The 115,343-nt window shown below is 52.7% G+C and carries 101 protein-coding genes and 1 tRNA gene (1 of these 102 running past the window's edge); 48 read left to right on the top strand and 54 right to left on the bottom strand.

Translation table 11 applies throughout. The features are described from left to right. A protein-coding gene (locus tag BM123_RS07460; protein ID WP_090166870.1) for a sulfotransferase family 2 domain-containing protein crosses the window boundary here: on the top strand, positions 1-478 show its 3' portion. The gene continues 305 nt to the left of window position 1, outside the view; the window shows 478 of its 783 coding nt (coding positions 306-783); the start codon falls outside the window, past its left edge; it ends in the stop codon at positions 476-478. A gap of 7 nt (positions 479-485) precedes the next feature. Here BM123_RS07460 and BM123_RS07455 read toward each other — a convergent pair whose 3' ends face one another. The 13 genes from BM123_RS07455 to BM123_RS07395 all read right to left on the bottom strand — a co-directional run bounded on the left by BM123_RS07455 (position 486) and on the right by BM123_RS07395 (position 17,115). Then, the gene (locus BM123_RS07455) at positions 486-1,844 is read right to left on the bottom strand and encodes an oligosaccharide flippase family protein (RefSeq protein ID WP_090166868.1); all 1,359 of its coding nucleotides are present in this window, start codon (positions 1,842-1,844) and stop codon (positions 486-488) included. Then, positions 1,845-2,924, bottom strand: a complete 1,080-nt coding sequence (locus tag BM123_RS07450) for a hypothetical protein (RefSeq protein ID WP_090166866.1) — start codon at positions 2,922-2,924, stop codon at positions 1,845-1,847. It abuts the gene before it with no gap. Between the two features lie 88 nt (positions 2,925-3,012). Continuing rightward, on the bottom strand, positions 3,013-5,628 hold the full coding sequence (locus BM123_RS07445; RefSeq protein ID WP_090166864.1) for an SLBB domain-containing protein: 2,616 nt from the start codon (positions 5,626-5,628) through the stop codon (positions 3,013-3,015). Positions 5,629-5,761: 133 nt separating this feature from the next. Continuing rightward, on the bottom strand, positions 5,762-7,102 hold the full coding sequence (locus BM123_RS07440) for a nucleotide sugar dehydrogenase (protein ID WP_090166862.1): 1,341 nt from the start codon (positions 7,100-7,102) through the stop codon (positions 5,762-5,764). A gap of 7 nt (positions 7,103-7,109) precedes the next feature. Then, positions 7,110-8,057, bottom strand: coding sequence for a UDP-glucuronic acid decarboxylase family protein (locus tag BM123_RS07435; protein WP_090166860.1), 948 nt, complete (start codon positions 8,055-8,057; stop codon positions 7,110-7,112). A gap of 34 nt (positions 8,058-8,091) precedes the next feature. Then, positions 8,092-8,955, bottom strand: a complete 864-nt coding sequence (gene rfbA / locus BM123_RS07430; RefSeq protein WP_090166858.1) for a glucose-1-phosphate thymidylyltransferase RfbA — start codon at positions 8,953-8,955, stop codon at positions 8,092-8,094. Between the two features lie 75 nt (positions 8,956-9,030). Then, complete coding sequence (rfbB, locus tag BM123_RS07425; RefSeq protein WP_175489279.1) at positions 9,031-10,092, bottom strand: dTDP-glucose 4,6-dehydratase; 1,062 nt, start codon at positions 10,090-10,092, stop codon at positions 9,031-9,033. Beyond that, positions 10,089-11,333, bottom strand: a complete 1,245-nt coding sequence (locus BM123_RS07420; protein WP_262490449.1) for a glycosyltransferase — start codon at positions 11,331-11,333, stop codon at positions 10,089-10,091. Before BM123_RS07420 ends, rfbB begins: the two co-directional genes overlap by 4 nt. A 130-nt stretch (positions 11,334-11,463) precedes the next feature. Continuing rightward, positions 11,464-12,483: an NAD-dependent epimerase/dehydratase family protein gene (locus BM123_RS07415; RefSeq protein WP_090166854.1), complete on the bottom strand. Its 1,020-nt coding sequence runs from the start codon at positions 12,481-12,483 to the stop codon at positions 11,464-11,466. A 115-nt stretch (positions 12,484-12,598) separates the two neighbouring features. Further along, positions 12,599-13,240: a UpxY family transcription antiterminator gene (locus BM123_RS07410; RefSeq protein WP_090166852.1), complete on the bottom strand. Its 642-nt coding sequence runs from the start codon at positions 13,238-13,240 to the stop codon at positions 12,599-12,601. A gap of 221 nt (positions 13,241-13,461) precedes the next feature. Beyond that, a complete protein-coding gene (locus tag BM123_RS07405; RefSeq protein WP_090166851.1) occupies positions 13,462-15,555 on the bottom strand; it encodes a hypothetical protein in 2,094 nt (697 codons plus the stop codon). 135 nt (positions 15,556-15,690) lie between these two features. Continuing rightward, on the bottom strand, positions 15,691-16,374 hold the full coding sequence (locus BM123_RS07400; RefSeq protein ID WP_090166849.1) for a response regulator transcription factor: 684 nt from the start codon (positions 16,372-16,374) through the stop codon (positions 15,691-15,693). A gap of 192 nt (positions 16,375-16,566) precedes the next feature. Further along, positions 16,567-17,115 (bottom strand): class I SAM-dependent methyltransferase, encoded by a 549-nt coding sequence (locus BM123_RS07395; RefSeq protein ID WP_090166847.1) that lies wholly within the window; start codon positions 17,113-17,115, stop codon positions 16,567-16,569. Positions 17,116-17,576: 461 nt separating this feature from the next. Between BM123_RS07395 and BM123_RS07390 the strand changes: the two genes are divergently transcribed. Further along, positions 17,577-19,193: an OmpA family protein gene (locus tag BM123_RS07390; protein ID WP_090166845.1), complete on the top strand. Its 1,617-nt coding sequence runs from the start codon at positions 17,577-17,579 to the stop codon at positions 19,191-19,193. A gap of 192 nt (positions 19,194-19,385) precedes the next feature. Continuing rightward, positions 19,386-20,771 (top strand): OmpA family protein, encoded by a 1,386-nt coding sequence (locus BM123_RS07385; protein WP_175489278.1) that lies wholly within the window; start codon positions 19,386-19,388, stop codon positions 20,769-20,771. 87 nt (positions 20,772-20,858) lie between these two features. Here the strand turns inward: BM123_RS07385 and BM123_RS07380 are convergent, their stop codons facing one another. From BM123_RS07380 to BM123_RS07365, 4 genes are all read right to left on the bottom strand, one after another. Continuing rightward, positions 20,859-21,299 carry an FKBP-type peptidyl-prolyl cis-trans isomerase gene (locus tag BM123_RS07380; RefSeq protein ID WP_090166842.1) on the bottom strand — a complete coding sequence of 147 codons (441 nt, stop codon included), beginning with the start codon at positions 21,297-21,299 and terminating at the stop codon, positions 20,859-20,861. Next, positions 21,296-21,787 (bottom strand): 5-(carboxyamino)imidazole ribonucleotide mutase, encoded by a 492-nt coding sequence (purE, locus tag BM123_RS07375; RefSeq protein ID WP_090166840.1) that lies wholly within the window; start codon positions 21,785-21,787, stop codon positions 21,296-21,298. Before purE ends, BM123_RS07380 begins: the two co-directional genes overlap by 4 nt. A 129-nt stretch (positions 21,788-21,916) precedes the next feature. Next, positions 21,917-22,633: an NUDIX hydrolase gene (locus BM123_RS07370; protein WP_090166838.1), complete on the bottom strand. Its 717-nt coding sequence runs from the start codon at positions 22,631-22,633 to the stop codon at positions 21,917-21,919. Between the two features lie 48 nt (positions 22,634-22,681). Next, complete coding sequence (locus BM123_RS07365) at positions 22,682-24,142, bottom strand: nicotinate phosphoribosyltransferase (RefSeq protein ID WP_090166836.1); 1,461 nt, start codon at positions 24,140-24,142, stop codon at positions 22,682-22,684. A gap of 1,072 nt (positions 24,143-25,214) precedes the next feature. On the opposite strand from BM123_RS07365, the gene BM123_RS07360 reads away from it, so the two are divergent. After that, on the top strand, positions 25,215-26,831 hold the full coding sequence (locus tag BM123_RS07360; protein ID WP_175489277.1) for a tetratricopeptide repeat protein: 1,617 nt from the start codon (positions 25,215-25,217) through the stop codon (positions 26,829-26,831). 274 nt (positions 26,832-27,105) lie between these two features. Then, positions 27,106-29,508, top strand: coding sequence for an outer membrane beta-barrel protein (locus BM123_RS07355; RefSeq protein ID WP_090166832.1), 2,403 nt, complete (start codon positions 27,106-27,108; stop codon positions 29,506-29,508). 138 nt (positions 29,509-29,646) lie between these two features. Here the strand turns inward: BM123_RS07355 and BM123_RS07350 are convergent, their stop codons facing one another. The 5 genes from BM123_RS07350 to murQ all read right to left on the bottom strand — a co-directional run bounded on the left by BM123_RS07350 (position 29,647) and on the right by murQ (position 32,993). Continuing rightward, a complete protein-coding gene (locus tag BM123_RS07350; protein ID WP_090166831.1) occupies positions 29,647-30,300 on the bottom strand; it encodes a hypothetical protein in 654 nt (217 codons plus the stop codon). A gap of 144 nt (positions 30,301-30,444) precedes the next feature. After that, complete coding sequence (locus BM123_RS07345) at positions 30,445-30,831, bottom strand: group III truncated hemoglobin (protein ID WP_090166829.1); 387 nt, start codon at positions 30,829-30,831, stop codon at positions 30,445-30,447. Next, positions 30,828-31,244, bottom strand: a complete 417-nt coding sequence (locus BM123_RS07340; RefSeq protein ID WP_090166828.1) for a VOC family protein — start codon at positions 31,242-31,244, stop codon at positions 30,828-30,830. The genes BM123_RS07345 and BM123_RS07340 overlap by 4 nt, the downstream gene beginning before the upstream one ends. Positions 31,245-31,291: 47 nt before the next feature. Next, on the bottom strand, positions 31,292-32,149 hold the full coding sequence (locus tag BM123_RS07335) for a penicillin-binding transpeptidase domain-containing protein (RefSeq protein ID WP_090166826.1): 858 nt from the start codon (positions 32,147-32,149) through the stop codon (positions 31,292-31,294). A 46-nt stretch (positions 32,150-32,195) separates the two neighbouring features. After that, entirely contained in the window at positions 32,196-32,993 is a 798-nt protein-coding gene (gene murQ, locus BM123_RS07330) for an N-acetylmuramic acid 6-phosphate etherase (protein ID WP_090166824.1), read from the bottom strand. 159 nt (positions 32,994-33,152) lie between these two features. Between murQ and BM123_RS07325 the strand changes: the two genes are divergently transcribed. After that, complete coding sequence (locus BM123_RS07325) at positions 33,153-33,806, top strand: hypothetical protein (protein WP_139211799.1); 654 nt, start codon at positions 33,153-33,155, stop codon at positions 33,804-33,806. Between the two features lie 59 nt (positions 33,807-33,865). Here BM123_RS07325 and BM123_RS07320 read toward each other — a convergent pair whose 3' ends face one another. After that, complete coding sequence (locus tag BM123_RS07320; RefSeq protein WP_090166821.1) at positions 33,866-36,154, bottom strand: T9SS type A sorting domain-containing protein; 2,289 nt, start codon at positions 36,152-36,154, stop codon at positions 33,866-33,868. 348 nt (positions 36,155-36,502) lie between these two features. Here BM123_RS07320 and BM123_RS07315 point away from each other — a divergent pair, with 348 nt between their 5' ends. The 5 genes from BM123_RS07315 to BM123_RS07295 all read left to right on the top strand — a co-directional run bounded on the left by BM123_RS07315 (position 36,503) and on the right by BM123_RS07295 (position 42,973). Further along, entirely contained in the window at positions 36,503-38,266 is a 1,764-nt protein-coding gene (locus BM123_RS07315; protein WP_090166819.1) for a S41 family peptidase, read from the top strand. Between the two features lie 86 nt (positions 38,267-38,352). Further along, positions 38,353-40,320, top strand: coding sequence for a Na+/H+ antiporter NhaC family protein (locus tag BM123_RS07310; RefSeq protein ID WP_090166816.1), 1,968 nt, complete (start codon positions 38,353-38,355; stop codon positions 40,318-40,320). 304 nt (positions 40,321-40,624) lie between these two features. Next, entirely contained in the window at positions 40,625-41,176 is a 552-nt protein-coding gene (locus tag BM123_RS07305; protein WP_090166814.1) for a hypothetical protein, read from the top strand. Between the two features lie 217 nt (positions 41,177-41,393). Next, positions 41,394-42,443 (top strand): hypothetical protein, encoded by a 1,050-nt coding sequence (locus tag BM123_RS07300; protein ID WP_090166812.1) that lies wholly within the window; start codon positions 41,394-41,396, stop codon positions 42,441-42,443. Positions 42,444-42,448: 5 nt separating this feature from the next. Further along, a complete protein-coding gene (locus tag BM123_RS07295) occupies positions 42,449-42,973 on the top strand; it encodes a hypothetical protein (RefSeq protein WP_090166810.1) in 525 nt (174 codons plus the stop codon). Between the two features lie 393 nt (positions 42,974-43,366). On the opposite strand, the gene BM123_RS07290 is transcribed toward BM123_RS07295, so the two are convergent. Both BM123_RS07290 and BM123_RS07285 read right to left on the bottom strand, forming a co-directional pair. Beyond that, positions 43,367-44,359, bottom strand: coding sequence for a M23 family metallopeptidase (locus tag BM123_RS07290; protein ID WP_090166808.1), 993 nt, complete (start codon positions 44,357-44,359; stop codon positions 43,367-43,369). Between the two features lie 317 nt (positions 44,360-44,676). After that, complete coding sequence (locus tag BM123_RS07285) at positions 44,677-45,687, bottom strand: PorP/SprF family type IX secretion system membrane protein (protein WP_090166807.1); 1,011 nt, start codon at positions 45,685-45,687, stop codon at positions 44,677-44,679. Positions 45,688-45,943: 256 nt separating this feature from the next. Between BM123_RS07285 and porU the strand changes: the two genes are divergently transcribed. From porU to BM123_RS07255, 6 genes are all read left to right on the top strand, one after another. Beyond that, positions 45,944-49,828: a type IX secretion system sortase PorU gene (gene porU / locus BM123_RS07280; protein WP_175489276.1), complete on the top strand. Its 3,885-nt coding sequence runs from the start codon at positions 45,944-45,946 to the stop codon at positions 49,826-49,828. Positions 49,829-49,978: 150 nt separating this feature from the next. Next, a complete protein-coding gene (locus tag BM123_RS07275) occupies positions 49,979-50,542 on the top strand; it encodes a hypothetical protein (protein WP_090166803.1) in 564 nt (187 codons plus the stop codon). Between the two features lie 124 nt (positions 50,543-50,666). Continuing rightward, a complete protein-coding gene (locus tag BM123_RS07270) occupies positions 50,667-51,686 on the top strand; it encodes a nucleoid-associated protein (protein WP_090166801.1) in 1,020 nt (339 codons plus the stop codon). Positions 51,687-51,860: 174 nt separating this feature from the next. Beyond that, complete coding sequence (locus tag BM123_RS07265) at positions 51,861-52,436, top strand: DUF697 domain-containing protein (RefSeq protein WP_090166799.1); 576 nt, start codon at positions 51,861-51,863, stop codon at positions 52,434-52,436. A gap of 216 nt (positions 52,437-52,652) precedes the next feature. Then, positions 52,653-53,597: a hypothetical protein gene (locus BM123_RS07260; protein WP_139211798.1), complete on the top strand. Its 945-nt coding sequence runs from the start codon at positions 52,653-52,655 to the stop codon at positions 53,595-53,597. A 6-nt stretch (positions 53,598-53,603) separates the two neighbouring features. Continuing rightward, a complete protein-coding gene (locus BM123_RS07255) occupies positions 53,604-54,707 on the top strand; it encodes a DUF3179 domain-containing protein (RefSeq protein WP_090166794.1) in 1,104 nt (367 codons plus the stop codon). A gap of 1 nt (position 54,708) precedes the next feature. On the opposite strand, the gene tesB is transcribed toward BM123_RS07255, so the two are convergent. Then, complete coding sequence (gene tesB / locus BM123_RS07250; protein ID WP_090166792.1) at positions 54,709-55,572, bottom strand: acyl-CoA thioesterase II; 864 nt, start codon at positions 55,570-55,572, stop codon at positions 54,709-54,711. 114 nt (positions 55,573-55,686) lie between these two features. Here tesB and BM123_RS07245 point away from each other — a divergent pair, with 114 nt between their 5' ends. Together BM123_RS07245 and BM123_RS07240 are read left to right on the top strand one after the other, a co-directional pair. Next, positions 55,687-57,168 carry a TlpA family protein disulfide reductase gene (locus BM123_RS07245; RefSeq protein WP_090166790.1) on the top strand — a complete coding sequence of 494 codons (1,482 nt, stop codon included), beginning with the start codon at positions 55,687-55,689 and terminating at the stop codon, positions 57,166-57,168. A gap of 16 nt (positions 57,169-57,184) precedes the next feature. Then, the gene (locus tag BM123_RS07240) at positions 57,185-57,445 is read left to right on the top strand and encodes a hypothetical protein (RefSeq protein ID WP_090166788.1); all 261 of its coding nucleotides are present in this window, start codon (positions 57,185-57,187) and stop codon (positions 57,443-57,445) included. A 352-nt stretch (positions 57,446-57,797) separates the two neighbouring features. On the opposite strand, the gene BM123_RS07230 is transcribed toward BM123_RS07240, so the two are convergent. Continuing rightward, a complete protein-coding gene (locus BM123_RS07230; RefSeq protein WP_090166784.1) occupies positions 57,798-59,888 on the bottom strand; it encodes a zinc-dependent metalloprotease in 2,091 nt (696 codons plus the stop codon). A gap of 555 nt (positions 59,889-60,443) precedes the next feature. Between BM123_RS07230 and BM123_RS07225 the strand changes: the two genes are divergently transcribed. Further along, positions 60,444-61,628, top strand: a complete 1,185-nt coding sequence (locus BM123_RS07225; RefSeq protein ID WP_090166782.1) for an acetyl-CoA C-acyltransferase — start codon at positions 60,444-60,446, stop codon at positions 61,626-61,628. A gap of 340 nt (positions 61,629-61,968) precedes the next feature. Continuing rightward, positions 61,969-62,343 (top strand): GxxExxY protein, encoded by a 375-nt coding sequence (locus BM123_RS07220; protein WP_090166781.1) that lies wholly within the window; start codon positions 61,969-61,971, stop codon positions 62,341-62,343. 93 nt (positions 62,344-62,436) lie between these two features. Here the strand turns inward: BM123_RS07220 and BM123_RS07215 are convergent, their stop codons facing one another. Continuing rightward, complete coding sequence (locus BM123_RS07215; protein WP_217642128.1) at positions 62,437-63,036, bottom strand: 1-acyl-sn-glycerol-3-phosphate acyltransferase; 600 nt, start codon at positions 63,034-63,036, stop codon at positions 62,437-62,439. A 70-nt stretch (positions 63,037-63,106) separates the two neighbouring features. Beyond that, on the bottom strand, positions 63,107-63,595 hold the full coding sequence (locus BM123_RS07210; RefSeq protein WP_090166780.1) for an asparaginase domain-containing protein: 489 nt from the start codon (positions 63,593-63,595) through the stop codon (positions 63,107-63,109). Between the two features lie 120 nt (positions 63,596-63,715). On the opposite strand from BM123_RS07210, the gene BM123_RS07205 reads away from it, so the two are divergent. Together BM123_RS07205 and BM123_RS07200 are read left to right on the top strand one after the other, a co-directional pair. Further along, positions 63,716-64,351, top strand: a complete 636-nt coding sequence (locus tag BM123_RS07205; protein WP_090166779.1) for a hypothetical protein — start codon at positions 63,716-63,718, stop codon at positions 64,349-64,351. 42 nt (positions 64,352-64,393) lie between these two features. Further along, positions 64,394-65,041 carry a hypothetical protein gene (locus BM123_RS07200; protein WP_090166778.1) on the top strand — a complete coding sequence of 216 codons (648 nt, stop codon included), beginning with the start codon at positions 64,394-64,396 and terminating at the stop codon, positions 65,039-65,041. A gap of 175 nt (positions 65,042-65,216) precedes the next feature. Here BM123_RS07200 and BM123_RS07195 read toward each other — a convergent pair whose 3' ends face one another. Further along, a complete protein-coding gene (locus tag BM123_RS07195; protein WP_090166776.1) occupies positions 65,217-67,193 on the bottom strand; it encodes a tetratricopeptide repeat protein in 1,977 nt (658 codons plus the stop codon). Between the two features lie 146 nt (positions 67,194-67,339). On the opposite strand from BM123_RS07195, the gene surE reads away from it, so the two are divergent. Continuing rightward, entirely contained in the window at positions 67,340-68,173 is an 834-nt protein-coding gene (gene surE / locus BM123_RS07190) for a 5'/3'-nucleotidase SurE (protein ID WP_090166774.1), read from the top strand. Between the two features lie 357 nt (positions 68,174-68,530). On the opposite strand, the gene BM123_RS07185 is transcribed toward surE, so the two are convergent. The 4 genes from BM123_RS07185 to BM123_RS07170 all read right to left on the bottom strand — a co-directional run bounded on the left by BM123_RS07185 (position 68,531) and on the right by BM123_RS07170 (position 70,373). Then, positions 68,531-68,830 (bottom strand): hypothetical protein, encoded by a 300-nt coding sequence (locus tag BM123_RS07185; protein WP_090166772.1) that lies wholly within the window; start codon positions 68,828-68,830, stop codon positions 68,531-68,533. 81 nt (positions 68,831-68,911) lie between these two features. Then, positions 68,912-69,280, bottom strand: a complete 369-nt coding sequence (locus BM123_RS07180) for a hypothetical protein (RefSeq protein ID WP_090166770.1) — start codon at positions 69,278-69,280, stop codon at positions 68,912-68,914. A gap of 118 nt (positions 69,281-69,398) precedes the next feature. Then, positions 69,399-70,088 carry a spermidine synthase gene (locus BM123_RS07175; protein ID WP_175489275.1) on the bottom strand — a complete coding sequence of 230 codons (690 nt, stop codon included), beginning with the start codon at positions 70,086-70,088 and terminating at the stop codon, positions 69,399-69,401. A gap of 200 nt (positions 70,089-70,288) precedes the next feature. Then, positions 70,289-70,373, bottom strand: a tRNA-Tyr gene (locus BM123_RS07170). A 138-nt stretch (positions 70,374-70,511) separates the two neighbouring features. On the opposite strand from BM123_RS07170, the gene BM123_RS07165 reads away from it, so the two are divergent. Continuing rightward, on the top strand, positions 70,512-71,195 hold the full coding sequence (locus BM123_RS07165; RefSeq protein ID WP_090166766.1) for a hypothetical protein: 684 nt from the start codon (positions 70,512-70,514) through the stop codon (positions 71,193-71,195). A gap of 28 nt (positions 71,196-71,223) precedes the next feature. Next, entirely contained in the window at positions 71,224-72,108 is an 885-nt protein-coding gene (locus BM123_RS07160; protein WP_090166764.1) for a glycosyltransferase family 2 protein, read from the top strand. A gap of 65 nt (positions 72,109-72,173) precedes the next feature. Here BM123_RS07160 and BM123_RS07155 read toward each other — a convergent pair whose 3' ends face one another. The 3 genes from BM123_RS07155 to BM123_RS07145 are packed head-to-tail and all read right to left on the bottom strand — an operon-like array spanning position 72,174 to position 74,747. Next, on the bottom strand, positions 72,174-73,124 hold the full coding sequence (locus tag BM123_RS07155; RefSeq protein WP_090166762.1) for an L-histidine N(alpha)-methyltransferase: 951 nt from the start codon (positions 73,122-73,124) through the stop codon (positions 72,174-72,176). Positions 73,125-73,144: 20 nt separating this feature from the next. Then, positions 73,145-74,452 carry an ergothioneine biosynthesis protein EgtB gene (gene egtB / locus BM123_RS07150; RefSeq protein WP_090166760.1) on the bottom strand — a complete coding sequence of 436 codons (1,308 nt, stop codon included), beginning with the start codon at positions 74,450-74,452 and terminating at the stop codon, positions 73,145-73,147. A gap of 7 nt (positions 74,453-74,459) precedes the next feature. Continuing rightward, positions 74,460-74,747, bottom strand: a complete 288-nt coding sequence (locus tag BM123_RS07145; protein WP_090166758.1) for a DUF427 domain-containing protein — start codon at positions 74,745-74,747, stop codon at positions 74,460-74,462. A gap of 269 nt (positions 74,748-75,016) precedes the next feature. On the opposite strand from BM123_RS07145, the gene rplS reads away from it, so the two are divergent. After that, positions 75,017-75,367 carry a 50S ribosomal protein L19 gene (gene rplS / locus BM123_RS07140; RefSeq protein WP_090166756.1) on the top strand — a complete coding sequence of 117 codons (351 nt, stop codon included), beginning with the start codon at positions 75,017-75,019 and terminating at the stop codon, positions 75,365-75,367. A 201-nt stretch (positions 75,368-75,568) separates the two neighbouring features. Further along, positions 75,569-76,942: a lactate utilization protein B gene (locus BM123_RS07135; protein WP_090166754.1), complete on the top strand. Its 1,374-nt coding sequence runs from the start codon at positions 75,569-75,571 to the stop codon at positions 76,940-76,942. Positions 76,943-77,077: 135 nt separating this feature from the next. Here BM123_RS07135 and BM123_RS07130 read toward each other — a convergent pair whose 3' ends face one another. The 3 genes from BM123_RS07130 to BM123_RS07120 form a co-directional block, all read right to left on the bottom strand. Continuing rightward, positions 77,078-77,842, bottom strand: coding sequence for a hypothetical protein (locus BM123_RS07130; RefSeq protein WP_090166753.1), 765 nt, complete (start codon positions 77,840-77,842; stop codon positions 77,078-77,080). A 49-nt stretch (positions 77,843-77,891) separates the two neighbouring features. Next, positions 77,892-78,359 (bottom strand): hypothetical protein, encoded by a 468-nt coding sequence (locus BM123_RS07125; RefSeq protein WP_090166751.1) that lies wholly within the window; start codon positions 78,357-78,359, stop codon positions 77,892-77,894. Positions 78,360-78,504: 145 nt separating this feature from the next. After that, positions 78,505-79,374, bottom strand: a complete 870-nt coding sequence (locus BM123_RS07120; protein WP_090166749.1) for a nucleoside phosphorylase — start codon at positions 79,372-79,374, stop codon at positions 78,505-78,507. A gap of 38 nt (positions 79,375-79,412) precedes the next feature. Here BM123_RS07120 and BM123_RS07115 point away from each other — a divergent pair, with 38 nt between their 5' ends. Continuing rightward, the gene (locus BM123_RS07115; protein ID WP_090166746.1) at positions 79,413-79,994 is read left to right on the top strand and encodes an aspartyl/asparaginyl beta-hydroxylase domain-containing protein; all 582 of its coding nucleotides are present in this window, start codon (positions 79,413-79,415) and stop codon (positions 79,992-79,994) included. On the opposite strand, the gene BM123_RS07110 is transcribed toward BM123_RS07115, so the two are convergent. Continuing rightward, a complete protein-coding gene (locus BM123_RS07110) occupies positions 79,977-80,315 on the bottom strand; it encodes a monothiol bacilliredoxin BrxC family protein (protein ID WP_090166745.1) in 339 nt (112 codons plus the stop codon). The two genes, BM123_RS07115 and BM123_RS07110, sit on opposite strands and share 18 nt — an antisense overlap. A gap of 321 nt (positions 80,316-80,636) precedes the next feature. On the opposite strand from BM123_RS07110, the gene BM123_RS07105 reads away from it, so the two are divergent. From BM123_RS07105 to BM123_RS07095, 3 genes are all read left to right on the top strand, one after another. Further along, positions 80,637-84,743, top strand: a complete 4,107-nt coding sequence (locus tag BM123_RS07105) for an NACHT domain-containing protein (protein ID WP_139211797.1) — start codon at positions 80,637-80,639, stop codon at positions 84,741-84,743. Between the two features lie 133 nt (positions 84,744-84,876). After that, a complete protein-coding gene (locus tag BM123_RS07100; protein WP_090166741.1) occupies positions 84,877-86,661 on the top strand; it encodes an aminopeptidase P family protein in 1,785 nt (594 codons plus the stop codon). A gap of 67 nt (positions 86,662-86,728) precedes the next feature. Then, on the top strand, positions 86,729-87,772 hold the full coding sequence (locus BM123_RS07095; protein WP_090166739.1) for a thioredoxin domain-containing protein: 1,044 nt from the start codon (positions 86,729-86,731) through the stop codon (positions 87,770-87,772). A 517-nt stretch (positions 87,773-88,289) separates the two neighbouring features. Here the strand turns inward: BM123_RS07095 and proS are convergent. Then, on the bottom strand, positions 88,290-89,759 hold the full coding sequence (gene proS, locus BM123_RS07085) for a proline--tRNA ligase (RefSeq protein ID WP_090166736.1): 1,470 nt from the start codon (positions 89,757-89,759) through the stop codon (positions 88,290-88,292). A gap of 300 nt (positions 89,760-90,059) precedes the next feature. Between proS and BM123_RS07080 the strand changes: the two genes are divergently transcribed. Both BM123_RS07080 and BM123_RS07075 read left to right on the top strand, forming a co-directional pair. Then, positions 90,060-91,316 (top strand): hypothetical protein, encoded by a 1,257-nt coding sequence (locus tag BM123_RS07080; RefSeq protein WP_090166734.1) that lies wholly within the window; start codon positions 90,060-90,062, stop codon positions 91,314-91,316. Positions 91,317-91,638: 322 nt separating this feature from the next. Continuing rightward, positions 91,639-93,138, top strand: coding sequence for a hypothetical protein (locus BM123_RS07075; RefSeq protein ID WP_139211796.1), 1,500 nt, complete (start codon positions 91,639-91,641; stop codon positions 93,136-93,138). 64 nt (positions 93,139-93,202) lie between these two features. Here BM123_RS07075 and BM123_RS07070 read toward each other — a convergent pair whose 3' ends face one another. Continuing rightward, positions 93,203-93,973 carry a porin family protein gene (locus BM123_RS07070; RefSeq protein WP_090166730.1) on the bottom strand — a complete coding sequence of 257 codons (771 nt, stop codon included), beginning with the start codon at positions 93,971-93,973 and terminating at the stop codon, positions 93,203-93,205. A 97-nt stretch (positions 93,974-94,070) separates the two neighbouring features. On the opposite strand from BM123_RS07070, the gene BM123_RS07065 reads away from it, so the two are divergent. Then, on the top strand, positions 94,071-95,123 hold the full coding sequence (locus BM123_RS07065; protein ID WP_090166728.1) for a gliding motility protein GldB-related protein: 1,053 nt from the start codon (positions 94,071-94,073) through the stop codon (positions 95,121-95,123). Positions 95,124-95,175: 52 nt separating this feature from the next. On the opposite strand, the gene BM123_RS07060 is transcribed toward BM123_RS07065, so the two are convergent. Next, positions 95,176-95,799 carry a hypothetical protein gene (locus BM123_RS07060; protein WP_090166726.1) on the bottom strand — a complete coding sequence of 208 codons (624 nt, stop codon included), beginning with the start codon at positions 95,797-95,799 and terminating at the stop codon, positions 95,176-95,178. A gap of 108 nt (positions 95,800-95,907) precedes the next feature. Here BM123_RS07060 and BM123_RS07055 point away from each other — a divergent pair, with 108 nt between their 5' ends. Beyond that, on the top strand, positions 95,908-97,158 hold the full coding sequence (locus tag BM123_RS07055; RefSeq protein ID WP_090166724.1) for a hypothetical protein: 1,251 nt from the start codon (positions 95,908-95,910) through the stop codon (positions 97,156-97,158). A 56-nt stretch (positions 97,159-97,214) separates the two neighbouring features. Next, complete coding sequence (locus BM123_RS07050) at positions 97,215-99,086, top strand: S8 family peptidase (RefSeq protein ID WP_175489274.1); 1,872 nt, start codon at positions 97,215-97,217, stop codon at positions 99,084-99,086. Between the two features lie 15 nt (positions 99,087-99,101). Here the strand turns inward: BM123_RS07050 and BM123_RS07045 are convergent, their stop codons facing one another. Both BM123_RS07045 and BM123_RS07040 read right to left on the bottom strand, forming a co-directional pair. Continuing rightward, on the bottom strand, positions 99,102-99,635 hold the full coding sequence (locus tag BM123_RS07045; RefSeq protein ID WP_090166721.1) for a rhodanese-like domain-containing protein: 534 nt from the start codon (positions 99,633-99,635) through the stop codon (positions 99,102-99,104). 132 nt (positions 99,636-99,767) lie between these two features. Continuing rightward, positions 99,768-100,058 (bottom strand): HU family DNA-binding protein, encoded by a 291-nt coding sequence (locus BM123_RS07040; RefSeq protein ID WP_262490448.1) that lies wholly within the window; start codon positions 100,056-100,058, stop codon positions 99,768-99,770. A 142-nt stretch (positions 100,059-100,200) separates the two neighbouring features. Between BM123_RS07040 and BM123_RS07035 the strand changes: the two genes are divergently transcribed. Further along, the gene (locus BM123_RS07035) at positions 100,201-100,392 is read left to right on the top strand and encodes a hypothetical protein (RefSeq protein ID WP_139211795.1); all 192 of its coding nucleotides are present in this window, start codon (positions 100,201-100,203) and stop codon (positions 100,390-100,392) included. Between the two features lie 163 nt (positions 100,393-100,555). On the opposite strand, the gene aat is transcribed toward BM123_RS07035, so the two are convergent. From aat to BM123_RS07020, 3 genes are all read right to left on the bottom strand, one after another. Further along, positions 100,556-101,239: a leucyl/phenylalanyl-tRNA--protein transferase gene (gene aat, locus BM123_RS07030; protein WP_090166715.1), complete on the bottom strand. Its 684-nt coding sequence runs from the start codon at positions 101,237-101,239 to the stop codon at positions 100,556-100,558. Between the two features lie 136 nt (positions 101,240-101,375). Continuing rightward, positions 101,376-101,669 (bottom strand): ATP-dependent Clp protease adaptor ClpS, encoded by a 294-nt coding sequence (locus BM123_RS07025; RefSeq protein WP_090166713.1) that lies wholly within the window; start codon positions 101,667-101,669, stop codon positions 101,376-101,378. 33 nt (positions 101,670-101,702) lie between these two features. Beyond that, the gene (locus tag BM123_RS07020; protein WP_090166711.1) at positions 101,703-102,170 is read right to left on the bottom strand and encodes a redoxin domain-containing protein; all 468 of its coding nucleotides are present in this window, start codon (positions 102,168-102,170) and stop codon (positions 101,703-101,705) included. A gap of 125 nt (positions 102,171-102,295) precedes the next feature. Here BM123_RS07020 and BM123_RS07015 point away from each other — a divergent pair, with 125 nt between their 5' ends. After that, a complete protein-coding gene (locus BM123_RS07015) occupies positions 102,296-103,195 on the top strand; it encodes a DMT family transporter (protein WP_319922093.1) in 900 nt (299 codons plus the stop codon). Between the two features lie 195 nt (positions 103,196-103,390). On the opposite strand, the gene BM123_RS07010 is transcribed toward BM123_RS07015, so the two are convergent. Further along, positions 103,391-104,656, bottom strand: a complete 1,266-nt coding sequence (locus BM123_RS07010; protein WP_090166708.1) for an MFS transporter — start codon at positions 104,654-104,656, stop codon at positions 103,391-103,393. Between the two features lie 89 nt (positions 104,657-104,745). Continuing rightward, positions 104,746-105,510, bottom strand: a complete 765-nt coding sequence (locus BM123_RS07005; RefSeq protein WP_090166706.1) for a 3-keto-disaccharide hydrolase — start codon at positions 105,508-105,510, stop codon at positions 104,746-104,748. A gap of 194 nt (positions 105,511-105,704) precedes the next feature. Between BM123_RS07005 and BM123_RS07000 the strand changes: the two genes are divergently transcribed. Both BM123_RS07000 and BM123_RS06995 read left to right on the top strand, forming a co-directional pair. Then, on the top strand, positions 105,705-106,205 hold the full coding sequence (locus BM123_RS07000) for a GreA/GreB family elongation factor (RefSeq protein ID WP_090166704.1): 501 nt from the start codon (positions 105,705-105,707) through the stop codon (positions 106,203-106,205). 249 nt (positions 106,206-106,454) lie between these two features. Further along, positions 106,455-107,093, top strand: a complete 639-nt coding sequence (locus tag BM123_RS06995; RefSeq protein ID WP_090166701.1) for a thioredoxin family protein — start codon at positions 106,455-106,457, stop codon at positions 107,091-107,093. Here BM123_RS06995 and BM123_RS06990 read toward each other — a convergent pair. Both BM123_RS06990 and BM123_RS06985 read right to left on the bottom strand, forming a co-directional pair. Beyond that, the gene (locus BM123_RS06990; protein WP_090166699.1) at positions 107,074-107,634 is read right to left on the bottom strand and encodes a DinB family protein; all 561 of its coding nucleotides are present in this window, start codon (positions 107,632-107,634) and stop codon (positions 107,074-107,076) included. The two genes, BM123_RS06995 and BM123_RS06990, sit on opposite strands and share 20 nt — an antisense overlap. A gap of 189 nt (positions 107,635-107,823) precedes the next feature. Next, entirely contained in the window at positions 107,824-108,645 is an 822-nt protein-coding gene (locus tag BM123_RS06985) for a pentapeptide repeat-containing protein (protein WP_175489273.1), read from the bottom strand. A 111-nt stretch (positions 108,646-108,756) separates the two neighbouring features. On the opposite strand from BM123_RS06985, the gene BM123_RS06980 reads away from it, so the two are divergent. The 7 genes from BM123_RS06980 to BM123_RS06950 all read left to right on the top strand — a co-directional run bounded on the left by BM123_RS06980 (position 108,757) and on the right by BM123_RS06950 (position 114,770). Continuing rightward, on the top strand, positions 108,757-109,164 hold the full coding sequence (locus BM123_RS06980; RefSeq protein WP_090166694.1) for a Dabb family protein: 408 nt from the start codon (positions 108,757-108,759) through the stop codon (positions 109,162-109,164). 40 nt (positions 109,165-109,204) lie between these two features. Continuing rightward, positions 109,205-110,578, top strand: a complete 1,374-nt coding sequence (locus BM123_RS06975) for an MATE family efflux transporter (protein WP_090166692.1) — start codon at positions 109,205-109,207, stop codon at positions 110,576-110,578. Between the two features lie 266 nt (positions 110,579-110,844). Beyond that, positions 110,845-111,387: an RNA polymerase sigma factor gene (locus BM123_RS06970; RefSeq protein WP_090166690.1), complete on the top strand. Its 543-nt coding sequence runs from the start codon at positions 110,845-110,847 to the stop codon at positions 111,385-111,387. Next, positions 111,384-112,154 carry a HEAT repeat domain-containing protein gene (locus BM123_RS06965; protein WP_090166688.1) on the top strand — a complete coding sequence of 257 codons (771 nt, stop codon included), beginning with the start codon at positions 111,384-111,386 and terminating at the stop codon, positions 112,152-112,154. The genes BM123_RS06970 and BM123_RS06965 overlap by 4 nt, the downstream gene beginning before the upstream one ends. Before the next feature lie 105 nt (positions 112,155-112,259). Further along, the gene (locus tag BM123_RS06960; protein ID WP_090166686.1) at positions 112,260-113,039 is read left to right on the top strand and encodes a DUF4097 family beta strand repeat-containing protein; all 780 of its coding nucleotides are present in this window, start codon (positions 112,260-112,262) and stop codon (positions 113,037-113,039) included. A gap of 71 nt (positions 113,040-113,110) precedes the next feature. Next, complete coding sequence (locus tag BM123_RS06955; RefSeq protein WP_090166684.1) at positions 113,111-113,887, top strand: DUF4097 family beta strand repeat-containing protein; 777 nt, start codon at positions 113,111-113,113, stop codon at positions 113,885-113,887. Positions 113,888-114,002: 115 nt separating this feature from the next. Beyond that, on the top strand, positions 114,003-114,770 hold the full coding sequence (locus tag BM123_RS06950; protein ID WP_090166682.1) for a DUF4097 family beta strand repeat-containing protein: 768 nt from the start codon (positions 114,003-114,005) through the stop codon (positions 114,768-114,770). A 31-nt stretch (positions 114,771-114,801) separates the two neighbouring features. Here the strand turns inward: BM123_RS06950 and BM123_RS06945 are convergent, their stop codons facing one another. Further along, positions 114,802-115,161, bottom strand: coding sequence for a DUF5655 domain-containing protein (locus BM123_RS06945; RefSeq protein WP_090166681.1), 360 nt, complete (start codon positions 115,159-115,161; stop codon positions 114,802-114,804). Between the last annotated feature and the right edge of the window lie 182 nt (positions 115,162-115,343).

The raw sequence follows: 115,343 nt of genomic DNA, 5'->3' as shown, positions 1-115,343 counted from the left end.
GAGAGAACCAGTGGACAGAATTGTTTCTCATTATTACTATGTGAAGAGAAACAGCAAACACCAGTTTCACCAAGAAATAATGGGTAAGGATGTTTCACTCGAGGAGTACTGCTCAACTAATCTAGGCAAAGAATTAAACAATTGGTACGTCTATCACTTTACAGGATTAACAAAAGCAGAGATCAATCAAAACCCCGAATCTTCTGCTCAAGCAGCGTTAAAGTACATTGAAAAAAACTACGGCTTGATTGGCTTTCAAGATCAGCTGCCAGCGTTTTTCAGTGCACTGCAATTAAAAGCCGGAATTTCATCCGCAGGCTTCAATGAACAAAACAGCAAAAACACCACTAGTAACAGGCCTCAATCAAAGGTAATTAGCGACTTAGCCAGAAAAAACATATTGAACTATAACAAAGCAGATGTTTTACTTTTTTCCCTACTGTTTAACCGGAGGAAAAACGGTGTAGTACACCTTTAATTAACCCTTACTTTTTCAAGTCTATTTTTTTGGCAATAAATGTCTTTACCTCTGCGAAATCTTTAGGCTTAGGGATAAAAAAGTATGCAACTCCCTTTTTTGCTGGCAACACTACGGAACCAACTATAAAAACGAAGCTTACGAAATATGCAATAATTGAAGCAACACAAGCTCCTATTACACCATAGTCCGGAATCAACAAAAAATCAAAGACGATTGTCAACAACAGTCCGATGGCGTTTCCCCATAAATTAACCTTTTGCTGATTGATTGCAACGTTATATACTGTGTAAATATTCCGGACAAACACAAAGAACAAACCAATGCATAACAATTGAAACGGAACAATACTATTGATAAATTCTGCACCGTACAGTAGCGGAATTACATAAGGCCCTAATAAAATCAAAACTATAAAGGCGATAAGGATGCTCCAGAAGCCGATTCTTGTACAGAATGACAGTAATTCTAATCCTTTTTCTTCACTGTAAGAGTTAAAGTAAGGTAAAAGCACCTGAAGAGCGGGAGTTAAAACCACCAATAATATATCTGACAGTCTTGCCGACAAGGCATAGTACCCCAGCTCTTGCATTCCCTGGTAATATTCTATGAACCAAATATCAAGTCTTCGATTAGCGAAATTCAAGACTCCTGCAGCCATTCCCACACTCCCGAAAGCAAGAACTGATTTTATCAGAGAGGGATCCTTGTAGAACGCTGATAAAGAAAAGCCAATTTGGGATACGGTTGATTTAAGGAAAAAGAAGATCTTTATTAACAGATCAATGCCATATATAGCGAGCAAAGTCAAAAAAACATTCTGAATAACTTCGTTCTCACTGAACAACCCAAAAAACCAGATAACTCCAAATACAGCAACGGATATAACTCGCTCATTAACAACCGTGTAGTTGTAAACAGAAAACTGCTTTGACCCCTGCCAGACTCCTGTGAGATAATTATTGACCGACTGATAGGCGAAGCTCCCCACAAGAAAGAGTAGCAGGATAGTGGTTTGGTAATCTTTGGGAATCAGGTAGTTCACCACTTTGCTTTCCTGCCAGTAGAGCAAATAGATAACAGAGGAAAAGAGCAGAATACTGAGCAGGGTGATACCAACTCCTACTCCCAGTTTAAGATTTTTTCCTTTTTCTGCACTACCGGAAGCTGCGAAATATGCCATAGTACGAGTCATACTAAAACCCAACAACATCGTCAACAGCATTACATTCGTGCTAACGTAAGCGAAAACGCCCCTGCCTTCCGGTCCCAGCAAGCGGGTGAGGAAAACACTCGTGATGAAAGAAAGTGCAATGGCGATCATTTTGGACCCGAAAGTCTGCGCCAGATTTTTCACTAAAGACATCTAGCTATCTTTCAGAGCGTCAGCAAACAATTTCCGTACAAACAGGAAGGTCACAACAAGGATTCCTCCTAGCAGCGCGCCAACAATGGCAGAGGAAATTCTAGAAGAACCCATTGGAGAAAGTGGGCTGAGGGGGAAATCGACAGGAGTAAACACCGGGGTGGCATTATTGAGCAGGAAACGGGTGGTTTCCAGCCGGCGGACGCTTTCACCGTAGGCGATGGTCAGAATCTGTACTTCCCGGCTGAGGCGCCCCTGTTGCACGCGGCCGGTTTGCTGGAAGAGCCCCGCACTGCGGTCCTGCAGGCTGGCCAGCTGGTACTCCGTGCTGCTCAACAGTTGCTGGAGCGAATCCACTTTTTCCGATAGCCGGCTTACGTTGAGCTGCTGTTGTTCGGTGGCCTGCTTAACGTAGTAATCTTCCAGATTCTTGTAAAGGCTCTCCACCATGGCAATGGAGAGGTCTTCATTACGGCTGGTGGCCTGAAAGGTGAAAATGCCGCTTGCCTTTGCGTAAGATATCGCCAGTAGTGGCACACCCTGCTCGCCGTTCACCTTGAGGTAGCGATGTAACCGGAGGAATACTCTTCTCTGATCGTCCGTAAAAGCGGGCAGGCTATCGTGGGTGAACATTCGCCCTTCCTGAGTTGGCTCGACATCAAACTCTTCAAACAGCCCGTGCGTCTGCATGAGGTGATTAGCAATATAATCCAGTTCACCGTTACAGTTGGCTTTCGTAAAGAACATCTTCTCCGCAATGAAGCGGGATTCTGCCAGGGCGACTACCTTATCCAGGTTAGAGTCACTACCGCCGCCCAGGCCAAACTGTCCGAGGATGACCGATACTTCGGCGGCACCGCCGCCGCCGCCGCTTTCGTTCACCATAAAGGTTAACTCTGCGGGATATTCGGTTGATTTAACGCTGGCCTGGTAGCCCAGTAGTCCACCAAAGATGGCTCCCACCAGTAGGATCAGCCACCAGAACCTGAGTATTTCCAGGAAATACTCTTTTGCTTTGGCCAGTAGTACTGCCAGGGACAAGCCCGTGGCTTCGTCCGCTTGCCTGATTTCTTCACTCATGCTTTAATTCTTACTTCTGCGATTAGCAGTTATCCTGTGCATGGCTACACAATTGTTTTCCAACAAAGCAGCCCTTGGTCGTCAATGACTAGTTTACGCGGTCCAATAACAAAATAAGGGTGAGGACACTGGTTACCGCCCCAACGGTTTCTTTGGCTACCTTACCCCAATCGACGGGTGTTCTCTCTTCTTTATCTGTACGCTTTTTACGGGGTGGTTTGGCGCCTACCGTTACGATGGAGCCGGGCCGTACCTCCGGATAATTCTTGAAGAACAGGAACCGCTTAGTGGATTTTATCTCACCGTTCGGGTATTGTACGGTAGTCGTTCTTTTCCAGGCATTATCACTATAGCCGGCTGCATAGTTTTCGATGTACCAGCGGGCAGACTCCTTACCGTCAAAAGCAACGTTGATGTTCTGATCAGCCAGGATGGAATCAACATAAATTTCCCGGGCGCTGGTGTTAGCTGTCCGGATGCTCACCAGGTCACGGGCCTTTGGAATGGTGAGAATATCACCTTCTTTAAGGGTCACGTTGGTCACTACGGCAGGGTTTTTCATGGCATCGTCCAGGTGAATAACTACGTTACCAATACCGTCTTGTTCCCGGTAAAGAGTGCTTCCCGGAGGGAAAGCCTCCCGCGTCAATCCGCCTGCCTTTTTGACCAGGTCTGTCAGTTTGAGGTTGTCTCCGTCCAAGGCATACTCCCCCGGGTAACGAACCTCTCCGTCCACGAAAACCGTTTGGATCAACTCAAACTCCGGTGCCTGGCGAACCACCAGAATATCGAAGGGTCGGAGTTCAAAATTCGGGGCACTGCTGCTGATGATGTTGTAATTGTCATCAATTTCCAGCGTAGCGGTCAGCGTTTGGGTTGGCTCGTTCTGGGTAATCTGCAGGCGGAAGACATCAATTTTGTTACGGGCGGCCTGGAGTTTTAATCCTCCCGCCAGGGTCAACAGGTCCGCCAGCCCCAGGCTGGGGTCATAGCGGTATTGGCCTGCTTCGCGAACTGCGCCACTAATCTTCACCATGAAGGGTTCGGCAAATCGCTCTTGGTTATAGATGGTGATCTGATCTCCGGGGGCCAGTTGAAGGGTCGCCGCATCCGCCAGTGGGATGCGCAGGTATTCGCGTTCTTCCTGATTGTTAAGGGGCGTTCGAATAATCGAGGCTTCGTTCCGGGCATTCGCCTTAGTTCCTCCGGCGAGGAGGATCGCTTCCTCCAGCGTTAAGCCTCCATCGAGTGGGAAGGGGATGTCAAGCTCTTCGTCTCGTACGGCGCCAGAGATAAGGATATTCCCTTGATCAATGAACCGGGTTTGCGTAAGGATACTTAACGCATCTCCCTTGCTCAGTAACATATCCATGGCACCTGCGGCCGCGCCTAAATCAACGCGTAGTAACCGTTTTGTACCGTCTGGGTTACGCCGCATCAGGAAGCCAACGTCCCGGCGGGCCCCTGGTCGCACGCGGGCTTGCTCGACGAGATCACCGAGCGTTACGCCCTCCGTAAACGGATATTTCCCGGGCAGGAAAACGGCTCCTTCTACGGAAACGAAATTCTCAATTGGATTTTCGATAACGGGTACACTCACCAGATCATCGTTCTTGAGCGCGAAATCCGGCTGCTTGGAGAGATCTACGGTGAGGAGCTCCAACTGGCTGTCCACATAGCGGGTAATCCGAATACTGTTAGTCTCAGCCCGCGTAGTGGTTCCGCCGGCAAAGCTCAGCAGGTCGGAAAGTGTCTCTCCCTCTTTTAGCTCATAGCGAAGAGGCCGCTCTACGCCACCTTGCAGGCTTACTACTTTCTTAGCGGCAGGCACGTAGATCGTTGCGTTATTAGAGAGAAAAAAATCAGATTCCTGCGTGGGGCTCTTCAGGAACTCGTAAACATCAATTTCTTTACGGTCTTTTCCATTAATCAATTGAATGTTCCTGACGGTACCTTTCTCATTGGGCCCACCAGCGGCTACTAATGCGTTGAATGCCGTATTGACCGAGGACAGCGTGAAACTACCGTTGTTTTCTACCTCACCAAAAATATTGACGTTAATGGTACGCGCAGCCTGAATGCGGATATTGAGCTGACCGTCCCTAAACGTAAAGTTTTGTTTAAGACGGTTGGCAATTAGCAAGCGCGCCTCACCGAGCGGGATGCCCGCTACGGGTATTCTCCAGCCACTAGGCAGTCGAATGAATCCGTTATCGTTGACCGTGAGGATAAAATCTGACTGGCTGGCTCCGAAAATAGATATCGCGATTTCATCTCCCGGTTTCAGTGGATAGGAATCTGGCGGGACAACATTATCCGTAGCGCGGAAGACCTCAATACTTTTACCCCGAAAGAGATCATGCCCGTAGATATTACTGGGGGGAAGGACTTCGTTAACGGCCTCGGTAGTTACTTCCGAAATAGCTTCTTCCACGCTGGCACCATCTTCGACGGCTTCGCTGATTTCAGCGGCAGATTTTGCGGCAGCCTCCTGAGCGGCTTTTTCGGCAGCGTTTTTTTCTGCTTCCATTTCCGCAACAATAGCTTCCACCCGGGGGCGCAACCGTAGTATTTCTTCCGGAGAGACGGCCGACAGGTTAATGCCTTCAGCGAGCAATCGGCGATTTAGTTCTTCCTGATCAATATCACGGGAGGCTAACTCCTGACGGATTTGTGCCTCTGTTGGTATGGTTTGTGCGAACATAGAAGACGCGCAAATCAGCAGAAAAAAGCAGAGTAGATATTTATACACTTGTCATTCTTTACTGTGGAGAGGTAAAATTACCTCATTGAAAAAATATTCGTTTGAAAACTCGTGGTGGGCTGAGTCCAGCGGCTTACAGCCTCCAGAGTACTTCCCCTTCCCGTAGTTCGTCCCTTGAGTAAATTCCTTTGAGATCAAACAGGACCATTTCTGGTTGGCTGATCTTGCGGAAGTAGTCTAAAGAGTATTTACTGAATTTCTCGTGAGCAACCGCTACAATGATGGCGTCATAGTTTTCCCCGACGGTTTCCGTCATGGGCAGCTGATACTTTTCCATCACTTCTTCGGGATCGGCGTAGGGGTCGACCAGATCTACATTGAGGCCAAACTCAGACATCTCCCGGATCATATCCACTACTTTAGAGTTTCTTATGTCCGTAACATTCTCTTTAAAGGTTACTCCCAGCACCAGCACGTTACAATCGTTGGGGTTTTTCCCCGCTCTTAGCAGGAGTTGCACCAGTTCTTTAGCGATAAAAGCCGGCATTCCATCGTTAATGCGCCTCCCACTGGCAATAACCTGCGGGTCATATCCCATGGCCAGGCTTTTATGCAACAGATAGTAAGGGTCTACACTGATGCAATGCCCGCCCACCAGCCCGGGCCGGAAGGGCAGGAAGTTCCATTTCGTGGATGCTGCGTCGAGAACGTCCTGCGTATCGATTCCCAACCTCCGAAAAATGATGCTTAGCTCATTGACGAAACTGATGTTAACATCGCGCTGGCTGTTTTCAATTACTTTGGCAGCTTCCGCCACCTTAATCGATTTGGCCGGGTAAATGCCGGCTGTAATAATTTCTCCATAAGTTCCAGCTACCACTTTCAGCGTGGGCTCATCGCTGGCGCTTACAACTTTGGTAATGCTGGTAATGGTGTGTTTTTTATCTCCCGGGTTGATCCTTTCGGGAGAATAACCGACGGTAAAGTCCTCTCCGAAAGTCAGGCCGCTTTCTTTTTCCAGCAGCGGTACGCAATCTTCTTCCGTACAGCCGGGGTATACGGTAGATTCGTAAACGACGATGTCCCCCTTCCGGAGGTGGCGCCCAACGCTGGCGGTAGCCCCCAACAATGGCTTGAGGTTGGGGGTCCGGCTTTCGTCCACCGGAGTAGGCACGGCTACAATGTGAAAGCTTGCTTTTGCCAACTCCGCAGGATCGGAAGTAAAAGTGATACTCCGGTTGTGGAAGGCGGTAGCAGGGAGTTCATTGCTGGGATCAATGGACTGCTGCATTTTCTTCACCCGCTCCGAAGATATATCGAAGCCAATGACGTTGAACTTTGTTGCCAGTTCCAGCGCCAAAGGCAGGCCAACGTAGCCTAAGCCCGTTACCGATATTGACTTTTTCCTGGTTTTGAGCTCTTGTAAGACTCTGTCAGCGTCTAAAGTGTCCACAGTATTTTTCACGGATTTCATTTTTCCTTCAGATGACGGAAGAAAGTTTTTGCTGAAAGTAGGGCAGGGTATTTTTCAGCCCTGTCTTTCGGTCTGTTTTGGGTTCCCAGTCTAAAATTTTCTTTGCCAGAGAAGTATCCGGCCGGCGGCGTTTAGGGTCATCCACCGGTAGCGGCCGTTGATCAAGAAAGGCGTTCGAATTACCCACGAGTTCCATGATTTCTTCAGCGAAAGCCTTAATAGTGATCTCATCACTGTTCCCTATATTCACGGGCTGTGCATAGTCACTCATCAAGAGCCGGTAAATCCCCTCTACTAAATCGTCGACGTAGCAAAAAGACCGGGTCTGGCTACCATCACCAAAGATGGTTAAGCCTTCGCCTCTGATGGCCTGGCTGATAAATGCGGGTAATACCCGTCCGTCATCAATCCGCATCCGGGGCCCGTAAGTGTTGAAGATGCGCACAATGCGCGTCTCCAGCCCGTGATAAGTATGGTAGGCCATCGTCATTGCTTCCTGAAACCGTTTGGCTTCATCGTAAACGCCACGTGGGCCAACGGGATTTACGTTGCCCCAATACTCTTCGTGTTGCGGATGCACCAGCGGGTCGCCGTACACTTCACTGGTAGAAGCGATAAGCATACGGGCGTTTTTCGCTTTGGCCAGGCCCAACAGATTGTGCGTCCCCAGGCTCCCGACCTTCAGGGTCTGGATGGGCATTTTAAGGTAATCGATCGGGCTGGCGGGCGATGCGAAATGCAAAATGTAGTCCAGCTCACCGGGAACATGAACAAACTTACTGACATCGTGATGGTAGAAAGTAAAGTCTTCCCTCGGCATCAGGTGAGCGATGTTATCCATCGAGCCCGTGATCAGGTTATCCATGCCAATCACGTGAAAGCCTTCCGCGATGAAGCGGTCACTCAGGTGAGAACCAAGGAAGCCGGCAGCACCGGTAATCAGGACTTTTTTCATAGTATCACCCGATGGGTGGCTAGTAGGCCGTTATTTAGTGTAGCAGACGCTCCAGGTACATACCATACCCGCTCTTCTTAAGGGGGTCCGCAATTTTTTTAAGCTGATCATCTCCAATGTAGCCCATTCTCCAGGCAACCTCTTCAATACAACCGATCTTAAAATCCTGACGCTTTTCAATAACGCGGACAAACTCCGCCGCATCGTGCAGGCTTTCAAAGGTTCCCGTATCCAGCCAGGCAGTGCCCCGCTGCATTACCCCGACTTCGAGTTCCCCCATTTCGAGATACTTACGGTTTACGTCCGTGATTTCATACTCCCCCCTTGCGCTGGGAGCTATGTTTTTAGCAATCTCCGTTACTCTTTCGTCATAGAAATACAGGCCGGGAACGGCATATTTGCTCTTGGGCTCTGCTGGTTTTTCCTCAATGGAAATGGCCCGCTTATGCTCATCGAATTCGACGACTCCATAACGCTCCGGATCATGGACGGGGTAGGCAAAAACGCGCGCTCCCTTTTCAAGGCTCGCACTTGCCTGTAGTAGCTGACTCAGCCCTGCCCCGTGAAAGATATTATCTCCTAAGATCAGCGCGGCTTTATCTCCGTTGATGAAATCTTCCCCGATCACAAATGCCTGGGCCAGGCCGTTAGGCACTTCCTGAATGGCATATTCAAAGGTGCAACCCAGGTCGCTTCCGTCTCCGAGCAGATTACGGAAAGCGACGTTGTCTTCAGGGGTGGTAATGATCAGTACTTCCCGGATTCCCGCAAGGAGCAGAATGGACAATGGGTAATAGATCATCGGCTTATCATAAACAGGCATCAACTGCTTACAAACACCGCGCGTGATGGGGTAAAGCCGGGTGCCGGAACCGCCAGCCAGAATAATTCCTTTCATGAGAGTGAAGCTTGTGTTGCCAGGTTTTCAGGGCGCGCCCGCAGGTGCAAAGGAAAGTCAGAGGGCAATGCGCCCCTACTTCCCGTACATTTTCTCGTAGTATTTTTGATAGTCACCACTGGTCACTCCGGCCATCCATTCCTCATTGTTCAGGTACCAGTCAATGGTTTTATCCAGACCCTCTTCGAACCGGAGGCTGGGCATCCAGCCGAGATCTTCTTTCAGTTTCGTTGCATCGATGGCGTAGCGCATATCGTGGCCAGCCCGGTCGGTAACGTAGGTAATGAGCTTTTCGGAAGAGCCTTCCTCCCGGCCAAGCTTCTTGTCCATCAACTTACAAAGTACGCGGATCAGGTCAATATTACGGTATTCGTTATGGCCGCCGATATTATAGGTTTCCCCTTGCTTACCCTTATGCATAATGTCATCAATGGCCCGGGCATGATCCTCTACGTATAGCCAGTCTCTTACGTTGACCCCCTGGCCGTAGACAGGGAGCGGCTTGCCCTGTTTAATGTTGTTGATGAACAGCGGGAGCAATTTTTCCGGAAACTGGTAGGGACCGTAGTTATTGGAGCAATTAGACAGAACGATTGGCAACCCGAAGGTGTGGCCCCATGCCCTTACCAGGTGGTCACTACCAGCCTTGGAGGCCGAGTAAGGACTACGCGGATCGTAAGGAGTCTCTTCGACGAAGAACCCCGTTTCGCCCAGGGAGCCATAAACTTCATCCGTACTGACGTGGTAAAAAAGCTTACCGGCATAGTCTTCCTTCCAGCTTTCCTTAGCGACCTGCAGCATGGTGGCGGTGCCCAAAAGGTTGGTTTTGACAAAAATGAGTGGATCCTCAATGCTTCGGTCAACGTGACTTTCTGCCGCCAGGTGAATCACCACATCAGGGGCATAAGTAGCAAACACTACTCTGATGGCCTCCAGGTCCGTAATGTCTGCCCGGACGAAACTGTAGTTCGGGGCATCGGCAACATCCTTTACGTTTTCCAGATTGCCGGCGTAGGTCAGCGCATCCAGATTGATGATCTTATAGTGCGGGTAGTTGTTCACCAGCCGGCGAACTACGTGATTCCCGATGAAGCCAGCTCCTCCGGTAACCAGGATTGATTTCTCTATCGCGCTCATTTTTTTATCGCTATTTCGTTTAGATACCGGGCAATGGTGGCGGTAGCTCCCTTACGGGAAAAGTTCCGGATTGCCTCCGGGTCACCGGCCTGTGGCGCCTCTCCTTGTTCAAAGTTATTGAATAAATCCAGCAGACAGGCTTTCATGGCTTGCTTATCCTCAAAGCCACACATCGTCCCGGCCGAGGTTTCTTTCAGGATACGCGCAGCGTCACCTTTCGTGGTACCGATGGCTAAAATGGGTCGTTTGGCCGCCAGGTATTCAAAGAGTTTACCGGGCACTACCCCCATTACGTTAGGCGTATCATTGGTCAGTAGCAGCAGCACACGGGCGCGGGCGAGGGCCCCGGTAATTTCGTTGTGAGGAATGTATTCCACCCGTTCTACGTTCTGGCTCAGGCCCAGCTCTTCGAGCTGTGAGAAAGTGATCTCGTCCGTTTTCCCGATAAAGCGAAGACGTAGCGCCTCCCTGAAAGCAGGATTCTCTGTGGTCAACCCGGCCAGCACTTCCCAGAGGGGTTTACTGTTGCGGTCCTGATTGAGCGATCCAATGTGGCAGATCGTAAACTTTGGATCCGGAGAGACCGGATGCTGCTGAAAGTCCGCTTCGTCAAAACCATTGGTCACGACCTCGATGTCTTTTCGCCCCAGGCGCCGGAAGTCATCGGCCCAGCTCCAGCTTACCGTGATCATTTTGTCGGCCTCCTTAATGACAGATTGCTCCAGATTACGGTGCTTGCGGTCGGCCCAGCTAGTTAGCATGAGTTGATCGTAGAAGTCAATATTGGTCCAGGGATCTCTGAAGTCTGCTAACCAGGGGATACCTGTCTTGCGCTTCAGAGCTTTTGCAATCAGGTGGGTCGTATGTGGAGGGCCTGATGAGATGATGGCGTCGACCTCGTTGTTAGCCAGCCAATCGGTAAGCATCCGTACGGAGGGCCGGCGCCAGAAAGCGCGGGCATCGGGAATGAAAAAATTGCCCCGTAGCCAAACAGAAGCTTTTTGAGTGAAGGAGGGCTTCTCCGTTCCGGTCATAAACCCGGAGTAGACTCTCTCTTTTTTGTCCCGGTTAGTAAATCGCTTATAGAGCTCATAGGGTTCCCAAATGTCACCCTTCAGTACTTGTACTCCTTCGGGAATATCTTTGGCAAGGCTCTCATCAATGACTGGATAAGCAGCGTCTTTTGCGGTAAAAACGACGGGTTCCCAGCCAAAATCCCGCAGATACTTCACGGTTTTCAGTACACGCTGTACTCCTGCCCCTCCGCTGGGAGGCCAGTAATAGGTAATGATGAGTACTTTTCGGGAGATCTTTCTTTGCTGTTTATATCAGAACTTTGCACCTGCGTGCAGCGCCCTGATGAGTGTTCTGCTATACATTATAATACTCTCTGTACCAGCGGACAAAAGCCGGAATCCCTTTATCCAGGGTCGTGTTGGCTTTATAATTGTAATCCCGCTCTAATGCAGAGGTATCGGCATACGTTTTCTCGACGTCTCCGGGTTGCATTCCCAGGTATTCTTTCTTTGCCTTTACTCCAAGGCACTCTTCGATCATTTCGATGAACGTCAACAGGTTCACCGGCTGGCCCTTGCCAATATTATACACCCGGCTGGCTACCCCTTCCTGAGGAGGGCGAGGTTGGCACAAAACACGATACAGGCCTTCCACGATGTCATCAACGTAGGTAAAGTCTCTTGACATTTCTCCGTGATTGAACACCTTTATCGGCCGATCATTCAGAATGGCGTCGCTGAACAGGCTGTAGGCCATATCCGGGCGTCCCCATGGCCCATACACCGTAAAAAACCGCAGCCCGGTAACCGGCAGCTGGTATAAGTGACTGTAGACATGAGCCAGCAATTCATTACTGCGCTTGGTGGCTGCGTAGAGGCTCGCCGGCTGATCAACGGGATCTGCTTCTGCAAACGGAACCTTGTCGTTCAGCCCGTATACGCTGCTGCTACTGGCATATACCAGGTGCTTAACCCCTGTTTTACGGCAAGACTCCAGAATGTTGACAAATCCTGAGATGTTGCTATCGATATAAGCTGACGGGTTACTCAGGCTGTACCTTACGCCCGCCTGAGCGGCAAGGTTACAAACTTTGGCGAACTGGTGATCCTCGAATAGTTTTTCAATGGCCTGCTTATCCTCGAGGCCGATTTTCCTAAAGCTGTATGCGGGGTATTTAGTACTTACGGCTTCCTCTCCGGACTCTACATCCTGCCGCGCAATACCAGCCTCCGCCAGGCGACTCCACTTCAGTCCGGGATCATAGTAGTCGTTCAGGTTATCAATACCCACCACCTCAAGGCCGGCTTCAGCCAGTTTGATGGCCAGGTGATGGCCGATAAACCCTGCGGAGCCCGTCACCAGAATTTTAGTCATCCGCAAGTTCGAATTTTATGTATTGGGCCTGACAGGCCTTCGGCGTCCATGCGTCGGAGACGCTTAGCCCAAGTCATCGTCAATGACCAGCTTTTCCGTCTTGAACATCCAGCTACTACCAGAGTACTTTACTGTCGTTTGTTGTAGCTACCTCTTCCGGTACCATTGCTTCTTCACTGAGTGTCATGAGGTAGCAAGGATCAATCTCGCAGGTTGACAAACAGGCACCGATGCCGGAAAGAGAAATAACAAATGTCTTTTTAGATTTTTTGCGCACGTAGTATCCGCGAATTCCCGCAAGCGGGCCACGGATAATTTCAACGGGTGTTCCCTCCCGGAAGTCAAAGGCTTCTTCGATGGTGTCCCAGTCTAATTTTCGGTCTGTGCTAAGTTTACGCAGCAGGTCAATTTCATGCTCGGAGATCATCCTCCGGTCTTCACCGATCGTCACAAAGCCCGAGACGTAATGTGCCCGGCGAACAGTCATTTCTTCCCCCTTATGAATTCGCACGAAAACGTAACCTGACATCAGAGGCAGTTGTCTCGTTACTTTCTTACCAGGGTATTTATAGACCTTTTCCCGTAGCGGGACATAACACTCCACGCCTGATCTGCGAAGTTCCTCACAAGCCCTTTTCTCGTGGCGGCTTGAAGTCCTGACCGCAAACCACCGCCGCTCCCGGAGGTGAATGTCGTCCAGCTTGCCCGTTGAGGCAGCGCTTAAACAGTGGTTAAGACTAGAAATACGAATAGCCATAGGGCTTAGAGAGGGATTATTTTGACGGGCAAAGATAGCTAAAAACTCAAGCTTTATTAACAAGTTCGAGGAAATAGTCTGTGGGAACACGCAAGGCAGGGAAAGCGATTACAACGTAAAAGTACTTTGAAAAACAGAGTATTTCAAATTGCTTTTTTTCTTTAACAAAATCCCTCTTCCGAAGCAATACCAAACGGGGTTAGCGGCCACGCTTAGCGGCTCTAGTAGCCGCCAAAATATCTCCGCATAAACCACTCTCCGGCAAAGAGGGCAAGCAGGGCAAAAAATATCCATTTCAGGTGCACGACCGAGCGGGTATTCACCGTCTCAAATAAGACGGGCTTCACCGTTCCGGCAGCTTCCAGGCGGCCCGGCAGAGAGGCCAGTTCCTCGGGGAAGAGCAGGGCGCCGCCATACTGATCACTTAAGCGCCTTAGCAGACCATGGTCAGCCTCCAGTGCATACCGCTCTACTTCTACCGCCTGGATACTAAACCGGCCGTTATAGCTAAGGTCTTCGCCTCCGGAATTCGTCCGGGCCAGGAATCGATAATTGCCTACGGGTAGTGTTCCTGCATTGAGGGTGTAAGCGTTACTCGTTCGGTTGAAAGCGAAGTTATACTCCCGCCCCTCCGGGCCGGTGATCAGAACCGTCGCCTCCGGCTCATTAATCAGTTCGTAGCTGCTGTTGTAAAGCTCCGCATCTAACTGGACCGGTTCGTTCTCATCGAAGAGGTTCTTGGGTAAGCTCACCCGGAAACGCCGCTTGTCCTCCTGTATGGTCAGGTATTGAGTTACCTGGCTGATCAATTCATCAAAACGCTCATGATTACCGTATTCCAGGTGATCAAAAAGGCGCCACTGCCAGATACCGCTACCAGCGATAACTCCCGTTCGCACGCCTTTGCTTTCACCAAGGGTAATCAATGGGTAATCCGTTTCCACCCGGCCAATGCGTTGCTTGAGCAAAACAGTTGCTCCGGGCCCCGGGGTGAATTCTCCGAAAGGCGCAGTTATCGGAGGGAATTTAGGCAGTGCCTGCCGGAGCTCCTCACTGAGCGTAAAGAGGCTGAAGCCCGGCACCGTACGGGCACTGACATCATTTCCCTTCGCACCAGAGGTTCCTTTAAAGGAGAGCAAATCCTGTGCCTGCCCGATCGCCCGCGCAGGAGCGTTAGGGCCAAGAACGAACAGCGTTGGGACTTTAGCCCGTTGCAGTTGGCTCAACTCGGCGCTAATGTTCTTTTTCAAAGAGGGCAGCTGATGCAGAACTACGAGGTCAAAGTCAGCCATCCGGCCCTGAAATTTACCCGCATAGCCAATCTCTATTTCATTGTTCTTGCCGGTGGCCAGCGCCTGCTTAATTGCTGCAATGTCCGGATGAGGAGCTGCCGCCAGCAGTAATACTTTTTGGCGGGCATCGAGTACATCGATGAAAATGTCACGTCGGTTATTGGCTGTGCTCACTTCCTCACCAATAGTGCTCAGGCTTATGCGATACCGCTGGACGCCCGGTCGGTCAGCGTCCAGAATCACCTCGCGGGTGGTGAAGAAATCGTTTTTGTTGATGGAAATATTCTCCGTGTGCAGTTCTTTTGAACCGCTGTCCCCTACCCTACTTACCGTCATTCGGGTATTACTGCCAGCAGCTCCGCGGGCAGTAACGTCGATCTGGATGCTGAACCGGTCTTCCAGGTAGGCGATCTTATTGTGAAAGACCCTGCGAATGACCAGATCTCTGCGCTGGGTCGTGTCCCCCAACCCCACGGTATAAACAGGAGCTTTAAGCTGCAGATTACGGTAGGCAGGGTTAGTCCCTTCATTATAGATTCCATCGGTGGCCAGCACCACGGCCCCCAGATTCTGGCTGCCGTAGACATCACTGATCTCAGTGAGCACCGCATCCAGGTTGGTCCTTTTGTCCTTGAACTGTAGCGCTCCTCCCGGGGTAACCGCCGCACCAAAGGTGTAATCCACCACCTGGTATTTTTCACTCAGGCTGGCCTTGAGGGCTTCCCATTGCGCAACGTAAGCAGCCGTGTCCGTTTCCATGCCTATGGATTCGCTCACGTCTTGCGCCAGCACGATCACGGGTTCCTGTCGGTCCGTCTGCAAGTAACGCAGCAAAGGAGATAGCAGCAAGGCCGCCAACAGGCTGTAGCCCAGCCAGCGGAGGAGGCCCATCCCCCAGACCAGGCCGCGGGGCTGGTCTCGAAAAGTCTTTTCCCGATAATAGAGCAGCAAAGCCACTACCAAACCGGCAAGGGCGCAAAGAATCAGAAACCAGGACGGATACTCGAAAGAAATGTTTTGCATCTGGAAAGGGGGCAATAGTCGTTGGGGTAGTCCTTGAGGAAAAAAAACACCACCCCAGTTAATCCGGGAGCATTTAAAAGTGCAAGGTACTGGATTTAATGATGGTGACAACCTCCAGGACTATAGCAAGTCGGTTCAATCAACAAACTTATACCCAACGCCACGGACACTGAGAAAGTGCGCCGGATGCTTAGGATCTTGCTCAAAGTACTTTCGGAAGGAGAGAATAAAATTGTCAATCGTCCGGGTACTGGGATAAACATCATATCCCCAGACGGACTGCAAAATCTGTTGCCGGCTCACCACCTCGCCCCGACGGTCCGTCAGTAGCTTCAGCAACATGGCTTCTTTTTTGGTCAGGGTAAACGTTCCCTGATTACCCTCAGCTTCGTAGGTGGCAAAATTGACCTTATTATTCCCGAAGGTGAAAAGGTCGGGTTTGACGTCGGGGTTTTTACTGGTCCGTTCGATTAGTCTGCGAACGCGTAGTAAGAGTTCCTCGAAGACAAAAGGCTTGGTCAGATAGTCATCAGCCCCTTTCTTGAGCCCCTGAATCCGGTCGGCGGCCTGGTCCTTTGCGGTCAGAAAAATAATGGGCGTTTCCCGGTCCGTCAGGCGAACCTGCTCTACTACCTGAAAACCATCCACTTCGGGAAGCATTACGTCAACGATCATCAGGTCAAAATGCTGTTCCTGGGCATGTTTGAGTGCCTGGCGGCCATCGGCGGCCGTGACGACCTCGAAGTCGTCCATTTCCAGATTAAGCTTGACCGTCTCACGGATGTTCTCCTCGTCCTCTACCAACAGGATGCGTAGCATAATTAAAAGCGTTGATTACTATAGCCTTACGTTCGGAATGGGATAATGGTTCTCCTTCCTGGCTAATTGTGACTTTACCGTGTGTTTTTCTTTCGGCGCGGACAACGGAGTTGGCGTTTATGCCGAGCGAAGCCGAGGTACGGGTGCAGTGGAAAGGGGAAGAAGCAATAGGCCGCCCGGAGCCAGCAGCGTCTACCCCATAAAGCAGCTATAAATAAAGGCTGGCGGAAGATTGGCCGCCGTAAAGCTCACGGATACTTTATGGAAATAGTCTTTCATTAGTCCGTAATCCTGTAGGGCATACTGGTACTGATAGAACTCTCCCTTCGGGCCCAGGGCAATCCGGGATTGCTCCAAGATTTCGGCTTTCACCTCCTTAGGAATCATCGAAAGCGGCAGGCTGGAGACCACGAAGTCAACGGTTCCCGCTTCAAAATAGTCGGTGAGCGTCTCAGCTCCAACGGGTAACACCCGTAATCTGGGGTCTTCAATGCCTGCGAGTAGGGCGATAAAGGACTCATTGATCTCAAAGGCGGTAACCTGACTCTTCGGATGCACCTTATTCAGGATGGCGCGGGTAACACAGCCGTCGCCAGGCCCTAACTCAACTATGGTTACCGGCCGGTCTGCGGGTAATGGCTCTACCAGCTTTTTTATTAAGGCAGGAGAAGAACTTGCAATGGCGCCCGTTGATCGGAAACTCTTGACGGCTTCCCGAAAAAAAGACCAGCGCTTTTTCATGAATAGGAGGTTGATGAAAGTGCCGCAAGGTAGGGGTTTGATTTGGAATAGCCCGATTTAAGTCGTCTTACGGGCGGGTATCCCTGACCCAACGGAGCCTGAAATGTCATTTTTACAGCACTTCTCCCGTTACTTTCCTCTCCTTGAGGGCAGCAGAGGGAAACACCGTGAAAAAAGCGCACAAGCGTTTTTCTTCTTCCAGAAAGAGACCAGAATAGTTTTCCGGATACACTTTGCTTTTCATCCCCCCGCTTTGCACCTGCGGCCTCGCCCAAGTCCCGCACATCCCCCACCCGGCCTCTGGTGTCCCTGGCCAATCTTTCGCACTTAAGTGCTTTTAGCAGCATTTAAAATCTACCGTTTCATAAAACAATTGAACCTTTCTCATATATTTACCCACCGTTCCCCTTTCGCAACCTATCTTTATCGCGTTAATTTTCCCCAGGTAATCATAATTCCCAATGACACGTATTCTTTTCAGCAGCTTCTTTTTGCTGTTGGCTACCGTCTGCTTAAGTGGGCAGTCCAACAATCTAAACGCATTTAATGCCCTCTCGGCCCGTGTGCTGGCCGTCGATCACGAAATTCCGAATGAAGATCTGACGGATTTATCCTACACCTTTGCCCTCGAACTGGGTTACCGGCGTCAGCTGGGCAAGTACTTTGGTTTAGCCGTTCCGCTTAAGATTGGACTCATTGACGTTGGAGAGCTGGAAAACATCTCCATCGTCGGCATTGAACTGCTGGGACAGTTTTACCCCGCGGGCGTTAACGCTAAAGTCTCTCCCTACCTGCACGCCGGTTACGGTATTGTAGGGGAAGGCTTTGACGACTCCAACCTTCAACTTCCACTCGGCCTGGGCTTCAACTTCAAACTCGGCGACAACTCCTGGTTTAACCTTCAGGGTGAATATCGGATTTCAAACCAGGACAACCGAGATAACATCATGGCCGGCGTCGGTTATATTTATCGCTTTAGCAGCGTTGATACGGATAAAGATGGTATTGTCAACCGGGATGATCGCTGTCCGGACCTTCCCGGCCCCGCAGCTACCGGTGGTTGCCCCGATACGGACATGGACGGTATCATCGACTCTGACGATAAATGCCCGACGGAAGTTGGTTCCATTGCAATGAACGGCTGCCCGGACGCCGATGAAGACGGGGTTGCTGACGGAGAAGACGCCTGCCCGGAAGTGGCCGGCTCCGCTGCCACCAAAGGATGCCCCGATCAGGATGGCGATGGTGTAACGGATGACAAAGACCAATGCCCCGATGTGGCTGGCCCGGCAGACAAAATGGGCTGCCCCGATACGGATGGTGACGGAGTGCCCGACCACGAAGACCTCTGCCCTAAAGTCGCGGGTAATCCCACCACTACTGGCTGCCCGGACCGGGACGGTGACGGAATCAGCGATTCCGAAGACCAATGCCCGGACGCTGAAGGAGAAGCAAAGGCTGGCGGCTGCCCGGATCGGGACGGTGACGGAATCAGCGATTCCGAAGACCAATGCCCGGACGCTGAAGGAGAAGCAAAGGCTGGCGGCTGCCCGGATCGGGACAATGACGGCACCCCCGACAAAGACGATGCCTGCCCGGAGCTCGCCGGCACCCTGAAGGGTTGCCCGGACACTGACGGTGACGGCGTAGCTGACAGAATAGACCGCTGCCCCACACAGCCAGGCGATGTCGCTAACGCTGGCTGCCCGGAGATAAAACAAGAAGTGAAAGAGCGGCTCGAATACGCCGCCCGCGCCGTGCAATTTCAAACCGGCTCGGCTAAGCTCAAAGAATCCAGCTACGTCATTCTTTCCGAAATTGCCGGCATCATGCGGCAATACCCTGATTACAACCTGACAATTAGTGGTCACACGGACAATGTTGGCTCTGAGGTAACGAACCTCAACCTGAGCCAACGACGAGCATCTTCCTGCCGCGACTTCCTCATCGCTACCGGCATTCGGGAGGCCCGGATCAGAAGTGCTGGCTACGGAGAGTCTCTCCCTACGGCAGATAACAGCACCGCCGAAGGCCGCCGCCTTAATCGCCGGGTGGAATTTGTCCTCTCACCCCGGTAGTAAGAGGCGGATAGCTCTGCGTATCTTTGACTTACCCTGAACGGTCGGGGTAAAACAACTGCTGATGCAGCCTGCCGTACTTATCGTGTCCGGGGCGGCCTTGCCCAATGCCTCCGAAGGAATCGTAGTAAGCGGACAAAACGTTCTACCCTAACAATCAGCCTGTGCTCCTGCGGGCACGCCATGATCGACATGAGATTTATACTTCCTGCCATTGTAGTATTGTTTACCTCGCTGGGCGTATCCGGGCAGTTTATGGACTCTACTGCCCATAACTCTTTGTCTACCCGAATGCTGCTGATTCAGCACCAGACGGCGATTGACAAATCGGCTTCGGTGACAACTACCTATGGTATTGAACTTGGGTTTCACCGTCAGTTTAACGATAAGTTCGGCACTACCCTTCCTTTAAAAATGGCGGTTATTGACCAGGGAGAGTTGGAGAATGCTAACATCATCGCGTTTGACATTTTGGGCGACTATTACCCCATTGGAAGCCAACGGAAGTTCTCGCCCTACCTCATTGGTGGCCTTGGCTTCGTATTCAACGATAAAGGAAGCAGCTATGGTCAGTTTCCTTTCGGAGCGGGAGTAGACCTTCGTCTGGGCACTAATTTCTCTCTGAAAATACAACTGGAGCGCCGTTGGGCCGGGACTGACCAGCGAAAAATGAATACGGCCGGCATCGGATACGTCTATCAGTTCGGAGGTCTCGACAATTCAGATACCGATGGAGACGGAATTTCTGACCGGCGAGACAATTGCCCCGCCGAGCCGGGGCCAAGATCCACCAAAGGCTGCCCGGATGCAGACCTGGACGGCGTCATCGACGAAGATGATTTCTGTCCGGAAATCCCTGGCGGACCAAAGACAAAGGGCTGCCCCGACAGGGACAATGATGGAACCGCAGACCAAAAAGACCGTTGCCCTAACCAGGCAGGAACCCGGGAAATGCTCGGTTGCCCTGACTACGATAAGGACGGTGTTGCGGACCCTGATGACAAATGCCCCGCCCAACCGGGAAAGAAGTTATTTCAGGGCTGCCCGGATACAGATAACGATGGGGTACCTGACGACATCGACCCTTGCCCCAACGATGCCGGCAGCCTCATTACGGGCTGCCCGGACCGGGACAAAGACGGCTTTCATGATTTGGAAGACAAATGTCCGGATGAGCCCGGAAAAAACGCTGGTTGCCCGGAGCTATCACCCGCCGTAAAGGCCAGTCTGGAGCGAATCACTAATAAAGTCTCCTTCGTCGGCAGGTCTCACCAAATGACCGATAACAGTTACCCTGCATTAGACGACCTCCTGAATATTCTAACGGATAACCCCGCCTACCACCTCATCATTGAAGGTCATACCGCTAACGATGGCACCGAGGAGAATAACCAGCGACTGGGCCAGTTACAGGCGCTTAGCTGCCGGAGCTACCTGGTCTCGAAAGGAATCGCCCCGGAGCGGATCAAGGTCATCAGCCGGGGCGCTACGCGCCCCCGGGCGGATGAGAACACCTCCGTAGGGAAGGAACTGAACCGGCGGATGGAGTTTCTGTTGGTGCCGGGTGGCAGGGGGTAGTATGGTAGTAAAATAGTATTGGTAGTATGATAGTAGTTTTTACTCCCACGCGCGGCAGCTACTACCATACTACCACTACTATCAATACTAATTCACTTCCATCACTTCCACATAAAAGATCAATTCACTCTGTGGCGGAATATCCGGCGGAGAACCTTCTGCGCCATAGCCCAATTCCGGTGGTAAAAAAAGCGTAGCCCGGTCACCGACGCCGAGCAAGGCGACACCGATATCCCAGCCGGAGATAACTTCCTTCCGGCCCAGAAAAAACTTGAAGGGCCGCCCGTCGCTCCAGGACTCATCAAAAACAGATCCATCGGAGGCCAACATCCCGACGTAGTGGACGGATACCGGGCGGTTTTTCCGCGTCACCGGTCCGTCTCCTTTTTCGTGAATGGCAATACCAATGCCCGCCACGCCACGTTCGGGAACGAGTGTTCCGGCAGCGTACTCCTCCTGCACTTTCGCCGCAAAATTGAGGCGGTCAGTCGCCAGGGCTTTCATGCGCATCCGGGCTTTCTTTTTCATTGCCAGCCGTTTTTCTCCAGTCGTTCGTATTTGACCTGCACCTGAGCGCGGAGATCTTCCTGATAATCGGCCATTTTCTGGCGGATGTCCTCATTCGTCGCACCCAAAATCCGGGCGGCGAGCAGGCCGGCGTTCTTCGCCCCGTCGAGAGCGACGGTAGCCACAGGTATTCCGCCCGGCATTTGCAGAATGGAGAGCACAGAATCCCAACCATCGATGCTGTTACGACTCTTGATGGGCACCCCAATGACGGGCAAAGGCGTGAGGCTGGCGACCATTCCCGGCAGGTGAGCAGCACCACCCGCGCCGGCAATGACTACCTGCACGCCACGATCCGCCGCTTTTTTTGCGTAATCATACAAACGGTCAGGAGTGCGATGAGCGGACACGACGGTTACTTCGATCTCGATGCCGAAGCCAGTCAAAACTTCCGCCGCCTGGCGCATGATGGGGAGGTCGCTGTCGGACCCCATGATGATTGATACCATAGTTACAAGTTACAAGTTGTAGGGTGCAGGTTGTAGGGTTGCAGGGTGCAGGGTACAGGTTGCAGGGTACAGGTTGCAGGGTTGCAAGATTCAGGTTTCACTCCCGGCAACCCGCAACGGGCACCCGTTCTAAATTTCAAAGTCCAGTGCCCTTCGCAGCACCCCGCTGTCTCTTTGTTTAGCCAGGTCTTCGTAGGTTTTCTGGTTGAATTTATAGAGCACGGCCGGACGGTGGGCGACGTTTTGCTGGCGCCCCACTTCTTCAAGAATACCGGTGCGCAGAATGCGGGTGCGAAAGTTTCGCTTGTTGAAGCCATCCTTAACGTTGAGCACCGTCTCGTAGAGCTGCTGTAGCTGGCCGAGGGTAAACTCCTCCGGCAGTAGCTCGAAGCCGATGGGTTGGTATCGAACTTTTGCCGCCAGGCGGCTATTGGCGATATTGATAATGTCAGCATGATCGAATGCCAGCTCGGGTAGTTCATCGATGGAAAACCATTCAGCTTTATCGGCGTCAGAGGCGGCAACGGCGGGGTGATCCTGCAGATTGACCAAAGAGAAATAGGCCACGCTAATGACGCGACCCCGGGGATCCCGACCGGGCTTTCCGAAAGTAAAAAGTTGCTCGACGAAGAGGTCCTTCACGCCAGTTTCTTCTTCCAGCTCGCGGAGAGCAGCGGCTTCCAGATCCTCCTCCATGTCAACGAAGCCTCCGGGTAAAGCCCAGTGGCCCTTAAACGGATCGCTTCCCCGACGGATCAGCAGCAGCTTAAGCTGCTTACCACCGTCGTAGCCGTAGACGACAATATCTACTGTAACCGAAGGGCGGGGATATTCGTAGCTATACATACGTTGACTTTAATATTAAGCAAAGATAGGAAAGTGCTGGCGAAGGTGCTATTCAGCAAGCATAGACTGCTTGAGGTCGTAGAGGCGGCTTTCCAGATAAGCCGTAGATTGATTCCCCTCCTTCCCGTCGGACCACCATCGCCAGTTTTTCAGGGCGCTGGCGCGGGTGCTTTGTAGGGTTGGAGGAGCATAGTTTAGCACGCCCTCCACAAAAACCGGAACGAGTAAATCAGTCTCCCGCATCGCGTCGTGCTGGTGCAGAGCGACCTTCTCGCCATTCTCCAGCGTGTAGCTTTTCATATCCGTGCCGTCAAATTCATTGTAAAGGACCCGTCCGTGCGGAGTGGAAGTTCCCCGCTCCATGAAATGGAAACTGCGTACGTTTAGCTTCCCCGGGTTACTTACTTTCGCCAGTGTGTCGGAGCGCTTTATTTTGGGTTCCCACTCCCCTTTTTCGTTTTGGATAGCCGCTAATTTATAGACGCCGCCCAGCGCAGGTTGGTCATTGGCCGTAACGAGTTTGGTGCCGATACCCCAGGTATCGATCCGGGCATTTTGCTCTTTCAGGGAAAGGATCGTGTGCTCATCTATGTCGTTAGAAGCAATGATTTTTACGTTCGGGAAGCCAGCCTTATCCAATAGCTCACGGGCGGCGATGGAGAGTTTGGCCAGGTCTCCGGAATCCAGGCGAATGCCTAGCATTTCGTGGCCTTTCCGCCGTAGTTCTTTACCCGTTTCAATGGCTTTAGCCACACCCTCCAGCGTGTCGTAAGTGTCCACCAGGAAGATACCATTATCGGGCATCGCTTCGGCGTAGGCGCTGAAGGCCGCCTCTTCATCCGGGAAGCTCATCACCCAGCTGTGCGCGTGGGTTCCCTTCACGGGGATGCCGTAATAGCGGCCGGCCCAGACGTTAGACGTGGCGGCGCAGCCGCCAATGTAGGCCGCCCGGCTGGCCGTGAGCCCACCGTCAATGCCCTGCGCGCGGCGCAGGCCGAACTCAATGACGGTATCCTCTCCAGCCGCCGCCTTTACGCGGGCGGCTTTGGTGGCAATCAGGGTGCTGAAGTTCATCACGGTCAGCAAAGCTGTTTCCAGCAGCTGACATTCGATCAGCGTGCCTTCGATGCGGAGCAGCGGCTCGTGGGGCAAGACAATCTCTCCTTCCGGAACAGCGTGTACCGTGCCCGTAAATTTCAGCCGTTGCAGGTAGTTGAGAAAGGGCTCTTTAAATAGTGGGGTGCCATTATTTCCCTTAAGCCGACCGAGATACTGCACATCATCCGCGCTGAAGCGCAAACCTTTGATCAAATCAATGGCCAGCGGCAGCCCCGCTGCCAGAGCAAAATCTCCCCCAAAGGGCGGTCTGCGATAAAACAAGTGAAAGATCGCCTTACGCTCATGCATTCCCTGCTGATAGTAACCAGCGGCCATGGTGAGCTGGTAAAGGTCCGTACAGAGGCCAAAGTCGGGGCGGTAAACGCTGCTGAGATGAGAAGTAGCGGGCATACTTAGTTTAAATTTTAAACAAAGCTAAATACTTCCTGCGACTTTTGCAAGTTTTTCACTCTGTACGCACGCTTATTACACGAACGCTATCCGAGAAGAGGCGAATTCTAATTGCTAAATATTCTTCCTGCGGCATTAGACCCCGGATGGGGTCTAACGTACTTATCCCCGGGTGCGAACCCGGGGATAAAAGGGCTATTTCCCGGTCAATACGGCGCCCAGCGCCGTCCCCCCCCCTGATTGCGCATCGTTGGACGTGCGCTGTTCGCCTTTCAATACGAAGGGTACAGAAGGCACAAAGGGTTTTCGAGAAGAGATGGTACGACAAGGAATAAATTAATGCTCCCTCTCTAATGCCTCCCTCCGGCTCATCGGTATTCCCTTTTAAAGCACCTTTTTACGCTTCCCGCTAAAATGATCGGTAACCGGTAAATACAATCTGACTTCGAATTCATCATTCGGCACCAACTTGTGTAGTGAATGGGCGTCGTACTGATTTTTTCCAGCCAATGGATCACCAATAAATTCACCCGTTTGTAAGGAATATTAATGTACTTAAATTTAAATCGCGCCACCTATTTCATTTCCGGCTAAAGCCGGTGCTGTATTACAAAGCTCTTACGAGCTGTAACGCACACCAGCTCGGAGAGCTTTGTAGCGCAGGACCGGCTTTAGCCGGACACTATCTGGCCACGCTTTGCTCTTTAGTCCTTTCCCCTTGCACCCGCGTCCGCGCCCAAAACATCCGTCCGCCCTACCTTTAGCTTCGCGAATGAAAATCTTCCGCCAAGACAAGATTGAGATTACCAAAGCTTTCATTGTGTTACCGATTTAAAGCGGTAATTTCTCTCCGCTGAAAAGTCTTGCGCCTAGCTCAACACCAAAGCCTTCATCGAACCCAGCATACCACCGGTCGAACATTCAGCAGCATCTGTCCCAACAAAAGCCCGCCAGTGCAACCTAAGCAAAAAACGAAGGCCTTTAGCAATAGCAATACATCATTAATCGCTAATCAGCACATTCCATTATGCCTTCGTTTTATACCTCCAGGTTTTACTGCTTTGTTTTATGGATGATACTGTCCGCTTCCTTTTACGCACAACCCAACTTACCAACGAGTAGCTGGCAAGAGGACCTGCGCTTCCTGCAAGAAACGGTACATCAGGACTATCCCTTTCTCTTCAAAAAAACGACGGCGGAGGCCTTTGACGACGAAGTAGAAAAACTCTACGCAGCCATTCCCCGGCTGCAGGAGCATGAAATTATTGTCGGCCTGGCCCGGCTCGTTTCCTCTTTTGAATACGGGCATACCTCCCTGCGGCTGGGAGGAGAAAGCACGAACTTTCATCAGCTCCCAGTCAATTTTTACCACTTCAACGACGGCGTTTACGTGGAAGGCGTACGTAAAGACGATTTGGAAGCTCTCGGTGCTAAAGTGCTCAAGGTAGAAGGTGTCCCCATCGGAGATGTTTTAAGCGCCATTGAGCCTGTCATCCCAGCAGAAAACAAGCAATACGCTAAGGGCTTTGGCATGCGATACCTTAATTACCCCGAGGTATTGCACGCTCAGGGGCTGACGGAAGAATTAAAGAAAGACATCGTTTTCACGCTGGAGAAGGACGGTAAAGTCTTCGATAAAAGCTTCAGGGCCGAACGGGGTTTGTCCGTTCCCCGGCACTACGATTTCATTCAGGAAGAGGGAGAATGGCGCTCTTCCCGGCAACAAGGAACAGCCCCTCTCTACCTTCAGGAACTGGACAAGCACTATTACTTCAAATACTTACCCGAAGAGAAGACGGTTTATGTGCGCTACAGTCAGGTAGTGCCCGACCCGTCTGAAGCCATTGACGTTTTCTACCAGCGCGTGTTTGACTTTATTGAAGAGAACGAAGTGGACCGCTTGGTGCTGGACGTTCGACTAAATGGTGGCGGCAATAACTATAACAATAAGGCTGTCGTGACGGGCATCATCCGTACGGAGAAGATCAACCAGATCGGCAAATTTTTCGTCATCATTGGGCGGAGAACTTTCTCTGCCGCACAGAACCTCATCAACGAGCTGGATAATTACACCAACGCCATTTTTGTCGGTGAACCCTCCGGAGAGAACATTAATTTTTACGGAGACAACCGTCCGCTGACGCTGCCCAACAGTCAGTTGGAGGCCCGCTTATCCTGGGCCTGGTGGCAAGACAAGCCACAGTGGGAGAACGCTGAATGGATGGCCCCGCACGTAGCGGTGGACATGAGCTTTGCCGAGTACCGCGACAATCAGGACCCCGTGTTGGAGAAAGCATTACAATTTAATGCGGAGAACTTCATCCTTAATCCGATGGATTATATGACGGAGTTATTCCAGGCCGGGAAGATGGAACTGCTGCAAAGCGAAACCCAGAGATTAGTGGCCGACCCCAACTACCGCTTCTTTGACTTTGAAGGAAAAATGAATAATGCCGGGCAAATGCTGCTCGGGCAAAATCAACTGCAGCCCGCCCTGTTCATCTTCCAGTTTTGCACCCAGCTTTTCCCGGAATCTGCCGTGAGTTATGACAACCTGGCGGCGGCACTGTTAGTAGCAGGCGATAAGGCGAAAGCTACGGAGCTGTCTAAGATGGCACTACAGTTAGACCCTCAGGGGCCAATCGGGCAGAAGGCACAAGCGCGGCTGAAAAAAATAGCTAACGATTGACCGCAGGGGCAACAAAAGAGCTGGCGCGCACGCAGGTGCGAGGAAAGTTAAGAAGCAAAAACAGGCCTGGCCACAGAGTAGCTACAATTTTTTAGTCTCAGCCATCCCGCATCCAACGGTGCAACCTCACTGCAGCGCGTTCGTCCTTTCATCCACAAATAAGGTGCATCGGTAGAATGTAGTTACCCCAAATGACCACCAATATTGACTTTAGCTGCCGAACACAGCATCCCTCCTGATTCCCCCTTTTTAAGAACCTCCATCCACCCATCAAATGAAACTAAATTTACCCACCCTTCTTTGCTCCTTGATTCTTTTACTTTGCACCTGCGTCAGCGCCCAGGAGACAAAGCCGCCCGAAAACGCCTCCGTTTCCGGCAGAATCCTGGATGAGCAGACCCCCGCTGAGTTTACCAACATCCTGCTCCTCACGGCTAGTGACAGCGCCGTGTTAAAACTGGAATTAGCGGATGAAAGCGGACGTTTTTCCTTTATCAACGTTCCGGCGGCGGATTACTTCATCCGCACCACCGGCATCGGTTACGGAGAGAAAAACCATCCTGTCTTTACCCTGAGCCCCGGTCAGGAATTATCCCTGCCCGATTATCAGATCAGCGGCTCGGGCACCAACCTGGAAACCATCGAGGTCGTGGCCCGCAAGCCCTTTTTGGAGCAAAAGGCGGGCATGCTAGTGGTTAACGTTGACCAGAGCATCACCGGACAGGGCGGCACCGTGATTGATATGTTACGGAAGGTGCCGGGCATCGTAATTGCAGGCAACCGCATCCAGATGGCCGGAAAATCCGGCCTGACGATCCTCATCGACGGCCGGCCAACGAAATACATGGACATTCAGAGCTTGCTGCGCGATATGCCGGCGGACAACATCAAGTCCATCGAAGTCATCAGCCAGCCCGGCGCACAGTACGATGCGGAAGGATCTGGCGGCGTAATTAATCTCGTACTGAAAAAGAACAGCTTGCTGGGCACCAACGGATCCGTATACGTCGGCGGCGGCTACGGCGAGCGGGCGAAGTACCGCGCGGGCGGTCAGCTCAGCCACCGTCAGGGCAAACTTAACCTCACGGGCGGCGCATCCTGGAACCGCCGCAGCTGGACCGATGGTCTCGACCTCATCCGCCGGTTCGATGACCGGACTTTCGTGCAGTCCAACCGCGACTTCGGCATCCCCGATTCTTACAGCCTGCGTGGTGGTGCAGATTACGACCTGACCGACCGACAGCGCGTTGGCCTCAATGCCCGCTACAACTGGGGGCAGAGCCCGCGCTCGGCGAGCAACATGACCGAAATCCGCAGCCCGGAAACCGACGAACTACTGGAATCCTTCATTACCTCCGCCGAGCGTACCCGTCCCTGGACCAGTCTCAACCTTGATGCCTTCTACCGCATCAAACTTGACACCAGCGGCCAGGAAATCAACTTCGACGCAAGCTACAACCGCTTCACGCGCGACGGCCGGGTAGAACTTAAAACCGTTGGTGCTGACTTCCCGGACCGGGTCAATCTGGAGCCTTCCAGCGCAGACATTGTCTCCGCCCAGGTAGATTACAAAAAGCCGCTGAGCCAAACGCTTATCTTCAAAGCCGGTGCCAAGGCCAGTATGGCGGAACTGGACAATGAGCTGCTGGCCCGCTTCAGCCAAGCCGGCGAAATGGTGATCGATGAGAACCTGAGTAATCAGTTCCTCTACGACGAAAACATCAAGGCCGCTTACACCAGTATCGGCTGGGAAAAAGGCGACCTGAGTGCCAACTTTGGCCTCCGCTTCGAAGACACCCAAATGGAAGGCTATAACGTAACGCTGGACAGCTTCAACAACCGCAACTTCAGCCAGCTATTCCCCTCGGTGAGTTTCAATGCCCCCGCCTTCGGGCCCATTGGTGTATCCGTTGCCTACAGCTACCGGATCGAACGGCCGAGTTACTATGACCTTAACCCATTCGTGAGTTACCTCGATCCGCTGACCTTCGAGAAGGGCAACCCCTTCCTGCGGCCGGAGCTTATTCACAGCGGGCAGTTCAGCCTGACCTATGAGAAGCAACCCTTCTTCAACCTGAGTTATGACTATACCAGCGACGTAATTGCTGATGTTACGGAACAGGACTCCGAGACGGGCGTCGCCTTCCAGAACACCGTCAACCTCGACCGCTACATCCGATACGGTGGCAGCCTTTTCCTTCCACTTGACTTCATCGCCAAGCCCATCTCCGGCTACATCGGCGGTATGCTTTTCTACAACGACTATACCTCTGACTACCTCGGTGGCCAGTTGGATCAGGACCAATGGAGTTTCACCGGTTTCTTTCAGGTGAATGCTCAGCTACCCGGCGACTGGAAGGGGGAAGTTTCCGGCTGGTACCAGGGCAAAGGCATTGAAGGAATCATCCGCTCCGAGCCCCTGTACGGGATTTCTGCCGGCGTGGAAAAGGATTTCTTTGATGATCGGCTTAACTTCATCCTCAGCGGCGACGGCATTGTTCAGAAATTCTTTACCGGCACCATCCGCTATCAGGAACAGAACCTCGACATTCGTTCCATCTGGGAAGCACCAGTGGTGTCCGTAAAGCTCACCTATAAATTCGGCAACCGCTTCCTGAAGAAGAATGAGGGGCGGCGGAGTTCGGCCAGTGAGGAACGGGGGAGGTTGAATGATTAGTCTGGTAACGCGAATCAAGAGCAGTACTGGAAGTCTGGTAGGCTGCCGCATTTTGAAGTGGAGGTATTGGTCGCTGCGCGACTGGATGTTTTTCACGCAGATGGACACAGAGGGAGGAGAGGACGCAGAAGAGTTTCCCTAAACATTCTCGGCATTTTCCTGAATATACTTATCCATATACCCCAGGCATCGCTCGTAGGTCCTAAGACAAGAAGTCAGAAAATAACGATAGGAAGAAATGGAATTTATAAAGACCCTGTCCCGATAATTTTCTATCGGCTGCGGCCGGGCGCGGTAGAGATCAAGCTTTTCAGAAACGTGTTTAAAATAGCGTTCATTGAAGCTCTCTACCAGTAATTGATTTTGCACCTCTGCTAACTTATAGAATTCATACAACTGGACCAGGTTAGTCTTTTCTTCAAAGTCATCAACGAAGCGAATATCTCCTGACTCCGTAAAGGAAACGAAGGCATTCTTCTTCAAATACAAGCCTCCAACGTTCATCATCCGAAACACCAGGTTATTTATTCTTTGAAGATCTTCCTCTTCGCTATGAATCAATTGTAATAGTGTATCCAGCTGAAATTGGTCATCCTTTAGCTTATCGATCAGGTTGACCAGGTTGCTCTTGTTATAACGGGTTTCTTCTACAATCTCTTTAACGTGGGCCTCCACCAGCTTGTCTTCCCGACGGTCATCCGAGCATTTTTCCAGCTGAAAAGCCATTAGAATACTTAGCACTACCAGCACGAAGCTGATGAGGTGATTGGGCCAGTCAATTTTAGGTTTCATAAATCTAATATACGGACTTGTCGAGAACACTTCGGCAGGCTTAGCGGGGTCCGCAGGTGCAAGGGAGAGGTAAAAGAGCAGAGGCTTACACCTTGAGCATCCGGACGCTCATAGCGGGCAACTCGGGCAAGAGGAAAGACAGCCCTACCGCCGGTACTCTTCCATCACCTTGATCTTATGTAACATCAACTGACCGATATTTCTCGCCCGGAAAATCGCCAATTCCGCTTTCTCTCCGGCAAAGAGCTCCCTTACCGTCTCTTCCCACAACCCCAGCCAGACGTCAAAGTGTTCCCGTTGAAGGGCTGTCTCCTGGGCCAGCTCCAGGTGCTTCCGCATTGGGTTCCCACGATAGACCATATTCCCCAGCAGGACACTTTCCCAGAAATCACCAATGACGGGCAAGTGAGCTTCCAGATTGAGCTTCGCTACCTCGGTGAAGATGTGGCCGATGGTGGGATCGGTCGTTGCTTTGGTGTAAAAGGCCGCTACGAGTTGGTCGATGTCCTGGCGGTGGGTTATGTCGGTCATTGCTTAGGTCTTTCAGGCTTATGACAATGTTCGGCGATTTGCCGCAAAAAACCCGCCTCATCCTTAAAAGCGATCAAATTCCCGTCCGGGTCTTTGAATTTGGCCACCGTGCCCCAGTCGTGCTCCTGGTAATCAACGTCGATGCCACGGGCGGCCGTGGCTTCAGCGGCGGCTTTAACGTCCGCCACGTTTAGCCGCAGGCAGGCGAAGGTTCGGGGTTGATCAGCGGGCAAATGCAGGTACTCCGGCCGATCTTCCCGCTCGACCATCAGGTAAGTTCCGTAGCATTCATAGCAAGTCAGCATCTCATTGGCGAAATAGACGGGCAACTGAAGTTTATTGCCGTAGAAATCAAGACAGGCTTCGTAGTTCCTGACGTAGAGGACCTGGCCGGTGTGGAGGACATTGTGCATATCATCGTTAACGTTCCCGGACCCGGTTTAGATGACATCCCAAAAAATTACAGATAACCCAGCCGGGTAAGGGCCAGCCGGGTAACCGCCACCCGCACCGCAGCAAATCCATCCATTTCAAATCCAGCCCCCGGCTCCACGTTCGTGGCGAAGTAATAGACCTTTCCTCCTCGCTCTAGAAAGCCAACGAACCAGCCGTTGTTCTTCTCTCCGTCTATTGACCAGCCCGTTTTTCCGCTCAGGGAGTAAGCTTCCGTCTGCTCCCTGAGCATAATTTCCCGGATGGCCGTCTGTGTCGTCTTCCTGATCGGAAGCTCCTCATGATAAAGGCGCCGCAAAAACTGAATCTGCTGGTAGGGCGTGATACGGGATTCGCCCTGCAGCCAGAAGTTGTCCACCGTAGCAGAGTCGAAGACCATTTCCGGGTAGCCCAGTCGCACTAGTTCTGAACGCATCTTTTCCGGGCCGACCGCCCGCGCTACTTCCTGGTAACAAGGCACGCAGGAAACGGAATAGGCTTGCTTTAGGGTCAGGTCCTGCTCCCAGGCATCCAACCAGCGGTCCGTGCCGTCCCACGGAAAAAGGTGTTCCGGTCCGGAAGCTACACCAGTTTCCAGGGCGATGATGGTGTTCGGTATTTTGAAGGTAGAGGCGGGGAGTTGACCGGTGTAGGCCCCTTCCAGATCGTTGAAATATAAAGCGTTCTCCTCTTCATCAAAGATCAGGATCGTCCCGTCTAATTTGAAAGAATCGAGCAGGTGCTGGAGGGTAAGGTCTTCGATGTGCAGTAGCTTGCCAACCTTTTTTTCAACGGGTGTTCCTTCGGTCACAACCTGCTTTTCTGATTGGGATGATTGGCAGCTTAGCATGACAAATAGTAAGCTGACTGGCCATAGAAATTTCATTCAGTGTTGATTTCAAGTAATTAATGTCAGCGGCTGAAGTCTCGGGCTACTGTTCAATCACCGCCCGCACGCTACCCTTCAGCAACAGCCGTCTCTTCGCCTCCTCGTAGGGAATGTCCAGTGCATCGACGATCATCTTGGTGCCCCGGTCCACCAGCTTAGCGTTGGAGAGTTGCATGTCGACCATACGGTTGTCTTTCACGCGGCCAAGGCGGATCATTGTCGTGGTGGTGATCATGTTAAGGATGAGCTTCTGGGCCGTGCCGGACTTCATACGGGTGCTACCGGTGACCACCTCGGGGCCGACGACGGCAACGATGGGATGGTCCGCGTGCTCAGTGACGGGGGCACCTGGGTTACAGGTCACGCAGCCCGTGAGGATGCCGCGTTCCCGGCAAGCCTTCAGCCCGCCCACAACGTAGGGCGTGGTGCCAGAGGCAGCGATGCCGATCAACGTATCATCGGGGCCGATGTTGTGGGCTTCAAGGTCAAGCCAACCCTGCCCTTCAGCGTCTTCTGCCGATTCAACGGGGTGACGCAGGGCGTGGTCTCCGCCGGCAATCAGGCCCACGACCCACTCGGGTGGCACGCCGAAGGTGGGTGGACATTCACTGGCGTCCAGTACGCCAAGGCGGCCACTTGTTCCCGCGCCGGAGTAAAAGATGCGGCCACCGCGCTGCATGCGCGGCACAATGTCGTCCACCAGCGCCGTCAGCGCGGGGATGCACTTTTCTACGGCCAGGGCAACCTTCTGGTCTTCTCGGTTGATCTTGGTCAGCAGCTCCAAAGTAGATTGCTGCTCCAGGTGGCGGTAGGGGCCGGCTTGTTCGGTTATCTTTTGCATGGTTGTTGGGTACCTGCACGCTCCGCGTGCAGGGCAAAGATAACGGGTAGCCGCACACTCCGTGTATGTTAATTGCTGCACGCGGAGCGTGCGGTCACCTACATAAAAAAATATTTGTTTTATCTTTATTGAAAAACTATATTTAAGAGCAAAAACCCTATGGCAGTTCCAACACTACTCACCTCCAACAAATTTCAAAATGATCCATTATCAAATGATCCTGTTCATATAATTTACCGTCTTTACGATAGTCTTCCTCAATCAAGCCTAAGCAAATTATCAGCAGATTACCGCTTAGCAGCAGCTCAATTAAAGCAGCGATTTCCTTCGGCACTACTTTTGTCTTCTCAACACCAAAACGAGCGATACGAACTTCAGAGAAAATTTCAGAAGAGATATGACAAACTGCTGGACGATGTGAAATCCGGCCCGTTTTTTCTTAGTGATAATGCTTGCAAGCAAATCGTGATCGACTCCTGGCTGAAAATGGAAGAAATGGATTGGGTTACAGTATACGCAATTTCGGTTATGAGCAATCACGTCCACGTACTTGCCTGCCACCCTGATCCTAATGGCTCTGTTGATTTTAATATCTTACTAGAAAAACACAAACGATTTACGGCAACCAAAATAAATGCCCTCCAAGGACAAAAAGGTCGTAGAGTGTGGGCTAAGAAGGCCTTTGACCGAAGAGTACGAAAGGGAATGTTTGGATCCGTATTTTGGTACATCCTTAATAATCCAGTAAAGGCTAAATTGGCAGGCTCGTTCGAAGAATTTCCGGGGAATTACTGGCATCCTGATTTCGGGTAGCCGCACACTAAGTGTGCGGTAATTCCTGCACGCGGAGCGTGCAGGAACCCAGGTCGGCGCTACAAATGTACCACCCGCCGCGTAGCTATTCCCTCCGGCCCGCTGGCCCGCACGAAGTAGACGCCTGCACTTAGCTCCTCTAACCGCCATTGCACCTGCGGCCGCGCCCCTTGAGTAGACGGTAGAGCGGTAGACGGTAGGTCGGTAGAGCGCAAGACCCTTCCCTGCACATCCAGCAAAGCCACTTCCCGAACGCTGGCCGGCAGCCCCGAAATGGTCAGTTCATCCGCCACCGGGTTGGGGAACACGCTAAAATCAAAGGCTGGCCGGACGGCGGAGAAAAGCCCGGTAGAGAGGTCATTGCGCAGGTCCGTGCCGTAGAAGGAGAGCCCGCCCCGCTCATTGCCCACCACCATCTCCAGCACTCCGTTGCCGTCAAAGTCAGCAAGTGTCGGGTTGGTGAACGCCCCTAAGTCAAGGCTGTCCACAGTTTTCGTCAGCAGCGTAAACGGCTCCGTGTAAGCGGAGTCTGCGCCAAAGCGATACAGCTCAATGGTTCCGCTGCGGTTACCGCTCAGGATCAGGGTAAAGTCATCGTTTTGCACCACTGCCGGCGTGGGGTGCCCCGTGCTTACGCCCGGCGCGTTGGTATTGATGCCGCCAAGCTGCAGCACATTGCCTGCCGCAGAAGTGGACGGATCGAAGGCCGGCGCAGTCGCCGTACCGATGTTTCGGTAAAAGCGGATTCGTCCGTCAAAACCACCCAGCAGGAGGTCCAGCAGCCCGTCCCGGTCCAGATCCGCCAACGCTGGTTTACTGAACTGCCCGGCGTCAATGCCCAACCATTCAAACTGTAGCGGAGCAAAAGTCGCCTCCCGGCCCGCCCCGGCTGTATTCTCGCCGAAAACGATTTTACCGCTACGCTCCCCGATGATGACGTCCTCATCCCCATCGCCGTCCAGATCCCCGAAGGCGGGCGCGTAGGCCCAGGCCGTCATCGCGAAGGCGCGCAGCCCCAGGTAATCGTCAGTGACCAGTTCGAAGGCGATGTCTCCGCCTGCTGGCGTCACGTTACGAAACAGCCGAAGCCGGCTGTCCAGAAAGTTGCTGCCCGTAAATTCATCGTTGTTGCCCACCACCAGGTCAGGGCGGCCATCAGCATCGTAATCAAAAGTGGTAACGTTGGCGGAGGTACCCAGATCGATCATTTCGTCGACGAGGAAGGTGCGTCGCTGAAAGGCAAATTCCGGGGCAGCATCACTACCCACATTGCGGTAATACCACATCACTTCTACATCGGCTCCATTAAGGGTTACAGACGGAGCGGCCAGGAGGTCACGGGCGCCGTCCTGGTCTACGTCGAGGTGAAAACCGGCGGGAAAAGAGGGTATATCCACTTGCACGCCGTCCTCCTGCCAGGCGGAGTCTTGCGTCGAAATCCAGGCTTGTTCCCGGCTACCGGTGTTGAAGCCGAGCACGAGCCCGTCGAAGGAGACATCACCAAGCATAATGTCGCTCAGGCCATTTCCATTATAATCGAGCGTTAACACCGTTGATCCGGAGTGACGTGGCCGGCCGCCGCCACCGGGGCCGAGCAGGTTGTTAAAGCAGTCTCCCGGTCCGCCCCCCAGATCGAGCGCCGGGCTGAGACCGCTTTCGAAGAAGCCGCCCCAGCATTGATCGGCCAGTTCGTAGAGCAGGGTATCTGCGCCAAATCCACGCTCTACCCCCATGTTTCTGTAATACTCGATGTAGCCTCCGCCGACGCTGAAGGTCAGGATGTCCAGATCGCCGTCCAAATCGATATCGTCTATGGCCGGGTAGTCGATGCTGGAGACGAAGATGGGGGTTGGTCTGCCTTCAAAGGGGAAATAAAGTTGGGGAAGGGGGTTGCCGAAGTCAACTAAGTCAAATTCCAGCAATCCGTCCGGCCGGCGACGGCCCCGGTAAACAGAAATACCGTCTACAATGGTGGAGTAGGTAAAGATATCGGGTACGTCGTCCAGGTTGTAATCCCGGAGCATCATCCACCCGCGAATCTCTTCGGGAAAGTGGGCCACCAGCTCCGGGGCTTCGTCGTACTTATCGCCGCCAAGGCCACGGAGCCCCAGATGGATCTCTCCGGCTTTATCAAAAATAAAGAGGTCGTCCGTACCGTCATTGTCCAGGTCCACGGTCTGTGGCTGCGGGGTGTTCAGCCCCCCAAACCAGGCTAGCTCAAGGTTGCCGCTGGCCGTAGTTACCTCCGGATAGGAAGCACTCAGCTCGATGGTTTGCGCGTGAAGTATAGCCCCGGCCAACAGACAAAAGCAACAAAACAGTAAAAAGCGGAAAGAGATACGTTTCATGGATAGCTTTTGCGGGCGCACACGTGGTTACTGAGCTTGCCGAATGTACAGGATATGGTAAAAAGAGCAAAACACCCCTTCTCTTCGCTGTTAACGGATGAGGGGCGCGAATCGTTTGTCTGCCTTCTGACGGGAGAGGAAGTAAGCAAGGGGATACTCCCAAGTCCCTTCGCAACTCCACGCCGCCCGCCCACCAACTGGAGGGAGCTCTCAGCGTCCCGCAGTATTGCGGGACCTGATAGCGTCCCGACGCCCCCCTCAGTCCATAAGTTTTACATCTATTTACACTTGAAATGCTCACTTCGGCGAACGGCAAGGATACATTGCGGACCATTCAAAACCAATTTGATGATGCGCCACTACTACCTTACCCTCCTACTACTTAGTCTGATCATCCTTCCGGGTTGTGCCCTCAAGCAAAACACCGTACCAGATGCAGCAGTAACGGAAGTAGAATCACAGCCTACAGCATTGGCCTCCATCGCCGAAGTACTTAAAGCCAATGACCACCGGCCCGTTGCAGAACGCATTGCCCTGTACCGCCAGCTCAGGAAAGAGCAACCAGAAGCCTACAACTTCTGGAATCAGGACGAACTAACCATGTATGGCTACGGGCTTTTATGGGGTGAGAAGACAACGGAGGCCATCGAGGTATTCAAGCTGATGGTGGCGGAATTCCCCAACACGGCCAACAATTATGACAGTCTGGGGGAAGCCTATCTGGCCAACGGCGATGAAGAGAAGGCGCTTGTCAACTACCAGAAAGCACTGAAAATGGACCCCGACAATTTCAACGCCGAAGATATTGTTTACCGGCTCCGGCACCCTGGTTTCGTCCCGGAAACCGACGAAGAAAAATTCGCCAAAGTTTACACCGCTGCGGAATACAGCGCCGACTTGGATCAATTGGCGGCAAGGCTGTTGAAAGTACATCCCAATGCCCTGAAGTTCATCTCCGCAGAAGACTTCCGCTCACTCATCGAACAGAAAAAAGCGCTGATGACGGACCAGACGACCTACGCTGAATTCCGCTGGCACTGCGCCGAGATCATCGCCAGTGTAAATTGCTCTCACACCTCCATGGGGCGTTTTTCACTGGAGAGTAAAATGCTGCCGACGGCGCTTAGATTCCCGGTACAAACCCGGTTGGTCGACGGGCAGCTCTTTGTCGTTGACCCCATGGGTAATGACGACAGACTGGCGGTAAAAGACGAAATACTAAGTGTTAATGATATCCCCGTTGCCAGCCTGCTGAAAGACATCTACCGCCGGATTCCTTCTCAGGGCTACGTTGAAACGACCAAAAGGCATGAGTTCAACTTCTGGGGCACAGGGATGATTGCTTACGCAATGAACTTCCCCCAGACCTATGAGGTGACGGTGAAGGGCAAGTCGACGTCCATCGTCTTATCCCCTGCGAAAGAAATCCGTAACCACTTTGGAAACCCTGCCATCAAGGGCTGTGGCGAGCCCCTCTGTTACGAGGTTTTGGAAGACGGCAAATCCGCCGTCCTCACCGTCCTGTCCTTCAACTTCTACCCATGGAACAATCTGGATGTTTTCGAGGCTTTTATGGACAAAACTTTCCGAAAAATTGCGGCGGACGGCATCGAGCAGCTGATCATTGATCTCCGCTATAACGGCGGTGGCTCGTCGGAATCAAGTATTTATTTGCTGCGCCACCTGATGCAAAAGCCTTTCACCTATTACTCGAGGGCAGAATATGAAGGTAAACAAAAGCCCGCAGCGGGAGAAAGTGTACAACTCCCCTTTGACACCACCTTCCAAGGCAAGCTCTACTTTCTCATTGACGGCATTGGCAATTCTACGACGGGCCACTTTATGTCCCTGGCCCAAAAGTGGGAGCTGGGCACCATCATCGGCGAAGAACTGGGCTCCAACCAATTTTGCTCTGCCGGGCAGACCGTTTGCCGACTGTCCAATACCAAGGTACTTTACTACGTGGCGAACAATACACACGTTTCGACGGCCACCTCTCTGCCCGATGAGACGGGCATTTTACCGGACCACTACGTCAGCCAAAGCATCGACGATTACCTGAATGAAATAGACACCGTCCTGGAATTTGCGATTGGGCTGACGCGGATGTGATGCGGGATGGTCGGGAGTGGGCCAATACATCTCCCAACTAAGAACAATAAGTAATCTCTTATCTTGTCCCGACCCAACCACCCACTATGCCTTCCCATAAGCTTATAATCGTAGCGCTGATCTTTGGTTTTTTCTTTGCTTTCTCCCCGCTTGCGGCCCAGGCCGACAACGGAGATTGGCTCTACGAACTGGAATATACTGCTGATGGTCTCACCTTCCCCGCCGCCGCCGAGGGCGTCGAGATCAACGGAGAAACCATTGAGTTAACCGTTACCGGCGGAAAGAAAGTCGTCGTCATTGAGCCCGGCCTCAAGCTGATCAAAGCCAACGGACGCACGGCATTGTATCACATTAAAGATGCTGCGGGCGCCACGCCCAATCATTTGCGGCGCATTCCGCTCTGGCTGTCCATCCTGCCTCCATTAATTGCCATTGGGCTGGCACTGATCTTTAAGGAAGTGCTCATTTCCCTCTTCGCCGGTGTCTGGGTGGGGGCCTTTTTAGCGGGTGGCTTACGCTTCGAGGGCTTTTTGGGCATCATCAAATCTTTGCTGGCAACGGCGGACCATTACATCCTGGATGCGCTGAACGACGGAGGGCACCTCTCCGTCATCCTGTTCAGTCTCCTGATCGGAGGCATGGTCGCCATCATCAGCCGTAATGGCGGTATGGCCGGGGTGGTACAGCGGATGACGAAATACGCCACCACTCCCAAGAGCGCTCAGGTCATCACCTGGGTTCTCGGGGTAGCGATTTTCTTTGACGACTACGCCAACACCCTCATCGTGGGTAACACCATGCGATCAGTAACCGACCGCTTCAAGATCAGCCGCGAGAAGCTGGCTTACATCGTTGACTCCACCGCAGCGCCGGTAGCCAGTATTGCTTTCATTACCACCTGGATTGGCGCAGAGCTGGGTTACATCGGCGACGCCTCCGAAGGCACCGCCGCCCTGGCCGACCTGACGCCCTACGCTATCTTTCTGGAAAGCCTGAAATACAGCTTCTACCCCATCCTCACCCTGGCCTTCATCCTGATGCTGGTGTTGATGCAGCGCGACTATGGCCCCATGCTCAAAGCCGAAAAACGAGCGCGGGAGACCGGGCTCGTCAAGGCCGCTGACGAAGGCGCTGACGAAGTCGGCGAAACCGAAGATCTCACGCCCGTCAAAGGCGCGCCACTGCGCGCCCGCAACGCCGTCATTCCGGTGGTCACCGTTATCATCATGACGATCGTCGGGCTGCTAGACACGGGTCTGGCCTCCGTTTACGACGGGCTGGCCAACCCTCCCGGCAGCGACGGCTGGGGCGCTACCTGGGCAGCCATGGACGGTGGCTTCTTCACCAAGCTCGGCGAGGTGATCGGTTCGGCGGACAGCTACGTGGCCCTGCTTTGGGCCAGCATCAGCGGCGTAGTGATGGCCGTCATCCTGAGCGTCAGTCAAGGCATCATGAATATGGAGCAAACGATGGGCAGCCTCACCTCTGGCTTCAAGGCCATGTTCTCGGCCATTATGATTCTCACCCTGGCCTGGGCGCTGGCCATTACGACGGAAGAGCTGCACACGGCAACCTTCCTGGTCGACCTGTTGGGCGACAGCCTCAACCCCTACTTCCTGCCACCGATCATCTTTATACTCTCCGCATTGATCAGTTTCAGCACGGGTTCAAGCTGGAGCACGATGGCCATTCTCTATCCCATCGCTATTCCTCTGACGGCGGCGGTAGCCGCCGGTGCGGGGTGGGATCTGGACGCAACCCAGGGCCTGCTCTACAACGTAATCTCGATCGTGCTGGCGGCCTCTGTGCTCGGCGACCACTGTTCGCCGATCTCAGACACAACGATTCTCTCGAGCCTGGCTTCCGACTGTAACCACATCGATCACGTGAGTACGCAGCTGCCCTACGCGCTGACCGTTGGGGTGGTAGCCTTGGTCCTTGGTTTTCTGGCCTCCGTACTGGGCGGTGGCTGGGTGCTCTGTATGCTGCTGATGCTGGTGGGGATGGCCGTGCTCTATGGGGTGGTTCGCTGGCGCGGACAGGTGGTGTTGTAGACGGTAGACGGTAGAATCTACCAACTAACGTTTACAACACTACGGACTAAAAGAATCAGGCGCGGGGCCGCAGGTGCAGGCAAGGGTTTTTAAAAGCGAGGGAGACGTAGAGCGTGAACACTGCGCTTAGTTGTTTCATTGCACCTGCGGTAGCGCCCAGATACCAGTTATTCCCCTCCGCGATTCTCTGCAAACAGCCTTTCAGATCGATCGACCTGTCGACAAAACGCCTTCATCCGTCCAAAGGCAAACCAGATGCGCAACGCATTCGTTACTTTAGCGTTTTCTACGAACAGAAACTACTATGTCTAAACTCGCTAAAGCCTTTGATACTATGTCTCAAGATGATGATCGCTTTGCTAATGTATTGATGAAAGCCCTGGAAGATAAAAATCTGGAGGGCTTTGACTATCTGGAATTCAAGCAGTCGGTAGCCAAGCTGATGGAAATCGGCATGGATCATGACACTGCGCTAAAAGCTGCCTTCGCGACCGGTTCCACCGCCGGGCTTACGCTCGAAAAGCTGGTAAAGACCGCGAGGTACTATACGGAAGTCTTGCAGGACGAGAAGTCTAAGTTCATGAACTCCATGGAGAAGCACCTGATGAGCAACGTCGAGGGCAAAGCCAAGGAAACCGGCGAGTTGAAGAAAAAAATTGCCAACTGGGAAGCTAAGATTGAACAGCTCAAAGCCGAAGTGGAAAAAGCAAAAGCCCGCATTGAATCTGCCGACGAACTCATCAATACTGCCAAAAATAAAGCCAGCCAGAATCAAAAAGGGTTTGATGACGCGCTGGAAGTAATTACCTCCGCTATCCGGCAGGATGTGACGGATATTACGCGGGTGTTGGGATAGGGGGCAGGTTCAAGTTGCAGGTTGCAGGTTGCAGGTTGCAGGTTCAAGTTGCAGGTTGCAGGTTGCAGGGTTCAAGTTGCAGGGTTTAGGTTCGATTCCAGGGGAATGAGGGGTCGGGCCGCCGGCTTTCTTGCCCGATAACCATGGTTTTCAGCAGCTACTAAAACCTCTCCCCTTTCTAACCGTTATCTTATTCCCTTCTGCTAAAACGAAACTGATGGCCGAATTCCCCTCCGACGGAGCAAGTACAAAATCTTTCTGGAAACGCCCTGAGGGCGTTACCGGTCTCCTTTTTCTGGTAGCCTTACTGGCGGGCGGAGCTTTTTTGGTCTCTTCTTTATGGGGCGTAATTCTGCCCTTTATCACTACCACCATTGGCATAGTGGTTTCCCTGGCGGTGCTGGGGATGATTCTTTTTGCCGTTCTTGACCCACGTACCCGCGCCCTGTTCGGTTATATGTACAAGAGTGCGATGCGCAGCATTACCGGCCTCTTTGTCAACATTGACCCCATCGGGATTCTGAAAAGCTACATCGAGGAACTGGAAGGCAACCTCACCGAGATGCGCAAGCAGATCGGCAAGCTCCGCGGGCAGGTCCGCCACCTGAAAACTCTGGTAGAAACCAATGAGTCTGAGATCGGCAAGCAACTGAAACTGGCCAAACTGGCCAAAGAGCGCGGCAAGAAGCAACAGATGATCCTGAGCAGCCGTCGGGCTGCACGCCTGAAGGAAAGCAACGAGAAGTACAATGTGTTGCTGGCTAAGATGGATGTGCTCTACCGCGTTCTGAACCGGATGCACCAGAACTCCGAAGTGTTGCTCGAAGACACCCGGGACCAGGTGGAACTAAAGATTATGGAACGCAAGACCATTCGTGCCAGCCATGGTGCGATGTCTTCGGCCATGTCCGTCATCAACGGAAACCCTGACCAACGAGCCATGTTTGACGCTGCGATGGAAAACATCGCCGAGGATGTCGCCAACAAAGTCGGCGAAATGGAACGAATGATGGAACTCTCCAACGACTTCATGTCTTCCGTCGACCTGCAAAACGGCGTTTTTGCCGATGAGGGCCTGCGTATGCTCGAAGAGTGGGAACGCAAAAGCGAACTGATGCTCGCCGGCGGCCACATCGAAGCCGAGGGCATCTCCGGCAAATCTTCCACCGCCAGCGAAAGCCTCGATCTGGACTCCATCCCCCAACGGGAAAAGGACATCCAGACCAGGAGCAAAGGCGGCACGGGTTACGATAGCTTCTTTGAATAGAAGCGATGGACATCCGCGAACAGATTCTGGCCGAACACTCCCGCGCAAACGCTGACCGGGTTCTTCACTACGTACTGAAAGATAAACGACGCTTAATGTCGTTGATGGAGCTTTTTCTGGGGCAGGAATACCGCGTTGTGCAGCGCCTGGCCATGGTGGTTGGTGATGTAGGCCGCCTTCACCCCACATGGCTCTCCCCCTGGCATAAAGAAATGATCGCTTCGGCTAACGCTCCCCTCCATGATGCCGTTAAGCGCAACGTGCTGCGGTATTTCTCCGAACTCCCTCTTTCCTTCATTGAGGAAAAGGACCAGGGAGAAATTCTGGATCTCGCCTTTCGACTCTTCGAAAGCCCGACGGAAGCCGTCGCCATCCGGGTCTACGGTATGCAGATCGTCGCCAATTTCTCGGAGGTTTTTCCGGAACTGAAAGACGAACTCCGGGGCCTGATCGAAATCACGATCGCGGAAGGGACGACGCCGGGGTTCCGAAGCCGGGGGACTAAGATTCTGCGACAGCTTAATCGCTAAATTTCGGGAAGGGTGCCACTCGTCGCGGACAGGGTGGTTAAGAAGATACCACCGGGACGCTTACATATCCCGGTGAGGTGTATGCCCTGATCTTTTAATCGTCCCGGAGCCTCTTCAAACAGTCGCGGATTACACGGCTGAACGTTGAGTTCTGGTCACTACACGACAGCCATTTTCCGGAGGAGTGGGAGGAGAACAGGAGTTGGAGGAGAGACTCTCGGAGGAATCATACGGGCTGGCATCAGCCCCGAGATCCTAAAACTTCAATTCTCCAGGCCCCATTCTCTGATTCTTTCATTCTTCCATTCCCTCACTAAAAAAAGAACAGCCCCGCCGAAGCGAAGCTGTTCCTGAATGTTTTGAGTGTGATTTTATCGTAGTCTGAAATGCTTCTTAGTGAGAGTCGAAACTCATGTTAGACTGCTGAGAAGCCTGCACCAGGGCAGCGTACTCTTCTGTGCTCAGTCCGTCGTAACAATACTGGATAGGATCGATGCGTACACCATCCTTATGGATTTCATAGTGGAGGTGATCGCCCGTACTCAATCCGGTGCTACCTACCTTACCGATGGTAACGCCACGCTTGATTTCTTTTCCACGTTTTACGGCGGGATCAATTTCACTCATGTGCCCGTAGAGGCTCTCGTAGCCGTAACCATGATCAATGATGACACAGTTTCCGTAGTGCCCCCGTTTGCCGGCCCACTTGACCGTTCCGTTACCGGAAGCCTGGATGGGGGTACCCGCAGCACAGTTGAAGTCAATGCCGTAGTGCATCTTTTCTACCTTCAGAATGGGGTGGATCCGGTAACCGAAACCCGACAGGTTTTCAATTTTCCGGCTGTAACGATCACTACGGATCGGTTTGATGCTGGGGATAGAGGCCAGCATCTTCTCTTTGTCTTTAGCCATGTTCGTGATCTCGTCGAGCGAGCGGCTCTGAAGATCGAGCTGATGACGGAAGCGGTCAACCTTTTCGCGCAGAGAAGCCATGTGTTCTCCGCTGTTAGGCAGTGCTCTCAGGTTTTCGTAAGCATCATGACCACCACGGCCACCTTGCCAAACGTCTTCATCGATGGGTTCCATACCGAACATAATGCGGTAGGCTCCGGCGTCCCGGTCTTGAATGTTTTCCAACACTGAAGCCAGGTTCTCCAACTCATCATTTGTGCTGGATATTTGACTACGGAGAATGTCATTCTCCTGCATCAGCAGCTGCTCACTCGGGCTGGGGAAGTAGCGGTGAACAACCAACAACATCAATACGGCAGAAACCATGGCAGCACAACAAAAACCAAAAATTCGGAGAATGGTGTACCGCAGCGGTTCGACTACGCGGTCGTATTGCAGCGTTTGCTGATTAAAGACGAATTTTTCGCGTCTCATAAAGTATTTCTTAGTCCTAAAATCACAACGGCAAAAAACTTCATAGCTAAATAATAATCTGTTGGTATTTCTCTCAAGGCTAGCCGTTGTCTTATTCCCATGAACCTCAGGGGCTTAATCCATTGCGTTCAGTAACGCGAATGTATAATATTGCCCCTCCGTAAGGAAAGAATGCATGAAAAAAGTTATCAACAGTATCCTTTATTTGATTATTTTAATGTGGAAAACGAAGCAAAAAGACATTGTTTAACCAAAAAAATGATTGATAAAAACGTGTTTTTATTTGTTATTTACGCGTTTAAATTTAAACATTTGTTTTACCTGAACATGCCAAAGCAATCATTATAACGATCCGCTTTGCGCCGTCTCTGCAGCTCCTTGCTGGCCGCAAAATCAATGGTTACACTCACTTCAAAGGTCGAGCCCAGCCCGCCGGGGACGTTACGCAGATCAGAAACAACGGCATCGTAGCTGAAGCCTACTTTCAACACATCTTGTCGGAAGCTTACGGCAGCGATAAACCCATCTGCGTTTTCAAAAGCATGCCGGTACCAGGCTCCCAGGGCAACTGGTCCGTAGCCGAAGTAAGCCCCCAGGTTGAGCTGGCGCAATTTTGCCTGGGAGGCGTACAGAAAATTAGGTGTGATGTAGCTTGGCCGGCGGCGGTTACTGTAGCGCCGCACATTTAACTGAGCACCACCCGTCACTTTTATCAGCTGCGGCCTGCCTGCATAAAGGTTATCATTGAGTTCGATCAAACTTTCGTCCGGCCGGTTCATATGCTCGAAGCTAATGCCTCCATAGTAGTTCTTACCGTAGAGCACGATACCCGCGCCAAAGTCAGCGGAGGTTTTAGAAGCCCCCACCAGTGTTTCCATCGTTACCCCATCCGCTCCGATCAGCGGGTCCAGCACATCTCCGAAAGTCAGGCTGTTAAAATCAATCGCTGTGCTCAGAATACCTGCTGCCAGGCCCAGGCGGGCTCCCAGGTGTTCATTTACCCGCACGTCATAACTGTACACCAGTGCTACTTCCGTATTCTTGTAGGCTCCTTCCAGCTGCTTATCCGTCATCATCCGAATCCCAAAACTCGAAGGCGTTCCTTCGATGGGCTGCTCGTAACTTGCCGCCATGGTCGTAAAAGCACTTGGGTAGCTGGTATGCTGGGCCCGGTAGTTGGCCGTAATCCTGGGGGCCGTACCAATGCCGGCCAGCGCCGGGTTCAATCGCAGCGGGGCTGCGTAAAACTGGGAAAAAACAGCATCCTGTGCCCCCAATGGAAGTAGCAAGGCTAACAGTAGAAGCGCTAAAGGGTAACGGTAATTCATCGGCTCGTTTCTGGGAAAGACAGGTCTTTTCAACGAAAAACCTGATCCAAAGGATATACTCTTCAGGCAGGTTTATGACCTGCCCCGGATGCCTAAAGCTAATTCTATAGTCCGCCTTCCCCAAATTTGGGATGTTAAATTGCGGGGTGCTCGTCGTCAAACCGACAGCCAGAGTGCTTCGATCAATAATTAACGTCGGTGAAACAACGTTTTGTCCTACCCTATGTATCTTACGAGTACCCCTGATTACATATCTATGCGCCAGTTTGCCCTTCTGCTGTTCTTCTGCTGTCTTTCCCAAATGCTTTCTGCTCAGCAGCAGTGGAAGGACCAGCTCGTCTGGGAAGAGCCCCTTGCCGTGGAAACGGAAGGTATTCGACTGGTGGAATTTGCCTTTCAACGGATAGGAGAAGAGGGCGCCAACGCAGGTGCAATGGAAGTATCTCCTCTGCCAACCTACCTGCGGACCTTTGCGGCGGAGCCCGGGCGGGACTACACCGTCGAGGTCATCAGCAGTGTTTTTGAGCCCGTCAGGCTGCCGCGTGGTGCGGCGGAGTTACCAACGGATTTCCGCTTCGCCGTCAGTGTCAGCCGCCAGCCGGAAGGCTGGCTGGGCAAGGTTACCGCTCCCGCCATCATTCAAACCCCCACCGGGGCGGAACGGCTGACGGAACTGGAGATTCGACTCGTCCCCAAAGGCGCAGCGGCCCGGCCACGGATGACCTTCGCCACCAACTCCGTTCTCCGCGAAGGAAACTGGTTCCGCATTACAGTTGATCAAGCCGGTATGCATAAAATCAGCCGGGACTTTCTGACCGATAAGCTGGGGGTTAACCTCGAGGGCGTCGACCCGCGCAACATCGCTCTCTACGGCCAGCCCTTCGCCGGAAAACTACCCGAAACCGTTAATGAAACACCACCGGACGATCTCACCGAAATGGCCATCACCATCGATGGGGAAAATGACGGCAGCTTTGATGGTGGAGACTTTATTCTTTTCTACGCCAACGGGCCGGACAACCTCCGCTATGACGAGGAGCAGGATCGTTTCTTCTACGAGAAAAATATCTACGCTACCAGCAACACCTACTTTCTCCGCATAGGCGGGGCCGCCGGCCGGCGGGTAACGGAGCTCCCCTCAGCGGGCGGTGGCCAGGCCACCGATAGCTATGATGCTTTCTACCACTTTGAAGAAGACCAATTCAATATTCTGCACGAGTTGGGTGGTAATTCACACGGATCAGGCCAGAGCTGGTGGGGAGAATTTTTCAAAATCTCGCGGGAGAAAAACTATCCTGCCCTATTCCGGGTTCCGGACCTGGTAGCCGGAGAGACGGCCACCGTACGCGCCCGCATGGCTCTACGCACCGACGCCAGCAGCCGGTTTTTCCTGGAAGTTAACGGTGAACGATTACAGAGCAGCATCGCCAGCAGCACCAGTATCGGTCAGCAGGAACAACGCAATGCAGCTTCTCCCGCAACGGTGAGTAACAATATCATTCTGAACGACCCCGTCGTTAACGTTCTGGTTGACTATCCGATCCCTGCCAACTCCGGCACCTCTGAGGCCTGGCTCGACTGGATTCAGCTACGCGCACGCCGACTGCTGTCTTTTTCCGGGCTGGAACAGTTCAATTTCCGGGATACCCGCAGTCGGGATCAGGGCACCGTCTCCTTCCGCATGAGTGAGTTCCCCGCTGATGGCCGGGTATGGCGTATCGACGGAGCAGACGTCCGTCAGACCGCCGTTAACGGAGGCAGCTTTTCCGCAGCGGCCGCAGGCCGGGCCTTCGAGTACGTTGCTTTCCGTAGCGGAGCATCACTGCTGGAACCCCTTAGTGGCAAACGAGTAGAAACACAGAACCTGCACGCCATCAATAGTGCGGAGATGATCATCATCACCCATCCTGAGTTTCTCACCCAGGCAGAAACCCTGGCGGAACACCGGAGAACACACAACGGGCTGACGGTGGAGTTGGTCACCACCGAGCAGATCTACAACGAATTCAGCAGCGGGCGGGAAGACGCTGCGGCCATCCGCAATTTCGCCCGGATGGTTTACGAGCGAGACGCAGGCCTTCGCTTTTTGCTATTGTTCGGAGATGGAAGTTTTGATCACCGCAACATCCTGGAATTAGGCACTACCTTCATCCCCGTCTATGAACACGATGGAGAGTTGACCGAAGTTGGCAGCTTCCCCGCGGATGACTTCTTCGGCATCTTCGGCGAAGCCAGCAACAATCAACCCCTGGAGCCAGACCTGAACGTAGCCGTTGGCCGTTTGCCGGTCAAAACCGCCGATGAAGCCACCCAGGTAGTTGCTAAGCTCGTGCGCTACGACACCGACCCCAGCACGCTGGGAGACTGGCGTACCCGTATGACCTTCGTAGGTGACGACGAAGACGGCGGCCGCCATACCATTGATGTTAACCGGGTAGCTAACGCCGTGGAAGCCCGCAAACCCGACTTGAACTTCGACAAGCTCTACTTTGACCTTTTCCCCCAACAGAGTCTCTCCGCCGGAGACCGCTTCCCGGACATTACCGAAGGCCTTGACCGGGCCATTTTCCGTGGTGCACTGGCCGTCACCTACCTCGGTCATGGCGGCCCACGTGGCTGGGCCCAGGAGCGGGTGCTGGATATTCCTCAAATCAGAAACTGGACGAAGCCGGCCAATGACATCGACCCCATTCAGCCACCGGTATTCATCACGGCCACCTGTACGTTTTCCAACTATGATGATGCAGCATTCGTCTCCGCAGGAGAAGAAGCGCTGTTGACGCCCAATGGCGGAGCTGCAGCGCTGCTCACTACTACCCGGCCAGTGTTTGCCACCCGCAACTTCACCCTGACGAACAACACCGTTCAGGCGATGCTGGACCGCCCCGACGGAGAATGGCGAACCCTCGGAGATATCATCCGGATTGCTAAAAACGACATCTCCCGTCCCAGTACGGCCACTACGCTAAACGACCAGACGGAGAACGCCCGCAAATTCACCCTGCTGGGTGACCCGGCAATGACCATCGCTCTGCCCCGTCACTCGGTGCGCACCACCATGATCGATGACCTGCCCGTTAGTGAAGAACGGCAGGATACCGTTCGTGCCCTGCAGAAAATGAAAATCAGCGGAGAAGTGACGGATCTGGACGGCAACCTGCTGGAAAACTTCAACGGGCAGATCTTCCCGACGATCTACGACAAGCCGCAGGAAAAAACCACCCTGGCGCAAGACCCCGGCAGCCCGGAGTTGTCCGTCTCCGTACAGCGCAACATCATCTTCCGTGGCCGCGCCACGGTGACGGCGGGCAAGTTCACCTTTGAGTTTGTGGTGCCCCGAGATATAAACTATGCCTTCGGTGCGGGTAAAATCAGCTACTACGCCGAGGACCCAAGCCAGTTTACCGATGCGGCGGGCTTCTACAACCAGCTCATCATCGGTGGCACCAGCGATGAGATCATCAGCGATGATGAAGGTCCGCTGGTGGAAGTGTTCATGGACAATGAAGACTTCATCTCCGGTGGAGAGACCTCTGAAGATCCCATCCTGCTCGTCAATCTGACCGATGACCTAGGCATCAACGTTACGGGCAACAGCATCGGGCATGATCTGGAAGCGGTACTGGACGAAGACACCCGCAACACCATCGTGCTTAACGATTATTACGAAGCCAACGCGGATGATTTCCGCAGCGGAAAAGTTCGGTTTCCGCTCTTCGATCTGGAGCCGGGCCTGCACACGGTTAGTGTGCGCGCCTGGGACGTGGCGAACAACTCCGCGCAGGGTAAAACGGAATTCGTCGTCGCAGCCGACGGAGCGGATGCGATCCGTCGCATCCTCAACTATCCCAACCCCTTTACGGACCGGACCTGCTTCCAGTTTGACCATACGCTGGTCGGTCAGGAAGTCGAAGCCATTGTGCAGATTTATACCGTTACCGGAAGGCTGGTCAAAACCCTGACGCGGCCTTACGCCTTCAGCGACGGCACCGTCCGCCGTGACGACTGCATCGAATGGGATGGGCTCGATGACTACGGTGACCAACTCGCCCGCGGGGTATATCTCTATCAGGTTCGCTTGCGGGGAGACGGCACGACCGTGGTGAACAGCGACCTGCAAAAGCTGGTGATTCTGAAATAGGAGGCCTGTACCCCCGGCTTCAGCCGGAGGGTCTGTTTATTCACACCCTCCGGCTGAAGCCAGGGAGCACCCTTCACTGCTCTTTAAAATCACCCCCTCTGCACCTGCGACCGCGCCCAAAACCGTACTTTTGCGCAAAACCTGACACGAATGCAAAAAGTACTCTTCCTCTCACTGCTGGGTCTCTTCCTCTTTGCCTGTGGTGGCGATGCGACGGACAGCAACACGACCATTGAAACCGCCGAAGAAGTAGCCGCCAAATCGGAGGCTGAAAACACGGAACGATTGAGTCAGGTAGCCCCACCGCCACCGGTATGTGTGTACCTGACCGAAGCGGAAGTGCTGTCCTTATTCGACAAGGGCGTACAGATTCCGATGGCGGGCTCCCGTGCACCGGGCAGTTTCCATACCTGTCAGTATAACCTGCAGGCAACGGGATGGACGGCCGCCCTGGTGGTCGACATGCCCGAAGGCACGACCGAAAAACAAAGTATCGTTGATGAAGTGGCCGGTGCCAAAGGCAAGGACGCTTTGATGATCGGCGGGTATAAAGCCCGGATGATGAACGACGGCCGAATCCTCTCCGTTACTGCGGGTAAAGCCTTCCGTGTGAAATTTTCTGCGCTACCCAAAGCGGGATTCGAAGAACCTTTCGACGCAGAAGCCCGCCGCGCCATGCTCATTAAACTTGCCGAAGCCGTACTTTCGGCGTAGTTCCCCGGGCAATCGCCAATTTGGCCCGATACGAACTCGCTGAAACGCGGACGCCCGAAGGTCCTTCGAGGACCGCTTAAGACTCTCAAAAGGACCCTGAAGCGTCCGAGTAACCTCCCTCTTTATGGATAATCTGATCGTACACAACCTCATCGTTCACGAGCTGAAGAAACAGCCCGAGATGGCCGAAGCGGAGCTCATCCTGAGCAAAGAACCGCTGCCGATTACCGAGGACTCCATTGAACTGATTGCCCGGCTCGACCAGATCTTCGAGCGTAAGAACGACCTGCTGCAGGGCTTCCTCTCTGAACCGGACGAGAGTCTCTTCCCCGCCTACTACCAGCAGTGGCTGATGGAGGGCCGCGACCGCAGTCACTTCATCACCTTCAGTAACGACACCATGAAGGTCTTGCGGCAGAGCCTGCAGGGCGTGATTGGTGCCAAGGGCGGTTACCTGCTCTATGCGGACTACACCATGGAGGAACAGCGGATGCTGGGCATTTACCTGATCCGGGAGACGCCGGGGATGCTCTTCGTCAACGACGAAGAATCTGAAGCCCTGAAGCTCACCACCACGCAGTATCTGGACGTAGACCATATGGCCATGGCCGTCCGCCTCCTTTCCGGCAGAGGGCGAACCGTACAGATGATCCGCCACGCCCGGACGCAGAGCAGCATCAGCCAGTACTTCACCGACTGGGTGGGGCTGGACCGGCCGGAAACCAGTGCGGAGCTTACCCACACCTTCCTGGAAATGGTGGAGGAGCTGCCCGTGCCGAAAGACAAGGAAACCGGCTACGCCATGAACGAGGGCGAATTTGAAAAAGCCCTGGTAAAGTATGCCGCCAAACAGCCGCAGCAGACGATCCGCGTTAAGGAATTCGACGAATTCTTCTACGGCAATGAAAAGCCACTACAGGACATGCTGGCCGAAAGCGATGGCTCGCTGGATGAGGGCTTTCGGGTTGACAAACGCAGCCTGCGCAAACAGTTTTACCTCCGCGCCGGATTTGGGGGCCTTTCCATTACCTGTACCAAAGATCACTTCCGTAGCGGACAGATCGAAGTAGACGAGGCTACGGGAAAGATCACCATTATCAGTGATGAACTGGCCAGCCTGCTGCTGGACCAGAAGGGGGAGTAGTTGGTATTTTGGTTCTTTGGTTCTTTGGTATTTTGGTATTTTGGTGCTTTGGGGTTTTAGTATTTTGGGGTTTTAGCGTATCCACTCTCCAGTAATTTTGAAGAGCGTGTGAAAGCGATACGAACCTTACCCCGTACTAGCTGCGTTCTAAAGTAGAACATAAACCCGTTATACATGCCAACTGCAAGAAAAGCCCTTAAGGAAGCCGCCGGTCAGGTCGGAGAAAAAGCAACGGAAGTTGCCAAGCACGTCATGACACCAGAGCTGGAAGCGAAGCGCCAGGAAGCCAACGCTATCATTCGCCGCTATACCCTTTTTGGCACCATTACGAGCTTCATCCCCAATTTTGGACTTGATGTTGTTGCCGCTACTGCAGTGCAGACCAAGATGATCAAAGACATGGCTGATGTTTATGGCTTTGACATTGACGATCAGCTTTTGCGAACGGCGATTACGACGGGGGTAACGGCACTTGGCGGGCGCATTTTGACGGAGATTGCCTCCACAGTAGCGACTTCTTTCAGTCCGCTGAAGGTGTTCTTAGGCAGCGCCACCCAGGCCGCTGTCTCCGGTTTCCTCACTCTTGAAATCGGTAACCTCTACCAGAGCCGAATGGAGCTGGGCGAGAACCCGGCGGACATTGGCATTATGGACATTGTGAATCACATCGTCGCCCAGGTACAGGAAGGGAAGTGGGATCCGTCAAAGCTGAGTCTGGTACAACAAGTGGGCGCATTGTCGGGCAATTAGAAAAGGCGGTGGGATCCAGAGTATAACCGTTTTCTGACTGTCCGTAAATTGACACTAAAGGAAGAATTCTTCCAGAAAGACGGCGCGGTATCGTTTAACGACATTTTGAGGGTTTCGTGGTGACTTTAAAGCCCGTTTCTTTGAAGCGATATGGTTAAAAGGAGCCGGGAACCAACTATTTTTTTGCGCTTGTGCAAGCTTATCCTCGCGATTTTCGTGGTACAGACGCTTAGCGCCCAGACCTGTTGTTCCGGTGGGGTTCCACTGGCGGGCAATCTGGGGTTGCCGGCCGGAGAGGCAGGCCAACTGCAAGTCGGCATCAGCTATGACCTCAACCGATTAAGAAGTTTGTTTACCGGAAGCGAGGCGTTAAACGATGGCAGCCGCATCCGGAATACCCAAACCATTCTACTGGAAAGCAGTTACGCCATCAATGATCGGTGGTCCATTGACATCCTCCTGCCCTACATCCGCCAGGAGCGGGTTATCAACCGGGGAAACACTGCAACGGACGTAACCAACGGACTGGGAGATGCGGTGGCCCTATTGCGCTACCAATGGATACAACCGGATTTTGGCCGGCGCTGGCAATGGGCCAGCGGGGCGGGCATCAAATTCCCGAACGGGGCGGCAGACCGGGAGAATGAATTTGGCTTTACCTATAATGCAGATCTACAGCCCGGCAGCAAAGCCTGGGACCTTATTCTCTGGAATCGGCTTAGTCATCAGTTGGCCTCCAGGCCATCGCTCAGTATTTTCCTGACGGCAGTACACCGTCGGCGGGGAATCAACGACGACTATCTGGCCTTCAACAATCCGGTGACGATGGTCCGGCAGGCGCAGACTTACCAATTCGGCACAGAGACACAACTTACCCTTGGCCTAAGCGATCAACTGTTGTTCTTTGACCGCTTAATAAATCCCGGACTAAGCCTGCTCTTTCGCCACGCCGAAGGAGACCGCACGAATGGCGAAATAACGCCCAGTACGGGAGGGGACTTCCTTTTCCTGCAACCCTCCATCGGGCTAACCATTTCCGCTTCCCTAAGCTGGCAACTGGCTGCTGACCTCCCCGTCTACACCAAAGTAACGGGTACACAGGTCGCCCCTACCCTTCGCCTGAACACCGGCTTTCTTTACCACCTATCCACAAAACAGTAATGCAGCATGAAACTATCCATTTATCCATTTGCCATTCTGTTCCTTCTTTTCGCTTCCTGCAGTGGAGACGATGACGTTTTTGACCCTCGCATTCAAAATCCGGGCAATGGCAACGGTGCCTGTTCCTTCGGTGGCGATTGGTTAATTCCCCGAAGCAATGTTTTTGATGGTGGACCGGGCTGTGACGGTATTCCGTCTCTGGACAATGCCCGATTCGCTGACCAGTTGTCCATTAACTTTCTCACGGAAAACAGTCTTCTGTTAGCTGCTGATGATGGGCTGGGAAAAGTGAAACTATACCCCCACAACATTCTGGATTGGCACGAGATCATTAATGACGAAGTGGACAACCAAGCCCTGGCCATTGTCTACTGCCCATTGACGGGAACCGGCATCGGCTGGGACCGGACTTTCGGCGGAGAGACGACCTCCTTCGGGGTTTCCGGCCTGCTGTACAACACCAATATTATTCCCTACGACCGAAAAACAGGTAGTAATTGGTCTCAACAACGCATGGAATGTGTCAATGGTGAGCGAGCGGGAGAAACGCCCGCCACGACTAACCTGGTGGAAGTCCGCTGGAAGGACGTATCGGAACTATTCCCGAATGCCACGGTCGTCAGTGAACAGACGGGGCTGAGCAGAAACTATACCGCTTACCCTTACGGCGATTACCGGACAAATGACAACAGCATCATCTTCCCCATCGATACTCCCGACGACCGGCTACCGAATAAAGAACGGGTAATGGGCGTCATCATTGACGGTGAAGCCAAGGCTTATCGTTTCGGCAGTTTCAGCCCCAATGGCTGGTCGTTGATCAATGATACGTTTGCGGGCCGGGAACTGCTAGTTGTCGGTAGCCAAAACCCGGAAACCATGGCAGTATTTGACCGGGAGCTACCGGACGGTACGCTGCTGGACCTTCGCCTTATCGACACCGACAACACGGAGTTCTTAACGGATCAGGAAGGCAACGTATGGGACATCTTCGGCCGCCACCTTCGGGGTCCACGTTTTGGTCAACGACTCAACACCCCGACGGCGATGATGGGCTACTGGTTTAGCTGGGGGACGTTTTATCCGGGGCTGGAGGTTTTTGGGGAGTAAGCTATTTTTTCTTCACCTCTCGCATCAAGCCCTCCTGGGCAACGGAGGCAACAAGCTTCCCCTCCACATCAAAAATATTCCCCCGCGTAAAGCCCCGCGCACCGCTGGCCGAGGGCGAGTCGATGCTGTAGAGCAGCCACTCATCCGCCCGGAAGGGGCGGTGAAACCACATGGCGTGGTCGAGGCTGGCGATCTGGAGATTGCGGTGATCGATGGCCTTGCCATGAGGGAAAAGGGCGGTGGTGAGCAGGTTGTAATCTGAAGCATAAGCAAGCACGAGGGCGTTTTGCCGGCGATCATCCGTCATCTCGCCCTTGGTCTTCAGCCAGACGTTGCGGACGGGCTCGTAGACCTCGCTGGCGAAGGGATTGAGGAACTCCACGGGGCGGAACTCGATGGGCCGCTCAATGTTAAGAATCTTACGGATGTTTGGCGGCAACTGATCGCCAAACTGCTTGGCCATCCCGTCGTAGCTCACCAATTCGTCGTAGCCGAGCACTTTTGGCATCTCCACCTGGTGGTCATAACCTTCCTGATCGATTTGGAAGCTGGCCGTCAGGTGAAAAATAGCCTGACCGTTCTGGATGGCCTTGACGGCCCGGGTGGTGAAGGAGCCACCGTCCCGAATTCGGTCTACCTCGAAGATGATCGGGATTTCCAGGTTACCTGGCAACACAAAATAGCCATGAAAACTGTGCACGAAACGGTCTTCGGGCACCGTACGCATGGCCGCGCTCAGTGCTTGAGCCATTACCTGACCGCCGAAAACGCGGGGCGAGCCGACACTACGGGATTGGCCCTTGAAAAGATTAACTTCAATGCGTTCCAGATCAAGCAGGGAGAGGAGTTCGGAGACTTGTTTCATGGGGTGGTACTTTGGTATTTTGGTACTTTGGTATTTTGGCTTCGGCGGGCTATCGGGCGGTTTACATTGCTAGGAACCACCATAATGGTCATCAGTTGCATCCACTGTGAAAGAATGTTTATGAAAATACTGCGGGTAGTTCTATTGTTATCGGTTTTTGGGGCGCTGACCGCAGGGTGCAGTGATGGTGAGGAGAGGAAGAATACAGAATTACCCTGGTCGGACGTCACTTTTGTTGATCCGATACCAACTACACTTTCCTTCATCAATCAATCGGCCGACACACTTGACCTTCGGGTAACCTATGAGTGGGAGCTTCCGCTACTTGGCCGGGAACTCCCGGATACACTGTGGCCGGGCGATTCGTTTCTCTTCAACATTTCGTTGTACCGGCCAGAGGACTTCGTGATCGATGCCCGCTATCGACGAATATTTTACGCCTTGTATCCCGGTATGGATCGCCGGATCGTCTACGGGCCGTTCAAGAATACAGGTGTTGGCATCAACGCTGACATCTACGCTCCGGCGGACTCCGTTGAAACCTGGGACCCGACTTCCGTAGGACAAAGTACAATAGGGTTACCACTTAACGAATTTATCGAGCACGTGTCCGGATTGCGGGACACTTCCGTGGCGCGCCTACAGCGTTATGCCGCACGAACCAATCAGCCCGCCTGGGTAGTTAATCTGTTACAGCGCCGGTTAACGCACAAGATGCTCCATCGATTTGCGACCTATCCCGGGTATTATCGATACTTTTATCAGCAAAAAATTCAACTTCCGCCCGCCATTGCAGTGGAACTTGACGCACAAGCTCGAAGTGATGGATTTCTCGACGGGAGTATGCATCAGGACATACTACTAAGCACAGCTATATATCAACATCGCTTAATCACTGAGGCAGACAGCATAATCGAAGAATCAAGAGCAGAACGATATACTACTGTTGTCGACTTCATCGAACAACTTCCCGACACGCTCTCCCACAAAGCATCGATACTGGCAGCACTGATCGACGACGAAATCCGTAATGGACACGACTACGCCGGTAAAGAAGAATTGATTTACAATGCGATGAAGGTGCTGCCCGCTAGTTATGCCAAGCGACTCAACCAAATTGATCAGCGCCTGAGTGAACTCCGTACTGAGCAAAATAGCCTGAATGACACCAGCCAGTTACTGACCCTGTTATCCACCCCTTTTGAGCGCAGAAACCTGGCCAACGGCGATCTGCTGAACGTCCGCCAAAAACCACTTACCCTCTATAAATTCTGGTTTGCTGGCTGCTACCCCTGCCTCCGTCTCCAACCCGTCGAAGCGGAACTACGGAAGCAATACACTGATCTGGAAATAATATCCGTCGCCTTCAGCACAAAGATCGACAAGTGGAAGCCTTACCTTAAACGTCACCAGCCACCGGCCGATGCTTTCTTTTACATTCCTGAACAGCAGAAGGGGCTTGTTCGACGGGGCATGGGTAGCCTGGGTGCACCGCAATATTTACTATTAGGTCCGGATGATGAGGTTATTTGCCGGGCCTGTCCTAAACCGGACGACCCTTCACTGCGAAGTTTGATCCAGGCAAGACTAAATTGAGGTAATAACATCCATCATGACCCTACGCCCCAGTTTACTTCAATCCATATTGATCGGTATTTGCCTGCTGCTGACGGCCACTCTATTATACCTGGATCAGCCCGCTTACCCCAGTCCTATCTCCGATTTTGGTACAGATAAAGTGATGAGTGGAACAGCCAGACTCTACGAGAACCTTGACATCGAAATGGTAGACGAGGCAAACCCTACTGCAGCCGAGACCGGTGATAGTGTAGCACTAAACAGCCGGAAAGCGCAGGCCGCCTTAGAAGTTTAGTTGGATGGCTTGCACTACATGACGCCCGCTTACGCAACGTACACTGGCCGGGAGTATGACAATGGATTAGTACTTTGTCACTTCCCACGATTCCTGCTCACCTTCTACGACGCACAAGGCCGAGTGAGCCACTATTTCAGCATTTGTTTCGAGTGTAGTAATGTGCGAATGCGTAATGGCACGGAGCACCCCAAATCCCAAGAGTACATGATGACTATCGAGGGAATCCAGGCATTTAAAAAGCTACAAAAACAGATGTTTTTCCAGCGTGGAATGATGTCTGATTCATTGCTTTTTAACTAGCCTTGCACCTGCGGCCGCGCCCAAAACCGTATGTAGTCGACACGATGCCTCACTTGACGAAGCGCTTTGTTTTCCCCGCTGTGCTTTGCAGAACATACTGCCCGGAAGGCAGCTCACCAACGTCCAGAGTAGTCCGGTCAGAAACACCCCTTCCTTGAGCTGTAAATACCTTTCGCCCAAGGCCATCATAGATATCATACCGCGTATTAGCTTCTGCATCCGCGTCTACGATGGTCAGCCGATTAACCACGGGATTAGGATAAAGCACCAATTCGCCAGCAGTAGATCGATTGACCTGACGGATGTCCGAAGCCGATTGGCTCCCGTCAAAGTTGGTTTGGGTAATACGATAATAACTAAGGCCAGGCAGAGGAGCTTCATCTACCGCTTCATAAACCGAACCTGTGACCATATTACGAGCGGGTACCAAAGCAATGCTGCGAAAATTCACCCCGTCAGCAGAACGCTCCACGGTGAAAAAGTCATTTTCCGATTCGCTGGCAGTGCTCCAACTAAGATCAACCATTTTCCTGCGGGAGACGGCCTTGAATTCAGCCCAGGTAACGGGCAGTGCGCTAAAGGCTTCGCTAAAGGTGACGTAGCTCCGTTCCTGGTTAAAATCACCACCGCAATTAATGATCGGCGGATCGTACGCCAGGGCCAGAGTAGCAACCTCCTCCAGGCCCAAACGGTTTGCAGCGCTCAGCACCCGATGATTCTCGCCTGGACTAATACTGTAAGACATCACGTCGTTTTCATCCGCGACATGCTTCAGCTGGTGGGTATGCCCGATCTCGTGCAGGGCCACGCTTTCAAAATCGACACCTTCTCCTTCTTCCGGGCCGAAATTATACGTTATCGATCCCCCGAATCCATTGGGGTCGCCGGGGCGACGGAACAGAATGTCAAGGCCGGTCACTTCATATTCGCTGGTACCACAGGCACTGTAGTAGGAATAAGCGATGCCAATGGTACCCTCCCCCAGCTCTACGTCAAAATCAAACGCACTGCTTCCGTAAGAGATAATATTGACGTCGTCGTCACGGCTGGGTGTTTGGATGCTGGTAGTTCCTTCCAGTTCTACGTTGTAGTCGCCCTCCGTCTGCCAGGTAAATACAGCACGGTTAAGCGCTGCAAAAGCAGGAGCATCTCCGGCAAGCGAGCGGCCGTTGTTAGCGCTATTGTTGCTGACGCGAAAGCGGTAGCCGCCGTCACCGTCCGCCTCATCGTCAATCAGCCGGGGCGTCACAATTTCACCACTGCTCAAGTTCAGGTTGGTAATGGCAAAGTCAACATTGATTTGCTGGCTGCTTAAGGTCCGCTGCCCATTAGCCGTGAAAAGGAGAACACTACCGCTACCCGCCCCGGAGGAGACCCTTACCTGAATACGAACATTACTCCAGCTGATGATTTCGCTATCCGGTACTTGTGTAAAGGAGCCGCCGGTTCCGTCGTCCGGGCTATCGAAGAATACGCTGCCGGTAGAGCCGCCGAAGCCGCTTCCGTTGATGGTAAGCACTTCGCCAATGCCAGCGCTTACGGACAGGGGAGCAATACTTGAGATGGCAGGCATCATCCGGCCGGCGGCAATGGGCTCAGGACTAAAGCTTCGTTCTGACACAACCGCAAAACCGGCCCCGAGCGCTCCCTCAATCATTCTCTCCACATCCCGCAGGTCACCAAGCACGGTACTTCCGTCGGTGAATTGCCCCGTTTCTTTATGGAAGGCCACGTAGCTTTCCCGGACGGTAGCCAAACGAAACATTCGAGTATCTGAGTTCACCCGGTTGCCGGTATACTCCGTAAGCAGGAACAGCCCATCAGCACCGTTCATTTTCTTTGGTGAAGGAGATACAATCATCTGTTCTTCATTGATGATGCCCCCAAGGGTAAAGAATTCAATTTCCGTAGCCGGATTATTGGCATAGTCGGTTGCCAGAGCCCGGTCTACCGCCAATACGTGTTTAGTGTAAATTTCGCCAAAGTTGTTGTAAAACGGTTCGGAGCTGACAACACGGCCGACAACCGCAACGGTAGCCTCTCCCATTCGGTTTTCAAGGGTAGCGGGCTCGTAACACTGGGCAGAAACAAACAATGAAGAGAGACAGAAAATGAGTGTGGTGTAGAATTGGTTTAACATGATAGATTCGTTATTCACCACTACACAAACAGGGACCTTCCGGCGGCGATCAGCAGCCGGCTACCTGAGTTTCAGCAGCGCCACGAATAACTATCCTCTTTTCTGACCATTATACTTTGCCTTTACGCTCACAAATAATCGCTGTTGGTGCCGAAGGTTCACGGAATAACAGTGAGGATTGAGAGGGCAGAGACGAAAGTACCAGATCCTAAAACGGACTATACTCCAATGACGTTCCCTTAACCATCGAGCATCAGCTCAACGGTCCTCAAAAGCATCGATCATCTAAGGCTAGCCCAGACAATCAAAATCCATATTTGTGTTGCGATGTAGGTTATTTAACTCGAGAGACTTATTTGTAAGTACACATGTTGAAGACGATACAATTATAGTGTTTTAAAATCAAAAAACAGTCTCCCGGCAAAAAATTCAGGTCAAGTGGTAAATCCTTTGCTGGTTTAATTAAGTAATGAACTAAGCTTTATTGCTAATTATGGCGTTAAACTACCGGACAAACTGCTACCTTTGTTGTCCTGACAATTAAAACGATCGACCATGCCCACTCCAACTGTTTACATCTGCTCCGCCGTCCGCACGCCCATTGGCTCCTTCGGGGGCATGTTTGCGTCTTTGACTGCCCCTCAATTAGGGGCTGCCGCCATTAAAGGTGCGCTGGAGAAAGCGGGTGTAAGCCCGGATCAGGTAGACGAAGTACTGATGGGCAACGTCGTCTCCGCTAACCTGGGCCAGGCACCCGCCCGTCAGGCGGCGCTCGGCGCCGGCATCCCGAACACGGTTCCCTGCACGACGGTCAATAAGGTCTGCAGCAGCGGCATGAAGACGGTCATGTTTGGCGCGCAGTCCATCATGCTGGGCCACAACGACATCGTCGTTGCCGGCGGCATGGAGAGCATGAGCAACATCCCCTACTACGTGCCCGATGCGCGCTGGGGAGCCAAGTTCGGCGACCGTAAGCTCATCGATGGCCTCAGCAAAGACGGCCTCACCGACGCCTACGATCAAAAAGCAATGGGCACTTGTGCTGACGCGACGGCTACGAAGTACAGCTTCAGCCGTGCCGATCAGGATGCCTACGCCATTAACAGCTACCAACGGGCCGCAGCCTCTACGGAAGACGGCACTTTCGCCAACGAGATCGTACCCGTTACCGTGCCACAGCGCCGGGGCGATGATCTGGTGATCACCGAAGACGAGGAATACAAGAAGGTCAAATTCGAGAAGATCCCGACACTTCGCCCTGCCTTCAATAAAGACGGCACCGTGACGGCTGCCAACGCCAGTACAATTAATGACGGTGCTGCTGCTCTCGTGCTCGTCTCCGAAGCCAAAATGAAAGAACTGGGCCTGACGCCCATCGGCCGCATCGTCTCCTTCGCTGATGCGGCCCATGAGCCGCAGTGGTTCACTACGGCGCCAACCCTGGCTGCTCCGCGCGCGCTGGAGCGCGCCGGCCTGGAAATGAAGGACATGGACTACCTCGAAGTCAACGAAGCTTTCGCCGTGGTGCCCATGGCCTTCGCTAAGGAACTGGGCATTAGTGGTGACAATATGAACGTCCTCGGTGGCGGTGTTTCGCTAGGGCACCCGCTGGGGACTTCGGGCGCACGTATCATCGTCACGCTGCTGAATGTGCTCAAAGTGAAGGGCGGCAAGTATGGACTGGCGACGCTTTGTAATGGAGGTGGTGGGGCTTCGGCTTTGGTGGTGGAGCGGTTGTGAGGTTGAGGTGGCTGCTGCGCAGCTGTTGTTTGGGCTGCGGCGCAGCGTGGTTCACCACAGATTCACACGGATTAACACAGATTAGAGCACAGATTCTTATTAAGAGGTTGCTGCGTAGTTATTGTTTGGGCTGCGGCGCAGCGTGGTTCACCACAGATTCACACGGATTAACACAGATTAGAGCACAGATTCTTATTAAGAGGTTGCTGCGTAGTTATTGTTTGGGCTGCTGCGCAGCGTGGTTCACCACAGATTCACACGGATTAGAGCATAGACCCTCATTAAAAAAACTATCTGTGTCTTTATTTCATTTGCACTACTTTTACTTTAAAAGCAGCAAATGAAAAGTTACAATACCATATCCTATGACATTCGTGGGGCAGCTTTCCGAGTACACTCGAAACTAGGTCCAGGATTACTTGAGTCAGCTTACGAGGCCTGCCTTGTTTACGAATTACGTAAAATAGGCTACAAGGTAGAATCCCAAAAGAGCCTACCACTTTCTTACGGTGAGGTTTACCTTGACGCTGGCTACCGAATCGACTTACTAATTGACGACCTAGTGATTATTGAGCTTAAATCAGTAAAGGAGTTGCAGGATATTCACACTGCTCAGCTTCTAACTTACATGCGTCTTTCTAAAGTTAGCCTTGGTCTTTTGATGAACTTCAATGTTCGAAACATGCAACACGGAATTAAACGATACGTACTCTAATCTCAAAAGCGCGCAGCGCAATCTGTGCCCTAATCCGTGTAAATCTGTGATAATCCGTGGTAAACCCAGCGCGTAGCGCAATTGATCCCGTGGTTAATCTACCTCCCGCACCACCGGCAATAACTCCAACACCTCCGGATCATACTCAAAGCTGTTCTCCGGCACCAGCCCTTTAATGCCATCAAAATGACGATAGATGTGGTCAAAATCCTTCCGGATATCCCCCGTTAAATGATAAGGCTTAGCAAACTCAATGACGCCATTACCAAAGTCAAAGCGAGTAAGGATCAAAGGGACATTAGCTTTGAGGGCGATGAAGTAAAAACCGGTCTTAAAATGTGTCACCTTGGAGCGGGTACCTTCAACGGCGATGCTAAGCCGAAACTCCTCCCGTTCCTCAAAAATTTGTGCTACGGAATCAACAAAATTGGATCGCTTTTCCCGCACTACCGGCACCCCCCCGGTATACCGTAAAAAAGCCCCCAGCAAGCCTTTGAAGAGCGTTGACTTACCGACGTAATTAATGTACTCTCCGAGAATTGGCCGGGAATAAAGTCCGTAGAAAAAGTCCCGGTTAGAAGTATGCGGAGCTACTGGTAACACGTACTTTTTGGGCCAGTCACCTTTGTTATGGTCAACTACGCGCATACCATTAAGGCGAAGCATAATACGGGCGAGCCAGGCTGGAAGCATAAGTTGGAAAGGTTTGGACTATGAGCGTAGAACTACCCATAACTTCTTAAAGTTCGGATACTCAGGCGATTTACACCGGCTCGAAGTAGCCGGTGGAACGATTCTTCTTTACACCATCCCAGCTGAAGTACCGGCCGTTCATCGCTACATAAACGCCGGGAGGCAGGGACTGTACGAAGGCCAGCGCGCTGCCGAGATTGAAGAACCCGTCAGAAGAAGAGCCAAAAGCGTAGGGGATCATGGCGCCGGTCAGCACAATGGTTTTGCCCTGAATGTCAGCTTTAGCGATGTATTCCGCTGTCTGCTGCATGGTGTCCGTCCCGTGGGTAATAAGGATTTGATTCGTTGCAACGCCCCGGCAGTTATTAACGATGTTTTCCCGGTCGAGGTCCGTTAGTTCCAGGCTGTCGACCATCATGAGGGTTCGCACGTTGAGGTCAAGTGTGCACCGCCCCCGGTCAAGCATTTCGGGCAGGTTAGAATCCTGGAAAAAAAGTTTACCGGTAACGAAGTTGTATTCCTTATCGAAGGTGCCTCCGGTAACGAAGATTTGGATCATGGCTGCTTAACTTTTTTGGGCGCCGGAGCGCAGGTGCAAAGAACGTTGAAAAGCAAGGGAAAGACACGCCTCCGGGCAGTATTATTTTTGCTAATAGGTTTATAAACCTATTTTAGCTTCATGGATTCTGCAACCGGAGCGATCTTATTCACCAGTTTTTTCATCCTTTTACCTCTGGTATTCCTCCTTGTTTATTACCTAAACCGTAATAAAAAAGTGGATACGACCCAGCGGGAGATTAGCGACCGAGACCTTCTCCACCTTCTACACAACCATCCTGGCGGGCTCTTAACGGCGAAGGAAATTGCCGAAAAAGCCGGACTGACGATGGCCCAAACGCGTAGCCGGCTCAGCTTTTTTGCTGAGCAGTTGATCGTCCGACGGGGCTCCAATGGGTTGGCGTATTACTACGAGCTTTATGCTCCCATTGAAGACGTTGGCCAACTCGAACTTTCCCCCGAGCCTTTCCTGACCGTGGCCGACCTCCAGAAAATTTTCCGGGCCTACGACTACCGCGTAAGCCCCATCGACCTCATTGCCGCCACGGGCCTGCCCTGGCGCATATTAGCCCGGGAGATGAAGCACTTCAAGAAAAAAGGCGTCATTGACATCCTCCGCATCGCCCGGCCGGGAGACAGCTATCGGCAATACGTCCTCAAAGAGCCTTACATCGATTTACCGGAATCTTCCAATGAGGCAATGGCCCTGGATTTGGAAATGAAAGAAATCTTACTGGATGAAAACCTGTTGGTTTAAAGCCATTTCCCGCTATCTTGGCGGGCCACCAGAAATTCAGCTATGTCAAAAGACGCAATTGTAGGAATAACGCTTATTTCAATAGTCGCGGTTTGTATTATTCTGGGGCTCATCATGTGGCAGTATCAGAAGAAGACAAACTCTGACACACAACGCAATATCACCGACCGAGATCTGCTCCGCCTGATCGCCGCTCAGCCAGACCAGCTTTTGTCTCCCCACCAAATGGCGGAGAAAACCGGCATGACCCTCAACCAATGCCGTACCCGCTTGTCGGCACTTTTCTCTTACGGCATCCTGAACAAGAGCTCCAATAGCCGGGGACGAAGTTTTTTCGGCTTCCATGTTCCTCTCATCGAGCGCGAATCGCTGGACTTATCCGATGATCCCTTCCTCACCGTTGAAGACCTGCTGCAGATTTTCGAGGCCTACGATTATCGCGTTACCCCGCAGGACCTGATCATGGCCACCGGCCTTCCCCTCACCGTTATTAAGCGGGAGATGAAACACTTCGAAAAAGAAGGCATCCTGCAACGGCTATCCACCATGCAGCAACAAGGGATGACGATGATGCGCTTCTTCGTCTTGCAGGAGCCTTACCGCTCCGACCCCGAGCAGTTTCGCCGCCGGGCCGGCGTGATGGATCTGGAGATGCGGGAGATTCTGCGGAATGATAATTTGATTGTTTGAGTAGCAGCGGCTTCAGCCGCTAGCTAGCTGCGCAGCAGCAAGAGGCAGACCGCTGCGCGGTGTTTTTTTTCCGCGGAGAACAGGAGCAAAGGAGAAATGCGGAGAGCGAGCACAGCTAAGGATAACGCCTTTGACATTGACCGGAATAAACTCACCGTTTACAAATTACTGCCTGCTACCCACCCGTCCGCTCCGCCCGTATCCCAGGCTTAATCGCTTCGGCCTTGTTGAATTGTTGTTGCGCAGCGTCAACCTGTCCGGCATTGTACAGCGCGGTACCGTAGTTCCACAGCGCGTCGGCATCGTTGGGTCTGACGGCGGCGGCACGCCGGAAGTAGTTGAGCGCGGCTTCCATTTGCCCGGACACGCCGGAGGCTACGCCCAGCAGGCGGAGGGTTTCATAGTCGTCAGGCTTGAGTTGCTCCGCCCGGCGGAGGTAACGGAAGGCGGCGTTGAGGTCGTTGCGTTCTTCGCCGGCGGCCTTGCCGGCCGCCGTAAGGCCGATGAGGAGATTATCGACTGCCGGCTGGTAGCCTCCGTCCAGCTCCAGAGCGAAGTCGTAGTCCGCAATGGCCGCATCATAATCTTTGAGTAAGAGGTTGGCGTTACCACGCAGCAGATAGGCGTTGCGGTAGGTGGGGTGAATCTCCACGGCGCGGGTCAGGTTCTGGCGGGCATCCGTCAGTAGTCTTTGGTTAGCGGGCTGGCTTGTTTCGGGCAATGACTGATAACGGTCTACCCGGACCCCACCGGCAGCATTAAGCAATTTCGCGCTGTTGGGTTGCTTGAGCACGTCGGTGGTGAAGAGCGTAAAATTATCTTTCCAAACCGGATTCCGCAGTATCGTCAGCAAGCCAAATACCAAGACCACAGCAGGAAGCAGGTAGGCGACCTTGTCACCGTATTTCCGGGATGCCCAAACAATCGCTGCCGTAACGGCAATGGCCCAGCCCAGAGATGGCATGAACAGAAATCGCTCCGACATATTAGTGCCAACGCTGAAGAACACATTGCTGACAATGGATAATGAGGCCAGATAGATCAGCACGCCCAGGGCGGCGAAGCGGTGCGTTCGCCATTTCCAGGCCGCCAGGCCCGCCAGCAAAACATGTAAGCCAAGACCAAGCCAGGGAGTGATGCTCCCCCAGCTCATCACGGGGATGGCGCGGGGGTAATAGTCGTGTACAAGCCCGGTGGGCACAAAGAGTAAGCGGAGGTATTCAAAAATGGTGTGCATCACCGTTGCCAGGCGGTCCCCGGCGGAGAGGTCCACCCACTGCCCGTTTTTCAGCTCCAGGAAGGGGTTGTTGAGTAGTTCATTGACGGGGTCACCGAGGCTGAGCCCAATGATGGAACTGCGTAGTGCGAGGAAGACCACGGCCATACCGAGTACGGGCATGAAGTAAGTCATCCGGCCCATTCCTTTTTTCCCCTGCGCTTGAAACAGTAGCAGTACTGCGGGAATGACGGCAAGAAAAGTAATCGCATTCTCCTTAGCCAGGCACCCCAAAAAGAAACACACTGCACCTGCGAGCGCGCCCATAAAATGCTCTCGTTCCGCTGCCCGCCACACCAGCCAGGTCGCCGCTACCGCGCCGAGCAAAGCCACGATTTCATCCCGTCCCTTAATGTTCGCCACCGCCTCGGTGTGCAGTGGGTGAGCGGCGAACAAAGCCGCCGCCGCCAGGGCAAACCACCAGGGAAGATTCTCCCGGGTTTTGGCCAGGTCGCGTAGCAGCAGAAATATGACCACAATCAGTCCGCCATACCATAATGCGTTCAACAAATGATGCAAAAAAGGCCCGCCGCCAATCTCTTGCTCCAGCGCAAACATCGCTGGCGTCAGCGGGCGATACCGCCCACCAGCTACCAGGCCAGCCTTACCGTCGTCCTGAAAAAAACCGTAGAAAGTATCATGGCTAAAGAGCTCTCCCAAGCCGGAAACCCCTTTCTGAACGATGACGTTATCCGTAATCACAATGGCATCATCCAGGGCATAATCGTGCCCGAAGGTATTGGCGTACAGCAAAACGGCAAACACGAAGAGTAGCCCTGTCTGTCCCTTCAGGCTCCGGTACCACGCTTGAGTCGTTGGCGTAACGATACTTGAATTTTTAGCCGGGGCCTTCTTCTTTTTTGACTGCTTTGCCATGGGTTAAAGGTAAGGGAGGAAAGGAAAAAGAGAAAAGGAAGAAGGGAGCAGGGTAAAATCTGAACCCTCTTGTCTCTTAATTCCTTTACTACCTTTCCCTTACATCTTTACACCCCTTACTCCTTTACCCCCTTACTCCCCTGCTCATGCCCCTAATTCTAATTACCAATGACGACGGCATCACTGCCGGCGGAATTCGCGAACTGGTTTCCATTGCCCGACAATACGGTGAAGTGATCGTGGTTGCCCCTGACGGACCACAATCGGCTCAGGGCCACGCCATCACCATTGAACAGCCCATTTTTGTGCGTAAGAGCACCGCTCTTGGGGAGGATATTGAGGCCTATGAATGCAGCGGCACTCCCGTTGATTGCGTCAAGATCGCTAAGAGCGTCCTGCTTAAGGGCCGGGTCCCGGACCTTTGTCTTTCGGGCATCAACCACGGTAGTAATGCGGCGATTAACATTATCTACTCCGGCACCATGTCTGCCGCTATGGAGGCAAGTCTGGAAGGAATTCCCAGTATCGGCTTCAGCTTTCTGAATTACCGGGCGGAGGCGGATTTCTCCGTCTGCCGGCCCTACGTAGAGAAACTAACTCAATTTGTGCTGGACAACGGCATGGAAGAAGGGAGTTTGTTTAACGTCAACATCCCCGACCTGCCGGCTAACCAGATTCAGGGCATCAGAATATGCCGCCAGGCGGAAGCCCGCTGGGTGGAAGAATATCAGGCCGGGGAAGACCCCCGGGGGCGCCCCTACTACTGGCTAACGGGTAAGTTCGTCAATGAAGACGAGCGAGAAGATACTGACGCCAACGCCCTGCAAAATGGTTATGTAAGCCTGGTGCCAAGCCATCACGACCTGACGAACCACTCCGCGCTGAAGAAATTGCAACTCATTGAATCCTTTCTTCAGCCCGAAACTGCAGGCGATTCAAGCGCTCCGCCCACCTCCGGGCAACAATTGGAGCAGTTTTAGCCCATTCGGCAACCGTTCAGTAAGTAGTTGCCGCCGCTCCGTAAGCAAGACCTTCAGGATAGCGGACTAATGCGCTGACCGATTACCTTTGCTTTCGATCTCAATGAAAATTTACTGTGACCGGCCAGTTGAGGCCATGAGTTTTTAGACAAACCCCACTTCGGTGGGATCATTATCTCATGAGAGTATTGCAAATTTTTTACCCTCTTCCGGATCGTTCACAGAGATGAGGACACCCATACCATCCTACTTCCGGAAAATTTACACAGAAAGCGCACCATCTTCGGATTGGTGCGCTTTCTCTCTTTTAGGGCAGGGTGCACCGGACCAGAAGTGGTTGCAAAAGGAATAATCAACTTACCCCCCGGCATTGAGCAGGTCGCGGCCGAAGTAAACAAACCAGACCAAAGCGAGGCCCATCGTACCAATCACCAGCCCCCGCAGGCTCTTGTTGTGGTAGGCGCGGCGGAAATAATTCATCGGCAGCACGTTAAGGCAGATGGCTATCAGGGCGATAGTGCGGGGTTCGAAAGTGATGCTCCGTTCGGCAGCATTCCCCAACCAATCACCTGCCTGCAGCAGTAAAGCGTAGGCGACAAAAGGAATGACGAGAGCGGCCAGTATGCCGACGAGAATCTTATCGTATTTGGAAATCACGGAGCGTAGGGGTTAGTCTGATAATGCAAACGTCGTAATCGGGCTCAGGGTATTCAAACGGATGATTTTAGTCTGCCCCGGCTACTCCACATACTCCTGCCGCTTGATCAGCAGCACAAAATCTTTATCCGGGTCTTCATCCACGAGGTAACCATAGTCATAGCAGAAGTGATAGAGGGTTCCGTTGCGGGTGGTGTAGGTATTCGTGAAATAGCGGAACTTGAACCCCCGGTCGATCAGGCGTTCTTTCCGGACGTTGGCCTTGCCGTCGGGGTTCAATTCTGCCAGGACATTGCGGTTATGCCGCAGGATGTTGTTGACGTTGCGTTGAAAGGCCAACTCCTGCGCATTATTGCGGTTGTGATGGCTGGCGCGGCAAGCGTCTGAGCAAAACTTTTTATCAACGCGGCCGGTGTATTCCTCGCCGCATTCCGGGCAGTTCCTTTTCATGATGGCAAGTTAAGGGAAAGTCTGGTAGTTCGGTAGTCTTGTAGTGTGTATAACCAAACTACAAGACCACCCATGCGGCGCAGACGCAGGTGCAGGAAAAGTTGAACAAGCAATGGCCCTATTCCTCCACAAACCGCTGCTCATTGACGAGCATGTAATTCCCGCCCGAATTATACAGCGTAGCTTCGGGGAACGCCGGCAGGAAGCTATCCTCATAGTAGGTCTTAGCCTGCTTTTGGTGTAGCGGAGTATCCGCCAACCGGTTATAGATGATAGCCCCGCCGGGTGTCAGTCGCTGCTTCAGCAAGTCGAGGAACTCAGCGGAATTCAGATGTTGGGGTACCGTCGCGTCCTGAAACACATCTACACAGATCAGATCGAATTTCCGCTGATCAAGCTGCAGGAAGGCGAAGGCATCCGCCTGAATCACTTCGATGGGCGACTGCAGGGCGGGAAGGCTGTAGTCCGTAGCCAATTCAATGATGACCGGGTCGATTTCTACGGCGGTATATTCGTAATCCAGAAACAGATGTTTCTCCAGTAGTTCCGGGATGCTGCCAAGGCCGAGGCCAAGCACCAACACTTTACTCTGTTCTGGCAATTGATCAAAGTCGAAGACCTCAAACACCTTACGGAAGTTGAGGTAATAATCCCCGAAGCTGTAGATCGCTTCTTCGGCCACTAGCTGCAGGCGGCCATGAACGAGACAGACCTGCAAAAAGTCGTTATGCTCCGATGAGGTGGTCTCCAGCACCTGTTCTTTCAGGAAGCTGAGCCAGTAGCGGTGGCGGGGAATGGTAATGGGCACATGCGAAGATATACGATTCCGCTGGCGTAATTTATTTTTTCACGGAGAAAACCGGTACGGGGTAGTGATCAAAGAGATCACAAAAACAGGCCCTGGTAAAAGAAAAAACTAGTGTGGGCCTGCCTGGAGTCGAACCAAGCGATCGGGATTTCACCCCCGATTCGTAACCGAAGTAGCCCGTGTTCCTGACTACCGTGAAGTGGGATGAGAAGGACTCGAACCTCCAGGATCAAATGACAGACGGGTTACAACCGCCGACGCTACCAAATTACGCGCTATCATCCCTGATTTGCATATCCTGATTAAGGACATCAGGGAAAGGTCTTCAATAGTAGCAATAGTTGCGGGATGTGTAAAAACCTTTCCTTTCTTTCGGACGAAAAAAGACAACCTCTCGCCCAGCCCGTTTGTCTCCCATAACGAATGACGAGATGGCAATATATTCTTTCCCGGGCCCGATTGACCTTCCGGTGGCGCCGCAGCCGCTGGCAGAAGTTACGGCAATTGTCTGCCCAGTCACTGAGCTTTCCCCTGCTCGTCGATATTTGCTTCGCAGCCCTGGACCTGGTCGGATTATTTGACTTTTGGGAAGTCGTGTCCAACACCCTCACGCCGGGCATTCGCTCGCTGACGGAAAGAGAGCTCCGACTGCTGAAACCCATTTTCGGTGACAGCGTCCCCTACGCCCTCATCCGCATCGATGAGCGGGCCTGGGTTGGCCCGCGCTTCGGGCGCTTCTGTTACGTTAGTTTTCTGACCATCAACAGCTGGGGCCCGATGCACCCGGCTACGCTGGTGCACGAGGTCGTACACGTCTGGCAATATACCCATCGGGGTGCGGTGTATATCCCGCGGGCCTTGCGCGCGCAGTGGTCAGAGATGGGCTATAACTATGGTGGTCTTGCGCCACTGCAATCCGCCACCTGTCTGGAGGATTTCAACTACGAGCAGCAGGCTGACATTATTGAAGATGCCTACCGCCTGGCCAATAGCTTCGAGGCGCAGTGGGTGCCGGGGCGTGGAGCGGAAATCTTGCCGGTTTACTATCCCTTTTTGACGGAGATGCGGGCTGTACCGCCGGCTTCAGCCGGCGAGTCCGCCGACTGAAGTCGGCGGCACAAACTACCTTCATGCTATGCTATCCATCTGCATCCCCGTTTACCGCTACGACGTCCGCCCGCTGGTGGCGGAGCTGCTCCGGCAGGCGGAGGAGTTTCCGGGAGAGATCGAAATCCTGGTCTACGATGACGCCAGCCCGGACGATGGGGACTGGGGCCGCGAAGAGCTGCGCCAAACAGCGGGCATTCGCTACGTTGAGCTATCGGAGAACCTCGGTCGCGCCGCTATCCGGAACAAAATGGCGAGGGACGCCAATAATAAATACTTGTTAATGATGGACTCGGATGGTTGGCCAAACAAAGGTTTCCTCCTCACCTATTTTAAAATGCTCTGGCAACTAGAAGCAAAGAACAAATTCGATTTTTTATTCGTCGGAGGCCGTCACTACAAAAAATCACCTCCTGCCTCGAAGTATTCTCTCCATTGGCATTATGGACATGAGCGAGAATCCAAGCCCGCAACAATTAGAAACGAAAACAGATTTCTTGGATTTCAATCCAATAATTTCCTGACCACAAAATCAATCCTCCTAAGACACCCTTTCCCAGAAGAAGCTGAAGGGTATGGCCATGAGGATACGCAATGGGCACAATCATTACCGAAAGAAGAATTCTGGTTTTTTCATCTGGAAAACCCCGTTATCCATCTCGGCCTGGAGCCCAACGATGTCTTCCTTAGCAAGCAACGGCAGGCGATCCGGAACCTCGCCCTGCTCAAACAACAAAATCTGCACCTGCGTACGCGCCTGATTGACCTCGTGGAGCGCTACCCGCGCCTGACCGCATTAGCTAAACACTTGCCGGAAAAATGGATGACGAACTACCTTGCCAGTCGGTCGCGGCCTAATCTATTGGTCCTGGACCTGTTGAAACTAAAGTGGTGGCACACAGAAAAAAAATAGACCTCGCCGCCTCCAAAACCGCCCAAGTGCGGCAGCCCTACATTACTACCGACTACAATACTACATTACTCCCCCACCCGCCAAAGGCTATCCGCAAACCACCCTTTTTCATCTTCCAGGTTGTCCAGCAGTTCAAAGCCTGATGCCTCGGCCAACTCGCTTATTTCATTGCGGCTGTACTTCTGGCTGATCTCCACGGCAATGGCCTCGTAGGGTTCGAAAACGATGGTTTCTTCCAGATCAGCAATTTCGACAGTCTGGGCTCCTTCGGCCACGAGAAAACTACGGGCGGCTCCCGTTCGTGGATTGTAGGTCTCCCAGTGTCGCCAGTTATCGGATTTAAAGTCAGCGCCCAGTTCCCGGTTAATGCGCTCCAGCAGGTTCAGGTTAAAAGCTGCCGTATGGCCAGCCGGGTCATTGTAGGCCGCCAGAATAATTTCCGGGTCTTTTTTCAGGTCAAAGCCTATCAACACCAAGTCTCCAGGGCGGAGAAATCCGCGCAGGTGGCGCAAAAATCCCCGGGCTTCTTCAGGGCTGAAGTTGCCAATATTTGCCCCGGGGAAAAGGACCAGCCGCAGGCGGTCGCCGCCACTACTTCCCAGGCGGTCGAGCGCCGAGAAATAATCGTTTTGGATGGGCTGGAAAGGCAACAAGGGCCAGCGGGTTTTGATCAACTCTCCGAGAATGGAGATCGCGTGGGCGCTGATGTCAATCGGGCGGTATACGAAGTCGGACTTCGCCGCCAAAAACTGCTCAATCAGGTACTGGGTTTTGGAGCCATCTCCCGCGCCCAGTTCAATGAGGTCAAAGGGCCGGCCACCAATGGCAGCCAGTAATTCCGGCCCGGCAGACTGAAAAATTTCCCGCTCCGCATCCGTCAGGTAGTACTCCGGCATCGCCATAATGGCCTGAAAGAGCTTATCCCCCACTTCATCGTAGAACCATTTGCTGGACAGTTGCTTGGGGCTGGACCGCAGGCCGGCCAATATTTCTTCTGCGAAAGTGGTAGTAGTCATGTCTGGGGATAATTATGGGCTTACAGGTCTTTGGCTAATCGAATACCGGTAAACTGCCAACGTTTATCCGTCTGAAAGAAATTGCGGTAGGTCAGCCGGATGTGGCTCATCGGGGTGGCGCAGCTGCCGCCGCGCAGCACCATCTGGTTGACCATAAACTTGCCGTTATACTCCCCCAGCGCGCCCTCCGGGCGCGGGTAACGGGGGTACGGCAGGTAGGCGGAGTTGGTCCACTCCCAGCAGGTTCCCAGCATCTGGGTTTCCTCCCGAACCGAAGCATAGGCCTGGAACTGTTTGGAATCTGACCAATTGTGCTGCGGGCTTACTTCAGGGTCCAGCTCCCGGCAGGCGACCTCCCATTCAAATTCCGTGGGTAGCCGGCCACCGGCCCAGCGGGCGTAAGCATCCGCCTCAAACCAGCTGATGTGGGTAACGGGCAGCAAGGAATTAACGGGCTGCAAGCCGCCGTCCATCTGGTAACACATCCAGTTACCGGCTTCGTCCTGATTCCAGTAAAGAGGAGCTTTCACTTCCAGGCCGCGCGCCCATTCGATCCCCTCCATTTGCCAGAACTCAAAGCGGTCATAGCCGCCGTCGTTCATGAAGGCGAGGTATTCGCCGTTGGTGACCGGGCGGGCACCAATCTGAAAGTCTTCGAGGAAGACCTGGTGGACGCTCAGTTCATTATCCCAGCAAAAGCCATCTCCCTGATGGCCGATGGTGTGAAGACCGCCTTTGATCGTCTTGAAGGGGTAGTGTTCAGCCTTGGCGTTTCCTTGCTTTACAACTTCCTTTGCACCTGCGGACCCCGCCGAAATACCCGCGCCCTGATAAGCCGGGAAATAAGGGTTAGTTCCCAAAATGTATTTTATGTCCGTCACCAGTAGTTCCTGGTGTTGTTGCTCATGGTGCAGCCCCAGCTCCACCAGCTCACGGATACGGTCAATGGCCGGGTGCTCACTTTCGAGCAGGGCAATAACCGCTTCATCAACGTGTTGCCGGTAGGCCAGCACTACGGACAGCTCCGGCCGTGTCATGTTGCCCCGGCTGGAGCGGGTGATTCTTGGCCCCTGGCTTTCGTAGTAGCTGTTAAAAAACCAGTTGAGGCGCTCATCGAAGCAGGTATAGCCATCCACAAATTCCGCCAGGATGAAATTTTCAAAAAACCAGCTGACGTGCCCGAGATGCCACTTTGGTGGGCTCACGTCCGGGTGCGGCTGCACCACATAATCTTCCGGCCGCAGCGGAGCACAGATGGCAACGGACTGTTGCCGGACCTCCCGATAGTGTGCTTTCGTATCAACAGCTTTTTCGATGTTTTTGGTCATGCTACCTTTATTTTTCCCGAACGGTGACTCCTTTCCAGAAAGCCATTCGACCACGAATTTGTTCTGCTTTAGGGAAAGGATCTCCGTAATACCAGACGGCATCGGGGTTCGTTTGGTCACCAACCTTCAGGTTGTAATAATTACAATCTCCCTTCCAACCACAGTAACTGGTGGTTTCGCTGGGTTCCAAAAACTGCTGTTTAACGCTTTCATTGGGGAAGTAGTGATTACCCTCTACTACTACTGTTTCTTCACTCTCGGCGATTATTTCGCCGTTCCATAGCGCTTGCATCATTTTTCTTGGCTTTAGTCCGATCTCATAACGCGAAGGGCGCGTAGTGGTTGATGAGCAATTTGTCGGTAGAGGTCAAATGATCACTTCTTAACGGTCATTGGGGCGAGGGGCCGCAGGTGCAAAGAACGTTTTTATAGTGCAGGGTTGGGGAGGCTTCTGCCCCACCTGGCTTCAGCTCATTGTTTATTTATTTTCCAACTCCTTTTCTCTTTCCACCAAAAGACGTACCTTTGCGGGCCGCAAGCTGCGGTCAAAAAATTTATTTAGCTATGGACGCTATTTCTTTCATTCAGGAGCAAGTTGCTCACAAGTCGGATCTCCCCTCTTTCCGTGCCGGTGATACGGTTATCGTTGACTACCGAATCACCGAAGGTGATAAGTCGCGTATCCAGTCTTTCCGGGGTGACGTAATCCAGATTAAGGGCGAAGGTCAAACCAAGACCTTTACCGTTCGCAAGATGTCAAACGGCATCGGTGTTGAGCGTATCTTCCCACTTTCTTCTCCTGCTATCGATGGCATCTCTATCGTGAAGCACGGTAAGGTTCGTCGTAGCCGTCTCTTCTACCTGCGCGATCGTGTTGGTAAGAAGGCCCGTATTAAGGAGCGTCGCATTAACTAAGAATATCCAAGCCTTTTTCAGGCTCTTAGAAGGCCCAACCATTCCCCTGCGGAGTGGTTGGGCTTTTGTGTTTGTTCGAACCGCTGTACATCAGGCAGTCTTCCCAGTGCAAACCCCACACTACAGGATGCCTACATCCTCCCCGGTATCGTATTATTACGGTACGGACTCAAGCAGTCCGTTCATTACAATACCGGAATCATGAGCCACGCCTCCCGAGCAGCTGATTTTTTGAAAGACGACGCCCGCACAGACTGGCACAACAAAAGTTTGTGGCACGTCAGGAGTAAACGGGACGCCCTGATTCAGCACATCCCGGAGTGGGAAGCCATCCGCCAGCTAGGCTCTGACATCAAAGACAATGTGCTGAGTAATCTCGACGTCTACCTGGAGCAGTTTGAAGCCCGGGCAAAGGCCAATGGAGTGATTGTGCATTGGGCGGCGGATGCGGCGGAGCACAATGAAATAGTCCACAGCATTCTGGAGAAGCATAAGGTGGACCGGATCGTCAAGTCCAAATCAATGCTAACCGAGGAGTGCCACCTCAATCCTTACCTGGAAGAACGGGGTATTGAAGTAATTGACACGGATCTCGGGGAGCGCATCATTCAGATGAAGAATGAGCCACCAAGCCACATCGTGATGCCGGCCATCCACCTGAAGAAAGAAGAAATCGGCCAGCTCTTTCACGAGCAGTTGAATACGGAGAAAGGAGCCAGTGACCCTCAGTACCTCACGGAAGCCGCCCGGCAGCATTTGCGGGAGAAATTCCTGGCGGCCAAAGCCGCCATCACCGGTGTCAATTTCGGCATTGCCGAAACCGGTGGCGTAGTGGTATGCACCAATGAAGGAAATGCCGACATGGGCGTCCACCTGGCCCCGGTACAAATTCACTGTATGGGCATCGAGAAGCTGATTCCCCGTGCGGAACACCTTGCGGTATTTACCCGCCTGCTGGGTCGCAGCGCTACGGGGCAGCCCATCACGGTTTACACCAGCCACCATCACCGGCCAAAGCCCGGCGGGGAAATGCATGTCGTGATCGTTGACAATGGCCGAACCAAACAACTCGGCCGCGAAGACTTCCGCAACAGCCTGAAATGTATCCGTTGCGGGGCTTGTATGAACACCTGCCCCATTTATCGCCGTAGCGGAGGGCATAGTTATGACCACACCATTCCCGGACCAATCGGCAGCATCCTCTCCCCCGGAAAAGACCTCAAAAAGCACAAAGATCTTCCCTTCGCCTCCACCCTCTGTGGCAGCTGTTCGGATGTATGCCCCGTCAAGATCGACATCCACGAACAGCTCTACAAATGGCGGCAAATCGTTAATTCAGAGGGCCACATGGAGACCTCCAAAAAACTTCCGCTGGCCGGCGCGGGAAACGTCCTCAGCCGGGGCGGCTTGTACAACTTCATGGGTAAAGCGGCCCGAACGGCGCTCAAGCTCGCGCCACGTGCCATGGTCTATAACCGCTTTAATGCCTGGGGCAAAAGCCGGGAATTGCCCGAAGTCCCCGAAGAGAGCTTCAAGGAGTGGTACGCTAAGAACAGGAAAGAAAATCAGAATTAACAGGATTGACCACGCCCAGGCTTCAGGAAGAACGATGCTTTTTTTCCTCCGCCAGTCTCCAGTCCCGGCAGGAACGGGTCTGCCGTCTTAGCGAGGTTCGCAAGAGCGGCGAAGCCAGCGATGGAGTGCCTCGCTTCACCCCACCAGTTCTCTCCGCATCCCCGGCCAGTTCCAGACCATCATCCCCGCAAATACGATAACGACCGCTACGGCCAGGTAAGCAAGTGTTGGTGTTGTTTCCCAATGTTTACGGGCGAGGGCGATAAACGCCCAAACGACGACGGAAGCGTAGGCGGAGTCCCGGAATTGCCGGCTGGTAAAGCCGGCGATGAGGGCAGCAATGATGATCATTATAACCGTCCAGGTCACCTCCGAGATGCCGAAGCCAGCCCAATCATAAAAGTGCAGGGCGGAGCTGACGTTGAGGACCGTCGCCAGCGTGACCCACGCAAAATACAGGCTAAACACCAGTCGCTCGAGCCAATAGCTGCGTTCGACGCCAGAAGCATCTATCTCCCGTAAAAGCTGATTGATCCGGAAGAGCGACACGAGCATAAAGGTAATTACCCCAACCGTCAGCCATTGCCAGTCATAAGATGCAAAGGCCAGCCAGACACCATTGGCAACTACGTTAGCGGCATACCATTTTCGAATAGCAATCCAGTTATCATGGTTATCCCGTTTCTTTAGCAATTGATAGACCGGGAAGATGATCAGCCCCAGATATATTGGCCCCCAAATAGCAAAAGCATAGGGCGCCGGAACAATCATGGGGGCGGTATCATTGGATGTACTTCCCACAGGGTTGGGGCCCATCATCTCCGCTGAGGTAAGCCCGTAAAGCACCAGCATCAAAATCATTGCGCCAAGGGCGAGGTAGCGGGAATTGCGGTGAGACATAGCGATCATGTTTCTTCCTCTAACCCGGCCAGGAGGTAAAGGTTCTTACTCACTCTCCGAAACGGATCAACCCGTTCCCCGAAAAAACAACGTACTCCGCCTCCGGTATTTTCGGCAAATCCGGCTGTCCGTCCAATGATAGTACATAATGATATTTCCCGCTATGATCAATAATGATCGCTGAGCGATCTGCATAAATCAGCGTCGCCTGTTCGAAAGTTTTGGGCAAGAGCATGTCGATCTCCGCCGTTTCCTCCCGCCTTAGTACGTAGGTATTCCCGTCGGGTGAAGAGGCTACGATGGTCAACCCATCGCCTTCGGCGATGCGGACCGGCCCGTTCACCTCCGTCGCCAGCTGGGCCGGCTCCTTGCCGGCATTATCGACTTCCAGAAAAGCATCTATGGCAGCACGGAACTCAGTCGACAAACCTGTCTCCGCCGGCCCGCCACAGGAAGAGAAAAAGGTAAGGCTACTCACCATCAATGAGAACAGTAAAAAACGACCAGTATGTATCATGACACTCGAACGTTGAAATGGGGCGACAGCGTTTATGAATAACAAAATTTACGCGCCTCGAGATATCAGATGACCACGAGTAGCAACGAAGTTAACTTTTGCCGACTGCGGAAGGCAAAAGACACGGCCGATGGCCCAGCCCAATCTACCCTTCCGTAATCAGTTGCAGCCCTTTAGTGATCAGTGCTTCCACCGCTCTGGCGGGTTCCTTATGGAAAGTACCCTCTGCCCGGTTGGCCAACAAGGTAGAAATGGACGCCGCCCGGTGCCCGAGTGCCGTTGCCAGGCCATAGATACCAGAGGTTTCCATCTCGATGTTCGTCAGGCGAAGATCATCGTGCCGCCAGCTGCGCAGGGCGGTCAGCAGCGCTGGAGACAGGCCCGAAGCGAGCCGGAGGCTACGCCCCTGCGGTGCGTAAAAACCCGCCGCTGTCATCGTTAGTCCCCGGGGCAAATCTGACTGCTCCAGAAAAGAGGGTAACTCCGGCCGGACAATCAGCGGCGGCACAGGAAGCCGGACGCCCGCGTCCTCCAGGTGCTCCTGCAGCGTTATCGCTGCGTGGTCGGGCTCTCCGCTGTGGAGGTAAAAGGGCAGCAGTCCGTCCATCGCCAGCGCCGCTTCTGACAGCAAAAAGCTCCCCAGCGGCAGGTCCGCCTGAAAGGCTCCACTCGTTCCCAGGCGCACAAAATTCAACTGGGTCAATTCCTCCTTCGGAACTCTGGTGGTCAGGTCAATATTGAACAACGCATCGAGCTCGTTCATCACGATATCGACATTGTCCGTGCCAATTCCCGTCGAGATTACCGTCAGCCGTTTTCCATTCAGTTCACCGGTGTGCGTCACAAACTCCCGGGCTTCCACCCGTAGCTCAATTGAATCGAAGCGATCAGACACTGCCTTCACCCGTTCCGGGTCACCGACGGTGATGATCGTCTCCGCTACCTGACCCGGCAGCAAATGCAAATGATAGATACTGCCATCAGGGCGAAGAATAAGTTCTGAGTCTTTAATCATGGGGTTGTATTTTGGGGCAAATCTCCCCGTAAAGTAATATGGAAAATTCAGCGCTCTCCGATCGGATCCGGCTACCCTTCAGTTTTGATGTGCCAGCCATGCAACAGGATTTAAATCTGATCGAAGCGCTTTCTCTTGACTGGATTGATCATTTTGTCCAACAGAATTATGAAGGTTCCTGGTCCGTTATCCCGTTGCGGGCCAATGCGGGAGCCGTCCACCCCATCAAAATGATCTATTCAGACCCCACGAGTGATGAATACGTAGACACTCCCTTTTTAGCACCCAGCCAGACCTTCAAAAGTGTTTTGGGCACTTTCCAGGCACCGCTGCTTTCGGCACGGCTCATGAAACTGGGAAAGGGGTCAAAAATAAAAGAACACCGCGACTATGACCTTAATCCTGACGGAGGAACGGTGAGAATTCACGTTCCGGTCATCACCAACCCCGCCGTAGATTTTCGGCTGAATGGCCAGCGGGTGATCATGCAGGAGGGAGAATGTTGGTATTTGCGCCTGTCCGATCCACACAGCGTGAGTAATGCAGGACCGGATCGCATTCATCTCGTTATTGACATGAAGGCTAACGATTGGGTTCTTGACCTACTCCGCGGCCATTAATTCCTTGACCGCCACCTTTAGCTTTCGCTCATTGATTTCGCTGCGCCAGTGATCGCTCACGGCTTTGCCCTTATGCAAGATGATGGCCTGCGGGCTACGGTGCTCCACGTCCAGTCGTTCGGCGATTTCAATCTTCAGCTCCGGCACGTATTGTACGACGATTCCGTAAATGTCCAGGTCGTGCTTGGCGTGTGCTACTTCGATTTGAGCAGCGGCACTGAACGGGCAACTGGCACTGTGCTTAAAAACAACCACCGGCTTCTCGTGACTGGCGGCGATGGCAGCGTCCAGGTCCGCGCTGTTATGCATGATGTTAAACATGGTATTGGTCTTTTGGTGTAAAGCGAAGAAAGACCTAAAGAGTTCAGTTGGCGGCGCGCACGCAGGATGCAGTGGAAGTTAAAGTAGCAGAGGATACTGTTCACCTAAGCATCTCAACAGCCATAATAAATGCCTACAGCCAGCTATCTACTTCCTGAATCAATGATGCTTAGTTTTATGCCTAATCAGTATTACTATTTTTTGCTGTATATGCCTCACCTAACTTCTAACATACTGGCACGATTATTGACAAGAACAGGTTAGACATCTCCTACCATTAACCGATAACCGATGGCCTAAAGTCGTCAGCATCTAATTCCTGTGAATACACCTTATTTATCTCCAACCATCGTTGTCTCCAACCAACAATCTGTTGATGAATTCATTGGAGACTGGCCTGATCATACTTCAAGTTACCTCAGAGCTCAAAAGCCAGTGCCCTATAATGAGCTTCTTAAAGAGCAATCATTATGTGTATTTGGAGAGCCAGGCCTTGGTAAATCGCGTCTCCTTCAAGAGTTGTACGGTTTAAAGACGCAAGAAGGTGTCCCTTGCGTATTTGTAGACTTGAAACAGGTTGAAAGCTTTAGTATCATTGATTACATCAAGCAAAGGTTGGCAGCCAGCGGCACTTACCAAAAAAGTGAATGGTCATTCAAATCCAGCGAACAATTAGGCGGTGATGGTCTAGCAAACGCGTTTCTGTTTTTGGACGCGCTTGACGAAGTAGCGTTAGAGCGAATCCCCAAAATCTTGTGGGAGGTGCAACACCTTGCTGGTGCGGGAACAAGCTACACCGTAGTACTATCTTGCCGGACACACCATGCGGAACGATTCTTGAAAGAATTTCGGTCAACTACTCTGACCTACTGCATGATCCGTCCTTTCAGCCCGCACCAAGTAGCTGATTACCTTAAGCTATGTAGTCCGACACTGGATGACTTGACTACGAGACAAGTAATGGATAAGCTGGACAAGCATTATCACCGCAACGGCTTTTTTGATTGGAGTAGCACGTTGAATACGCCGCGCTATCTGGAGTACTTCGGGGCACTGCTTAAAGAACATTCGTTCGATTACGTTGCTGATTTGACGCGCTGCGAACTGTTTGAAAAATTCATAGATGCTCGCCTTAAGGTAGAGACAAATAAGCCAATAGATGAAGGCGCGAAGTACCAACGTAAGATACCGTATCTAAAACAGTGCTTTCAGCGGATTGCGCTGGTGATGGAGATTCAGCGAACTAACAGAATTTCAAAGAATGATCTGGCCAGCTTTGACATGGATGCGTCGTTAGGCATCAGTTCTCAGCTATTACTTGAAGTCTTTTATGACGGTACACTACTGAAGGACAATGGCGACTACCTAGAGTTCGACAATACCGAATTTCAGGAATACTTGGCAGCAATGGCGCTGTCGCAACTCGGGCGTACGGAGCAAGTGATTTTTGATCTGGCCATCAATGAGTGTTTGCAGATGGTTTATGAGTCCTGGTTTAACCCTATTTCTTTTCTGATTGAGTTGAACCCAGAGCTACTTCTGGCTATGGTCAATTTGGGCGTCAGAACAGAAGACACTTCTCTATTCAAACTCATTGATTACGCACCAGTACAAGTTTACTCCGAAGGGGTGAAGGGAAAAATTTACGAGAAGGTAGTCAATTATCACCTTGACAAGCAGCAACTATTTACTGACCATTCCTTCAGTAAGATAGGCGCATATTTTAATCCTGGTCTACACGAAAGCCCCCTTTTTGAGGCAATAGACGGGAAGCCACTCACACTATTTGTTTTTACTGTGGCAACGATAGCTGCTGAAGTAATAAGAAGCTTTTTGGCACGAGGCGGAAGCGTGGCTGATTTAGATAAAAACTGGAGCAAGGCCTTCTTGGAGCTTATTGATCTTGAAAACCGCTTTGGGACGGTGATGAATAGCGTCATTTTCAACCTCCTCCCCCTAATTTGTAGTCAGGCAGAGTTTGAAAAAAGCGATCTACAGCACAACCGAACAGTTGGCGACGTCTTTAACGGCACGCATCAATTTTATAAAGAGGTAGCTCCCAATAGCACAAACGGGATTGACGTTTTCATCGCTAAAGTTATAGCAAATAATAATGTTAGCTATGACTCTCCTTTTGAAAAAATCACTACTAAAAAAGGGTTTCAGTATCTATTCCAGCAGTTATTTGACAAAAACATTGATCGGAAGTTATATCAAGCGACTCTCAGCAACTATAAAGAGATGCTCAGCGAAGTTGTTGTACAGAATTTAATTGCTATATACGATGACGAAATCGAGCAACTATTACTAACAGGGCTTAACACCCTGTTAGGATTCAGGCACCTCTTTGGAAGGTCGCTACCAGACCGCATAGTAACTATTCTACAATCACAGCATGAAGATATTATTCCGATTATCGCAAAAAATATTCCGGAACAGTTATCAAATCGAAATGACATCCCATACAATTACGGATTCCTGTTTGCCCGCCTACTAAGTAGCAATACACAGGCTGAGCAATTAGCGGGCCTTCTAAAAGATACTGAGGAGAACAGACACATGCTTCGAAGAGCTTTGATACACACCAAAGCATTTGACACGACGCCTGTCATTGAAAAATATTTCCCAGATCAGATAGCAATCTGGGCAGCTAACAACAAAGACCAATCAAAAGCAGAGGCCGAACAAGAAAGAAGGATTGCGAACAGGCTAGATGCACAACTCGACAGATTCCGAGAGTTACTAGTGAAAAAAGCATCAGTGACAAGTACTTTTTACTTAGAACTAAGTGACGACCAAAAAGCTCAATTAACCCCTGTTGAGCTTAAGAAGCTAAAACAAGTCACTCTAACGACCCTAAATGATTTCGCACCACTTGATGGTCGGGTTAGCGTAAAGCAAACTGGAGACCGGACGCGAACGATTACTCAAACTAGAAAAATACAATATTTCAAGGATGCCGTGCTGCTAATTCCTCAGTTCGGTATTGATCCAACTCCTCACCGAGAGAAAATCTTTCAAGCGTTACTGTTTACCTACAAAGATGAAGAGACAGACATCATCCTGGAGTTGCTAGCAAATATCAGTCCCGCAGAGATTAGAAGTTTTACAAATCGTTACTCAGAGGTGCGTGAAGATGATCTCCTGCAGGAGTCTGTTCGTAGATTCACTACTCTGTGCAAGAATATTAAGGGTTTAATAGAGCAAGCTACTCCGCTTTTAAAAACTTGGGCAACGACCCTATCTATTTACCATTACGACAGGATTGGTATCATTAATATGCTCGCTGCCGCACGCGAAGAGACTGCTTGGCTACGCACAACCTTTGAGCATTACGAAACGCTAGATAATACTCCAGAGCAACAGGAGGTACTACAGTCTTTAAACTTTGAATTGCTGAAAATAGAGGATGCTGAGGCCGTTACTTGGAGGATTGACCTTGTATTAGAAAATGCTTACGATCGCGAAGAAAGTAATAGTGTTGCTTCTGGTGCCAGATGGGTCCCTGACTACGAGGGCCTCAGCAGACCACTTGGTACGATCAAATCACGAATATTCCTACCTCAGATGCTCTCCTACTTGGAGAAGTCCTTCGAAATTTTGGCCACAGACCCAAAGAAGAAGGTTTTCGCAGAAAGCGAAGTTTGGAACATTGTCGTACCCTACCTCGTAGAAGCAGATTTGACCACGGCCGATCAAGAACGGACACTTACGGAACTATATCGCATGGTAGCTGCATACCCTGATAATGCTAGTATTCACTGGTTTTACAGCCGCATCGAGCGAATCAAACGTAAATTCCTGGAGCGTAGCGGTGAGCCAACTGCCTTTGGAGACGCAGTCAAACAGTACTTACAAATACGAAGTAAGCAGTATCTGGATATAGCATACGCTAACGAGGTGTTTCAGTTAGTGAAAGAAGTCATCAACGAGGACTTGAGGGATTGGGTGCGGCAGGGGGCCTACCGGTTCATTGGTACCGTTTTGGGGCTGAAGGGAGAGCCAGTACGTAGGGAAGACCTTATTCAGAAAACAATCGTCACCCAATTAGGATACCACCTATTAAAACGAGGATTCAGAGATTCCGACACTTCGCTGATCAAGCCAGTAATTTTTCGGGAAGCCCAGTTACTCGATGATAAACGAGTAGACCTAGTAATCACCTACGGCGCCATTGGCTCGGTGATGGTAGAGATTAAGCGGATGGGTAACGGGGATCTAGATCCGGGGAAGCTAGTTGCTTATAAAGAAAAGTTCCTGGCCTACTTACAACAAACCCACTGTGATTACGGTATTTACCTCATTTTTTTAGATAGAGAGGAGGAGCGTAAGAATTTTGAAAAAAAGCTAGCAGCTCTTCGGGAACTTTATTCGGAGAACAATATTGTGATTATTGGGATCGACTGTCTCGGAGACTCTTTGCTCTAAAAACTCCACCCCTTGCACCTGCGGCCGCGCCCCAATACCGTTCAGCCTCTTCAAAAACCCTGATCTGAGCCCGCAGTCTTAAATAAGCACTGTTTGACTACTTGACTAAAAGACTAATTGACTATTTTTCGCCATGACCGTCCAAGACAAACTCTCCGCCCTCCGCAAAGCCATGCTCGAAAACCAAATCGATGCTTACATCGTACCGAGCACTGACCCCCACCAAAGTGAATACCCCGCTGACCGATGGGCCTCCCGAAAATGGCTCAGTGGCTTCACCGGCTCGGCCGGCACCCTTGTGGTGACCCTTCATGAAGCGAAGCTCTGGACGGACAGCCGCTATTTCCTGCAAGCCAATACCGAACTGGCCGGCACCAGCATCGAGCTAATGAAAGACCGCCTGCCGGAAACGCCTTCCATCGAAGACTGGCTCGGCAGCACCCTGCTCGATGGGCAAACCGTTGGCGCTGACGGACGCGTCATCAGCGCCCAAACCGCCCGCCGCATGGAGAAAAAACTGAGCGAACACCAGCTGAAACTCGTCAAAGACGACGACCTGCTGCGCCGGATCTGGGCTGACCGCCCCGCCGTCCCCTCCCGCCCCGTTTTCGAACACGCCCCCGACTTCAGCGGTGAACCCTGGCAAGAGCGCCTTACCCGACTGACGGAATGGATGACGGAGCACGAGCTCGACTACTACGTGGTCTCCGCCCTCGATGAAGTCGCCTGGCTTCTCAACCTTCGGGGCAGCGACATCGATCATAACCCACTCTGCGTCGCTTACTTCGTCGCCGGCCGGCGTGGTGACCACGCCCTCTTCGCCGCTCCCCGCCTGGAGTTCAGCCTCTGGACGGAGAAGACCCCGGACGGCCACACGCTCGAGACCCACCCCTACGAGCAAATCAGCAGCTACCTGCGGCGCACCAATGCCATCAACGCCGACATTGGCCTCGACCCGGCAACGATCTCCGACCGGCTCTGCATGCACGCCGGCGAGACGAAAACCACTCAGCTGGCCAGCCCCATTCCCGGCTGGAAGGCCATCAAAAACGAGACCGCACTCGGTCACCTGCGGGAAACCATGGCCCACGATGCGGTAGCCCTGCTGCGGCTCCGCCGCTGGCTGGACGGCGCCATCGCCGAAGGCATCAACGAGCACGAGGTAGAGCTCAAATTAAGCGAGCTGCGTGGCCAGCATTCCCACTACGTAACGGATAGCTTCACCGCCATCGTTGGCTATGGCGGCAACGGCGCCATCGTTCATTACCGGGCGCCGGAAGAAGGCTCGGCCGAGCTAAAAGCCGAAGGCATCCTGCTGCTGGATTCCGGCGGGCAATACCATACCGGCACCACTGACATTACCCGCACCTTCGCCATCGGCCCGGTGACGGAAGAGATGCGCCGCAACCATACACTCGTCCTTCAGGGGCACATTGACCTGGGCACCGCCCGCTTCCCCGCCGGCACCACCGGCGTGCAGCTCGACGCTTTCGCCCGTCGCCCCCTCTGGAGCGAGGGCCTGGACTATGGCCACGGCACCGGCCACGGGGTTGGCTTCTTCCTCAACGTCCACGAAGGCCCCGCGGGCATACTGCAGAACCCCAGGGCTGCCAAGGGCCAGTTGGCCCTGCGCAGCGGTATGGTGCTCAGCAACGAACCTGGCTACTACAAAACCGGAGAGTATGGTATCCGGGTCGAAAACCTGGTTGTCGTCCGGGAGGCAGACGCCGAAGGCTTCCTCGAGTTCGAAACGATTACCTTATTCCCGATCGAACGGGCATTGATCGTCAAGGAAATGCTTTCGCCCGGCCAGATTGCATGGGTCAACGAATACCACGCCATGGTACTGGAGCGGGTCAGCCCCTTACTGGAAGGAGAAGAGCTGGAATGGCTAACGGAAGCTTGTGCGGAGCTCTGACTTCAGAGGAAAAAGATTTAAAAATTCTGTAACAGTTCAGCGTATTAGTCCAAACTATATTAGCGGGATGAAACCCTACCTGCTCCTGGCTTTACTGCTTTTTACGTGGACCTGTGCCCACGCCCAAAATGATATAAAACGAGGTACTACCAATATTGCCCTCATTAAGAATCCTTACGGGCAGATTATCGACAGCATCTCGATAAAATCAAGCTTAGACGAAGGGCCAGCCGGCTTCCCCTTCCCTGATGACACCCTGTATCTGGATCTTGATATTTTTCTCCCCATTGATGAATTAACCATCGAGACCTTCGCCGGAGGGCATGCTTTCGGCCCACAAAACTGTTGGGTAGATCCTCCTTACGCCGATATTCACCTGTCCATTAGTGCCGGCAGGAATATGATCGACTCGGTAAGCCAGTCGCCGGTAAACAGGTACTTCAGGAGCCTGCTGCCGGCGCTGACCCAGGTTCAGGGGCCTAAAGCCCTGAAAGCCGTCTCACGTCATTTAATTAGCGAAGTAAGCAGTAGCCTGATGGCCTACCCCTTTGTTGATATATTCATGGCCCAACCTAACTTTGACCGAAAGGATATAGAATATCTCCGGAGTGTCTTTCCCTTTAATGTCGCTTGGCTTCAGGGCCACCCATATATGACCCGGCAGTTTGACCGGGTAAAGCTGATGCTGGAGGTGGTCCCTAAACGCCTGAGTAAAGAAGTTTACGTTCGCCCCGACGGAAGTTCCGAACTGTTCGTACTGCCCCGCAAAGGTTTCAGCCTGCTGAATTTTTACAGCTCTGACGACCCCAGCAGCGAGCAAGACCACCAGACGCTACAAATGCCCGCCGTCCGGGACTCCATTTTACGGGATATCCCCGTCATTAGTATCAGTAACGACCGTAGTAAAACCCGCTGGAGCCGTTACACCAAAGGCAAGAAATTTGACTGGCTACATTACTGGCGCCCACCGGGAGACAACCCGCTGGCGGATCACTATGACTTCTTCCCTGGCTCAACCTACGTGCTGCTTCACCGGGGTAAAGTAGTGGAAGGTATCTACCCTAACCTGACATTGGCGCTGAAAGCTGTTCAGTACCAACAAAAAGATTAAAAGCGTGTCTAAGATTCTATTACAGTGAGCTTATCCGACAAAAGACGCTTAACGGCCCGCTCCATACTTGTATGGACGGTCATTTGTTTCCTCTCCATCATCGGTTGCATCGGTTATATGAGGAAGAACGGTTTGCCAGAAGGAGAGCCCATAGCCGTTTTGGTCGAAGGCGTCTTTATCATGGCCAGCATGGGGCTATTTATTCTGTTCTGTGCCACCGTACTGAAATTGATTTTCGATCGGGAGGCAGAAAGATGGCTTCTTTTTCTTGCTCTAACTATCCATTTACCAATTGTGTACTACGTAATCATGAATGCAAAGGTTGGGTAAAGCTTAGGAGTCATACGAATCAAGGGATAACATTTCCGGTGTTTTCTCCTCTGCATCCAGTTCGATCAGCATAAAAAAGCGATCAGCGGACAGCATTCAGAACTGTTTTGCCTGAATGCTGTACGCTGATCGCTAAAAGTTTTACGGAGTAATCGTACACTCCACTAAAGCCGAAAAACGCCGCTGATTAGTACGCCTTAGCAAAGATCACCCGCTGAGTGGAGGGGGCGCCCGTCAGGATACACTTCCCTTCCTCCGGCTTGGCATCGTTAGGGATACAGCGGATGGTGGCTTTGGTCATTTCCTTGATCTTCTTCTCCGTTTCAGCCGTACCATCCCAGTGGGCGTAGATGAATCCGGGAATGTCGCGGTCGAGGATGGCTTTGAATTCGTCCATTGTATCGACGTGATGGCTATGGTCTTCGCGGAATTTGACGGCGGTGTCAAAGAGGTTCTGTTGAATCTCGTCGAGGAGGCTAACAACATGGTCGACGATGCCCTCAATCGGCAGACTGGATTTTTCCTTCGTGTCCCGACGGGCAATCTCGATGAGTCCCTTTTCCAGGTCGCGCTTACCGAGACCGATGCGGACGGGAATACCTTTCAATTCACTTTCGGCGAATTTGAATCCGGTACGTTTCTTATCGTCGTTATCGTAGCTGACGCGTACGCCGCGGGCTTTGAGCTCGGCCATCAGCTCGTGGGCTTTGGCGTCGAGTTCGTCGTTGGGCTTCGGGATCGGAACGATGATGACTTGAATGGGGGCCAGCTTTGGTGGAAGCACGAGGCCTTCATCGTCAGAGTGGGTCATGATGAGCCCACCGATGAGACGGGTAGAGACGCCCCAGCTGGTGGCGTGTACATACTCTTCCTGATTGTCTTTGTTGGCGAACTTGACCTCGAATGCTTTGGCGAAGTTTTGCCCCAGGTTGTGGCTGGTGCCGGCCTGCAGCGCTTTGCCGTCCTGCATGAGGGCTTCAATGGTGTAGGTATTATTGGCACCGGCGAAGCGTTCGCTTTCGGTCTTCACCCCACGGATGACGGGCATAGCCATATATTCCTCGGCGAAGGTGGCGTAGACTTCCTGCATTTTCAGGGTTTCTTCCTGGGCTTCCTCGGCGGTGGCGTGGGCGGTGTGGCCCTCCTGCCAGAGGAATTCGGCCGTACGCAGGAACAGGCGGGTGCGCATTTCCCAACGGACGACGTTGGCCCACTGATTGACCAACAGTGGTAGGTCCCGGTAGCTGGTAATCCAGTCTCGGTAAGTATTCCAGATGATGGTTTCGGAGGTAGGTCGAACGATAAGTTCTTCTTCCAGTTTAGCGTCAGGATCGACGATTACGCCCTCCCCGTTGGGGTCATTTTTCAGGCGATAGTGCGTCACTACGGCACATTCTTTAGCAAATCCCTCGATGTGAGCGGCTTCTTTGCTGAGGAACGATTTTGGAATGAACAGTGGGAAATAAGCGTTTTGGTGGCCGGTTTCCTTGAACATATCGTCGAGCTGCCGTTGCATCCGTTCCCAGATGCCAAAGCCATAGGGCTTAATGACCATGCAGCCCCTTACGGCGGAGTTGCTGGCCAGATTGGCGTTTTTCACGATGTCCAGATACCACTGGCTATAGTCTTCTTTTCTTGGAGTGACGGCACGGGCCATATTGAACTATTAGTTGTAAATCAACGTTTTAAAGGGGCGCTCACCGCAGGTGCAAAGGAAAAGACAAGGAGCAGAGATTGTTACCAAACATTGCTTTTCACGTCTTAACATTGCACCGGCGTTTTGCGCCAAAAAGTCATCCGTTTAGCGGAAAAGCTTTAGATTCACGTCGTCTTGCCGCGTTTTAACGCAATTGACGACGGCTTTAAGCTTGCCTTAACCAAAAGGAAGGCCCAAAAGTACTACTTTCGACCTTGTAATAAGTGGCAGACTCACGGATTACGCCAAACTAACATCAATATGCGCAAGCAAAGTTTCTTCACTCCCCTATTAGGCCTTCTGGCCCTCCTGCTGGCTTCGGCTCCGGCTTTTGCTCAGTACGACGACGTTTATTATAATCCTGATGATTTCCAGCAGACAGAGTACTCCTCTGATTATGCGGATGATTATAACGACGATTATGATGCTGACGCTTCATATGACGACGAAAGCTATGAGTATGAGGATGACAATTACGATTACTACTACAGCAGCCGTATTCGTCGTTTCCGCCGTCCGGTAGGTAACATCAATTACTTTGACCCCTACTACGTTGATGCGGGTTACTACGATCCCTTCTACCGTGGTGGTGCTAACACCATCCTGATCTACAACACGGGTAGCGTTTACCGTCCGATCCGGACGGCCTTCGGTACGCGTCTGATCAACGTTGGTTTTGGTGATCCTTTCTACGGCAACCGCTTCGGCTACGCCAACAACTGGAATCGCTGGAACAGCCGCAACCGCTGGAACCGTTTTGGCAATAACCGCTGGAACTCCTGGAATAATGGCTTCAACAATGTTGGCTTTGGTGGCTGGAATAACGGCTTCAACAGTGGTTTTGGTGGAGGCTTCAATAACTTTGGTGCTGCCGGTGCTTATGCCTGCCCTCCCACTTTCGGAGGTGTTGGATCTGCCGCCCGTTTTAATACGGCTGCTCCTGCCATCGTTTCCAACCGGAGCGCAGTAAGAACGCCCCGTGCTTCCACGACTTCCATCGCGAATCGTATCTCCCGTACACAAACGGCTACCCGGACGTCTACGAACCAGGGAGACAGCTTCGGCCGTTCTGCCAGCAGCCGTGGCGCGACCAGCCGTTCGGCTAACCGCCCAACGACGACTCGTTCCACTGGCCGCAGTCAGACGACCCGCAGTGCCGCAGCACGCAGCACGACGACACGCTCTTCTTCCAGTCGCATCGACCGGAGCCGGACGACCGTTCGCCCGTCAACGAGCAGCCGCAGCAGCGCTCGACCTTCCACCAGTGGTGCACGGTCTAACACCCGCAGTGTTGCTCCAAGCCGCAGCAGTACCCGCAGCGTGAGCCCGAGCCGCAGCAGCAGCCGCAGCGTAAGCCCGAGCCGCAGCAGCACTCGTAGCTACACGCCCAGCCGTTCTTCTTCTACCCGTAGCAGCAGCCCAAGCCGCAGCTCCAGCAGAAGCGTAAGCCCAAGCCGTAGCAGTTCTTCTGCTCCAAGCCGCAGCAGCAGCTCACGTGGTGGCCGTGGTGGTGAGTAATAATTGACTTTAATCTGAGCCTTTGCTAAAAGGGTACAGTAGGAATATACCGGAGGGTGGGAGTAGCGCGAAGCTGCTTCCACCCTTTTTGGTTTCGCTTAGGGTAGTTGTAAAAACAGCTTACTGTTTTGGGTCATCTTATTCTCACGGTGTCCCTTAACAAAGCCTTCGATCTCTCCCATTTACAGGTTAAAATCCTCTTATCATTTGCCTCCTGTCAGCCAGGGCGTGAACCTCAGCCCCGGAGAAACCTTATTTTAACGTCGACCTTTGGCAATGGTCGCTTCAGTACCAGATATTTCAAAGACATCTTCTTTCCATCATGACCAGACTTCTGCTGACTTCCCTTATTTGTCTTACCGCCCTTGCAGCGGATCTTTATGCCCAGATAACGCCTCGCGTGCTACCCGCAAGAGTGGAGGACGCGATGCGGATCAGTACGAGCAATCCGCTTGGCACGGCCCGCTTTGCGGGCACTGGCGGGAGCATGACCAGTATTGGCGTTGACTATACGACGCTGCATACGAACCCGGCGGGCATTGGCTGGAATCGTTTCAGCAGCGCGCAGATCACACCAGGCTTCACCACCAGCAATATTGACACCCAGCTACGGGGTAATGCCGGCAACGCCACCGGAGGGGAGAATAAAGGAGCCTTCGTGGTGCCCAGCCTCGGAATCGTTTGGGCGGGTGATACCCGATCGATCAACTTCTCTACTTTCAACTGGGGTATTGGTTTGACGCGGCTGGCGGACTTCAACGAGACCATTTCCTTTTCAGGTAGTAGTGAAGGCAGCGTAATCGATGCCATCGTAGAAGATTTAAATGATGGTGTAGGTGATCCTTTTCGGGCGGACCTGGTCTTTGACATCCCGAATGCCATCCAGGAAGATGAATTAGGTTTTTTCTCTGATTTCGATCTGGAGACCAGCCAGGGCGGGCAGATTGACCGGAGGGGTACCGTAACCCGGACCGGCGGCATGAATGAGTTTGCCGTAGGCGCCGGAGGCAACTATAAAGAGAAATTGCTCTGGGGAATCACCTTGGGCATTCCATTTATGAATTTCACAGAGACGAAGGTCTATGATGAATTCGACACGCGAGATGAAATCACTTTTTTCGACGATGCAGGCTACGATGAGACCCTGGAAATGGATGGTTCAGGGGTAAACTTCAAACTTGGGTTGATCCTGCGCCCTACGGATAATCTGCGCTTCAGTGGTGCCGTACATACGCCAACCTTCTGGACCATCAACGAGACTTTTTTCACTACGTTGGAATACAATTATACCGACAATGGTATTGCACAGGGAGGTACGGGACTGAGCCCCCTCAGTGAAGCCGTTTTCAACCTCCGCACTCCATGGAAGTTCATGCTGGGAGCCGGCGCCCTGATTGGCCGCAGCGGATTCATTTCCATTGACGCAGATTACCAGAACTATGCCGGTAATTCCTTCAGCACGGAAGATTTTGCCACCCTGGATGAATTTGCCAATAATGACGTAGATGCCACGCTGGGCAGTGCGCTGGGGGTTCGTCTTGGCGGAGAGCTTAACCTGAAACCCTTCCAACTTCGTGCCGGGGTTGGTTACCGCCAACTCCCTACCATCGATACCCGTTATGAGGAAGACACCGCGCTCTTAAATTATTCCGCCGGCGCGGGTTGGAGTGCAGGAAAGTTCTTCATTGACGCTGCCGTCCGTTACCAGGCCAGCAGCAGCTACTACGCTGCTTACCGAACCTTTGCCTTCGACGGGAACATTGTCGACACAGACCGGACACAGCTAACGGCGCTGCTTACCGTCGGGGTGCGCGGATTCTGATTTGTGCTGCCGACTTCAGTGGACGGAAACGATATGATCCGCCGACTGAAGTCGGCAGTACAAACTAGAACATTACCCCAAGCATGATTACGAGAGAGTTGATCTTCCCGCGGCTGTCATCTTCAGTGGGGTTCCGCCCTTCGCGGAGCAGGGATGTGCCCTTATCGGTTGTAACGTCGGCGAAGCCAGACTGAAAGGCAATGCCTCCAATAAGGGAAGTGCTTTCAGAAATGCTGTACTCGATGCCTCCTCCCAGGCTCCAGCCCAGGTTAAAGGAATTAGTCTCTTTAGAAATATCAAAGCTCTCTTCATCACTAATGAAGCCAGCATTTTTGATACTGCCTCGTGATTGCGTCAGGATTCCCAGATGGATGGCCGGACGAACGAAGTAACGGATGTAGCCGAACTCCCGTGTCCGCAAGGTCAGGCCAAGCGGAATTTCGAGGTACTGCAGGTCATACTTATAGGCAAGGCCGCCAGCAATCGAGTCAGGTACCGTGGTAAGCGCTCCATCGAGTGACTCTGCCCAAATGTCTACCTTTTGGTACTGGTCTTCATAAAACAGGGTTCCTCCTGCGTTGAAGTGAAAACCCAAACCGGTGTGAATACTGTAGGTTTCTGCGAAATAGTATTCCCCGATCACCCCCAGCTTCAGACCGAGGTTGGAGCCATCGCGATTAATGAGATTGTCATTAGTGGTCATACCACTAAAAGTGGGACTTAACTGAATCCCGAATTTGAGATCACCGGCGAACTGTGCCTGTAGGCCGGCACAGGTAAATAAGAGGGATAATCCGAGAATTAAGCCTTTGAGGGAAGTGAAATTTTTGGTCATACCAAACGTTGGTTTTAAGCAGATAATAAATAGCTACAGATACAGCTACCTCTTCTAAACTCTCAAACGAGCCGGCAGGGCCGGTGTTTCGCTGAATATGAAAGTCATTGCAAAATTAACGGTACGCTCGCTCTTTCTCGTACTTATTCTCCATTCATGTGCAGATGATCGGGCAGAATTGCCGCCGCCAGACGTAAGCAGCTTGCGTTCTCCCGTAGAATTAATCCGCTTTGATGAGGTTATGATGGACATCGACACCGCTGACGTCGCCTCCGGGATGAAGCGACTTGACGGAGAATTCGGTGACTTCTCCGATGTTTATTTTCGGCATATCACACCTCTTCGGAGAGGCGATTTGAGCCCGGAAGAACAGGCGCTGGCGATGAAGGCCTTTCTGACTTATCCTTTGATTCAGGAAATTCATCAGCGGGTAGCGGAGCGATTCTCCCCTGAAGTGATGAATGGCCAAAAAGAAAAGCTGGAACAAGCCCTGCGATACTACAAATACTACTTACCCGACGCTCCCCGCCCTGACACATTGGTAGCCTTCATTGCTCAGTTTGAGCTGGCGGCTTTTTTATATGGTGACGGCCAGATGGCCGTCGGGCTCGACTTTTTCCTGGGGCCGGAGTTTGATTACCAATCCGTAGACCCGCGTGAGCCCATTTTTTCCGATTACCTCGCCCGCGCTTACACCCCCGATCACATGACGAGCAAACTAATGCAGGTATTGATTGACGACTACGTTCCGCGACCGCGGGCTGGCCGGCTGGTCGACTTTATTATCTACGAAGGGAAAAAAGCCTACCTGCTCAATAAAGTATTACCAGAGACGCCCGATCATCTTCTCCACGAAGTCACTGAAGAACAGATGAACTGGCTACGCGATAACGAAATCGCTATCTATGCCTCCCTGCAGAAAGAAAACCAATTCTTTGACGAAAGCCCTGACCTGGTACGGAAGCTGACCCAACCAGCCCCGAGTTCACCGGGAATGCCGGCAGAGTCTCCCGGGCGGGCAGTGAATTATCTGGGGGAGAAAATTGTCGAAGCATTCATCCGTGCTAACCCTCAGACCAGTATGGAGGAGCTATTAGCGATAGAAGACGGGCAGGAAATTTTAGCAAAAGCCCGGTATAAGCCGAGATAGGGCCGGGTGCCGGGTGCCGGGTGCCGGGTGCCGGAAAATAAAACCATCTACATTATACCAGCTTAAAGCTAACGGGAATGCGGACCTCACCTGCGCCCCGGGTACCATCGTGCCAGCGGTGCCCGTCGCGGTTCATCTTAAGTAGTACGTCCAGTACGGCTACGCCGGCCATATTGGAGCCTCCTCTGATGTGGTGAACGAGCATATTTTCAGCGAGGCTTCCATCTTCATTTACACCGAAGCTAACGACGAAGGAACCATCGAAACACTTGGGGTCTCGCTTCCAGACCTCGTCGGAGAAAGAGGCTGCGAGCTTAGTCTTTAGTTCGGAAACCAGTAATTCGCGCGAGGAGGCGATTTCTCCGCCGTTGAATAAGTCGCTGCGGTTGACCTCAGCATCCTCCAGAAGCTCCGGGTCAATCTTTACCTCAAAGCAGGGGTCAGCACTAATGCTGTTCAGATAGTCAATGGCGTTTTTTTCATCCTGGCTGCGAATGGCATCAAAAAATTCTTCTACTGCCGTATCATGAGCAGAGGAAGAAGACCATGCATAAGTGTAGGATACGGGAGCAGCTTCTGGCTGCCGGCCAACGAGGTATCCTCCGATAACCGTAGTTAGTAAGCAGAAGAATAAGCCAACACGGGCATAAGGGGAGTTGAGTCCGGGGTTTTTCATGGGAATAAGATGTTGGGTTATGGTAAAGTGGTGTAACACAGGGGTGTATAAATAACTTAGCGCTGGCAAAACTCGTTGCGTCCTGACCGTTGTTTAACAAATTTTATCGTGAAAAACTACCTGAATACTTTTTTCAAATGGGCGACCCGCTCGTTTTTCATTTTCCTGCTCATGATTCTGGTCGTTTTTAACTTCCGTTTCTATCAACAACCTGATTTTGTCCGTGATGAGAGTGGAGTATGGAACGAGGATGTCTACGAGCAACTACAGTTCCTGAAGCAGTCTCTGCAAGCAGGTGCGGACGATGAAATGCAGGGACTTTTCCCCGAAGGACATCTATTTATTCACGCGCTATACGGTTTGATCGCGGCGGACTTTGCCTCCGCTACAAATGCCGATACCTTCGGAAACGGTTTTATGGAGTACGAAGACTTACCAGAAGGAGTGGCTTTACGTGAGCTTGATTGGGCCTGCGACGAGATAAATTCAACTAAAGGGAAGCAAGTCTTCACCGAAGGCCTACCCCTCCCCTATGGCGTATTTTATCGGGGGTGGCAAAACTACCTGCTTGCAAAACAGATCAATCAGCGAAATGGCAGTCAGCGAAACATCGCCGATTTTCAGCGTAACGCTGACGAAATTGCCGCAGCTTTCAATCAGGCCCCCAGCCCCTGGCTGGAGTCTTATTCCGAGTCCGCCTGGCCAGCGGACAATGTAGTGGCCATAGCCTCCCTGGCCGCCTATGACCGTTATTTTCATACCACCCGCTTTGCGGCCACCATCTCGACATGGCTGGAGAAAGTGAAACAGCAGCTGGACCCGGCGACCGGCCTGATCCCCCACGCTACGGACCCGGATACCGGCGCCATCAGAGAGGGCGCGCGGGGCTCTTCTCAAAGTCTGATACTATCCTTCCTTCCGGAAATTGACCCTGTTTTTGCAGCAGCGCAATATGCTCTTTACCGGGAGCATTTCCTTGCCTTTCGGCTCGGTCGAGCGGGCATTCGTGAGTACCCGAAAGGGCAGGAAGGGAGTGGTGACATTGACTCCGGCCCCGTGATTTGGGACATTGGCGGCGCTGCTTCCGTGGTGGGTCAGCGGGCGGCGGGGATGAACGGAGACGGTGAGTTGTTCGCAGATTTGCGGGGGAGCCAACAGGCTTTCGGGTTTGCCTTCAGCTGGAACGGCAAACGACGCTACCTCTTCGGCAAGCTACCCATAGCCGATGCATTTATCGGCTGGGCGAATGCTGTTCATCAACGAGAAAATCAGTTCCTGCGCGGTCCGGCCCCCTGGCGGATTCATTTCATTTCGGTCCTGCTTGGCATTGTTTTTTGCTGGTTAGTCTACAAAATTTAGCCCTTAACTCTTATTTTACAATGGCTTACCCTCATTTACGGACAAAGAACCTGCCCATGAACAAGTCATTCCTCCTCCCTTTGCTTTTATTAATCCCCCTTTGCACCTGCGTCAGCGCCCAGGGCACCCGCGCCGCTCAGGAAGTCAAGCTCGACGAGGCCTATGCAGCCCATAACGTAAGTGGCGAAGGCGTACTGGTCGTAATGATTGACCGGGGTATTGATTACCACCACCCTGCCTATTTGAATGCTGACGGAACCACCCGACTGGCCTACGTATTCGATATGATTAATGGCAACGACGGCAATCCCTACGGCGTCGGGCAAATCCTTGACCGCGCCGCCATCAACAATGATCTGATGACCGATGGGCCGCCGTTGAGCAACGACAACCACGGCCACGGCACCGCCACCACGGGCATCATTGCGGGTAATGGCGGCGGATCCGACGGGAGCGATCAATTTACCGGCGTCGCTCCGGAGGCCACCATCATCAGTATTAAGCTCGTACAGGACGGCTTCCCCGCTGCGGGCGGAAGCCCGGGCGAAGCGGGTTTCTTCAACCCCGATTACATAGCTATCGCTCTTCAGTTTGCCGCAGACAAAATTGCGGAGTTAGGCTTACCCTCTGTTACCCTCATGAATATCGGCAGCATCGGCGGGCCAACGGACGGGACCGGAACGGTTGGTCGGGCCATTGCAGACTTTGCGGCCAACCACGCCTTCGTTTGCGGGGTAGGAGACGACGGCGGAGCTGACAACGTCGCGCGCGGCAATATTGCCCAGACCGGGAACGGTGCCATTGTTGACATCCGTTTTGAGAAGTTAACCGATGGTAATATGGACGTAGGTCTCTGGTATGATGCCGGTGACCGCTTCGAGGCCCGTCTGATCACCCCAGGTGGCACAACACTTACACCGGGAGTACCCAATAACAATAACCGCACCTCGGATACTGGCGAGAATGCTACTATCTGGCACAATGGCTCTAACGCAGACTTCTGGGGCTCCACGGGCAACCGACGGGAAGTCTTTACCCGTATCGCCAGCGGTACCGGAGTCTACACGCTACGCCTGATCGGCATTACTGTCAACGATGGAGGCTTTATCGCAACCATGAACCCCTCTCGTTATAACCTGAACAACCGCTTTCTGGATTTCGGGACCAATGAAGGGAGCATCAACGATTACAGTGCCAGCCCTGGCGTAATTTCCCCTACAGATTATGTGCTGGACCCCAGCTGGACAAGCCCGGTTGGCGCTTTTTCTATTACCGGGCAGGGAGCTCCCGGAGATATTTGGGTGGGCAGTAGTAAGGGACCGACACATGACGGTCGCTTAGGCATCGACTTTGGCGCCCCCGGCGAGGTCCTCTTCGGCCCCTACAGTCCCGGATCATTTTATAGCCGAGCGGTGAGTAACACCATTGCCGGCACCAATGGTATGTATGGCATTCAGAACGCCGTAAGTGCAGCGGCACCGCTTACAACCGGGGTCATCGCCCTCATGCTCGAACTCGACCCTACACTATCCCCCGCTGAAGTATTGGACATTCTGCAGCAAACGGCCCGCTCTGACAACTTCACCGGTAACACCCCGAATAATACCTGGGGGCACGGCAAACTGGATGCTAAGGCAGCTTTGGATGAAGTCAACCGTCTCGTACGTACCGATGATCTGCGCAGCACGGCTGTTTACGCGACCATTTCTCCTAATCCGGCAGATGACATCGTGAGTGTAGCCGTACCAGAGGGCGTGACGATCAGAGCCATGACGGTATTCGATATCGTGGGTCGAGAAGTTTTCAATAGCCAGGCAAAGAGCGTTTCTTCCGGGGCGCTGCCACTAGGCCACCTGATGGCCGGCACTTACTTTCTCAACGTACAGACTGATCATGGAGTAGCCGTAAAACGCTTTATAAAACGATAGCGGGAAAGAGGGACATTACCAGACTTTTTCTCCGATGGAATCCGGCACAAAACTTCCCCACTTCCGGCTGTAGGTATGCACTTTTTCGGTGGGCTTCCCTGCTGCGTCGTTCAGAGGCAATCCGGCAAGCTTCCAGGCATAAATACTGCCGTAAAGGTTATAAACCTGGCTAAAGCCAAGTTGACGCAGTTTTTTCGCCGCCCGCTCACTTCGGTACCCTACGGTGCAGTAAACAACTACGGGGCGGGATTTATCTATCTCTTCGAGTTGATCATAGTCCGGAGAGTTGTACCCCAGATGAATAGCGGATGGAAGATGGCTCACCGTATACTCTTCTTTTTCCCGGGCATCCAGAAAAATGGCCGTTGAAAGCTTGCGGGCCTCGGTGGCACTGATCGCATGCTCATCGGCAGAGATGAGTTGAGATAACTTTTTGTCCAGTTCCGGATAGCCTGTTTCCAGGCGAGGGGGAACCGTCTGGGCGCGGACGCAGGATGCCAGCAACAGGACAAAGAGCAGAGAAAGGCCGCGAAACAGATTTCGTAACATGTGCTTAAAACAGCTGAGTCGTCAATTTCGTTGAGGTGCGCTCTACAAACAAGAAAGCGACCCACCCCTGAGGATGGATCGCTTTCTATAGTTTATTCAACGGGTAGAAGATCTACCTTCTGAAAGGTCTGTTTAGTTAAGGCTTTCGCTGAGCTTCTTGCCTGGCTTAAACTTAGCAACAGTTTTGGCAGCGATCTTGATCGTCTCACCAGTACGTGGGTTACGACCATCACGAGCTGGACGCTCATTGGCAGAGAAGGTACCGAAGCCTACCAGGCTTACACTGTCGCCGCTCTTAAGAGCGTCGCCAATAGTTTCGAGGGTAGCGGCAAGGGCAGCTTCTGCCTGGCTCTGAGTTAGACCAGACTTTTCGGCGATTGACGCCACGAGTTCTCCTTTATTCATTGGTTCAGGATTTTGGATATGAATTATTAGGGCGCAAAGATTGGTCGGGAGGACTTCCCTTGCAACATTTACCCCGTGAAAAATGGTTATTAGTGCAGAAATAGTGTGTAAAAGGCCGATTTTCGCGTTCTCTTACCTCTTTTTACAGCAACTACAACGTATGAAACAGTCTCGTGTTTACCTTTTAGCCTTCCTTCTCGCCTTCACCTGCACGGTAAGTATGCAAAGTTGCGCCCGAAAATCGGGCTGTGCAGCCATCGAAACCACCGTCAAACCGAAGTTGAAAAAGAGTGGCAAGCCCAAAGGAAAATCATCCGAGCTGTTTGGGAAGAAGATGCGGAAAAAGATGTAGCCAGGCAGCTCAGACCAGATCAGACAAAGTTTGCGCACCACCGTGACTCCTAAGTGGAGAAGTTGAACTAATGATTCTCCGCGTTATACGGATTATCCTCTGATCGACGGTGAAAGGTCATTAACCTTAGCATCATCGATGTATAGCGGGCATGCTGCTGTGCTCAACACCACTTACCCCGTTCTGTATCTTCACTGTCAATCGGGGCAATCTCGTCCATAAAAAATTCGCGACTGATGGACTCTCCCCCCAGGCTCTGCAGATGATTCGTCTTTTGCTGGCAGTCAATCATTCGGTAGCCTCTTTCCTCCAGGCGGCGGACCAGAGAGATGAAACCAAATTTACTGGCATTCGGGCGATGATGAAACATACTCTCTCCGAAAAACACCTTCCCCAGTGCCAGCCCATAAAGGCCGCCCACCAGCTCGTCCCCTTCGTATACTTCCACGCAATGAGCGATGCCTTTTTCGTGTAAGCTTACGTAGCCTTCAATCAGATCTTCCGTGATCCAACTCCCCCACTGGCCGGGCCTTATTTTTTTCTGGCACTCCCGCATCACCTCTTCGAAGCGGGTATCAAAGCGGACCGTATACTTCTGCTGATTAAAATAAGGACGCATGCTTTTGCTCACCTTCAGGTTCTTCGGGAAAAGCACAAAGCGTGGGTCAGGATGCCACCATAAAATGGGGTCTCCCTCGCTGAACCAGGGAAAAAAGCCTAATCTGTAAGCAGCGAATAAGCGTTCTGGAGACAGGTCTCCGCCAAAGCAAGCAGGGCCGCGGCCATTGACTTTAGCAGGATCAGGGAAAAGTTCAGGGAATCGTGAGTCCAGACGAAAAAGTGGCATCGGGGAAAATTGAAGTAGGGGTCGTCCGAAAAGATGTTAAAGGGTTACGGGCGCATAGAAAGAGCGGTGTGTAAAAGCTCCGCCTCAATATCGTAATTTGAGCCCGATCTACTTGTGTTCAGCTTAATCAGCCCGACTACCTTCCCTCAATAACTGCGGATAAGCCGCGATCGACCAAAGCTTCCCGCTTGGGCCTGAGTTCAGCCAAGGCGGCTGATTTAACCGTTGCCTTTCCTTTAAAATGGATCAGGAGAGCCAACTGCTCACTTTGGGCAGAGGAGTGGCCCAAAATTTCCTCGAAACTTTTCATTACCCAATCGAAGGTATTATGATCATCGTTATACACGATGAGGTCTGCTGGCTCACCACTGCCAACGTCAATATCTTCTTCTAATAGTACGTCTTCTTGTCCGTCGTGTGCGTATAACATATTGATCCGCAATAATTTACTTTTAGGAAACGATCAGAGTGAACTCAAAGTTTCCTTTACTGCTGTAAAGTTAGGTAAATCGCCGGCAGATTCCAGCACCTCCGCATAACGGATTACTCCCTCACCGTCTACAACGAAAGCAGACCGCTTACTTACGCCCTCCATACCAAAGACGAAGGTGTCATAGAGCGAGCCGTACTGACGGCTGACTTCAGTATTAAAATCACTGAGCAGAGGGAAGTTCAGGCCTTCCAGCTCTTTGAATTTCGCCAGGGTGAAAGGAGAGTCTACGCTGATGGCTACAACATCGGTGTTCATGTTATTGAATTCTGCCAAAGCATCCCGCATCGTACAAAGTTCTTCGGTACACACACCGGTAAAGGCGAGGGGGAAGAAGAGAACGACTACATTACGCCCGGCGTAATCGCTCAGGCTGACTTCTTTGGTATCGGAAGCGTGCAGGGTAAAGAGGGGGGCTTTGTCACCGGCTTTGAGCGCCATAATAGAATTCTGTTTTGGTTATGCCTTAGTATACGCGAATTTTGCCATAATGTTTTAGGGAGCCGCCTTGTGACAGAGTAATCACACAAGCTCCCCAAGGAAGCTATCTTTGCCTCACCACTAAAATCTTCCCCATTTCCAACGATACGTACTCCGAATCCCGCGCTTATCTGGAGCTTCACCTGGCCGTTTTCCTTTGGGGCTTTACGGCCATTCTGGGCGACCTGATTCAGCTCTCCGCACTGACGCTCGTCTGGTGGCGGGTATTGCTCACCAGCCTGAGCTTGCTGGCGTTCGTGAAGGCGGGGCGCTTACTGGCCGACCTTGGCCGGCGGCAGATACTCATCTTTGCCGGCCTGGGCGTCATTGTAGCGCTCCACTGGGTTACTTTTTACGGCGCGATCAAGTTAGCGAATGCCAGTGTGGGGCTCATCTGTATGGCGACAACATCCCTGTTCTCCAGTATTGTGGAACCGCTGATCGTAAAACGACCTTTTCTTTGGTCAGAGCTATTGCTGGGCGCCTTCATTTTGCCGGGCATCTGGTTGATTGTGGATGGCGTAGACCCTTCAATGACGCCAGGTATTATGGTCGGCCTGCTTTCCGCGCTGCTGGTGGCTATTTTCACCTCCTTCAATAAACGCTACGTAGAGAAAGCTGATCCACTTCGCATAACTTTTATCGAACTATCCGCCGGCACCTTATTTCTAACTCCATTCCTACCCTTTTTGGGCGGCACCTTCTGGCCAGCGCCCATGGATTGGTTTTACCTCCTCATTCTGGCGGTAATCTGCACCACGTTTACTAATTTCCTTTTCCTGCGGGCGCTGAAAAAGCTCTCCGCTTTTGCTGCCAACCTTACCGTAAATCTGGAGCCGGTATACGGTATTTTCCTGGCCTACTTTTTGCTCAACGACGCAGAGGAACTTTCGCCCAGTTTTTACCTGGGCACGCTACTCATTCTCATTGCCGTATTCGGTTATGCGGGGGTGAAACGATGGCGAAAGCGACGGGCGCTTGCATAAGCAGCGGGCAGCATTGCCCCTTGAACTTTCTCTGCACCCGCGCTCCGGCGCAAAAATGGTTTGTTTCTCGCGCCAGTCATACTCCGGCAGGCACATAAAAAAAGCCCGTTCCTCCAAATCGGAAGGAACGAGCCCAATAGCATTATGTGTACTAAGTCCTTTGTCGGGCCGAAGCCCTGATTAAACACTGCTTGCTTATTGCAGGCCAGCGTCTAAAGTTGAAAGATCGGGCTTCGCCCTGTTTTTCATGTACAAATATAAGCCAATAAATACAAATATCAATATTAAAGGGAAAATTGCTATTGACCCGAGCGCTGCCTGTCCGGTTGCCAGCTCCGCAGCGTCGCCTACCAGGCCCTCCGCAAGGGCCGTTTCCCGGCCACTATCGATCCAACCTCCGATGATAGGATTCCAGATTGCGGCGCCTAACATACCAGCACCACCGATGAGTGAAAGGCCGAAGGCCCCGGACTTTGGCAGGTTCTCCGCCGTAAAGCCAAGCATCGTTGGCCAGAAGTAGCAAATACCCAGCGCAAAAATGGCAGTGCCAACATAAACCAGTGGCCCGGTCACCATGCTGAGCATAAACAAGCCAAGGCAAGCCAGCACGGCGGAGCCAATCAAAACACCCGCGGGGTTGAAACTCTGGATGAGGGGACCTGCAAAAAAGCGTCCGGTTGCCATAATGCCCGCCGTCATGGCCAGCAAAATCATCGCATTGGCGCCGGCGTTGCCCAGAATACGCTCTACCCACTGCGTAGCGCCGAACTCCGTTGTTGCCGTCATGGTCATAATCAAAGCCATTACGATAAATAGTGGCGTAAGAATGCCTTTAATATTTTCTCCGGTGTCACTGACAATATTGTCTCCTTTAGGGAAAGACTGACCAAGGATCAGGACTCCGTAAATAGCCGTTGGGACCAGCATCGTAGCGATGAGTACCTGCCAGGAAACACTGCCCCCCAGGAAGAAAGCAATCAGGGAACCAATCACGATACCACCGGGGAACCAAACGTGAAATTTGTTGAGCATCTCCGTTTGCTTATCCGGGTACATATCCGCAATGAGCGGATTACAGGCTGCCTCAACGGAACCATTGGCGAAGCCAATGAGGAAGGTCGAGATCATCAGGCCCCAGTAGCCGCCGGCGGTCATCGTAAGCACCAGCCCAAGTACGTGGCTGATGAAAGCCAGCCAAAGTAAAACCTTCGGACCAACGGCGTTGTAAATAGCGCCGCCCAACAGCATAGCCAGCGGAAAGCCGTAAAAAGCCATCGAGTTTACCCAACCGAGTTGGACGTCAGTAAGGCCGAAATCAGCGGCCAGATCTCCCAGAATACCCGCCCGGATGGCGAAGGTCATGGAAGTAACGATGAGGGCAAAACAACTGGCGAGGAAGAGCCGGTCGCGGTTAGCCGGCACGTCGGCAAAAGTTTTGGTCGAAGAAGAGGGTATGGACATGATCTTGAATTAGTAATGTAGTAGTGTAGTAGTAGAGGGTGGTGTTGTGACCGGTAGATTATAAAGATAATGACCGCAACACCGCATTTCTATTTCAGCGGCCGAATACGAATGTTCCGGTACCAGACGGCGTCACCGTGGTCCTGAAGAGAAATTTTGCCGGAGGTGGTTTGGCCGAAAGCGTCGAAGTCTTTGAATTTAGACTCAGCGATCATGGCTGCCCATTCGGGGCCTTTATTGACGTATTCGACCTGTTTTTTGCCGTTGAGCCAGTGTTCTGCTTTGCCGTCAGTAACGACGAGTTTCACCTGATTCCATTCGCCTACGGGCTTGACATTTTCTTCGGCGACGGAGATGAAGTCATAGAGGTCACCGGCGCGGTGGGTTTTGATTTTTCCGTCGGGGTGGCCGTCGTTATCGAGCACCTGCATTTCCGGGCCGGTGAGCCAAGGATAATCGTAGCCATTTTCGGTGATGTTGTAGATAATTCCGCTGTTGCCGTTTTTACCGATCTTCCACTCGAGTTCGAGCTCGTAGTTGGCGTAGTCTTTGTCGGTAACGATATCACCGCCGCCTTCGGTTTGCCAACCGTCTTTGTTAGCTACGTCGAGGTATAGCGCACCGTCAGCAATTTTCCAGGCAGCGCCAACGCCTTCCTTGCCGTAGGTATGCCAGCCGGTGAAGTCTTTACCGTTGAAGAGGCTCGTCCATTCGCCGGCGGCCATTTCACCAGCAGCGGGAGCAGAGGGCGCGGCCGCAGGTTCCGTGGACGTCTCGGAGGAGGCAGTGTTAGTTTCCCCACAGGCAGAAAGCAGGAGAATAGCTACCAATGGCAGCAAAGATTTGATTTGCATGAATGCGGATTAGGTAAATACAGTGGGAAAGATAGGAAAAAGGAAGGAACGCGATGGTTTCCGCAAAAAAATGTGTGCCTGACGAATTCATTCGTCTTACAACGGTTAACTGCCGCAAACGGCAGGGAGGCTGTTGCCGGACGAACAAGAAGCAGCCATGATATGTCTATAGAAGAACCACTAATGCAAAGCTTATGTCCCGAGGTTTCGTCAAAGAGTCTGATCAGGAGGAACTTCCCATCATCCCGCCCCGCGCCCCGCTTCCTGCGGGGGTTATCAATTACGTTACCCCAACGGGGCTCGCCGCCCTGACCGCTGAGCTGAACGCGCTGGAAGCCGAGAAAGCAGACTTCCCCACGGATCATGAAGGCGAGCATCGTCGGGCCGTTGCGGTCATTGACGGTAAGCTGGCGCTCTTACGCCCCCGCATCAGCTCCGCACGGGTGGTGGACCCTGCGGCGCAGCCGCAGGAGGAGGTCCGTTTCGGTGCCCGCGTCACCCTCCGGTTCGGAAGCAGCGGCAGAGAACAGACCTTTCAAATTGTCGGTGTGGATGAAGCCAACGTCAAAGAAAAAAAGATTGCCTTCACCGCTCCCATTGCTAAAGCGATTAGCGGACTTTGGGCGGGAGAAACCGCCGATTTCCGGATGGGCGGAAAGGCTGAAAAATTGGAGGTGGTGAAAATCAGGTATTGAGCGTGAGGTGGGCCGATCAATCATCGATGACGCAAAAAAGCGGCGATTAGAATATGGGACAGGAGAATTTTAGAATGAGGCCGGGGGAGTAGGATACTTAGGATTACAGGGTAGGATTTGTAGGATATCGAAAGACAACTCCTATTCTCCTCCGCTCCTCCAGAAAAAACGTCGCGCAGCGACAAAATCCGCGTTCATCAGCGGGATTCGTGGTTCAAACTCTGCACTCTCTCACTGTGTTCTCTCCTCATGCAAGACATCCTCCACACCGCCCTGGCTGCCGCTCTACCCTACCCTGCCTACCGTGAAATGCTCACGCTGCTATTAGCCGAAGGCAAAACCACCGGCCCCAACCAATCGGAAACCTACCTCTCCGCCGCCATCCAGAATCAGGCACGGATGAAACGCCTGGACCGTAAAGCACGCTTCAGCGAAGAGATGGAAACTGCTCTGGTCGGGCTCACCCGCAACTACCTCATGCTGGCCATCACCGAAGGCTGGTGCGGCGATGCCGCACAAACCGTCCCCCTCTTCAACCACATGGCCGAAGCCAGCAACAAGCTGGAGCTCAAGCTCGTCCTCCGCGACGAGCACCCTGAACTGATCGATCAGTTCCTGACGGACGGCGCACGCAGTATTCCAAAGATTATTTTTCTCGACGCCGAATCGCTGGAGGTCGTCGCAGATTGGGGCCCACGGCCCGCACCCGCCCAGGAAATGGCCATGGCCTACAAAGCCTTACCCGCAGAAGAAAAAGACTACGACGCCTACAACGTCGCCCTGCACACCTGGTATGCGCGGGACAAGATGGCCACTACGCAGCGGGAGGTGGTGGAGATATTGCGGGGATTGGGACATGCTTATAGATTCATGGCAAACGCCCGATAATCAGCCGGATCTGCCCCATATGATTGGCCTGATGCTCCATCACGTGGTACCAGGCCCAATGGTTATTCATGCTGCTGCCTTTTACTTTGGAGGCGAACCACTTATCGTCCTGGGTTTTCAGTAGGCGGAGGGTTTCTGCGCGGACTTCGTCCCAGCGCTCCAGGTAGTAGGAAATGGGTTTACCCTGCAGCGCTTCCCGGCCGCGCTTGCCGAGGTCCATGGCCGCGCCCCACTCCTCTTGTTCCTCGCGGTTAAAACCGCGCCCTTCAAAGGTGTAAAGCTGATAGTATTTCTCCGTAGCCGCCAGGTGGAGGATCATGGCCCCGATGCGATTGGCATTATCGTCGAGTAAAAAGTCAGTGCCTTCCTGATCGAGGTTGACGACGCTGCGGGTCACACGCCCCTTCAGGTCATCAAGCATTTGTACAACGACACCAATGTGTGGCGAGTAACCTTTTTCGGTCTTGATTTGCTGGGCAGAGGCAGCTGTGGCGAAAAGCAGCAACAAGGGCAAAAGAAGGGATGGAAGGAAGGCTTTCATAGTGGAGGAATGGTTGGTGTGGTAAAAGTAGGGGTGCTAGCGTTAGAAGCCCGAGTAATCGCGAACGCTCGGCCAGGACTTGCAGGTCGCTAGCTCGCCGCCAGAAGGCTTGCAGGTCCCGCAATACTGCGGGACGCTTTGAGGTCCTTTGGTGGGATAAACCGATCCTCTAAACGTCCGGATTTGTTCTTACATCTTCCACTTCTGTCCGTTGATTCTCGTATACTTAAAGTCAGCGTGCCGGCCGAAGTCCGTTCCGGTGAAGTCGGAATCACCCGAAAATTTGGCATACTTAAAGTCGGCGCTGTCTTCGAAGGTAGTGCCGGCAAAGGTGACACCACGCTTAAAGTCAGTGTACTTGAAGTCGGCATCGTCGCCGAACACAACCTTACTGAAATCTACACCTTCGGGGAACTTGGTGTATTTAAAATCGGCGTTAGCGGAAAAGTCAGCGCTGGCAAACGTTACTTCCTCTTCAAAGTCGGTGTACTTAAAGTTTGCCGAGCCACGGAAGTTGGTGTTCGAAAAGTCAACCGGTGTTTCAAACTCGGTATACTTAAACAGGGCGTCTTCACTGAAGCGGGAATCAGCGAAGGTTACTTCGTCATAAAACCTGGAGTACTTGAAGTGAGCGTCTTCGGTGAACTTACAGTCACGAAAGGTAACGGCATCGTGAAAATCGACGTTGTAGAGCGGTTTATTGTTTTTTCCGTTCCAGCCATCGCCTTCGCTGAGATAGCCCAACACCTTACCCTCGAAGGTGCAATTGACGAAAGAGAGCGTATTGCGAACGTGGCAGCGGTAGTTGACACGACTATTCCAGCCTTCTTTTTGTTCTTCTTCGCGGTCTGCGAGCTTCGTAAAGTCCAGGTCGCCGGTAACGGTAGCATTTTCCAACCGGACGTCTTTCCCTGCATCGAGCATAGCGATGATTTCCGATCCGGAGATGCGGCTTTGGGCGGTTAAAGACACGAAGGAAACCAACAGGAGGAGAAGGAATAAAGAGCGCATAGTGATGGATTTTTCTTTAATGGAAGATAATGTCTTAAAAGAACTAATAAAACAACTACAAAAAAGACGAGCCCCCCGACAGAAGGGTTGCACGCTCATTATCTTAGCTTCATGAAAATGCCGGTCGTCCTTATTCCTTTGCTCCTTTTACCCTTACTCTGCACCTGCGACCGCGCCCAGGAAAAAGCAGCAGCCACACCGGAGGCAATGAGCGCTCCTGACTCCCTGCTTCGGCACGTCGTCTTGTTTTCCTTTAAAACCGAGAGTGGCGCTGACTCCGTAGAAACGGCCTCCCGGGAATTGGCGGCGGCCATCCCCCTGGTGCACGGCTATGAATGGGGGGCGAACGTAAGCCACGAAGGCCTCGACCATGGCTTCACCCACAGCTTCCTGCTCACTTTCCTTTCAGAAGCGGATCGTGACGCCTACCTGGACGACCCGGCACAGGATAAGTTTCTGGAAGTGCTGCTCCCTGCGCTGGATAAAGTTACCGTAGTGGACTACTGGGCGCGGGACTAAAAACAGCGACCTATCTTCGCGGCTCAAATCCATTCTCCTCATGGCCCTGCCCAACGCCCGTAAAGACTTAATCCTTACCGGCGAATTACCGAAGGTGATGTGGCAACTCGCCCTCCCTGCCATTGCGGCCATGATCCTGTACGGGCTCAATGCCTTTATGGATACCGTCTTCGTGGGCCAACTCATGAATGAAACGGCCCTGGCGGGTATTTCACTGGCTTATCCCCTGGCGGGTTTAACGATGGGCTTCAGCTCACTGTCGGGCACCGGAGCGGCTAACCTGCTTAGCATTGCCATCGGTGAAGACGATGAAGATACCCAGGGAAAAATCATGGCTAATGCTAATCTGATTGCCCTCGCTTGCAGTCTTCTCTACGCCATCCCCGCCTATATTTTCGCGCCGGAACTGATTGGCTTAATGGGCGGCAGCGGGGAGATTCTGACCTACGGCGTAGATTACCTTCGGGTCGTTTTGCTAGCCGCTCCGCTTTGGGTCTATGGCCTTTCGCTCAACTTCATTATCCGGGGCGAAGGCAAAATGGGTACTGCCGCCCGCATGATGGCCTACGGGCTGGTGCTGAACCTGATCCTTACGCCCATCCTGATCGGATACCTCGGTTTTGGTATCACCGGGGCGGCCTGGGCCTCCAATGCCGGCATGCTGGTGTATTGCATCGCGGAGTTTCGGTATTACCATCGCGGCAAAGCAACCTTCGCCGCCAACATCAATTCGCTGCGATACGACAAGCGCGTATTCCGGCGAATTCTGGAACTGGGGTTTCCCGGTTTTATCCTCTCCGTAATGGGTCTGGTGCAGGCCATCGTAGTATTCAATGCCATCGTCGGCGTCAGCAATGATCTGGACAGTGACCTGGCTTTCTTCGCCGCCGCTAACCGCATCATGCTGCTGCTCATGACGCCGCTTTTTGGTTTGATGCGCGCGCTGCAACCCATCGCCGGTGTCAACTACGGCGCCCGGCAATATGGACGAACGAAGGATGCCTACTGGCTTTTCGTGCGCACCGGCTTCTACATCGTTTTCCCCTTTTGGATCATCATGAATCTCTTTCCGGAACAGAGCCTGCATCTGGTTTTGCCGGACGCTGATTTCTCCGCTCAGGAGATCACGTTTTTCCGCCTGTACATGTTCATGCTGCCCATCTTTCCACTGGTATTTAACGCCCTGACCTGGTTGCCAGCGATTGACCGTCCGAAATTCGCTACCTACATCGGCATGGCGCGGCAACTCTTCTTTTTTGTGCCGGTGATGATGATCTTACCGCGCTTCCTGGGCCTGTCCGGAGTATACTACGGCGCTACGGCGATTGACATTGTGGTCACCATCCTGCTCGTCATCATTGTGCGCAAAGCGATGCGGGAGCTGGGCGCGGACGCGGGTGCAGGGGGAGGTTAATGGAGCAATGCCCGCCGGACCCTCAAAGGGGTTGACTACTTCGCCTCCGGCTACGCGGCCAACACCTTCGAGGTCCTTGACCAGTGCTCAGGTTAGGTCCTCAAAGGTGCCCGGCACAAAGCCTAGCGGAGTTCCGGGTTCCTTTGAGGGTCCTGACCTTCCCGCTGAGCCGTTCGCTGGCTGGCTGGAATATTTTTTGAAAAAACCTCCCCCTCCGCTGTAACCATTCTCCCAAAGCCCGGTATTCCCTACCGAACCCCCATTCAATGCGTTCTGACGAAGACATCATGACGGCCGTGGCCAACGGTAAACTGGAAGTGCTCGCTGAGCTCTACCGGCGCTACCGGCAGCCACTCTATGGTTTCCTGCTGAAGCGGACCAATAAACCCGCTGCTGCAGAAGACCTGCTGCAAACGACCTTCGAACGGGTAATCAAGTACCGGGCTTCTTATAAGGGTAACTCCTTCAAGGGCTGGTTGTACACCATCGCCCGTAACGTGCTGCACGACCGGCAACGGCTGGACGGGCGGCTCCCCCTGAAGAATGGCCTGGACCTGGGGCAATTGCCCCACACTACGCCCTCCGCCGAAACCGACTGGGAAGACCGCGAAACCCGCGGTCAGTCACAACGAGCCCTGGCCGCTCTGCCAGCCAACTACCGCGAGGTCGTTGACCTGGCCTGGAAACGGGGCCTGAAGTACGCCGAGATTGCCGAAGTGCTCGGCATTACTGAAACCAACGTCAAGGTGCGCATGCACCGTGCCACCAAACAACTACAAATCAATTACGCCAAAATTAACCGATTATGAAACCGATTACCGAAACGGATCTGGTTGATTATCTGGGCGGAGAACTCTCCGCAGAAGAGGCTCACCGTGTTGAAGCAGCCGTGGCTGATGATTCGGCGCTGCGCGCCGAACTTGAAGAACTGCGCGAGCTGATGGCGGAGATTAAATCAGCCGAAGAGCCCACGCTCTCCGCTGCGGCGGACGCCCGCTTCGAGACGATGCTCGCTGCCGCCATGGAGCAGCAAGGTCAGGCGACAGAAATGACCACCGTACGCTCACTCCCGCCGCGCAAGCGCTACTTTCGTTTGCTGGCTGCCGCCGCGGCGATTCTGCTCATCTTCGCCGCTGGCTGGTACGTTGGCGGCGCCGAAGACCGGGCTACCGCCCGGCAGCTCGCCGCTACCCGAACCCTGATGCTCGACCTGATGAAGGACAGCCGCCCCAGTGCCCGCATTCAGGCGACAACCGTCTCTTTTGACCTGCCCGCAGCGGACCCGCAGACGATTGCCGACCTCGGCCACATGCTCCGCACTGACGAAAGTGCCAACGTACGGCTGGCCGCTCTCGATGCGCTCCGCCGCTTCCCGAATGAACCGGCCGTGCGGGAAATCTTACTCTCCGCCATGAACGAAAGCCCACCGGATGTTGTCCGCTTCGAGCTCATCGAAACACTCGTCCGCTTCAATGAAAAACGAGTTCTGCCCTATCTCCAGGACATGATCGATGCCGACTCTTTGCCCCGCCCCGTTCGGGACGCGGCGCAGATGGCGAGTTTTAAGTTGATCTGATCCGGGTGCCGGGTGCCGGGTGCCAGGTGCCAGGTGCCAGGTGCCAGGTGCCGGGTGCCGGGTGCCGGAAATACTTATTTAGTCAACATCTTTAAATTATACAATGTGAAATATCTATCCATCCTTCCCCTTTTGCTTTTCTCTCTCCTGCTATCCGCTCAGCCGGAGCATAAAGTAGCCGTTGACAATAAGATCATTGAATTCAGCGAACTGGATCGACTGATGATTGTCGGCTATGATGGTGACGAGCTAAAACTCACTCAGGAAAACGCCAACCGCAATGCAGATGAACGAGCGCAGGGTCTGCGTAAGATCAGCGCCAGTGGCAGAAGTGACAACACGGGCCTCGGGCTCTCCGCTAAGGGGCTTGACGACCGGGTACTCATCGAGCAAGTAGGTAAAGGTGAAGGCAAGATCATTGCTTATGTACCCAATAAATCTGTCGTCAAAGTCACTCAATCCACCTACCGTGGCGGTGATTTTAGTGCTTCCAACTTCGACGGCGAACTGGATGTAACCATGCACTACCACAAAGTAAAGCTGACCAACACCTACGGCCCGCTGTCCATTAACACTATTTACGGCAGCATCGAGGCGGCATTCTCTGACGGACCTCCGACACAGGACATTCGCCTGCATTCTACTTACCAGAACGTTGACCTGACCCTGCCCAATAATACCAAAGCAGATCTTCGGCTCAATACCAGCTACGGTAGCATGTACACGGACTTTGACATCGAGGTTAAAGCCAACGGGGACCAGGCAGACAATTCCAATAACGATAGCCATGGGGACGGACGTATGACGGGTCTGATTAATGGCGGTGGTAAACTTGTCTCTTTAACGGCGACTTACAGGAATATCTACTTGCGGAAATTGAAGTAAGCACATAGCGGGCGTAAATCGCTGCAATCGCCGGATCCAGGCTTTTTCACACACAACAATTCACATCAACCATGAAGACTTTCTTCCTCAGCCTCCTTCTGGCGGCCAGCCATTCTCTTGCCTTCGCTCAGGGCGGGGTGCAGACTATCCCACTCAACGGCACAAAAGCCTTTCACCTTTCGGCCGACATGAGCGGCGTCGTCATCAACATAGGGGGTAACGACGAAATTAAGGTTCACCACTTTTTAACCGTAGATGGCAAAGACCGGCCGGACTTGCGAGAGTTAAACATCGACCGTTCCGGCAGTATGCTTTCCCTGGAGGAACTCAAGCCTAACAATCAAACTCTGGAGAAAGAACGTGGTTACGGCAACCTGAACGTTCGGCATCGCCCAGGCCCCTATAAAGGGGAACAGCACGGTGGAACTCAGGTCGTTTCTTACCTGGAAGTAACGGTTCCGGCCGATGTGACGCTAACCGCCGAGAGCCTCTACGGCAGCATTGACGTCAAGGGAGTAAAAGATATGCCCAGGGCAAAATCCCGCTACGGGAGCATTACCATCGTATTTGCCCCGGATGCAAAGATTGCTTCGATTGATTACGAGAGCGATTACCAATCCATTGACCTGACCCTTCCTGGCAGCATTACGGCCAATGTTGACCTTGACACGAAGTACGGTAGTCTGTACACTGATTTTGACATTTCCATAAAAGCGAATACATCAAACGGACGCCGCCGACCGGAGCCTTTCTCTGACGGTCAGCTCAAAGGAACCATCAACGGTGGAGGCGAAAGAATATCGCTACACTCGGAATACAAGAACATCTATCTGCGAAAAATGAAATAGGGCCGGATTGAACCGTAATACTTTTCAGGTTTACCTGTAACAAACCGTCTCCCGCCAACGGCATCGCTGTAGAGACCTCCCCACACTATCACCATTCACTACAACCTACCCCATCATGCTTCGTTCCATTTTGATCACGCTTTTTCTTCTATCGGGGCTTTTTGCTCACGCCCAAAGCGACCAGCAGGAAATCGCTCTGGAAGGTGCCCTGGAGGTACTCATCCAGGCCTCCTTTAGTTCCGTTTCGGTAAGTACCGGCAGTATTGACAAAGTATCCCTCAACCACGTTTTGGAAGTTGACAATGAAGGTCGTGCAGACCTGCGCAAGCTCCGGCTAAAGCGGGAAAATGGCGTCCTGACCATCATTGAAGTACTTCCTACTGCAGCGGCTATGAATAAAGAGTTCCCCGACCACAAAGGAGGAATGCTAACCGGCGCCCGCGAAGGCGGCGCAGGGATTTTTAACGACGTAATGGTCAACTCTTTATTGGAGGTGGTTGTCCCCGAAGGCATCAAAGTCAGAGTAGAGACGATCTACGGCGGCATTGTGGCCACCAACGTGGCGGGCCTCGTCAGCGCCCGGGCTAGATACGGCAAAGTTGAAATCGCTTATACCGATGGAAATCAGGTGCCGGACCTCGATCTTTACAGCAATTATGGCGCCGTAGACGTAACCCTCCCTGCTACTGCCGGCGCTTCTCTTGACCTGCTGACCCGCTACGGAGAGTTGATGACTGACCTGGACATCAGCATTGATAAAAGTATGAGTGAAGCAAAGAACTTCTACGAACGGGTGATTGGTAGTCTTGGTACCGGAGGCTCGTTGCTGAAGTGTGAAGCACCTTATGGAGATGTTTATTTACGCCAGGGAAAGACAGATTAAGTTAATAAATGAACCTGTATACATTATTGACTCATCGCAGCCCGTAGTCATAGCCCAGCTTGAGCATATCCACGATCTCCGGAGTTATTTGCCCGGGGCCGCTGATCCGGATAGAATGCCGGAATTTGGTTTTACTGTTCATATTCGGTCCGGACTTATGAATCATCGGGCCGCTGAGAATACTGTCCGTGTAAAAACTTAGCTCCAGCAATTTACTCATAGGCCGGACGATGAGCCAGGCGCGTGTATTCGTAAAGACGACGGCTTTTGCGGCGGCGCCAACGTCATTGGGTTGCCAGTCCATCACCGCCAACAACACGTCATCAAAAGCCAGTTGGAGGTCGTCGGGCTTACCGGCGAAGAGGTCTTCCACGGTAAGGTCGTTACACATATGCGACTGATTAGTGATTCTGAAGGAGCGTTGGCATTTGGGGCAGGTCCACATGGGTAGTCAGGGAGTCAAAGAGTCAGAAAGTCAAGCAGTCTTCATGATGGGGTTTCATGGAGCTACTGCAATGGCGCCGGAGCGCGGGTGAAATGTATGGCTTTTCAGAGGCAATGTTATATGGCGGA

This window comes from Neolewinella agarilytica, from assembly GCF_900110645.1.
In the GTDB taxonomy this organism is placed as follows: domain Bacteria; phylum Bacteroidota; class Bacteroidia; order Chitinophagales; family Saprospiraceae; genus Neolewinella; species Neolewinella agarilytica.
This window is presented reverse-complemented; position numbering and strand designations above follow the sequence as displayed.

Excerpts from the sequence above, each read along its gene's own strand:
- BM123_RS07455 (WP_090166868.1), bottom strand. The coding sequence starts at position 1,844 with ATGTCTTTAGTGAAAAATCTGGCGCAGACTTTCGGGTCCAAAATGATC.
- BM123_RS07450 (WP_090166866.1), bottom strand. The coding sequence starts at position 2,924 with ATGAGTGAAGAAATCAGGCAAGCGGACGAAGCCACGGGCTTGTCCCTG.
- BM123_RS07445 (WP_090166864.1), bottom strand. The coding sequence starts at position 5,628 with ATGTTCGCACAAACCATACCAACAGAGGCACAAATCCGTCAGGAGTTA.
- BM123_RS07440 (WP_090166862.1), bottom strand. The coding sequence starts at position 7,102 with ATGAAATCCGTGAAAAATACTGTGGACACTTTAGACGCTGACAGAGTC.
- BM123_RS07435 (WP_090166860.1), bottom strand. The coding sequence starts at position 8,057 with ATGAAAAAAGTCCTGATTACCGGTGCTGCCGGCTTCCTTGGTTCTCAC.
- rfbA (WP_090166858.1), bottom strand. The coding sequence starts at position 8,955 with ATGAAAGGAATTATTCTGGCTGGCGGTTCCGGCACCCGGCTTTACCCC.
- rfbB (WP_175489279.1), bottom strand. The coding sequence starts at position 10,092 with ATGAGCGCGATAGAGAAATCAATCCTGGTTACCGGAGGAGCTGGCTTC.
- BM123_RS07415 (WP_090166854.1), bottom strand. The coding sequence starts at position 12,483 with ATGACTAAAATTCTGGTGACGGGCTCCGCAGGGTTTATCGGCCATCAC.
- BM123_RS07410 (WP_090166852.1), bottom strand. The coding sequence starts at position 13,240 with ATGGCTATTCGTATTTCTAGTCTTAACCACTGTTTAAGCGCTGCCTCA.
- BM123_RS07405 (WP_090166851.1), bottom strand. The coding sequence starts at position 15,555 with ATGCAAAACATTTCTTTCGAGTATCCGTCCTGGTTTCTGATTCTTTGC.
- BM123_RS07400 (WP_090166849.1), bottom strand. The coding sequence starts at position 16,374 with ATGCTACGCATCCTGTTGGTAGAGGACGAGGAGAACATCCGTGAGACG.
- BM123_RS07395 (WP_090166847.1), bottom strand. The coding sequence starts at position 17,115 with ATGAAAAAGCGCTGGTCTTTTTTTCGGGAAGCCGTCAAGAGTTTCCGA.
- BM123_RS07390 (WP_090166845.1), top strand. The coding sequence starts at position 17,577 with ATGACACGTATTCTTTTCAGCAGCTTCTTTTTGCTGTTGGCTACCGTC.
- BM123_RS07385 (WP_175489278.1), top strand. The coding sequence starts at position 19,386 with ATGAGATTTATACTTCCTGCCATTGTAGTATTGTTTACCTCGCTGGGC.
- BM123_RS07380 (WP_090166842.1), bottom strand. The coding sequence starts at position 21,299 with ATGAAAAAGAAAGCCCGGATGCGCATGAAAGCCCTGGCGACTGACCGC.
- purE (WP_090166840.1), bottom strand. The coding sequence starts at position 21,787 with ATGGTATCAATCATCATGGGGTCCGACAGCGACCTCCCCATCATGCGC.
- BM123_RS07370 (WP_090166838.1), bottom strand. The coding sequence starts at position 22,633 with ATGTATAGCTACGAATATCCCCGCCCTTCGGTTACAGTAGATATTGTC.
- BM123_RS07365 (WP_090166836.1), bottom strand. The coding sequence starts at position 24,142 with ATGCCCGCTACTTCTCATCTCAGCAGCGTTTACCGCCCCGACTTTGGC.
- BM123_RS07360 (WP_175489277.1), top strand. The coding sequence starts at position 25,215 with ATGATACTGTCCGCTTCCTTTTACGCACAACCCAACTTACCAACGAGT.
- BM123_RS07355 (WP_090166832.1), top strand. The coding sequence starts at position 27,106 with ATGAAACTAAATTTACCCACCCTTCTTTGCTCCTTGATTCTTTTACTT.
- BM123_RS07350 (WP_090166831.1), bottom strand. The coding sequence starts at position 30,300 with ATGAAACCTAAAATTGACTGGCCCAATCACCTCATCAGCTTCGTGCTG.
- BM123_RS07345 (WP_090166829.1), bottom strand. The coding sequence starts at position 30,831 with ATGACCGACATAACCCACCGCCAGGACATCGACCAACTCGTAGCGGCC.
- BM123_RS07340 (WP_090166828.1), bottom strand. The coding sequence starts at position 31,244 with ATGCACAATGTCCTCCACACCGGCCAGGTCCTCTACGTCAGGAACTAC.
- BM123_RS07335 (WP_090166826.1), bottom strand. The coding sequence starts at position 32,149 with ATGAAATTTCTATGGCCAGTCAGCTTACTATTTGTCATGCTAAGCTGC.
- murQ (WP_090166824.1), bottom strand. The coding sequence starts at position 32,993 with ATGCAAAAGATAACCGAACAAGCCGGCCCCTACCGCCACCTGGAGCAG.
- BM123_RS07325 (WP_139211799.1), top strand. The coding sequence starts at position 33,153 with ATGGCAGTTCCAACACTACTCACCTCCAACAAATTTCAAAATGATCCA.
- BM123_RS07320 (WP_090166821.1), bottom strand. The coding sequence starts at position 36,154 with ATGAAACGTATCTCTTTCCGCTTTTTACTGTTTTGTTGCTTTTGTCTG.
- BM123_RS07315 (WP_090166819.1), top strand. The coding sequence starts at position 36,503 with ATGATGCGCCACTACTACCTTACCCTCCTACTACTTAGTCTGATCATC.
- BM123_RS07310 (WP_090166816.1), top strand. The coding sequence starts at position 38,353 with ATGCCTTCCCATAAGCTTATAATCGTAGCGCTGATCTTTGGTTTTTTC.
- BM123_RS07305 (WP_090166814.1), top strand. The coding sequence starts at position 40,625 with ATGTCTAAACTCGCTAAAGCCTTTGATACTATGTCTCAAGATGATGAT.
- BM123_RS07300 (WP_090166812.1), top strand. The coding sequence starts at position 41,394 with ATGGCCGAATTCCCCTCCGACGGAGCAAGTACAAAATCTTTCTGGAAA.
- BM123_RS07295 (WP_090166810.1), top strand. The coding sequence starts at position 42,449 with ATGGACATCCGCGAACAGATTCTGGCCGAACACTCCCGCGCAAACGCT.
- BM123_RS07290 (WP_090166808.1), bottom strand. The coding sequence starts at position 44,359 with ATGAGACGCGAAAAATTCGTCTTTAATCAGCAAACGCTGCAATACGAC.
- BM123_RS07285 (WP_090166807.1), bottom strand. The coding sequence starts at position 45,687 with ATGAATTACCGTTACCCTTTAGCGCTTCTACTGTTAGCCTTGCTACTT.
- porU (WP_175489276.1), top strand. The coding sequence starts at position 45,944 with ATGCGCCAGTTTGCCCTTCTGCTGTTCTTCTGCTGTCTTTCCCAAATG.
- BM123_RS07275 (WP_090166803.1), top strand. The coding sequence starts at position 49,979 with ATGCAAAAAGTACTCTTCCTCTCACTGCTGGGTCTCTTCCTCTTTGCC.
- BM123_RS07270 (WP_090166801.1), top strand. The coding sequence starts at position 50,667 with ATGGATAATCTGATCGTACACAACCTCATCGTTCACGAGCTGAAGAAA.
- BM123_RS07265 (WP_090166799.1), top strand. The coding sequence starts at position 51,861 with ATGCCAACTGCAAGAAAAGCCCTTAAGGAAGCCGCCGGTCAGGTCGGA.
- BM123_RS07255 (WP_090166794.1), top strand. The coding sequence starts at position 53,604 with ATGAAACTATCCATTTATCCATTTGCCATTCTGTTCCTTCTTTTCGCT.
- tesB (WP_090166792.1), bottom strand. The coding sequence starts at position 55,572 with ATGAAACAAGTCTCCGAACTCCTCTCCCTGCTTGATCTGGAACGCATT.
- BM123_RS07245 (WP_090166790.1), top strand. The coding sequence starts at position 55,687 with ATGTTTATGAAAATACTGCGGGTAGTTCTATTGTTATCGGTTTTTGGG.
- BM123_RS07240 (WP_090166788.1), top strand. The coding sequence starts at position 57,185 with ATGACCCTACGCCCCAGTTTACTTCAATCCATATTGATCGGTATTTGC.
- BM123_RS07230 (WP_090166784.1), bottom strand. The coding sequence starts at position 59,888 with ATGTTAAACCAATTCTACACCACACTCATTTTCTGTCTCTCTTCATTG.
- BM123_RS07225 (WP_090166782.1), top strand. The coding sequence starts at position 60,444 with ATGCCCACTCCAACTGTTTACATCTGCTCCGCCGTCCGCACGCCCATT.
- BM123_RS07220 (WP_090166781.1), top strand. The coding sequence starts at position 61,969 with ATGAAAAGTTACAATACCATATCCTATGACATTCGTGGGGCAGCTTTC.
- BM123_RS07215 (WP_217642128.1), bottom strand. The coding sequence starts at position 63,036 with ATGCTTCCAGCCTGGCTCGCCCGTATTATGCTTCGCCTTAATGGTATG.
- BM123_RS07210 (WP_090166780.1), bottom strand. The coding sequence starts at position 63,595 with ATGATCCAAATCTTCGTTACCGGAGGCACCTTCGATAAGGAATACAAC.
- BM123_RS07205 (WP_090166779.1), top strand. The coding sequence starts at position 63,716 with ATGGATTCTGCAACCGGAGCGATCTTATTCACCAGTTTTTTCATCCTT.
- BM123_RS07200 (WP_090166778.1), top strand. The coding sequence starts at position 64,394 with ATGTCAAAAGACGCAATTGTAGGAATAACGCTTATTTCAATAGTCGCG.
- BM123_RS07195 (WP_090166776.1), bottom strand. The coding sequence starts at position 67,193 with ATGGCAAAGCAGTCAAAAAAGAAGAAGGCCCCGGCTAAAAATTCAAGT.
- surE (WP_090166774.1), top strand. The coding sequence starts at position 67,340 with ATGCCCCTAATTCTAATTACCAATGACGACGGCATCACTGCCGGCGGA.
- BM123_RS07180 (WP_090166770.1), bottom strand. The coding sequence starts at position 69,280 with ATGAAAAGGAACTGCCCGGAATGCGGCGAGGAATACACCGGCCGCGTT.
- BM123_RS07165 (WP_090166766.1), top strand. The coding sequence starts at position 70,512 with ATGACGAGATGGCAATATATTCTTTCCCGGGCCCGATTGACCTTCCGG.
- BM123_RS07160 (WP_090166764.1), top strand. The coding sequence starts at position 71,224 with ATGCTATCCATCTGCATCCCCGTTTACCGCTACGACGTCCGCCCGCTG.
- BM123_RS07155 (WP_090166762.1), bottom strand. The coding sequence starts at position 73,124 with ATGACTACTACCACTTTCGCAGAAGAAATATTGGCCGGCCTGCGGTCC.
- egtB (WP_090166760.1), bottom strand. The coding sequence starts at position 74,452 with ATGACCAAAAACATCGAAAAAGCTGTTGATACGAAAGCACACTATCGG.
- BM123_RS07145 (WP_090166758.1), bottom strand. The coding sequence starts at position 74,747 with ATGATGCAAGCGCTATGGAACGGCGAAATAATCGCCGAGAGTGAAGAA.
- rplS (WP_090166756.1), top strand. The coding sequence starts at position 75,017 with ATGGACGCTATTTCTTTCATTCAGGAGCAAGTTGCTCACAAGTCGGAT.
- BM123_RS07135 (WP_090166754.1), top strand. The coding sequence starts at position 75,569 with ATGAGCCACGCCTCCCGAGCAGCTGATTTTTTGAAAGACGACGCCCGC.
- BM123_RS07130 (WP_090166753.1), bottom strand. The coding sequence starts at position 77,842 with ATGTCTCACCGCAATTCCCGCTACCTCGCCCTTGGCGCAATGATTTTG.
- BM123_RS07125 (WP_090166751.1), bottom strand. The coding sequence starts at position 78,359 with ATGATACATACTGGTCGTTTTTTACTGTTCTCATTGATGGTGAGTAGC.
- BM123_RS07120 (WP_090166749.1), bottom strand. The coding sequence starts at position 79,374 with ATGATTAAAGACTCAGAACTTATTCTTCGCCCTGATGGCAGTATCTAT.
- BM123_RS07115 (WP_090166746.1), top strand. The coding sequence starts at position 79,413 with ATGGAAAATTCAGCGCTCTCCGATCGGATCCGGCTACCCTTCAGTTTT.
- BM123_RS07110 (WP_090166745.1), bottom strand. The coding sequence starts at position 80,315 with ATGTTTAACATCATGCATAACAGCGCGGACCTGGACGCTGCCATCGCC.
- BM123_RS07100 (WP_090166741.1), top strand. The coding sequence starts at position 84,877 with ATGACCGTCCAAGACAAACTCTCCGCCCTCCGCAAAGCCATGCTCGAA.
- BM123_RS07095 (WP_090166739.1), top strand. The coding sequence starts at position 86,729 with ATGAAACCCTACCTGCTCCTGGCTTTACTGCTTTTTACGTGGACCTGT.
- proS (WP_090166736.1), bottom strand. The coding sequence starts at position 89,759 with ATGGCCCGTGCCGTCACTCCAAGAAAAGAAGACTATAGCCAGTGGTAT.
- BM123_RS07080 (WP_090166734.1), top strand. The coding sequence starts at position 90,060 with ATGCGCAAGCAAAGTTTCTTCACTCCCCTATTAGGCCTTCTGGCCCTC.
- BM123_RS07075 (WP_139211796.1), top strand. The coding sequence starts at position 91,639 with ATGACCAGACTTCTGCTGACTTCCCTTATTTGTCTTACCGCCCTTGCA.
- BM123_RS07070 (WP_090166730.1), bottom strand. The coding sequence starts at position 93,973 with ATGACCAAAAATTTCACTTCCCTCAAAGGCTTAATTCTCGGATTATCC.
- BM123_RS07065 (WP_090166728.1), top strand. The coding sequence starts at position 94,071 with ATGAAAGTCATTGCAAAATTAACGGTACGCTCGCTCTTTCTCGTACTT.
- BM123_RS07060 (WP_090166726.1), bottom strand. The coding sequence starts at position 95,799 with ATGAAAAACCCCGGACTCAACTCCCCTTATGCCCGTGTTGGCTTATTC.
- BM123_RS07050 (WP_175489274.1), top strand. The coding sequence starts at position 97,215 with ATGAACAAGTCATTCCTCCTCCCTTTGCTTTTATTAATCCCCCTTTGC.
- BM123_RS07045 (WP_090166721.1), bottom strand. The coding sequence starts at position 99,635 with ATGTTACGAAATCTGTTTCGCGGCCTTTCTCTGCTCTTTGTCCTGTTG.
- BM123_RS07035 (WP_139211795.1), top strand. The coding sequence starts at position 100,201 with ATGAAACAGTCTCGTGTTTACCTTTTAGCCTTCCTTCTCGCCTTCACC.
- aat (WP_090166715.1), bottom strand. The coding sequence starts at position 101,239 with ATGCCACTTTTTCGTCTGGACTCACGATTCCCTGAACTTTTCCCTGAT.
- BM123_RS07025 (WP_090166713.1), bottom strand. The coding sequence starts at position 101,669 with ATGTTATACGCACACGACGGACAAGAAGACGTACTATTAGAAGAAGAT.
- BM123_RS07020 (WP_090166711.1), bottom strand. The coding sequence starts at position 102,170 with ATGGCGCTCAAAGCCGGTGACAAAGCCCCCCTCTTTACCCTGCACGCT.
- BM123_RS07010 (WP_090166708.1), bottom strand. The coding sequence starts at position 104,656 with ATGTCCATACCCTCTTCTTCGACCAAAACTTTTGCCGACGTGCCGGCT.
- BM123_RS07005 (WP_090166706.1), bottom strand. The coding sequence starts at position 105,510 with ATGCAAATCAAATCTTTGCTGCCATTGGTAGCTATTCTCCTGCTTTCT.
- BM123_RS07000 (WP_090166704.1), top strand. The coding sequence starts at position 105,705 with ATGTCCCGAGGTTTCGTCAAAGAGTCTGATCAGGAGGAACTTCCCATC.
- BM123_RS06995 (WP_090166701.1), top strand. The coding sequence starts at position 106,455 with ATGCAAGACATCCTCCACACCGCCCTGGCTGCCGCTCTACCCTACCCT.
- BM123_RS06990 (WP_090166699.1), bottom strand. The coding sequence starts at position 107,634 with ATGAAAGCCTTCCTTCCATCCCTTCTTTTGCCCTTGTTGCTGCTTTTC.
- BM123_RS06985 (WP_175489273.1), bottom strand. The coding sequence starts at position 108,645 with ATGCGCTCTTTATTCCTTCTCCTCCTGTTGGTTTCCTTCGTGTCTTTA.
- BM123_RS06980 (WP_090166694.1), top strand. The coding sequence starts at position 108,757 with ATGAAAATGCCGGTCGTCCTTATTCCTTTGCTCCTTTTACCCTTACTC.
- BM123_RS06975 (WP_090166692.1), top strand. The coding sequence starts at position 109,205 with ATGGCCCTGCCCAACGCCCGTAAAGACTTAATCCTTACCGGCGAATTA.
- BM123_RS06970 (WP_090166690.1), top strand. The coding sequence starts at position 110,845 with ATGCGTTCTGACGAAGACATCATGACGGCCGTGGCCAACGGTAAACTG.
- BM123_RS06965 (WP_090166688.1), top strand. The coding sequence starts at position 111,384 with ATGAAACCGATTACCGAAACGGATCTGGTTGATTATCTGGGCGGAGAA.
- BM123_RS06955 (WP_090166684.1), top strand. The coding sequence starts at position 113,111 with ATGAAGACTTTCTTCCTCAGCCTCCTTCTGGCGGCCAGCCATTCTCTT.
- BM123_RS06950 (WP_090166682.1), top strand. The coding sequence starts at position 114,003 with ATGCTTCGTTCCATTTTGATCACGCTTTTTCTTCTATCGGGGCTTTTT.
- BM123_RS06945 (WP_090166681.1), bottom strand. The coding sequence starts at position 115,161 with ATGTGTAACGACCTTACCGTGGAAGACCTCTTCGCCGGTAAGCCCGAC.